Source organism: Microcella sp., assembly GCF_019739195.1.
Taxonomy (GTDB): Bacteria; Actinomycetota; Actinomycetes; order Actinomycetales; family Microbacteriaceae; genus Microcella.
In genome coordinates this window covers 227,004-342,346 of sequence record NZ_JAHHDS010000003.1, presented here as the reverse complement: position 1 = coordinate 342,346, position 115,343 = coordinate 227,004, and the positions used below count along the sequence as shown (strand labels likewise).

The window sequence follows — 115,343 nt, the reverse complement described above, 5'->3', positions numbered from 1 at the left end:
GTGGAGCACGTGTGCATGACGCGCCGACTCAGAGCAGAGACCACCCTCATCGGCGAGAGCACGCGGCAAACCTAGCGCGCGCGACACCGCCAGGCAAGGACCGGGTCACAGTGTGGCGGGGTAGAATTAGCAGTCCGGAAGACTGAGTGCCAAGCGACGGAGGGAGTCGACGATGGTCTCTGATCGCGCTCTGCACGTGCTGCGGGCCATCGTGCACGACTACGTGGCCTCGCGCGAGCCGGTCGGCTCGAAGGCGATCGTCGACCGCCACCAGTTCGGCGTCTCGGCAGCGACCATCCGCAACGACATGGCCCTGCTCGAAGAAGAAGAGCTCATCGCGGCGCCACACACCTCGTCGGGGCGCGTGCCGACCGACAAGGGCTACCGGGTGTTCGTCGACCAGTTCGCCGACCTGAAGCCGTTGAGCGCTGCGCAGCGCCAGGCCATTCAGCAGTTCCTCGACCAGTCGGTCGATCTCGACGACGTCTTCGCGCGCACCGTGCGGCTGCTCTCGCATCTCACGAACCAGGTCGCGCTCGTGCAGTACCCCACGCTCGGCAATGCCCGCGTGCAGCACATCGAGCTCGTGCCGATGAGCGCGACGCGCCTCATGACGGTCTTCATCACCGACGGCGGCCGGGTCGATCAGCGCATCATCGAGCTGCCGATCGAGGCCGACGAGGTGTTCGTGGGCGAGTTGCGGGCCAAGCTCAACGCGACGCTGGCCGGCCGCGCTCTGGCCGACGTGACCGACGTCGCCGCATCCCTCAGCGAGCAATTCGCTCCCGACCGTCGCCCCACCGTCTCGGTCATCGGCGAGGCGCTGCTGGGGCACGTGGATGCGCATCGCTCTGACCGCCTCGTCATGGCGGGGGCGGCGAACCTCGTGCGCACCGAGGGCGATTTCGTCGGCAGTGTGTACCCGGTGCTCGAAGCACTCGAAGAGCAAGTGACGCTGCTGAAGCTGTTCAGCGAGATGCAGGTCGACGAGAAGGGTGTCTCGGCGCGCATCGGCCGCGAGAACGATGAGGCGCTCAAAGAGACTGCGGTCGTGACGAGCGCGTACCGCATGGGCGGCGACAGCTCGGCAAAGCTCGGCGTGCTCGGGCCGACCCGCATGGATTACTCGAACAACATGGCAGCAGTGCGCGCCGTAGCCCGCTACGTCTCGCGCCTGCTCGGTGAGGAATAAGTGGCAGACCATTACGAGGTGCTGGGGCTCGACCGCCAGGCCAGTGCCGACGAGATCAAGAAGGCCTACCGCCGACTCGCTCGAGAGTTGCATCCCGACGTCAACCCGAGCAGCGACGCGGCCGAGCGGTTCAAGCAGGTGACGCACGCCTACGACGTGTTGAGCGACCCGCAGCAGCGGCAACAGTACGACCTGGGGGGTTCGGGCGGCTTCGGGGGAGCATCCGGATTCGGGGGCTTCGGCGACATCTTCGAGACCTTCTTCGGCGGTGGCCAGCAGCAGCGCGGCCCGCGTAGCCGTCGCGAGCGGGGTCAAGACGCCCTGCTGAGGGTCGAGGTCGAGCTCGACGAGATCATCTTCGGCACCAACCGTCAGATCGAGGTCGACACGGCGATTCTGTGCTCGACGTGCGAGGGTTCGTGCTGCTCGCCCGGCACCTCGCCGCAGACCTGCGACATCTGCCGCGGCTCGGGTCAGATCCAGCGCACCGTGCGCAGCCTGCTCGGCAACGTCATGACCTCGAGCCCGTGCGGCACGTGCCGCGGCTACGGCACGGTGATCCCCAGCCCGTGCCCGACCTGCGCCGGCCAGGGCCGCGTGCGTGCGCGACGAGCGATCCCCGTCGATATTCCGGCAGGCGTCGACACGGGCGTGCGCATCCAGCTGCCCGGTCAGGGCGAGGTCGGCCCTGCGGGCGGCCCGAACGGCGACCTCTACCTCGAGATCAAGGTCGCAACCCACGAGACCTTCAGCCGCAGCGGCGACGACCTGCTCGCCACCGTCGAGGTGCAAATGGCCGACGCCATTCTCGGCACGACCGTCACGCTGCCCGCGCTCGACGGCGACGTACCCGTCGAGATCAAGCCGGGCACGCAGAGCGCCGAGATCATCACGATCAAAGAGCGGGGCATCACCCGCTTGCGCGGCTCGGGTCGCGGCGACCTCAAGATCGGCGTGCAGGTCGTGACTCCGGTGCGGCTTAACAACAAAGAGACCGAGCTCATCAGGCAGTTCGCCTCGAGTCGCCGACCCGTGCCTCCGCAGTTCGCGACCTTCCAGCAGGGCATCTTCTCGAAGCTGCGCGACCGCTTTCTGAACCTCTAGTCGCGAGATGGCGCACTTCTACCTCGACGACTCGCTCGCATCGCAACTGAGCGAGGCGGGTCGCGAGGTCGGCGCGATCGTGCGGCTACGGGGGGCGGATGCTCGGCACGCCGCCGCCGTCTCGCGCGTGCGCCCCGGCGAACGCCTGCGGCTCGGCGACGGCGCGGGCCTCGTCGTGCTCGGCACGGTGTCGAGTGCGGAATCGACCGAGGTCGCCCTCGAGGTCGAGCACGTCGAGCGCACGCCCCGGCCTGCGACGCGCATCCACCTCGTGCAAGCGCTCGCCAAGGGCGATCGCGACGAACTCGCCGTGCAGGCCGCGACCGAGCTCGGAGTCGACGTCGTCGTGCCCTGGCAGGCCGCGCGCAGCATCTCGCGGTGGGATGCCGCGAAGGCGGTCAAGGGTCGTGAGCGCTGGACGACGATCGCGCGCGAGGCCAGCAAGCAGTCGCTGCGCCCGTGGCTGCCCGAGGTCGAGGCTGTTGCCGCGACGAAGCAGCTCGTCGACCGGCTGCCGCAGGCGACGATGCTCGTACTCGACCCTGAGGGTGACGTCGCGCTCACCGAGCTCGGCGCCGCAGCGCTGGGTGTCGACGACATTGTGCTCGTCGTCGGCCCCGAGGGTGGCATCGCGCCCGAAGAGTTCGAGGCGTTGACGACTGCGGGCGCTCGACGAGTGCGACTCGGTTCGACAGTGTTGCGCACCTCGACGGCGGGGCCAGCGGCCATCGCTGTGCTCTCTGCCGCCCTCGGGCGCTGGTGAGCAAGCCGCTCTAGACTGAGGGCATGAGCACCAGCGAACCGTCGATCTTCGAGCGCATCATCGCGCGCGAGACTCCGGCTGACATCGTGCATGAGACCGACACCGTGATCGCCTTTCGCGACATCGCGCCGAAGGCTCCTGTGCACCTGCTCGTGGTGCCCAAGACGTCCCGCTACCGCGATGTCGCTGAGCTTGCCGCGGGCGACCCCGCGCTGCTCGCCGACGTGGTCGCGACAGCGCACCAGCTCGCCAACGAGCACGCCGACGGCCAGTTCAGGCTCGTCTTCAACACCGGCGCGAATGCCGGGCAGACCGTCTTCCACGTGCACGCTCACGTGCTCGCGGGAGGCTTGACCGAAGGATCCCTTGCCCACTGACGATTCGGCGCGCACCGCGCCCGCCCGCGAACAGCTCGAGGTCGACGGCGTCGCGATGGTCCGACTGCTCGGGCCCCACGACCGACTGCTGACCACGCTCGAGACCCAGTACCCGCTCGTCGACGTGCACGTTCGGGGAAACCAGATCACGCTCGAAGGCGACCCCGTGCAGGTCGCCGCCGCGCGCACGCTTGTCGACGAACTGCTCACGATGGTGCGCAGCGGCCGCGATCTCGAACCCGTCGAGGTGCAGAGCTCGGCGCGCATCATCGACGCGGGCGCCGGCAGCCCCGCCGAGGTGCTGAGCCAGGCAATCTTGACGAGCCGAGGCAAGAGCATCCGCCCCAAGACCCTCGGCCAGAAGGCCTACGTCGACGCCATCGATCTCAACACGATCGTCTTCGGCATCGGCCCCGCCGGCACGGGCAAGACCTACCTCGCTATGGCGAAGGCCGTGCAGGCGCTGCAGCGCAAAGAGGTCGACCGCATCATCTTGACGCGGCCCGCGGTCGAAGCGGGCGAGCGGCTCGGCTTCTTGCCCGGCAGTCTCACCGACAAGATCGACCCCTACTTGCGGCCGCTCTACGACGCGCTCAACGAGATGATGGACCCCGAGCTCGTGCCCAAGCTGCTGACGACGGGCGTCGTCGAGGTCGCACCGCTTGCCTACATGCGCGGCCGCACGCTCAACAACGCGTTCATCGTGCTCGACGAGGCGCAGAACACGAGCCCTGAGCAGATGAAGATGTTCCTCACCCGCCTGGGTTTCGGCTCGAAGATCGTTGTCACAGGCGACATCACGCAGATCGACCTGCCCGCCGGCGCGAGCGGTCTGCAGCTCGTCACGCGCGTACTCGATGACATCGACGACATCCACTTCGCCCGCCTCACGAGCGACGACGTCGTGCGCCACAGCCTCGTCGGCCGCATCGTCGACGCCTACACGAAGTACGACGCCGAGAAGCAGGCGGCGCAGTACGCGCGCGAGAACGGGCTGCCTGCTCCCGCGGCCGGCGCGAACCGCGAGGAGCGCCGACGCGGTCTCCCGCGCGACCGCGCCAACCGTCGTCCGCGACCCGGAGCGGGAGGCCGCTGAGCATGGCCGTCGAGATCAACAACGAGTCGGGCATCCCGGTCGATGAGGCCAGCCTGCAGCGGCTGGCGCTGCACGCATTCGATCACCTCAACGTTCACCGTGATGCCGAGCTCGCGATCGTGCTCGTCGACGAGGCCGCGATCGAGCAGCTGCACGTGCAGTGGATGGACGAGCCTGGCCCCACCGACGTGCTGAGCTTTCCGATGGACGAATTGCGCCCCGGCAGCGACGACGAGCCCACGCCGCCCGGGCTTCTCGGCGACATTGTGCTGTGCCCGCAAGTGGCCACGGCGCAGGCCGAGACCGCTGGCCACTCGGTGCACGACGAGCTACTGCTGCTGACAACCCACGGCATTCTGCACCTGCTCGGCTTCGACCACGCCGAGCCCGATGACGAGAAAGAGATGTTCGGCATTCAGCGCGACATTCTCGTGAGCTTCACGCTCGCCGAGCGCCGAGCGCGATGACCACCCTCACCCTCGTCTTCTTCGCCGTGGCCCTGCTGCTCGTGGCCTTCGGCGGCCTGCTCGCCGCGATCGATGCGGCCCTGGGCGTCGTGAGCCGCATCGAGCTCGTCGACATCGCCGGCCAGCGACCGAAGCCCGGTCGTCTGCACGCCGTCGCCGCCGACGTCGGGGCTCACGTCAACGCGCTCAACTTCTTGCGCATCGTCGCGGAGACCATCGCGGCCGTGCTCGTGACGCTCGCCTTCGCGACGCTGCTCACCGACTGGTGGGCCGTGCTTCTCGTCAGCGCAGGCATCATGATCCTCGTCTCGTTCATTCTCGTCGGGTCGAGCCCGCGCTCGGTCGGCCGCGCGAACCCGCGGGCCATGCTCGCACGCACCGATTGGCTCGTGCGAGGCGTGCGCGTCTCGCTCGGTCCCGTCGCCGATCTGCTCGTCGCTCTCGGCAACCGCGTCACGCCGGGCCGGCCGAGCAGTGCGAGCTTCTCGAGCGAAGAACAGCTGCTGAGCATGGTCGACGAGGCCACCGAGCTCGACGTGCTCGAAGAAGAAGATCGTGAACTCATCCACTCGATCTTCGAGTTCAACGACACGATCGTGCGCGAAGTCATGGTGCCGCGCACCGACATGGTCGTGCTCGAGCGCGACCAGACCGTCACCGAGGCCATGTCGATCTTCTTGGTGCGGGGTCTCTCACGCGTGCCCGTCATCGGCGAGAGCACCGACGATGTCGTCGGCATCATCTACCTGCGCGACGCGGCGCGCCTCGCCTACGAGAACCCCGAGGCCTGTGCCGTCACCCCGGCCGAGCAGCTCGCGAAGCCTGCGATCTTCTTGCCCGAGTCGAAGAAAGCAGACGATGCACTGCGTCAGCTGCAGCTCGAGTCGAACCACCTCGCTCTCGTCGTCGACGAGTACGGCGGCATCGCGGGGCTCGTCACGATGGAAGACCTCATCGAAGAACTCGTGGGCGAAATCGCTGACGAGTACGACCGCGAGCAGGCAGATAGCGAGCAACTCGACGAGAACCTCTTCCGCGTCAGCGCGTTCATGCCCGTCGACGAGCTCGGCGATCTCTTCGGCATTGAGCTCGACGACGACGACGTCGACACCGTCGGCGGTCTGCTCACGAAGCACCTCGGGCGTTTGCCCGTCGCCGGGTCGACGACCGAGATCGACGGCCTGCACCTCACGGCCGAGCGCACCGAGGGCCGCCGCAAGCGCGTCACGACCGTTCTCGTCAAGGCCGATCAATCGTTGCTGGATGCTCGCATCGCGTTCGCCGGCGACCGCGACGAAGACGAATGAGCGCCCGTAAGCCGCGCGGCGGCACACCCGACGCAGAGCCCACGTTCCGGGCCGGATTCGTCACGTTCGTCGGCCGCCCGAACGTGGGCAAGTCGACGCTCACGAACGCGCTCGTCGGCGAAAAGGTCGCCATCACGAGTTCGAAGCCGCAGACCACGCGACGCGCCATTCGCGGCATCGTGCACCGGGCATCCGGCCAATTGATCGTCGTCGACACGCCCGGCATGCACCGCCCCCGCACGCTGCTCGGCGAGCGCCTCAACGCGGTCGTGCAAGACACCCTCGGCGATGTCGACGTCATCGGGTTCTGCGTGCCCGCGAACGAGCCCATTGGCCCGGGCGATCGGTTTATCAATGAGCAGCTCGACAACTTTCCGCGCACCCGCAAGATCGCGATCGTGACGAAGACCGATGCTGCCGGTTCAACGCGCGTGGCCGAGCAGTTGCTCGCGGTCTCAGAACTGCGGGAGTGGGACCTCGTGATCCCGCTCTCGGCAGTGACGGGCGAACAGGTCGACCTCTTGGCCGAGCAGGTCATCGCCCTCATGCCCGAGTCGCCCGCGCTCTATGAGGCGGATGCCGTCACCGACGAGTCTGAGACCGATCGCATCGCCGAGCTGATTCGCGAGGCCGCGCTGGAGGGAGTCAGCGACGAACTGCCGCACTCCCTCGCGGTCACGATCGACGAGATGGCCGAGCGCGCGCCCGGCGGCGTGCTCGACATCTTCGCGAACGTCTTCGTCGAGCGCGACAGCCAGAAGGGCATCATCATCGGGCACAAGGGCTCGCGCCTGACCGAAGTCGGCACGCGTGCGCGCCTCGAGATCGAGAAGCTGCTCGGCCGCCGCGTCTACCTCAAGCTGCACGTCAAGGTCGCGAAAGAGTGGCAGCGCGACCCGAAGCAACTCGGCAAGCTCGGGTTCTAGGGCTGCACGACTCCGGCTGCTGGCCCTCCCGCGCCTTCGCTGTCGCAACGCCCCGGTGTTCTGCGAGGACACGCCGCACGAGGTCGCTACTCATCGGCGTGTCGCGTTTGGCGCCGGGTGGTTGCGACACCAAGTGTGGAGCGGCATGCTGCCTTCGTGCTCAGCGGCGGGGCAGCAGACCGTGATCGTGGGCGTAGAGCACCACCTGCACGCGGTCGCGCAGGCCGAGCTTGGCGAGGATGCGGCCGACGTGCGACTTCACGGTCGCCTCGGCCACGAACTCGCGCGCGGCGATCTCGGCGTTGCTGAGGCCCTCGGCGACGGCGGCGAAGATCTCGCGCTCGCGCTTGCTGAGGTCGGGCAGCGCTGCGTCGCGCGCCGCGGAGAGTTCGGCGGGTGTGCGGGCGCGGCGAGCATCCGTCGCAGAGCCCACGTGCGCAAGCAGATCGGTGATCGCGCCGGGCGCGACGACCGCGTGGCCGCCGTGCACGGCGCGGATGGCGGCGAGCAGAAACTCGGGCTCGGCGTCCTTCAGCAGAAAGCCGCTCGCGCCCGCGCGAATCGCCCGCAGCGCAGCGTCGTCGAGGTCGAAGGTCGTGAGCACGATGACGCGCGGCGGGGTGCGGTCTGCGTTTTCGGCTGACTGAAGGATGCCCGCTGTGCCCGCGATGCCGTCGGTGTTCGGCATCCGGATGTCCATGAGCACGACGTCGGGCAGCGACTCGTCGGCGACGAGCACCGCCTCGCCGCCGTCGTCGGCCTCACCGACCACGGTCAGGTCGGGCTGCGAGTCGATGAGCATGCGCACGCCGCGGCGGAAGAGCGGCTGGTCGTCGACGAGCAGTACGCGGATGGCTGTCATCGGTCGTCCCAGGGCAGCGCGGCCGGGTCGAGGGGTCGGCGAGGCACGGTGACCAGGCTCACCAGCACGACGACAGGAGGGGGAGCGGCGGGCGCGGTCACGCCGAGGCTCCGACCGGCTCGACGTGCTCTACGTCATCTGCTGGCTCGCTCTGCGAGAGATTGGCGTCGCCGCCGTCGGCCCGCACCTCGAGCGGCAGGCGTGCTCGCACACGGAACATAGGGCCGTCGTGCACGCTCAGCTCGCCACCGGCGAGGGATGCCCGCTCGCGCATCCCGTCGATGCCGTGCCCGCCTTCCTTGAATTCACGAGTCTCCCCGGGTGAGGCATTCGTCACCACGAGGTCGACGGCCTGCTCGCCCCACTCGAGCTCGAGCGTCGCCGCACCGTCGCCGTGCCGCAGCGCGTTCGTGAGCGACTCTTGCACGATGCGGTAGAGCGCGAGCTCGCGCGACTCGGTCAGGCGCCCGCGGTCGCCGAACTCGCGCACCTCGAGCGTGAGCCCCGAGTCGCGCATCGAGTCGAGCAGTGCGTCGAGATCGTCGAGCCCCGGCTGCGGCCCGGCCTCTTGCGTGTGCCGCAGTTCGGTGAGCAGCACGCGCACGTCGGCGAGGGCACCGCGTGCGGTCTGCGCGATCGTCTCGAAGGCGTCGGCCGCCGCGGGGGCGTCGCCCGCCGTCGCGTACCGCGCCCCATCGGCCTGCGCGATCACGACCGTGAGCGAGTGGGCGACGATGTCGTGCACGTCGCGCGCGACCCGCGTGCGCTCGGCCTCGAGGTCGGCTCGCGTGAGGGCGGCGTCGCGCTGCGTGCTCACGGTAGACACCTGGGCGCGAAGTGCATTGCGCGAACGGCGCACGCGAACCATCTCGCCGACGAACCATGCGAGCGCAGGTAGGAAGAGAACCAGGAGTCCGAACGGCCCCAGACCGTATCCCGCGGAGGAAAGGCCACCGGCCAGGTAGCCGACGGTCAGAGCCAAGGAGAAGGAACGCCCTACCCATCGCGTCTGATTCGAGCCGTACGCGACCGCGCCGAAGATCGCAATGTAGATCGGGAACCAGAGAGCTCCGTTGGGAGTGCCGCCGCTCCACCCGGTGAGGACGACGAGAAAGATGGGAGGCGTCGAGACGAGCAAAGCCCACAGCGGCAACAGTCGGTGGAGTGCGATGCCGACGCCGAGCGGCAACATCAGCACACCCATGGGGATACTCGAGTTGTACGACGATGCGTAGTACGCCGCGACGACCGAGAACGTGAATCCGAGCCCCAGTTCACCGGCGGTTCGCAGTCGAGGAAGATGTGGCGTGAGCTTGTCGAGGATTCTGTCGAACATGTCCGCCACGGTACGGGTCGCGCGGCCCGCCGACGCCAGAAACGCGCGCCGCTCACTCGAGCGGATGAGCCTTTTCATCCGAAAGGCTGAGGCACCAGCATCCCGAACCCCGTCGTGTGGTCGCGAATTGCAGAAGGTGATGCACAAACGATCAAGATGCGACCACGATCGCCAACGGATGCGCGACTGGAGCTCCGCGAGGGCCCGCGGTGCACGCTGACCGGCACCGTGCGGCCCCGCACCGTGCGGCCTCGCGCACAGCGGGTGTACCCTGAAACCGTGTTCGGCCAGCTCCTTCTTCGCTGCCGCGACGAGGCTTAGCAGTACAGCCTCCCTCGTCGCGGAGTTCGTCGTCGGCTGACAACCACACCGAGACCAGCAGGAGCACACCATGCAGAACCGTCAGCAGCCCTCGGCCATGCCGATTCACAAGTATCAGCCGTACCACGAGCAGTTCTCTGTCGAGCTGCCCGACCGCACGTGGCCTACGAAGCGCATCACGCAAGCACCGCGCTGGTGCGCCGTCGATCTGCGCGACGGCAACCAGGCTCTCATCGACCCGATGAGCCCCGAGCGCAAGCGCATCATGTTCGACCTGCTCGTGAAGATGGGCTTCAAAGAGATCGAGGTCGGGTTTCCGTCGGCGAGTCAGACCGACTTCGACTTCGTGCGCTCGCTCATCGAGCAGGATCTGATTCCCGACGACGTCACGATTCAGGTGCTGACGCAGTCGCGCGAGCACCTCATCGAGCGCACCTACGAGTCGATCAAGGGTGCGAAGCGCGCGATCGTGCACTTCTACAACTCGACGAGCGCGCTGCAGCGCGACGTCGTGTTCCGCACCGACATCGAGGGTGTGAAAGAGATCGCGCTACAGGGTGCGAAGTGGTGCCAGCAGTTCGAGGCGATGGTGCCCGAGACCGAGATCTTCTACGAGTACAGTCCCGAGAGCTACACGGGCACCGAGCTCGAGACGGCGCTCGACATCTGCAACGCGGTCATCGAGCAGCTCGCTCCGACGCCCGAGCGCCAGCTCATCATCAACCTGCCGGCCACCGTCGAGATGGCCTCGCCGAACATCTACGCCGACTCGATCGAGTGGATGAACCGGCACCTCGCGCGGCGTGACTCGGTGATTCTGAGCCTGCACCCGCACAACGACCGCGGCACGGCCGTCGCGGCCGCTGAGCTCGGCTACATGGCCGGCGCCGACCGCATCGAAGGCTGCCTGTTCGGCAACGGCGAGCGCACCGGCAACGTCGACCTCGTCGCGCTCGGCATCAACCTCTTCACGCAGGGCATCGACCCGCAGCTCGACTTCAGCGACCTCGACGAGATCAAGCGCACCGCCGAGTACTGCAACCAGCTCAAGGTGCACGAGCGCAGCCCCTGGGCTGGCGACCTCGTCTACACGGCCTTCAGTGGCAGCCACCAAGACGCCATCAAGAAGGGCTTCGAGGCGATGGATGCTCGCGCCGAGGCCGAAGGCAAGAGCGTCGACGACCTCGTGTGGGGGGTTCCATACCTGCCCGTCGACCCCAAGGATCTGGGTCGTTCGTATGAGGCGGTCATCCGCGTCAACTCGCAATCGGGCAAGGGCGGAGTCGCCTACCTGCTCAAGACCGACCACGCGCTCGACCTGCCGCGCAAGCTGCAGATCGAGTTCAGCGGAGTCGTGCAGGCCAAGACCGACGCCGAGGGCGGCGAGGTCACGAGCGACCAGATCTGGGAGATCTTCCAAGACGAGTACCTGCCCGCCGCCGAGGCCGAGGCCAAGTGGGGCCGCTTCGAGCTGCTCTCGACGCGCACCGCGAGCGACATGACGGGAACGACCCAGCTGAGCGCGACGCTGCGCGACGGAGAGGAGATCGCCGCGATTGAAGCGACCGGCAACGGTCCGATCGCGGCGTTCCTCAGCATGATGGAGGGACAGGGCATCGCCATTCGTCTGTTCGACTACGTCGAGCACGCGCTGTCGGCGGGCGGGGATGCTCACGCCGCGTCGTACGTCGAGCTCGAGGTCAACGGCCGCACCCTGTGGGGCGTCGGCATCGACCCCGACATCTCGACCGCGTCGCTCAAGGCTGTGGTCTCGGCAGTCAATCGGGCGATCCGACTCGAGAGCCCTGACCGCGAGCTCGTCAGCGCGTAGTCGTCGTCTCTGCTGCGGCGGTGGCGGGGGGCCGCGGCTCAGCATCCCGCTTCCAGGGTTGCGTGATTGCGAGCCAGAGGGCCACCGCGACGCCCGCGTAGAGGAGGTAGCCGGTGACCCAGGTGGCGAGCGCGGCCTCGACGCCCGCCCACGCGAACGGCATGGGCATGAGCACGAGGAAGAACGACAGCAGGCCGACGGCGTAGAGGCTGGCCCACAGTGGCTTCGACCATGTCCAGACCTCGTGACCGGTGAGCCCGCGCAGCGGCACGAGCGCGACCGGCAGCGCGGCTATGCCCGCCATCGTCATGGTCGCGAGGGCTTCGCGCAGCAGCACCAGGCCGAGCGGGGGCAACCCGTCGGGGCTGGTCGACGCGGCGTCGATGACGGCGGGCTCGAGCGCCGCATAGGTGACCCACGCGAGCAGGGCGAGGGCGTAGCCCCAGGCCAGCCCCGCGAGAGCGACCCTCACGCGCGCGGCGGTCGCGAGCGTGGCGCCGACCGCGACTCCGGCCACGAGACCGAAGACGATGCCCGGCTCGAACCCGGTGAGGCGGGTGACGATCACGGCCCCGAGCACGATCAGCAGCGTCGCGGGGCGCACGTCGAGGCGAGCATCCACACCGGCGATGAGGCGGGGCAGCAGGATTAGCATCGCGACCCACCCGAGCAGCACTTCGAGGGTGAAGCCCAGCACGATCGACAGCAGCACGCGCGGCGTGCTCGCCCCGGTGCCGAAGTCAGGGTCGACGAATCCGCTCATCACGGCGGCGGCGAGCAGAGTCGCGGCGGCGAGCGGCAAGCCGCGTCCCCTCGCGGATGTTCGTGCCCACCACGCACGCACCTTCTCGCCGGTCGCGCGCAGCCCGGTGGGCAGCCCACTGCCGAGCGCGGCGCGTCGGGCTGCGACGCTCGCGCGCCACGCCGCGACCTTCTCGGCGCCCGTGCTCGACGCGCTGTTGAGCAGCGCGGTCGGCAGCGCGAGCAGGATCACGAGCACGAGGGTCAGCAGCACAGCCGTGAGAACTTGCTGGAGCGCGAGGGTGTCGGAGGGCGCAGCCAGCTCGCTCAAGGTGCTGGGCGTGCTCGGCACGACGGGCGCGTCGAGAGGGGCGGCGAGCACGACGGGCTCCGGCTCGGGCTCGGGGCACAGCGTCTCGTCGAGCACGCACGGGTTGCCGCTCGTGAGCTCGGCGACGAGCGTCAGGTTCGAGCCCCACCGCAGTCGGCTCACCGTCGGCGAGCAGGAGACGAGCTCACTCGGCTCTTCACGAGCCTCGGCGGCCAGCCCGGTGACGCTCGCCGTCGCCGTGCCCTCGGTCGAGTTGCGGTAGTAGTCGGGCTCGCCTTCTTCGGCACACGGCGTGCCGAACGCAGGCTCTGACCACAACGTGACGACCTCACCGGCTAGGATCGGCAGGTTGCTGTCGAACTGCAACCACCGGGGTGCCGCCGTGAAGGTGCATGCGCCGTCGACGCAACTCAACGTGATCGTGACGGGATCGCTACGGGTCTCCTGCGTGCCGCCCTCGTTGGTGAAGGAGTCGCGTTCGAGGGTGCCCTCGTAGATGAGCACACCGGTACCGAAGGTGACCTGCTCATCGGCCGTCGGTGCCGCCGCAGAAGGCGCGACCGCGCTGCTGACGGCGAGGACCACTGACGCGGCGAGCATCCACGATCGACCGCGCGCTGCGCCTCGGGGCTGACGCATCAGGGCCTCCCTGAGCGGTTGTCGGTTTTCCGCTGCGCTGATGCTAGCCCGGGTCGCCGCGCGAGGCTACTGCCCGTCGCGCGTCGCAGCCCAATCGGCGAAGCGGATGCCCGGCCCGGGTTGCCCGGTCGTGTGCAGCCCCGCGCGGTAGGCGGCGGCGAGCGCGCCGGGCAAGTGCCACTCGACGACCCGGCGCTCGGCGGCCTCGGTCGAGGCGCCGCGCGCCCGCACCCACTGCCGCGCGAGCTCGGCCATGGGCAGCACCTCGGGGCCGCCGAGGTCGTCGACGCGACCGTGGACCGGCGCCGCGGTGACGAGCGACACGAGCCGCTCGGCAACCGCCGCGGTGCTGATCGGCTGGAAGGGCACGTCGAGCGTGATGAGCCGCGGCAGGCGTCGCTGCGCGGAGAAGAAGCCACCCACGAAGTCGTGAAACTGCGTCGCCCGCAGAATCGTGAACGGCACGCCCGACTCGGCCACTAGGTGCTCGCAGGCGAGCTTCGCACGGTAGTAGCCGAGCGGCACGGCATCGACGCCGACGATCGACAGGTACACGAGGTGCTGCACGCCTGCGGCACGAGCGGCCTGCAGCAGGCGCTGAGTCGCGCGAGCATCCGACCGTCGGTTCGTGGCGAGGTGCAGCACAGTCTCGACGCCGGCGAGCGCCTCGGGCAGGCCGACCCCCGACTGCAGATCGGCAATGGCGTGGGCGGAGCCGGGGCGACGGCTCAGGATGCGCGGTTCGACGCCCGCCGCGCGCAGTGCGTCGACGGTGGGGCGGCCGAGGGTTCCGGTGCCGCCGGTGATGAGCAGGGTCATGGTGCTCCTCTCGGGGGCGCGCCGATCGCGCCCTCTCAGAGTCGACCGGGCAGGCCGTCGATCTGTGACAGAGCCGCGGCGGCGAAGCGCGCGAGCTTGTCGGGAGCCCGCACGATGAGCACCCCGCACACCCCCTCATCGCCGATGTCGAGAGCCCAAAGCGCGATGGGCTCAACGCCAGCCGGAACGTCGGCGACGGCCAGAAACGCGGTCGCGCCGTTCGCCTGCACCGGGATGCTGCGCACACCTTGCCCGAACTTCTCGAGCACCCCGAGCACGAAGCGCGCGACCTGCTCGGCCCCGTGCACCGGTCGGCGGGCGGCGCTCACGACACCGCCGCCGTCGCTGATCGCGACCGCGTCACCGACGAGCACCGCTTCGAGCGCGGCCAGATCGCCGCCCTGCGCGGCGGCGACGAAGGCGGCGAGAACGCGGTCGCGTTGCTCAGGGTCGACGGCCCGACGCCGCTGGCCCTCAAGGGCTCGGCGCCCGCGCGAGACCAATTGGCGCGCAGCGGCCTCGCTCGTGCCGAGCACCTCAGCGAGGCTCGGGTAGTCGTAGGCGAAGGCCTCGCGCAGCACGAGCGCTGCGCGCTCCGGCCCGCTCAACCGTTCGAGCAGCAGCAGCGTGGCGAGGTCGAGCGCCTCGGCACGCTCAGCGCCGAGGGCGGGGTCGGCGCGCGTATCGACGGGCTCGGGCAGCCAGGGGCCGACGTAGTGCTCGCGACGCACGCGCGCCGAGTCGAGCGCGGTGAGCGACAGCCGCGTGACCATGGTCGTCAGGTACGCGTCAGGGTTGGAGATATCGGCGCCCGCGACGGCGCTCCAGCGAGGCCACGCGTCTTGCACGACATCTTCTGCCTCTGCCCACGAGCCGAGCAGCCGATAGGCCAGCCCGGTCAGCCGAGGTCGGGCCGACTCGAACACCGCGACTGCGTCTGCCGTCATGCACTCACCTGCCCTGTCGGCTCGCCCCGGGAATGGGGGAGCGCCTCCGCACGCGTGGCGAAGAGCCGACGACCGGGATCGACGAGGTCGTCGGGTGCAGGTGGATCACGCCGGTCGACGTCGTCACGGTGCGTGCGCCGTCGCCGGGTTCGGCGTCGCGCTTGCCGCGTCGGGGGAGCGCCGGCAGCTTGGGCAGCCGCGTGATGGCGCGCTGCTCGGGCAGGCTCCAGCCGAAGAGCACAGAGGCCATGCGCACGCCGAAGGTGACGGCGACGCCGATCGCACCGGCGAGCAGCACATTGACGTCGAACGCCAGCAGCACGGCAATGGTGCTCGAGCCGGCTGCCGCAGCGACGGCGTAAAGCGAGCCGACGTGCATGAGCGCAATAGGCAAGTTGAGCAGCAAGTCGCGCAGAATCGAGCCGCCGACCGCCGCGAGCACGCCGACAAAGACGGCCGCGACCTCGGGCAGGCCCAGTGCGAGCGCCTTGGTCGTGCCGATCGCGCCGAAGAGCCCGATCGTAAGGGCATCCAGAACGGTGATCAGGCGATTGAGGCGTGAGAACACCCGCTCGAGCAGCATGCCGAGAAGCGCGGCCCCCGTGGCCACAATGACGTACAGGTTCGACTGCAGCGGAGCGAGCGGAACGTTGAGCAGCAGGTCGCGCAGCAAACCGCCGCCGAAGCCGACGACGATGCCGATGATCGCGACCCCGAGCCAGTCGAGCCGGCGGTCGCGAAACTGCGCGGCGAAGAGCGCACCCTGCAGTGCGCCGATGCCGACGGCGAGCAGGTCGACCCACAGGGGGATCACGAAGACGTCGTCCACGCATTCATTCTGGTGGGTGGATGCTCTCCGCGCGCCGCACGCGCCCGCCAGGTTCGTGTCACCCCTACCCGAAGTGCTAGACTCTGTTCAGGTCAGCATGACTGTAACACTGAGAGTTGCACGGAGGGAGCATCCATGACCGACATCGCCATCGCCGTCTCGACGGTCATCTTCGCTCTGCGTCCCGACGGCACGGGCGCGCCGAGCGTGTGGCTTCCGCTCGTACGCCGCACACGCGAGCCGTACCTCGACCGCTGGGCGCTGCCCGGCGGCATGGTGCATGCCGACGAGAGCCTCGAGGGCGCCGCGCGGCGCAATTTGGGCGAGACGACGCTGCTCGAGCCGACCTACCTCGAGCAGCTCTACGCTTTCGGCGACGTCGACCGTTCGCCCGACCAGCGCATGGTCTCGGTCGTCTACTGGGCCCTCGTGCGGCCCGACGAAGCCGAGCGCGTGACCCTCGGCGACAACGTGCGGTGGTTCGCCGCCGACGACCTGCCCGACCTGGCCTTCGACCACAACCTCATCGTCGACTACGCCCTGTGGCGGCTGCGCACGAAGATGGAGTACTCGCGCATCGCCCACGCCTTCCTCGGCCCGCGCTTCACGCTCGCCGAGCTGCGCGAGGTCTACGAAGCCGTGCTGCAGAAGCCTCTCGACCCGGCCAACTTCCGTCGGCAGATGGAGACGAGCGGCGTGATCGAACCCACCGGTGACGTCGTCACGGGCGGCCGCCACCGACCCCCGCGCCTCTATCGCTACACCGGTGCCGTCGAGCTCGTCGACGCCGGCCCCCTCAACCGCAGCACCTCACCCGCAAAGGCACTCGCATGACCACGATCGACGCCAGCGTCGCCACGACCATCCGCCTGATCACGAACGGCCAGGCGCCGGGCGAGACCTGCACGCCCGAGCTCGACAAGGGGCCGTGGGAGTTCGACCCGACCCCCGGTTACGGCCCCGGCTCGTCGATGCATGACGTGATTCCGACCGGCTCGCCCCGTCAGGGCGCACTCCCGCGCGAGTACCAAGACGCGTCGAACGACGAGCTGCACGCCCGCATCCGCGCCGCGAAAGAGGCCCTCGGCGAGCGGCTCGTCATTCTCGGCCACTTCTACCAGCGCGACGAGGTCGTGCAGCACGCCGACTTCCTCGGCGACTCGTTCCAGCTCGCGAACGCCGCCCTCACCAAGCCCGACGCCGAGTACATCGTGTTCTGCGGCGTGCACTTCATGGCCGAGACGGCCGACATCTTGGCGCGCGATTCTCAGAAGGTGATCCTGCCGAATCTGGCCGCCGGATGCTCGATGGCCGATATGGCCGACATCGACTCGGTGCAAGCGGCGTGGGACGAGCTGCTCTCGGTCTACGGCACCGAGCCCGACGAGTCGGGCCGGGTTCCGATCATCCCCGTCACTTACATGAACTCCTCGGCCGCGCTCAAGGCGTTCTGCGGGGCCAACGGCGGCATCGTCTGCACGTCGTCGAACGCCAAGACGGTGCTCGAGTGGGCGTTCGAGCGCGGGCAGCGCGTGCTGTTCTTCCCCGACCAGCACCTCGGCCGCAACACTGCCAAGGCCATGGGCGTGCCGCTCGAGCAGATGCCGATGTGGAACCCGCGGCGCCCCCTGGGCGGGTCGACCGAGCAGCAGCTGCTCGATGCGCGCGTCGTGCTGTGGCACGGCTTCTGCAGCGTGCACAAGCGCTTCACCGTCGGTCAGGTGTCTCAGGCGCGGGTAGACCACCCGGGCGTGCGCGTCGTCGTGCACCCCGAGTGCCCCATGGAGGTCGTCGATGCCGCCGACGAGGCGGGCTCGACCGACTACATCCGGCGCGCCGTCGCGGGAGCGACTGAACCCACGACCTTCGCGATCGGCACCGAAGTCAACATGGTCAACCGGCTCGCGGCCGAGTACCCGCAGCACACGATCTTCTGCCTCGACCCCGTCATCTGCCCCTGCTCGACGATGTACCGCATCCACCCCGGATACCTCGCTTGGGTGCTCGAAGAGCTCGTCGCCGGTCGCGTCGTCAACGAGATCGTTGTCGAGTCGTCGGTGCAAGCCGACGCCAAGCTCGCGCTTGAGCGCATGCTCGCCGCGAAGCCGAAGGACTGACTCATGGCGCACATCCTCGTCATCGGCAGCGGCATGGCCGGGCTCGTCGCCGCCCTGCGCGCCGCGCGCCGGCACGATGTCACGATCGTCACGAAAGACGTGCTCACCGCGGGTTCGACCTCGTGGGCGCAGGGCGGCATCGCCGCTGCCGTCTTTCCCGACGACTCGGCCGAACTGCACGCCCGCGACACGCTGCTCGCGGGCGCGGGCCTGAGTGATCCTGTCGCCGTCGACATCCTCTGCACCGAGGGGCCCGGCCGGGTGCACGACCTCGTCGGGCTCGGGGTGGCCTTCGACCCCGCGCCGGGCGCCGTCGCACCGTTCGACGACGTGAGCGACTGGGCCCGCGGGCTCGAGGCCGCGCACTCGGTCGCGCGCATACTGCACGCGGGGGGCGACGCCACCGGCCGAGTGATCGAAACGGCTCTGGCTGCCGCGGTGCGTGAGGGGCGCATCCGGGCCCGTGAATTCGCCCGCGCGACCTCGCTCAACGTGCGCGACGGCGCGATCGTGGGTGCGGTTGTCGAGAGCCCCGCGGGCGTCGAGCACGTCGATGCCGATGCTGTGATCATCGCGACCGGGGGCAACGGACGGCTCTACCGTCACACGACCAACCCGCCCGTCTCGACGGGCGACGGCGTGCTGCTGGCCTACGCGGCCGGCGCTGTCGTCGCCGACCTCGAGTTCGTGCAGTTTCACCCCACCGTGCTCGCCGGGGGAGGACTCGTCTCCGAGGCCGTGCGCGGTGAGGGCGCGACGCTGCTCGACGCCGACGGACGTCGCTTCATGCTCGAGATCGACCCGCGGGCCGAGCTCGCCCCTCGCGACATCGTGGCGCGCGCGATCGCCCGCCAGATGAGGCTTCAGGACGGTCAGCCCGTGTTGCTCGACGCGACGATGCTCGGGGCCTCTGTCTTGGCTGAGCGCTTTCCGACTATCGACGCCCTCGTGCGCGCGACCGGCGTCGACTGGTCGACCTCGCCCGTGCCCGTGACGCCCGCGGCGCACTACGCGATGGGCGGGGCGCTCACCGACATGGATGGCCGCACGACGATTCCGGGCTTGTTCGCTGTGGGCGAAACTGGGTCGACGGGAGTGCACGGCGCCAACCGCCTCGCCTCGAACTCGCTGCTCGAGGCGGTCGTCGTGGGATGGCGCGCGGGCGATGCCGTCGATGCCGCGGGCTCGGTGCCCGCGCTGCCCCTGCCCGCGCTGCGCGACGCGAGCGCCGTGTCGACCTCCACAATTCAGGAGTCGGCGTCTGGCGCTCAGCTCGACACACCCGTGCCGCTCGTGCGCGAGATCGCGGCCGACGCCCTCGCCGACGGAACGGTCGCGTGGAGTGCTGACCGCATCCGCGACCGCGCCTGGCAGGCGCTCGGTCTCGAACGAACAGGCGACGAAATGGCTGATTTTGCCCGAGAACTGGCGGATGCTCGCCCTGCCGACGATGAAGCCCGCTCGCTGCTGCCGCTCGCGCGCCTGACCGCCGCGGCCGCGCTGGCCCGCACCGAATCGCGGGGCGCGCACTGGCGCGACGACTTCCCCGAGACCGACCCCGAGCAGCGCGTGCGGCGTGTCGTCGTGCGTCCAGCATCCGAATCTCCTGAATTGTGGAGATCGGATGCTCGCGCGGAGGTGCCCGCATGACCGACGACCTGCAGGGCGCGACGCTCGCGGGCGTCACGGCCATCGTCGATCGTGCGCTCGACGAAGACGCACCCTGGGGTGACGCCACGAGTGAGGCCGCGATTCCCGCTAGCGCAACGGCCACGGCCCGCATCGTGAGCCGCGTCGACGGCGTCTTCGCCGGCGGCCTGCCGCTCGAGCTCGCCTTCACGCGCGTCGACCCGACTCTGGTTGTCGAGCGGCACCTCTCGGACGGCGACCCGATCGCGCCCGGCACCGTCATCGCGACGATCACGGGCTCGGCGCGCGGCATTCTGCGCGGCGAGCGGGTCGCGCTTAACCTCGCGCAGCGGCTGAGCGGCGTCGCGACCCTCACCCGCCGCTACGTCGATGCAGTCGCAGGCACCCTCTCGGCAACCGGCAACCCCGTGCGCCTCGTCGACACACGCAAGACCACGCCCGGCCTGCGGATGCTCGAGAAATCCGCCGTGCGCGCGGGCGGCGGGCACAACCACCGATTCTCGCTCAGTGACGCCGTCATGCTCAAAGACAACCACCTCGCCGTGTTGCAGTCGCAGGGGCTCGACCTCACCGAGGCGATCCGGGCCGTGCGCGCGCGCATCCCACACACGATGCACCTCGAGGTCGAGGTCGACCGGCTTGGCCAGCTCGAGGCCGTCATCGCCGCCGAGCCTGACACGATCATGCTCGACAACTTCAGCCTCGACGACCTGCGGGCGGGCGTGGCCCTCATCGCGGGCCGCGCGACCGTCGAAGCGAGCGGCGGAGTGACGCTCGACACCGTGCGCGCGATCGCCGAGACCGGCGTCGACGTGATCTCGGTCGGAGCCCTCACGCACAGCGCTCCGGCGCTCGATCTCGGGCTCGACATCGTTATCGACGGGGTACCGACCAGCACTGAGGCGGGCAGCGGTGCCGGCGGCGCGCGCTAGCGAGCATCCGTGACCCTCATCGATCTCGACCAGGCGGCCACGACCGCGACCCGCCGCGAGGTGCTCGAAGCGATGTGGCCGTGGCTCACGGGCGAGCACGGCAACCCGTCGTCGACGCACGCACTTGGTCGACGGGCCGCCGACGCCCTGGCGGATGCCCGCTCGCGCATCGCCCAGCTCTCCGGCGTGCGCCCGGCGCAGGTCGTGCTCACGAGCGGCGGCACCGAGAGCGACAATCTCGCGGTCATCGGCCTCACTCTGGCGGCGATCGCCCGAGGCCGTGACCGGCACATCCTCGTGAGTGCGATCGAGCACGAGGCCGTGCTCGAGTCGGCGGCGTACCTCGAGCGCTGGCATGACGTCGAGGTCACGCGCATACCGGTCGATGCCGACGGCGTCGTGGATGCTGATGCCGCATGGGGAGCCCTCCGACCCGGTACGGCGCTTGTGAGCGTGCAGGCCGCCAACAACGAGGTCGGAACCCTGCAGCCGCTCGACGCGGTGCTCGGGGCCGCGCGCTCCGTCGGTGCCCTCGTGCACACCGATGCCGTGCAGTACGCCGGCTGGTACCCGCTGGCGGGGTTGGCCTCGCTCGACGCTGTGACGATCTCGGGCCACAAGCTCGGCGCGCCGAAAGGAATCGGGGCGCTGCTGCTGCCGACCGGTGCGGTGATCGAGCCTCTCATCCACGGCGGAGGGCAAGAGCGCGACCGACGCTCGGGCACCGAGAACGTCGCCGGGGCCGTGGGGCTCGCCGTCGCCCTCGAACTGACGGAGGTCGAGCGCGCGACGCACCCGCTCGCCGTGCTCGAAGCGCAACGTGACGCGTTCATCGCGCAGGTGCTCGAAACTGTGCCCGGCGCGCAACTCACCGGCCACCCGAGCCGGCGTCTGCCGTGCCACGCCTCGTTCGTCGTGCCCGGCATCGGAGGCGAACCCCTGCTGATCGCGCTCGACGACCGCGGCATCCTCGCCTCGAGCGGCTCGGCGTGCGCGGCCGGGCGCGACGAGCCCTCACCCGTGCTGCTCGCGATGGGCTACGACCCCGACACCGCCCGCACGGCGATCCGCATCAGCTGGGGGGCCTCCACAATTCAGGAGTTTCTCGATGCCGCCGCGCGCGAGCTCGCGGAATCAGCGGCGTCTCTGCGCGGGCTCGGCTGAGCATCCGCCGATTCTCCTGAATTGTGGAGAAGGCCACCCCGAATCGCGGATGCCCGCCGCGCCGTCGGGCCCGTTCGCACCCGCGCGCGGGATACTGGAGCCGTGCCGACCTACCGTGACGAGATCGTCGTGCTGCGCACCCACAAGCTGGGTGAAGCCGACCGTATCGTCACGATGCTCAGCCGCAACCACGGCAAGATTCGTGCCGTGGCCAAGGGGGTGCGGCGCACGGGCAGCAAGTTCGGTGCGCGCCTCGAGCCGTTCATGGTCGCCGACGTGCAGCTCTATGCGGGCCGCAGCCTCGACATCATCCAGCAGGCCGAGACGCTCGGCTCGTACGGTGCCGAGATCACGTCTGACTACGGCAGCTACACCGCCGCGAACGTCATGGTCGAGACCGCCGACCGGGTCACGGGCGACGACGGCGGAGGGGTACAGCAGTACCTCCTGCTGGTCGGCGCGTTGCGGTCGCTGGCTCGGGGCGATCATCCGCCTGGTCTGACACTCGACAGTTATCTGCTGCGGTCGCTCTCGATTGCGGGATGGGCGCCGACCTTCGGCGACTGCGCCGTGACCGGCGCGCCCGGCCCCCACAGCGCCTTCGTGGTGCAGCTCGGCGGTGTCGTGTCTGATGAGGTCGCCCCGCCCGGCGCGCCGCGCGTCTCGGACGAGACGCGCGAGTTGCTCGGCGCCCTGCTCTCGGGCGATTGGGCTGTCGCCGAGGCGAGTTCAGAACATGCGCGCGCTCAAGCCAACGGCATCGTGGCGGCCTACACGCAGTTCCACCTCGAACGCGGCCTGCGCTCACTGCCGCACGTCGACCGCGTCGATGCGCGCCTCGACGTGAGAACCGCCGAACGCGAGACGGCGCGCGCGGCCGCCGCGGCCTCCACAATTCAGGAGTCCGCGTGAGTAGAGAGCCGCGACACGCCGAGCCGCTGCGTCCGCTCGACTGGACGGGCGAGCATCCTCCTGAATTGCGGAGAGAAGTCGTGCCGCAGCACGTCGCCATCGTCATGGACGGCAACGGTCGCTGGGCCAACCGTCAGGGCCTCACGCGCGTCGAGGGTCACCGCGCGGGTGAGGCGAGCCTGCTCGATGTCGTTGCCGGTGCTGTGCAGATCGGCGTGAAGCACTTGAGCGTCTACGCGTTCAGCACCGAGAACTGGAGTAGAAGTCCTGATGAGGTGCGCTTTCTCATGGGCTTCAACCGCGAGGTGCTGCGCCGCCGACGCGACCAGCTCGACGCCTGGAATGTGCGCATCCGGTGGGCCGGTCGTCGTCCGCGACTGTGGCGCAGCGTCATCAGCGAGCTCGAAGAGGCGCAGGCCCGCACGGCCGGCAACACGGGACTCACGCTGACGATGTGCGTCAACTACGGCGGCCGCGTCGAACTCGTGGATGCCGTGCGCGCCCTCGCCGCCGACGTCAAGGCCGGTCGGGTCGACCCCGCGCGCATCACCGAGCGCTCGATCGCGCGCCACCTCTACGAACCCGACCAACCCGACGTGGACTTGTTCGTGCGGTCGAGCGGCGAGCAGCGCACGAGCAACTTCATGCTCTGGCAGAGCGCGTATGCCGAGATGGCCTTTCTCAACACGCTCTGGCCCGACTTCCGGCGTCGGCATTTGTGGGATGCGATCGAAGACTTCGCGCGTCGCGACCGCCGCTTCGGCGGGGCGGTGGATGCTCCCTCTGGGTGAGCACTCCTTCCAAGTTGCGACTCCGAGCAATTCTCGGAAAGGTAGGGACCTCATTGCCCGGGCCCGGGAACCCCTTGGTCCGACGACGAGAACCCTTCTGGAGAGTGAGATCGTGGCGTTCAAGAGCCTCATCACCGTGTCAACGACCCTAGCAACAGCGCTGCTGCTGGTCGGGTGCAGTCCCGAGTCAGCGTCGACCGACGAGCCCGGCCAGGCGATTGAAGAGACCGAGTCCACCGAGACGAACGCGAACGGCGAGTCTGCCACGGGCGGTGGCCTCGACAGTCTTGAGGCCGACAGCCTGCACGATGCAGTCGAGCCCGCTGCGGCGGGCACCGCCTACATTGAGATCGCGGGCGAGCGACTCGACTTCGCCGGCGTCGAGTGCACCGCCGACGAGCGCGAGGGCGCCGAGACTGTGCAGTTCATCGTGCAGGGTGACACCGCATACGGGCGCACCGAGCTCTCGCTGCGTCGCGGCATCGGCCCCGACCTGGGATTCAACTATGAGGAAGAACTCGTTCAGGTGACGCACATCGGCGGAACCGGCGGTCGCGAGCTGAACGACATCTCTAATGCCCAGAACGGCGGAGATGAGGATGGCAGCACGGAGTGGTTCCGCGGTGACGGACCGGATCCGATGATTCGCATCGTCGGATCCGACATCAGCGCCCGGGGCACTCTCGCAGGGCTCCCCGGTGCCGAGAACCCTCACGAGGGCGAGTTCGTGCTGGCGGCCAACTGCGGCTGAGTCGCCCGCGCGGAGGCACGCCCGGCGCTCAGTAGACTTCACGCTTACGTGCTACTCGGCGCCGGGCATCCAGCTCGGCCAGAACAGGAGACTCCCTCGTGGCTGCCCCATCCCGGCTCGACACCGTCATCGCGCTCGCCAAGCGGCGCGGCTTCGTCTTTCAGGCCGGTGAGATCTACGGTGGTTCGCGTTCGGCCTGGGACTACGGGCCCCTGGGCGTCGAACTGAAGGAGAACATTAAGCGCCAGTGGTGGCGCTCGATGGTGACCCGCCGCGACGATGTCGTCGGGCTCGACTCCAGCGTCATCCTGCCCAAGCGCGTGTGGGAGGCCTCCGGCCACGTCGACGTCTTCAGCGACCCGCTCGTCGAGTGCCTGAGCTGCCACAAGCGCTACCGCGCCGACCACCTCGAAGAAGAGTACGAAGAGAAAAAGGGCCGCGCTCCCGAGAACGGTCTCGCCGACATCGCGTGTGTCAACTGCGGCACGCGCGGGCAGTGGACCGAGCCGAAAGAGTTCTCGGGGCTGCTTAAGACGTTCCTCGGCCCGGTCGAGGAGGAATCCGGGATGCACTACCTACGCCCCGAGACCGCCCAGGGCATCTTCGTCAACTTCGTGAACGTGCTCAACGCGGCCCGCATGAAGCCTCCGTTCGGCATCGGCCAGATCGGAAAGTCGTTCCGCAACGAGATCACGCCCGGCAATTTCATCTTCCGCACTCGAGAGTTCGAGCAGATGGAGATGGAGTTCTTCGTTGAGCCCGGCACTGATGAAGAGTGGCACCAATACTGGATCGACACGCGGCTGCAGTGGTACATCGATCTCGGCATAGACCCCGAGAACCTGCGCCTCTACGAGCACGCGCAAGAGAAGCTCTCGCACTACTCGAAGCGCACCGTCGACATCGAGTACCGCTTCGGTTTCACCGGTTCGGAGTTCGGCGAGCTCGAGGGCGTCGCCAACCGCACCGACTTCGACCTGAAGACGCACAGCGAGCACTCGGGCGTCGACCTGTCGTACTTCGACCAGAGCAAAGAAGAGCGCTGGGTGCCGTACGTCATCGAGCCGGCCGCGGGCCTCACCCGTTCGCTCATGGCCTTCCTCGTCGACGCGTACTACGAAGATGAAGCACCCAACACCAAGGGCGGCGTCGACAAGCGCACGGTGCTGCGGCTCGACCGCCGCCTCGCGCCGATCAAGGCCGCCGTGCTGCCGCTCTCGCGCAACGAGCAGCTCTCGCCCGTGGCACGCGAGCTCGCCGACCGGCTGCGCCAGCACTGGAACGTCGACTTCGACGACGCCGGCGCGATCGGCCGGCGATACCGCCGCCAAGACGAGATTGGCACGCCGTTCTGCATCACGGTCGACTTCGACACCCTTGACGACCAGGCCGTCACGGTGCGCGAGCGCGACACGATGGCGCAAGAACGCATCCCGCTCGACAAACTCGAGGCGTACCTGGCCGGCGAGCTGCTCGGCTCGTAACCTGCGCGCCGACAACCCCGTCGACCCGAGCCCGGTCTCCACAATTCAGGAGTCGCGGCGCGCGGGAGGGCATCCACGACCCTGTGTCGGCGTGTCGCGCCTCACAGACGTGACCCGCTCCTGAATTGTGGAGGCCGGCCGAGGCCGGGGCGTCCCTCACAGGAGAACCTGTCGAGCTGCCACTCACGACTCGGTGACGCCGACGCTCGGGCGGCCCGGCACTGCGCCACCCTGCGGCGATGGATGCTGTACACCTCGTCGCCCGTCACGGCGGCGCCCTCGACCGGCGCCGGTTGCATGAGCTCGGCGCCACCGACCACGATCTGCGCCGGGCGCTCAAGGCCGGCGCGCTCAACCGGCCGCGACGGGGTTGGTACTCGACGTGGCCCGAGCGAGATCCACGTTTTCGGGCCATGCGCGTCGGCGGCAGGCTCACCGGCATCAGCGCGGTCGCCGCGCTCGGCGGCTGGGTGCTCGACCGGCATCCGCTGCATGTCGCCGTGCCGACCAACGCTGCGCGCCTGCGCAACCAGTGGCGACGCGATCTTCGCCGGGCGGATGCTCGAGACGACAACGTCGTCGTGCACTGGGTGAGCCTCGCGCACGATCGGGGCTCGTCGACAGGCATGGTCGAACTTTCCGAGGCCGTCGAGCTGGTCTGCCGCACCGCGACCGCCGAACAAGCCATCGCGGTACTCGACTGGGTGCGTCGCACAGGCCGGCTTGACCGCATCGAGCTCGCCGCGCTGCGCGAGCGGCTCGGGCCGCGCCGCTGGCTGGTCGACGCGAGCACCGACGACTGCGACTCGTTGCCCGAAAGTCTGGCGCGCACGCGCCTGCGAGCCGCGGGCGTGCAGGTCAGCACTCAGGTCGCGTTCGCCGACGGCCTCGAGCGAATCGACCTCGTGCTCGAGGGTGCGGTGGCTGTCGAAGTCGACGGCGACGAGTTCCATCGCGACTCGTTCGAAGAAGATCGCGCGCGCGACTTGGCCATCACCCGGGTCGGGCTACACGCGGTGCGGCCGAGCGCTCGGCGCGTCTTCGGCCACTGGCCCGAGGTGCAGGATGCTGCGGTGCGCGCGCTGCGCGAGCGCGGCATCCTCGTCGATCTCCACAATTCAGGAGTCGCGCAGGTCAGACGCCCCGCGACACGCCGTGAGAGCGCGCCCCCGGGCCTGCGACCGCGCGCGGCTCCTGAATTGTGGAGACGCCGACGGACTGCGCGAGGGAAACAGAGGGAATAACCGGCCCAGCGCGACGTTGGGCTCAGCATGAGCAATCCGATCGGCGTGCAAATCTGGTCCGACGTGCAGTGCCCCTGGTGCTACATCGGCAAGCGCAAGTTCGAGGCCGCGGTCGAGCAGTTCGAGGGCGACGTTCAGGTGACCTACCGCAGCTTCGAGCTCGCGCCCGACACCCCGGTCGACTTCGAGGGCTCGCCCGTCGACTATTTGAGCCAGCGAAAAGGCATCAGCCCCGACCAAGCGCAGCAGATGGTCGATCGCGTCAGCGGCATCGCCGAGTCGGTGGGCCTCGAGTATCACTACGACCGTATTCACCAGACCAACACCGTGCTCGCCCACGAACTGCTGCACTTCGCGAAGGCATACGGCTTGCAGATCGAGCTCAAAGAGCGCCTGCTGCGCGCGTACTTCACCGATGGCCGCCACATCGGCCGTGCTGACGACCTCGTCGAGCTCGCGGCCGAGGTCGGTCTCGACCAGAGCGCCGCGGCCACAGCCCTTGCCGAGCACACCTACTTGCCCGACGTGAAGGTTGACATGGCGCAAGCAGTCGCGTACGGCATCCAGGGCGTGCCGTTCTTCGTCATCGACGAGAAGTACGGCATCTCGGGAGCGCAAGATAGCGCGACGTTCCTGGCCGCGCTGCGGCAGGCGGCCGCCGAACGCGAGACGGCCGACGCGTCATGACGACGGATGCTGCGCCGAAGCCCTTCGCGATGCTCGGCGACCCCGCTGCCGATGCGTGCGAGGGCGACGCCTGCCTGATGCCCGCCGATCCGGCGAACTCTGCGGCCCCCGAGTAGGCAAGCCGTCCGCGTCGACGAACGCGGCCGATCTCCACAATTCAGGAGTTGCTGCAACCCCAGCCGCGCGACACGCCGTGCGAGCGCTCCCACGTCCCTCCGCACGCGCTCGTCTCCTGAATTGTGGATACGAGCGCGGGGTTAGCGCGGCGCGAGTGGCTCGCTGATGTCGGCAACCACGGCTGAGAGGGCCGCGAGCAGCTCGTCGGCGTCGACGAACAGCGAGTAACCGTGCTCGCCCGCGCCCATCGACACGCGCCGCCCGGCCATGCCCGCATCGGCATACACAGGCCACGCGGTCGTCGACCCGAGCGGCGTGATGGTGCCGCGCTCGTACCCCGTCGCTGAGAGCGCGAGCTCCGGCGACGGCAGCTGCAGCTTGTTCACGCCGACGAGCGCGCGCAGCTTCGGCCACGAGATCTGCCGGTCACCGGGAATCAGCGCGAAGAGAAAAGTGCCGTCACTGCGCTTGACGACGAGCGATTTCACGATGTCGGCCGGGGTGATGCCGAGTATCGTCGCGGCCTCCTCGAGCGACGAGGCGCGCGTCCGTTCGATGAACTCGACGGCGAGCCCGCGCGCTGCGGCGTCGGCGGCCACGCGTTCGCGACCCGTGAGCTCCACCATGTGTTCTCCTCGCACGTAGGCTGAGTCCATGACCTCCAGCGCACCCCGCGACGCACCTCTCAGGGCAGGCATCATCGGCTTCGGACTCGCAGGTCGAGTCTTCCACGCCCCCTTCCTCGCCACGAATCCGGCGTTCACGATCGCGGCCATCGCGACGAGCGACGCCGACCGTGCGGCGCAGGCGTCGGCCGCGCATCCCGATGCCGCGATCATGACGACGGATGCTCTCCTCGAGCAGGCCGCCGACCTCGACCTCATCGTGCTCGCGTCGCCGCCGCACGTTCACCGCGAGCAGGCCGTGGCGGCGCTCGAGGCCGGCGCTGCCGTCGTCATCGACAAGCCTTTCGTGCCGACGGTCGCCGACGCCGAGGCGATCATCGCCGCCGCCGATGCAGCGAAGCGACCGCTCACGGTGTTCCAGAACCGGCGCTGGGACGGCGACTTCCGCACCGTCACGAAGCTCGTGAACACGGGCGCGCTCGGCAGGGTGCACCGCTTCGAGTCGACCTTCGAGCGCTTCGGCGCGCCCAAGCGCGACCAGTGGCAGGGCCAGATCAGCCCGGCGCAGGGCGGCGGAATCCTCTTCGACCTCGGCAGTCACCTCATCGATCAGGCGCTCACGCTCTTCGGCCCCGCGACACTCGAGGTCGCCGAACTTCGCGCCGTGCGCGAGGGCCTCGGCAGCGAAGATGACGCGTTCATCTCGCTGCGGCACGACAGTGGCGTGCGCAGCCACCTCACGATGAGCCGCGTCGCTGCGCAGAGCGGACCGCGCTTCCGCGTGCTCGGTGACGAGAGCGGCTACAGCGTCTACGGCCTTGACGGGCAAGAGCCCGATCTCAAGGTTGGCCGCTGGCCCGGCAGCGAAGGCTACGGCGAGACCCCGAAGGCCGAGTGGGGCCTGCTCGGCGTCGACAACGGCGAGCAGCCGCTGACGCCCGTACCCACCGAGCAGGGCGCATACCCCGACTTCTACGAGCAGGTCGCGGCGAGCATCCGCGATGGTGCGCCGGTTCCGGTGGATGCTCGCCACGCGCTCGAGACCGTGCGCATCATCGAGCAGGCTCACGCACTGAACAGGCACTGACGCGGGCTTCAGCGCGACCTGGGAGAATAGACGCACCATGTCTACCGCCACCCTGCCCGCCGCACCCGCGACAGCACCGCTCAGCATCGGCCCGATCCCGCTGAGCGTTCCCGTCGTGCTCGCGCCGATGGCGGGCATCACGAACACGGCGTTCCGACGGCTGTGCCGCGAGTACGGTGCGGGTCTGTACGTCAGCGAGATGATCACGAGTCGCGCGCTGGTCGAGCGCACTCCCGAGAGCCTGCGCCTCATCACGCACCACGAGAGCGAGACGGTGCGCAGCATCCAGCTCTACAGCGTCGACCCGACGACGGCAGGCGAGGCAGCGGCGTTCCTTGCGGGTGAGGGTCTTGCCGATCACATCGACATGAATTTCGGATGCCCCGTGCCCAAGGTCACCCGCAAAGGCGGGGGAGCCGCCCTGCCCTGGAAGCTCAACCATTTCAGGAGCATCGTCGAGGCGACCGTGAAGGCTGCGGGCGACATTCCCGTGACGGTCAAGATGCGCAAGGGCATCGACGCCGATCACTTGACCTATCTCGAGGCCGCAAAGGCCGCCGAGGGCGCGGGGGTCGCCGCCGTGGCCCTGCACGCGCGCACGGCGGCCGATTTTTACTCGGGCAACGCCGACTGGGATGCGATCGGAAAGCTCAAGGAATCGATCACGAGCATCCCCGTGCTCGGCAACGGTGACATCTGGTCGGCCGAAGACGCCCTGCGCATGGTCGAGCAATCGGGCTGCGACGGCATCGTCGTCGGGCGGGGCTGCCTGGGTCGCCCGTGGCTGTTCGGCGATCTCTCGGCCGCGTTCACTGACCGGCATGTGCGCATCCAGCCCGGCCTCGGCGAGGTCGCCGACGCGTTCCGCCGCCACGCCGAGCTGCTCGTCGAGTTCTTCGACGACGAGGCGAAGGCCTGCCGCGATATTCGCAAGCACGTCGCCTGGTACTTCAAGGGCTACGCCGTCGGCGGCGAGCTGCGCGCCCGCCTCGCCGCTGTCGAGAGCTTGCAGCACATGGACGACCTGCTGGGTGAGCTTGACCGCAACGCACCGTACCCGGGCGAGGCAGCAGAGGGTCAGCGTGGTCGTGCCGGCACCCCGAAGAAGCCGTCGCTGCCCGACCGCTGGCTCGAGAGCCGCGATCTCACGGGCGCGAGCCGCGCCGAAGTGACGGCTGCCGAACTTCATCACAGCGGAGGCTGACCTGTACACCGAGCGCGACGCCGAGCGGCGACTGCCCGAGGTTCACTCGACCAATCGCGGGCACTTCGCCCGTGATCGTGCGCGCCTGCTGCACTCGAGCGCTCTGCGCCGGCTCGCCGCCAAGACTCAGGTGCTGAGCCCGACGACAGGTGTCGACTTCGCGCGCAACCGCCTCACGCACTCGCTCGAGGTCGCCCAGGTGGGGCGCGAGCTCGCGACGGCGCTCGGTCTCGACCCCGACGTCGTCGACACGGCCTGCCTCGCGCACGACCTCGGCCACCCCCCGTTCGGACACAACGGCGAGGGCGCTCTCGCCGAGTGGGCGAGCGACATCGGCGGCTTCGAAGGCAACGCGCAGACGCTGCGCTTGCTCACGCGCATCGAGCCCAAGGTCATGGGCCCCGACGGCGCCACCTATGGCCTCAATCTGACGCGGGCGAGCCTCGACGCGAGCTGCAAGTACCCGTGGCCGCGCGAAGACGGTGTCGACGACCCGAGCGGCCGCAGCAAGTTCGGCGTCTACGACGACGACCGTGGGGCCTTCGAGTGGATGCGCGAGGGGGCGCCCGTCGGTGTGCCGAGCATCGAGGCGCAGGTCATGGATCTGAGCGACGACATCGCCTACAGCGTGCACGACTTCGAAGACGCGATCGTCGGCGGACTCATGGATGCTGCGCTCATCGCTTCGCGCGGCGAGCACGACGCGCTGCTCGCCGGCGTGCAGCACTGGAGCGGCGACGCCGTCACCCTCGACGAGCTCGAGGAGGCGTTCGAACGGCTGGCGGCCATCGACACCTGGGTGAGCAACTGGAGCGGCTCGCGCCGAGACCTCGCGGGCCTGAAGAACCTCACGAGCCGCCTGATCGGGCGATTCGCGCACGAGGCGGTGCACGCGACGCGCGCGGCGCATCCCTCAGTTTCGCTCGCTCGTTTCGGCGGCACCGTGATCGTTCCTCGAGAGACGCGGGCAGAGATCGCCGTGCTCAAGGGCATCGTCGGCACGCTCGTGATGTCGACGAACGCACGCCAGCCGCTCTACGCCCGCCAGCGCAAGCTGCTCGTCGAGCTCGCCGACGCACTCTGGCAGGCAGGCCCCGGCACCCTTGATCGCCCGTTCGCCGACGATTTTGCGGCCGCACCCGACGACGCCGCACGACGCCGAGTGATCGTCGACCAGGTCGCCTCCCTCACCGACCAGGGCGCGATGATCTGGCACGAGCGATTCATCGGCTGAGAATCGCGGCCAGCACCCCGGGCCTAGAATCGGCCCTGTGGCAGGCCTGATCCGACGCAGCGACATCGACGAAGTCAGGTCGCGCACGAATCTCGCCGATGTCGTCGGCGACTACGTGACGCTCAAGAGTGCTGGCGTCGGGTCGATGAAGGGCCTCTGCCCGTTCCACGACGAGCGCAGCCCGAGTTTTCACGTGCGGCCGCAGGTGGGTTTCTACCACTGCTTCGGCTGCGGGGAGGGCGGCGACGTCTTCACCTTCCTGCAGAAGATGGATCACGTCACCTTCTCTGAGGCGGTCGAGCGCCTCGCGGGTCGGCTGGGCTACGAGCTGCACTACGAAGACGGCGCGAAGGCCGCCGACCAGGGCAACCGCAGCCGCCTGCTCGCCGCCAACGCGGCCGCCGAGCAGTTCTTCCGCGAGCAACTCGGCACAGCGGCCGCGGAACCTGCCCGGCAGTTCTTGGGCGAGCGCGGCTTCGACTCGCACGCCGCTGAGCGGTTCTCGGTCGGCTTCGCCCCGAACTCGTACGACGCGATGGGCGAGCACCTGCGCGGGCTCGGGTTCACGCCTGAAGAGCTGCTCGCCTCGGGGCTGCAGGGTCAGGGCGACCGCAAGCCGTACGACCGCTTCCGTGGCCGCCTGGTCTGGCCGATCAAAGACGTCACCGGGCAGACGCTCGGCTTCGGCGCGCGCAAGCTGCTCGAGAGCGACAACGGCCCCAAGTACCTCAACACCCCCGAGACGCCGGTCTACAGCAAGTCGAAGGTGCTCTACGGACTCGACCTTGCCAAGCGCGACATTGCCCGAGGCAAGCAGGTCGTCGTCGTCGAGGGCTACACCGATGTCATGGCCTGCCATCTCGCCGGGGTGACGACCGCAGTCGCGACCTGCGGCACGGCTTTCGGCGCCGATCACATCACGATCATCCGCCGGGTGATGGGCGACGTCGACAATCGCGACTCGCACGGCCTCGGCGAGGTGGTCTTCACCTTCGACCCCGATGAGGCAGGCCAGAAGGCGGCCAGCCGCGCCTTCGCCGACGAGCAGCGCTTCGCCGCGCAGACCTACGTCGCCGTCGCACCCGACGGGCTCGACCCGTGCGACCTGCGTCTGAAGCGCGGTGACGATGCGGTGCGCATGCTCATCCAGAGCCGCAAGCCCATGTACGAGTTCATGGTGCGCCGGCAGCTTGACGCGCTCGACCTCGAGACCGTCGAAGGGCGGGTTGCGGCTCTGCGGGCCACGGCGCCCATCGTCGCGGGCATTCGCGACGAGTCGCTGTCGATCGGCTACACCCGCACGCTCGCGGGGTGGATCGGCATGGAACCTACGGAGGTCGCCCAGGCCGTGCGGGCCGCGCGACGCGCACCCGCGCGCGGCTCGAGCGCAGCATCCGCGGGTCGCGGCCCGCAGGGCGGGGCAGAGACCGCACCCGGCGGCGCCCCGATCGCCGCAGGAGACGCTGCCGCGGCCATGGCGGCCGAGTCGGTGCCGACCATCGGCATCGCGCAGCTGCCGACCGACCCGGTGACGCGGCTCGAGCGCGAACTGCTCATGGCACTGCTGCAGCACCCGGGCGAGATTCCGATCGAGACGGCGAAGCGCGCTCTGCACACGACCTTCACTCAGCCCGCGCTCGCGACCGTGCGTGACGCCGTGCTCGCGGCTCTAGAGGCTTACGCCACGCCGGAGTGGGCGAGAAGCGTCGCCGAAGAGGCGCCGCCGGCGTTCCGCCCGCTCGTGACGCAGTTGGCGATCGCTCCGCTGCCCGTGCGTGACGGCCGCACCGCCGAATACTGCGCGGGCGTGACGACCTCGCTCATCGACCGCGACCTGCTGCGGCGCAAGACTGAGCTGCTCGGCGCGCTGCAGCGCACCGACGCCGCCGACGACCCCGAGCGGCATCGCGCCCTGCAGCAGCAGCTCGTCGAGGTCGAGGCTGAAAGACGAAAGGTCAGAGGCGATTGAGCACCGAGGCTGTGGGGTGCTCGAGCCCGATGCTCGCCGCAGTCGGCGCCGAGTAGGCTCGACCTGATGACTGACTCGGCTGTGCGCGCTCGCGACCTGACGCTGCGCTATCGCGGAGGCCTCGGGCGCCGTTCTGTGCCGGCGATCACCGGTGTGAGCCTCGACATCGCTCCCGGCGAGACCCTCGCGGTGGTGGGCGACTCGGGCAGCGGCAAGAGCACTCTCGCCCAGGCCATCGCGGGCTTCACCTCGCGCAGCGTCGATCGCGGCGTCGAGATCGCCGGTGGGGCCCTTGAGGTGCTCGGCATCGACGTGCGGCACCTGCGCACTCACCACGATGACGAGCTCGCTCTGCGCGTCGGCTACGTGCCGCAAGACGCCGGTGCCGTGCTCGATCCTCACCTGACGGTCGGTGAGAACGTGGCTGTGCCGCTCTTCCAGCGTGACCCCAAGCTGTCGAAGAAGCTCGCGGGCGGCATCGTCGCCGAGGCGATCGACGCGATGCACCTCACCTTGGCGACGATTCCGAAGTACCCCTACGAACTCAGCCGCGGTCAGCGGCAGCGGGTCGCCATCGCGCGCGCTCTCGTACTCGACCCTGAGTTGCTCGTGGCCGACGAGGCCACGGCAGGCATCGACGCGACCGTGCGAGGCACCATTCTCGGCCACTTGGCCGAAGTGCAGCGCCGCCGCGGTTTCGCCGCCTTCGTCGTCAGCAGCGAGATCGGCGAAGTGCGGCGGCTGTCGCATCGCCTCGCGGTGCTGCACCGAGGCACGATCGTCGGCATGGGCGCGATCGACGACGTGCTGGGCGACCCCGCTCACCCCTACGTGCACCGCCTCGCCGAGCTGGCCCGAACCTGAGCCTGCCCGACGGGCGGCGCTGAACACTGCCGAGGAGCATCCCATGCCGACCGAGCCCGACCGCATGTCGCAGTCAGCGACCTTCGCCTCTGACGCCGACTTCGAGCTCATCGATCAGCACCGCGACCCGGTGTCGGGCCAGGGTACGGTGCCTGCTCGCCGGCCCGAACCCGGGCCGATCGCCGTGCTGCCCGAGGCTTCGCGCTTCTTCATCGACGCAGTGCGAGCGGGCGGCGTCACTCCGGGCGCGCTCGACTCCGAGACCCGCGGACTGGTCTGGCTGAGCGAGAAGCGCGCCGACGAGCTCTCGAGCATTCTCGATGCTCACCCCGGCATCGGCTGGGTTCAGCTGCCCTGGGCGGGCGTCGACGGCTTCGCCTCGGTGCTGGCGCGGTATGCCGACGGCTCAGGCCCGCTGTTCACGAGCGCCAAGGGCGCCTACAGCGAGCCCGTGGCCGAGCATGCGGTCGCCCTCGCACAGGCCGTCTTGCGCGAGCTCGCTCCGAAGGCGCGCGCGGCGCGGTGGTCGCCCGTGCGCACGGGCCTCTCGCTCTACGGGCGCCACGTCGTCATCGTCGGAGCCGGCGGCATCGCCGCCGAGATCGTGCGCCTGCTCGAGCCGTACCGCGTGACCATCACAGCCGTACGGCGCACCGATGCTCCGTTGGCAGGCGCCGATCGCACGGTGACGGTCGACGCTCTGCACGACGTGCTGCCGACCGCCGACGTCGTGATTCTCGCGGCCGCGTCGACCGAGCAGAGCCGTTCGCTCATCGGCGCACCCGAGCTCGCTCTCATGAAGCCGACCGCGGCGCTCGTCAACATCGCGCGGGGCGCTCTCATCGATCAGGATGCCCTGGTCGCAGCGCTGCGCTCTGAGCAGTTGCTCGGTGCGGGCCTCGATGTGACGAGCCCCGAACCGCTCGGCGACGATCACCCGCTCTGGGCAGAGCCGCGGTGCCTCATCACCTCGCATTCGGCCGACACCCCCGAGATGACGGCTCCGCTGCTGGCCCGGCGCATCACCGAGAACGTGCGAGGCTTCGCGACCGATGGCCGGTTCTTAGGCATCGTCGACCCCGGTGCGGGGTACTGAGCGCGCAAGGCGCCCCTGCGGTTCTGCTAAGTTAGGGGTGCTGTTTCAGCGATCCTCGATAGCTCAATTGGCAGAGCAGCCGGCTGTTAACCGGCAGGTTCTTGGTTCGAGTCCAAGTCGGGGAGCCACTGCTCCTCTCGTTCGCCGCGTACCCGCGCCAGCGGCGCGTGCGCTCGTCGAGGCGCGCTCACTAGGCTCGGCAGAGGAGGACTGGTCACGATGAATGTCTGGGAGTTCGCGAACCCGATGCAGGCAGTGATCGTGCTGTCGATCGGCGGCGCCCTCGTCGTCATCGCGCTTGTGCTGCTCGTCGCCTGGCTGCGGGCACGGTCGCGTGCACGACGCTCGAGCTTCGACCGGGCCGCCGCAGAGCGGCAGCGCATCGACCTCGAGCTGTCGCTCGCCGAGCAGACCGGTCGGCTGCGCATCATCCGAGAGCTGCACGAGGTCTCGGTGCACGCGCTCTCGGTCATGATCAGCCAGGCCGACGGGGCGCGGTACGCGGCGACTCTCGATCCGAGCGCGGCGGCACGCAGCACCGAGGTGATTGCCGAGTCGGCGCGCGCGACGCTCGGCGATCTGCGTCGCATCATGGCGCTCGTGCGCGAAGGCGAGGCGAGTGCCGCGCCGCACCCGCGCCTTGGCTCGACGCGCGAGCTTTTCGCCGTCATGCGCGACTCGGGCCTCGACGTGGTGTTCGAAGAGTCGGGTGAGCCGTTCGACCTCAAGCACGGCGCCGAGCTCGCGATCTACCGCATACTGCAAGAAGCCCTCTCGAATACGCTCAGCTACGGCGGGCCCGGCACGCAGGTGCGCGTCAGCTTCACCTGGAGCGACGACGGCCTGCACGTGCGCGTCGACGACGACGGCATCAGGGCGTCAGCGCGACGCGACGGCCTCGACCCGAACGACGCGAGCGTCGTGGCGTACACGATCGATGACGACCTCGCCGCCCTCACGGTCGAGCCGACGGGTCGCGGCATCAGCGAGATGCGCGCGCGCGCCGAGCTCTACGGCGGCATCCTCACAGCATCGACCGTGCCGGGGGTTGGCTTCTCGCTCTCCGCGGTCTTTCCGGCGCTGCGGTTCGACAGTCGACCAGCCGGGGCGAAGCGCGAGCGCTCGTGACGATCTCTGTGCTGATCGCCGATGACTCGCGCCACCAGCGCGCAGGCTGGCGCATGGTGCTCGAGTCGCAGGCCGACATCGCCATCGTCGGTGAAGCGGGCGACGGTGCCCGTGCGCTCGCTCTCGTGCGGCGCACGCCGACCGATGTCGTGCTCATCGACCTGCACATGCCGCGCGTCAACGGGCTCGTCGCGAGCGAGCGCATCACTACTGATCAAACCGTCAGCGAACTCGGGCCGGCGCCGCGCATTGTACTCGCGACCGCCCTTGACCTCGACGATCACGTGGCCGAGGCCGCTCGCGCCGGAGTGTTCGCCGTCGTGCACAAAGACATCGACCCCGAGTCGTTGCTCGAGATCGTGCGTGCCGCGGCCGCCGCGGTCGATGGCCGCCGAGGCTGAGCGCCGGGCGGCCTGGCGCGCATCCCTCGCGGTCGCCCTCGCCGTCTCGGCGTACGGCATCTCGTTCGGCGCGCTGTCTGTCGCCGCCGGCCTCGATATTCTCCAGACCTGCGTGCTGAGCCTCGTGATGTTCTCGGGAGGCTCGCAGTTCGCACTCATCGGCGTCATCGCTTCGGGCGGCACCGCGGCCGGGCCCGCCGCGGTCGCCGGCGCTGCTCTGCTCGGCCTTCGCAACGGGCTCTACGCGATCCGGGTCTCGCCCATCATCGGGCCGGGGTGGGCGAAGCGGCTGCTCGCCGGTCATCTCACGATCGACGAGTCGACCGCTGTCGCCACCGCGCAGCCGACGCTCGAGAGCCAGCGCATCGGCTTCTGGGCCACGGGAACACTGATCTACGTGGGCTGGAACCTCACGACCCTGCTCGGTGCGCTACTGGGCGACCAGCTGGGTGACGTGCGGCAGTGGGGGCTGGATGCGGCCGCCGCGGCGGCCTTCCTCGGCTTGCTGTGGCCCCGGCTGACAGCTCTGCAGCCGATCGCCGTCGCAGTGGGAGCAGCTGTGGTCGCGACTGCGCTCATCCCGGTGCTGCCGCAGGGTGTGCCCGTGCTCGTCGCGGCTGCCGTGGCAGTCGTGGTCGGGTTGACCAACCTGTTTGGAGCTCGGTCCGCCGAGGTGCTCGACGGGACGGGGGAGCGGCCATGACGACCTGGCAGATCATTCTTCTGGCGTCGATCTTGGTGCTGGCGATCAAGCTACTCGGCTACCTCGTGCCGCCGAGACTTCTCGAATCCCCGCGCGCTGCGCGCACGGCCGAGCTCACGACTGTCGCGCTGCTGGCGGCGCTCATCGTCGTGCAGACCGCCGGTATCGGCCAGGGGCTCGCGCTGGATGCGCGGCTACCCGCGGTCTTGGTCGCCGCAGGCCTGTTCGCGCTGAAGGTGCCGTTCGTGCTCGTGATCATCGCCGCGGCGGCCTGTGCGGCCGTGCTGCGGGCGGTCGGCTGGTCGTAGCGACCAGCCCTCGACGTCGGCTCGACTCAGCCCTCGAGGTCGTCTCGACCGGGCAGCCAGCTCTGGCCGGGCACACCCCACGACCGCTTGCGCACGGCCTTCACGGCGGCCTTGCTGTGCGGGTGCACCAGGCGGTCGACGTAGAGCACGCCGTCGAGATGATCGAACTCGTGCTGGAAGATGCGGGCGACCCATCCCGTCGCTTCGATCTCAAAGTCGACGCCCTCGAGGTCAGTCGCGCGCAGCACCGCTCGGTCGGATCGCCTGAGCGGAAACCGCTCGCCCGGCACCGAGAGGCAGCCCTCCGAATCGTCGACATCATCGGGCTCGCCGAGCGGAGGCGGACTGATCAGCAGTTGGGGATTGATGGCGACCCCGTGCCAGCGCACATCATCGTCATCGGTGTAGTCGTACACGAACACCCGCGCATCGACCCCGACCTGCGGGGCGGCGAGGCCGACCCCGGGCGCTGCTGCCATCGTGTCGAGCATGTCGCCGACCAATTGGCGCAGGGCGTCGTCGATCGCACTCACCTCGGTCGCCCGCGTGTGCAGCACGGGCTCGCCGGTGATGACAATCGGAAGCACGGCCATTCGACCAGAATATCGACCCTGCTGGGGGTAGATTGACCGGGTGCTGGTCGACCTTGCTGATGTGACCGAGCAGATCACGCTTACCCCGTACCAGTCGATCGGCATTCCTATCGCGCTCGTCGGGGCCGTTTTCCTGGCTCTCGGCGCTCAGTTTCAGCACCGAGGCGTCTCGAAGGTCGAATCGAGCCACGGCGACGGCTCGCGGGCCGGGCTGAGCGTACGACAACTGCTGCATTTGCTCGCGCGGCCGTCATGGGTCATCGGCACCGTCATGCTCGGGCTCGCGATTCTGCTGCAGCTCACCAGTCTGGTGTTCGCGCCCCTCATCGTGGTGCAGCCGCTCGGGGTCGTGGCGCTCGTCATCACGGCCATTGTCAACGCTCGAGTGTCGAGCATCCGTCTCGATCGGCACGCTATCCGCGCCATCGCCATGTGCGTGACGGGCGTTGGAATCTTCGTCGCGATCGCCGCCGTCTACGCAGTCGAGCAAGAGATCACCGAGACACAATTGCTCATCGTGCTCGGAATTCTCGCCGTCATCACGACGGGATTCGGCCTAGCGTTCGCCTTCGCCCGACGATTGGTCGGGGCCATGTTCTACATCGTCGGGGCCGGTGTGCTGTTCGGCTTCGTCGCCACCCTCGCCAAGGTCGTCATCAACCGCATCATCAACGGCAACTTCGAGTGGCTGACCGTCGTGGCCATCGTGGCGCTCATTGCGTCGACCGCCCTCGGCAGCTACTTCGTGCAGACCGCCTACTCGGTCGGGTCACCCGACCTGGTCATCGCGGGGCTGACGGTCATCGACCCGCTCGTCGCCGTGCTCATCGGCGTCATCGTGCTCGGCGAGGCCGCCTTCATTCCGCTCGCGTTCATGATCACCGCGGTGATCGCGGGCGTCGTGGCGATCTTTGGCGTCATCCAGCTCGCCAAGCATCACCCGCAGAAGCACCGCTGACCGCGCGGTGAACGCTTCCGTCGGCACGCGCCTGCGGTAGCGTAGGCGAAAGGTATTCCTCGTGTCCCCGGCGCGTCGTCGCCCACCATCGAGAAGCAAGGACCACCCCCATCGTGCCCGATGCCCCGCATCCTGCAGAAGACTCCCACCCGCCGCTGCGCGTCTTGATCGGCGGCGACACCTTCGGCCCCGACGTCAACGGTGCCGCCAAGTTTGCCGAGCGGCTCGCCGCAGGTTTGGTCGAACGCGGCCACGACGTGCACATCGTCGCCCCCGGATTCGTCGACGGCCCCAACCGCTCGAGCATCGAGGTGCACGAAGGTCAGCCCATGATGGTGCACCGGTTGCGCTCGTGGCGCTGGCGGCCGCACCCGTGGTTGCGCTACGCGCTGCCGTGGCGCATCGAGCAGAATGCCGCGCGCATTCTCGACGAGGTCAAGCCCGACGTCGTGCACTTCCAGTCGCACATCGTCGTCGGTCGAGGGCTCGCCCGCGAGGCCGTGAAGCGCGGTATTCGCGTCATCGGCACCAACCACTTCATGCCCGAGAACGCGCTGCAATTCACGCCGTTCATCGGCGGGCTGCGCGAACCCGCGATCCGCATGGCGTGGAAGGCCGCCGCGCGCACCTTCGGTCTCGCCGAAGCGGTCACGACGCCGACGCGAAAAGCCGCCGACTACCTCGAGCGCTACACCGAGCTGCGCGAGGTGCACCCCATCAGCTGCGGCCTGCACATCGAGCACTACACGCCCAACATGGCGCCCCGCACTGAGAACGTTGTGCTCTTCCTCGGCCGCGTCGAAGCCGAGAAGCACATCGAAGAGCTGCTGCGGGCTGCCGCCGCGCTCGACCCCGCGCTCGATGTGAAGGTCGAGATCATCGGTGACGGCGAGCAGCGCCCTGCGCTCGAGAAGCTCGCCTCGCACCTCGGCATCGCCCACCGCGTGCACTTCGCCGGCCACGCGCCCGAAGACTATTTGAAACAGCAACTGACGCGAGCATCCGTCTTTGCGATGCCGTCGCGAGCGGAATTGCAGTCGATTGCGACGATGGAGGCCATGGCTTCGGGGTTGCCCGTCATCGGGGCCAACGCGATGGCGCTGCCGCACCTGATCCACGACGGCGAGAACGGCTATCTCTACGAGCCTGGCAATGTCGAGCAGTTCACCGAGCTGTTGACGCGCGTGTTCACCATGCCGCATGATGAGCTGCTCGAGCTCAAGCGCGAGAGCTTGCGCATCGTGCAGAGCCATGACATCAACCGCACGCTCGACACCTTCGAGGCGCTCTACCGGGGCGAAGAGGTCATCGACCCGGTCGACGACGCCGCCGACGCCGTGGCGCCCTGAAGTCACGCGATAGCACTCGATAGAGTGACCCTGCGCCGCATGCCGCGGGGCGCGGGGCGGTAGCTCAGCTGGTTAGAGCAGTGGACTCATAATCCATCGGTCACGGGTTCAAGTCCCGTCCGCCCTACGAACACCTTGAGGGCCGCCGGAAGGAGCCACCGTGTCGTCGAATCTCACCGCCGTTCAGGTCAGCACTCGAACAGTGCACGCGGTGTCGGCCGCCGCCCACCTCGTGGTCGCGATCGCGCTCGGAGCGTTGGCCGTTGCGCAGGCCTCAATCCTGCTGCCCGTTGCCCTGTCGGTTCCCGTCGGCGCCTCAGTCGGAAATTTCGCCCGCGTTGACTTCGCGGCGGCTGCCGCCGTCGTGATGCTCATCGGCGCCGCGGCGCACGCAACACTGGCGCTCAGTGCCGCGGGCGGCGGAGCGCGGTCGCGGCTGCTGCAGCTGGTCGCGTTCGCTCAGGCTTCGGGTATCACGCTGTTTCTCGTCGCGCAGCTCAACGGGGTCGCCGAGGCGGGTGCCCTGATTCTCGTCTACGCCTTCGGGGGCGGCGCGGCGGGGTTGCTCTGGTTGCAGGCCCGCGAGTCCGACGACCGGCTACGCGCCCGTTGGCCATTCAGCTTCGCAGCCGGGCTCGCGGTCGTGCCGTGGGGCATCATCGCGCTGTACCAGGTCGTCGCGCTGGTCGCAGGCGCGCCCCCGGCGCCGATCGTGCGCGTGCTCACCGTAGGCGTCCTGCTCATCACGGCCCTCGCGTGGTGGGTTGAGCGTCGATGGCAGCTCGGACTCTCGTCTCCGCAGCGGGTCGCACTGCTGCACTCGACTCTGTCGGTCGCCAACGGCATCGCGCTTCTGGTGCTCGCCGTCGGGCTTGCGCGCCCGTCGGCGATTCTCTAGCTGGCGTCGTCGACGGGTGTCGGGAATCACCGCGCGCCGACGCTCGTTGCATTCGCTGAAGCCGACAGGATGGATGACATGACCGAGACCGCCGCCCCCTCGACCCCCGCAGAGCGGTACGCCGTCTTCCGCGAGCGTCGCGCACTGGCCGCCGCGCAGCCGCAGGGCCCCCTCGCGCTCGTCAACACCCAATGGGTCGGCGACGAGCAGACCATCTGGGGCGTGCCCGGTCGGTGGGCACCCGCACCTGCGGGAGAGGGCGGCCTTCTCGTGACGGCCGCGGCCGCCGAGGGCATTCACGTGGACGGCGAGCTCGTCGACGGAACGGTGCACGTGCGGGGTAAAGACGACCCGAACCCGAGCACGATCGTGTTCAACGATCACACCACCGGTTTCGTCATCGCAGGCGACGACGGCCAGTACGCCTTGAGGGTCTGGGATGCCCAGAGCGAAGGCATCCAGAACTTCGGCGGCATCGACGCCTTCGACTACGACCCCGCGTGGGTGATCACGGGCACTTTTCGCGAAATCGAGGGCGGCACGGTCGTCGGCTTCGAGCACCTGAAAGACGACGGCAAGACGCGGGGCGAGGTGGTGCCGGGCGAGATCCGCTTCACGCACGACGGCGTCGAGTACGACATCGCGGCGTTCAAGTCGGGGCGTGCGCTGCAGCTTGTCTTTGCTGACGCGACGAACGGTGACGACACCTACAGCGTCGGCAGGTTCCTCTTCTTGGCGCCGAACCCCGATGGCTCGATCACGCTCGACTTCAACACCGCGATTCTGCCACCCTGCGCCTTCAGCTACGCCTTCAACTGCCCGCTGCCGCCGAAGCAGAACCGCTTCCCGTTCCGCGTCGAGGCCGGCGAGAAGAATGTGCTCGCCGCCGACGGCTCCCTCTTGCACTAGCCACCGCACGCGCCGCGCGTGTCTCCACAATTCAGGAGTCGCGCGTGCTCGACACGCCGTCGCGGGGCGGGTTCGGCGTGTCGCGCTGGTCGCGGCGACGTTTCTCCTGAGTTGTGGAGACGCGAAGGGTCGGAGCGGGGCGGCAGACTGAGGTCATGCACATCGTCGTCGAGCGGCGCGGCCACGTGGTCGCACTCATCGACGACGACGGCTCAGAGACCCTCGTGCCCGAGACTCGGCTGGCATCGGTTCTCGCCGAACGCGAGGCTGAGCATCCGCGCTGGGTCTGGACCGACACCGCGCAGTGGTACCCGCCGCTGCTCGTGGCCGGCGTGCGCCTTGAGCGGTGTCACGACCTACGGCTCGTCGATGCCCTGCTGGCGAGCATCGCCGGCACGGCGCCGCGCAGGGAGTGGGGGCGCGCGCCGATGCCTGCGCGCTCCGACACGCTCTTCGAGGTCGAGGATGAGACGGATGCTCGCTCAACGGTGATCGCCTCCGCCGAGTGGGCGCGGCAGCAAGCCTCGATCGCCGTGCATCCTGACCCCGCTCGACTGTCACTGCTCGCGGCCGCCGAGTCGGCGGGTGCTCTCACCGCAGCCGAGATGCAGCACGCAGGTCTGCCGTGGAATGCCGCAGCGCACGACGCGCTGCTCACGGAGGCGCTCGGAACGCGCCCGACACCTGGCCGCCGCCCGGCAGCCCTCGATGCTCTGGCGGCCGAGGTCGAACGGCTGCTCGACGTGGGCCCGGTGCCGATCGACTCGCCCCCCGCGCTCGTCGCCGCGCTGCGGCGTGCGGGCCTCGAGGTGGCTTCTACGCGGTCGTCCGAGCTGAAGCGGCTCGACCACCCCGCTATCGACCCGCTGCTGCGCTACAAGACGCTCAGTCGCCTGCACACCGCGAACGGCTGGAACTGGCTCGACGAATGGGTGCACGACGGCAGGTTCAGGCCGACTTTCGTTCCGGGCGGCGTCGTCACCGGGCGATGGGCCTCTGACGGAGGGGGCGCGCTGCAGCTGCCAAAACAGGTGCGACCGGCGGTGCAGGCCGACGAGGGCTGGGCGCTCGTCGTCGCCGACGCGTCGCAGCTCGAGCCCCGCATTCTGGCGGCGCTCTCGGGCGATGCGGCGATGGCCCGCGCCGGTGCGGGCGAAGACCTCTACGCGGGCATCGTCGCCACGGGGGCGGTGCCGTCACGCGAGCACGCGAAAGTCGGCATGCTCGGCGCGATGTACGGCGGCACGACGGGTGTCAGCGCGCAGGTGCTGCCTCGTCTCGCGCGATCGTTTCCGCAGGCCATCGGCTTCGTCGAGAACGCTGCACGAGCGGGGGAGCGCGGCGAACGCGTGCGCACTCGGCTCGGGCGTACCTCGCCGTTGCCGCCCTCGTCATGGCGCGAGCGGCAAGCGGAGGCCGGTTCGGAGGGCGCCGCCGAGACCGAGGTGCGCAGCGCACGCTCGGCCGCCCGCTCGTGGGGCCGCTTCACCCGCAATTTCGTCGTGCAGGGCACAGCCGCCGAGTGGGCGCTGGCATGGATGGCCGGGGTTCGCCGTCGGCTGTGGAGGGTTGACGGCAGCGCTCTGACCGAGCAGCCGCACCTCGTGTTCTTCGTGCACGACGAGCTGATCGTGCACAGCCCGCGCGAGCACGTCGACGAGGTGGCGCGGGTGTTGCAGGAGGCGGCCAGTGATGCTGGTCGGCTGGTGTTCGGCGAGACGGCGGTCACGTTTCCCGTGACCGTCGCGACCGTCGACCGTTACAGCGACGCCAAGTAGCGGTCAGGCGGGTGGATGCACCGCTTCGGCCGCGCGGCGCCCCCGACGACGTCGATCAGTGCGCAGAGGCCACGGCTCGATCTCGGGTAGCGAGTCGAGCCACGCGAGTGCCGCCGACTGCAGCAGCCGCGCGGCGTGCTGCGCAGCGGCTTGCGCGGCGCCTCCTGTGGGGTCGACGACCTCGTCAGAGGCTCCGCGACGCGGCGCCCAGAGCAACCGGTAGTTGCGTACCAGCGTGTCACTGTGGTCGCCCGGCAGCGACTGGGCCAACAGCACGCGCTCGACCATCTCGTGCCAATCGGCTAGATCGGGCTCGGTGAGGTGCATGCGGGCTTCGATTGCCCCGGCGTCGGTGAGGCCGTACAGCGGCAGGTTGTCAGGAGTGCTGCCAGCATCTTCGATGAGCCCGTCGCGGCGCAGTCGATCGAGCGTCGAGTAGACCTGGCCCACGTTGAGCGCGGCGTCGCGCCGCGTGCGCTCGACGACCTCTGCATGCAGCTGGTAGCCGTAGGCGGGGCCGAGGGTGAGCACGGCCAAGAGGGAGTGGCGCAGCGTCATGCCTCAAGACTATGCGGCGTATGCATTCGGCGTACCGACTTTTCATGGTTCATGAGAACGACACACACGTAATCACACTCTTGTTATTCAACGCTCATGTGGGGCATAATTCGACCAGCCGCAGTTTGGGCACAATTGAAGAGTTCGCGCAGTTCGTTTCGCAGGTCGATGGGGAAGTCGCACCTGATCGAAACGGAGAAAACTGTGTCAGAGAACACTGTGTTGCCCCCCGCGGCGGCACACACAACGGCTCGCGGAGTGCTGCTCGTGCACTCCGCTCCTCGTGCGCTCTGCCCCCACATCGAGTGGGCAGCAGGTCGCGCCCTCGGGCGCGCCGTCAACTTCGACTGGATCGATCAGCCCGTGCTCAGCGGTGCCCAGCGCACCGAGTTCGTCTGGGAAGGCGAGCGGGGAACCGGGGCGCGGATCGCGAGCGCGCTGCGCGGGTGGGAGCATCTACGGTTCGAGGTGACGGAAGACGCCGGTCTCGGCACCGACGGTGGACGGTGGATGCACACCCCCGACCTGGGCATCTTCTTCGCTCAGACCGACACGGCGGGCAACACCGTCATTCCTGAAGACCGCATCCGCTACGCGATCGAGGTCGCGGGGTCGAACACGGCCGAGCTGCATCGAGAACTGCGGCTCGCACTCGGCCAGGCCTGGGACGACGAGCTCGAGCCCTTCCGCCATGCCGGCGACGGCGCTCGCGTGATCTGGCTGCACCGCGCCGGCTGACGCATCACGAATTCCGTTCGGCGTCGACCGCTGCGGAGGCACGCACGAGACCCGGGGCTGTTGGGGGGCCCCGGGTCTCGTGCGTGCGGGCGTGGGTCAGTCGTCGACGGTGCGGAACGCCACGACCGAGTTGTGGCCGCCGAAGCCGAATGAGTTCGAGATCGCCAGCAACGGCCCCTCGCCGAGCGGGCGGGGCGAGGTCACCACATCGAGCGGAATCGCGTCGTCTTGGTTGTCGAGGTTGATCGTCGGCGGTGCCGTGCGCTCGTGCAGGGCGAGGATGGTGAAGACCGCCTCGAGTGCGCCCGTGCCGCCGAGCAAGTGGCCGGTCGAGGCCTTGGTGGCCGACACCGGGATGCTCGCCACGCGATCCCCGAATACGCGGTGTAGCGCGTTGTACTCGGCGATGTCGCCGACCGGGGTCGACGTGGCGTGCGCGTTGATGTGCGACACGTCGTCGGGGGTGGCCCCTGCTTGCGCGAGTGCCGCGAGCACCGCCCGTGCGGCGCCTGAGCCCTCGGGATCAGGCGCGGTGATGTGGTACGAATCGCTCGTGACCGAGCCGCCCGCGAGCTCCGCGTAGATGCGGGCGCCGCGCGCGAGCGCGTGCTCCTTGGTCTCGAGCACGATCGCGGCGGCGCCCTCGCCGAGAACGAAGCCGTCGCGGTCGACGTCGTAAGGCCGCGACGCGGCGGCGGGGTCGTCGTTGCGTTTGGAGAGCGCCTGCATCGATGCGAACGCGGCGATGGGCAGGGGATGCACGACGGCTTCGGTGCCGCCGGCGACGACGATGTCGGCGAGCCCCTGCTGCAGGTGCTCGTAGGCGTTCGCGATCGCCTCGGTGCCCGAGGCGCAGGCTGAGACGACGGTGCGCGCTCCTGCGCGCGCGCCGAGACCCATGCTGATGGCGGCCGCGGCTGCGTTGGGCATGAGCATCGGGATGGTCATGGGCAGCACTCGACGCGGGCCTTTCTCCTTGAGCACATCCCAGGCGTCGAGAAGGGTCCAAAGGCCTCCGATGCCCGTCGCATAGTCGACGAGAATCCGCTCGGGGGCGATGTCAGGCGAGCCGGCGTCAGCCCAGGCCTCGCGCGCGGCGATGAGGGCGAACTGCGCCGAGGGGTCGAGTCGCTTGATCTCCTGGCGTTCGAGCACCTCCTCGGGCCGCACCTTGGCTTCGGCGGCGAAGGTCACGGGCAGGTCGTGCTCGGCGACCCAGTCGTAGGCGAGCGAGCGTGTGCCCGACTCGCCCCGCAGCAGAGCATCCCAGCTCTCGCGTGCGGTTCCGCCGATGGGGGAGGTTGCACCGATTCCGGTGACGACGATGGTGGTCATAACGTCAACTCTCTGCAGTGTGGTTCAGCGGCGCAGGGCGGCGGGGTCGACGCGGGGTCGACCCCCGCCGCTCTGCACGTCGTGATGCGGCACAAGCCGCAACGTCGGACTAGGCCGCGGCGTTTACGATGAAGGTCACGGCGTCGCCGACGGTCGTGAGGTTCTTGACCTCTTCGTCGGGAATCTTGACGTCGAACTTCTCTTCAGCGTTCACGACGATGGTCATCATCGAAATCGAGTCGATGTCGAGGTCGTCAGTGAACGACTTGTCGAGCGCGACCGAGTCGGTGGCGATGCCCGTCTCGTCGTTGATGAGCTCTGCGAGACCTGCGAGAACTTCTTCGGTGGACAGTGCCATGTGTTTTCTCCTTGGGGGTGTCGTATGACCGTGCACAATCCTAGAGCGGCACCGAGGCCGATCGCAGAAGGCGACGCGGGTAGGGGCGGGGGCTAGGGCAGACGCACCACCTGTGCGCCGAAGACTAGGCCTGCTCCGAACCCGATCTGCAGGGCGAGACCGCCGCTCAACTCGGGGTGCTCCTCGAGCAGTCGGTGTGTGGCGAGCGGAATCGAGGCCGCCGAGGTGTTGCCGGTCGTCGCGATGTCGCGCGCAACGATGACGCTCTCGGGCAGCTTCAGCTGCTTGGCGAACTCGTCGATGATGCGCATGTTCGCCTGGTGGGGGATGAACGCCGCGAGCTGATCGGCCGTGATGCCCGCGGCATCGAGCGCCTGCTGAGCGACCTTGGCCATCTCCCAGACTGCCCAGCGGAACACCGTCTGGCCCTCTTGCCGAAGCGTGGGGAACTCGCCCTCGGGGTCGTCGAAGGCCTCTTTGATCGGTCGATCCATCCCGACCGCGTCCCACTTCGACCCGTCGGAGCCCCAGACGGTGGCAGAGATGCCGGGGGTGTCGCTCGGCCCGACGATCGCGGCGCCCGCGCCGTCGCCCAGCAGGAACGAGATCGTGCGGTCGGTCGGCTTGGCGACGTCGCTGAGCTTCTCGGCGCCGACGACGAGCACGTATTCCGCCAGACCGGCGCGCACGAACGCGTCGGCCTGCGCGATGCCGTAGGTGTAGCCGGCGCAGGCGGCAGAGACGTCGTAAGCGGGTGCGGGTGTCGCGCCGATGCGGTCGGTAAGCAGCGAGGCGAGCGACGGGGTCTGCACGGTGTTGCTGATCGTCGATACGATGACGGCGCCGATCTGGTCGGGTCTGATTCCCGCTTTCGCGATCGCCTCGAGCGAGGCCGCTTCGGCCAGGTCGACGGCGTTGACATCCTTCGACGCCCGCATGCGGGTGATGACACCGGTGCGCTGGCGAATCCACTCATCGCTCGAGTCGATCGGCCCGGCGATGTCGTCGTTCGTCACGGTGAGGTCGCCGCGCGCGGCTCCCACCGCGTAGATGCGCGTGAACGGCACGCCGACCGACTGGTGCAGGGTGGGCTCGGTCATGCGTTCTCCAGCATCTCGATCGCGGCGGCGAGGTCGTCAGGGGTCTTGACGGCGACGGTCGGAACACCCTTGAGCGCACGCTTGGCCAGGCCGACGAGCGCGCCGGCCGGCAGCAGTTCGATGATGCCCGTCACGCCGTCATCGGCGAACGACTGCATGCAGGCATCCCACCGCACGGGTGACGACACCTGTCCGACCATGAGGTCGACGAACGCAGACCCAGATGCAACGGCAGACCCGTCGCGGTTCGTGTAGAGACGGATGCTCGGGTCGAGTGCTGCTACCCCCGACGCCGCAGCGCGCAGAGTCTCGACGGCCGGGCTCATGTAGCTCGTGTGGAACGCGCCGGCGACCTGCAGGGGGATGACGCGGGTGCCTGCGACAGGCTCGGCGGCGAGGGCGGCGAGGTTGTTGAGCTCGCCGGCGACGACGGTCTGACCGGCGCCATTGAGGTTGGCGGCCTCAAGCCCGAGCTCGGCGAGGCGCTCGGCGAGAGCATCCGCATCGCCGCCGATCACGGCGCTCATGCCGGTCGGTACGACAGCGGCGGCTTCGGCCATGGCGAGACCGCGCGTGCGCACGAGGCGCAGGGCGTCGGCCTCGCTCATCACGCCGGCGATCGCCGCGGCGGCGAACTCGCCCACCGAATGGCCGGCGACGGAACCCACGCGATCGCGCCGGCCGTCAAGCAGTGCCGCGGCGCTGAGCAACGAGGCCGCGACGATGAGCGGCTGGGCGATCGAGGTGTCACGAATGACATCGGCATCCGACACGGTGCCGTGCTCGACGAGGTCGATGCCGGCGGCCTCGGAGTACTGCTCGAGGCGAGCGCGATGGGCCGGGTCGGCGATCCACGGCTCCAAGAAACCGGGAGTCTGCGAGCCCTGCCCGGGCGCCACGATGACGATCATGAATTCCATCCTCCCAAAGAGGGTGTCGAGGGGTCGTGCGGATGTCGTGCACAAACGTACAACGACGTTGTGCGCGTTCTACAGTCAGCGGCGCAGGGGCGGCTCGGGTTCAGCGATCGACCCCACGATGAGGGCGCACTGCAGGATGAGCGCCTCGCGTGCGCCCGTGGCGTCCCAGCCGATGACTTCGCTGATGCGTTTGAGGCGGTAGCGCACCGTGTTGGGGTGCACGAACAGCTCGCGCGCAGTGGCCTCGAGGCTGCGGCCGTTGTCGAGGTACGCCCAGAGCGTGATGAGCAACTCGGGGTTGTGCGCCTTGAGCGGACGGTAGATGCGGTTGATGAGGGTTCCGCGCGCGATCGGGTCGCCCGCGAGCGACCGCTCGGGCAGCAGATCGTCGGCGAGCGTCGGTCGCGGCGCGTTGCGCCATGAGCGCGCGACGGCGAAGCCCGCCAGGGCGGCCTTCGCGCTCTTGCCGGCCTCGACGACGTCGGGCACCTCGGGGCCGAGCACGAGGTGCCCGGTGCCGAAGCTCGGCTCGAGCGCCTCGGCGATCTGCGCGAAGGTGTGCGTGTGCTCGCCGGGCTCGTCGTTCTCGCCGCGCGGAGTGGCCCGACCGATCACGACGACGAGCCTGCTGCCCTGCACCCCGATGAGCACGTCGGCTTCGACGTGGCGCGCGGTGCGGCGAATCTGGTCGACGTCGACGATGCGAGGTGCCGTGCCGACGAGCACGCACACCTCGCCGTGGCCGTTCCAGCCGAGCGCAGCGATGCGGCTGGGCAACTCGTTGTCGTACTCACCGCTGAGGATCGAGTCGACGACGAGCGCCTCGAGGCGGGCATCCCAGAGTCCTCGTGCCTCGGCGGCACGGGCGTAGACGTCGGCGGCGGCGAAGGCGATCTCGCGGCTGTAGAGCAGGATTCCGTGCCGCAGGTTCTCATCGCGGTCTTTCACGCGGTCTTCGACGACCTCGACGACCACGCGGATGAGCTGCAGGGTCTGTTGCAGGCTGACCGATCTCAGCAGTTCGCGCGGCGCGGCCCCGAAGACGTCAGCGGCGATCCACGGCTGCGACGTGGGGTCGTCGTACCAGCTGATGAACGACGAGATACCGGCCTGCGCCACCATGCCGACGGCTGATCGACGACTCGGCGGCATCGTGCCGTACCAGGGCAGCGTGTCGTCGAGTCGCTTGAGCGTCGCTGTCGCGAGCTCACCCGAAATGTTGCGCAACCATTGCAGCGTCTGCGCCTTGCTCAGTTCTGCCACCGTGCTCCTTCGGTGAAGCGAGCGGGCTGCCTGCTCTCAGACAGCCCGCTGCTCGGTGCTAAGACTCTCCGCCGGCAGAGCCGGTGGTACCGGCCGTCACGTCGTAGAGGCGGTACTTCTCGATCGCGGCCGGCACCGCGCCGGGGTCGACGACCCCTCGACGGGCCAGCTGCTGCAACGTGCGCACCACGATCGACGGCCCGTCGATGGTGAAGAACCGGCGTGCCGCAGGGCGCGTGTCGCTGAAGCCGAAGCCGTCGGCGCCGAGCGTCGCATAGTCGCCGGGCACGAACTGCCGAATCTGATCGGGCACCGCGTGCATGAAGTCGGAGACCCCGATGAACGGCCCCTCGGCCGACTGCAGCTTCTGCGTGACGTAGGGCACCTTGGGTGCCTCGGCCGGGCGCAGGAAGTTGTGCTCGTCGACCGCCAGGCCGTCGCGGCGCAACTCGTTCCACGACGTGACGCTCCAGACGTCGGCCGAGATGCTCCAGTCGTCGGCGAGCAGCTGCTGGGCTTCGAGCGCCCACGGCACGGCGACACCTGAGGCGAGCAGCTGAGCCTTGGGGCCCATCGTCTCGCTCGGCTTCAGCAAGTAGAGACCGCGCAGCACGCCCTCGACATCGAGGTTCTCGGGCTCGGCAGGCTGCACGTTCGGCTCGTTGTAGACCGTCAGGTAGTACATGACGTTCGGTTCGGCGTGTGTGCCGCCGTACATGCGCTCGAGACCGGCTCGCACGATGTGCCCGATCTCGTAGCCGAACGCCGGGTCGTAGGTCACGACGGCGGGGTTCGTGCTCGCGAGCAGAGGCGAGTGGCCATCAGCGTGCTGCAGGCCCTCGCCCGTGAGAGTCGTTCGACCCGCGGTCGCGCCGATGATGAACCCGCGGGTCATCTGGTCGCCGGCGGCCCAGAACGCGTCGCCCGTGCGCTGGAAGCCGAACATCGAGTAGAAGACGTAGACCGGGATGAGCGGTTCGCCGTGCGTCGAGTAGGTCGAACCGACCGCGGTGAACGCCGCGACGGCGCCGGCCTCGTTGATGCCGGTGTGGATGATCTGACCCTGCGGGCTCTCCTTGTACGCCAGCAGTTGCTCCCGGTCGACCGAGGTGTAGTGCTGGCCGTTCGGGTTGTAGATCTTCGACGTCGGGAAGTACGCGTCCATGCCGAACGTGCGCGCCTCGTCGGGGATGATCGGCACGATGCGGTGCCCGAAGTCTTTCGAGCGCAGCAGGTCTTTCAGCAGGCGCGCGAACGCCATCGTCGTCGCGACCTCTTGCTTGCCCGAGCCGCGCTTGACGACCTCGTAGGTGCTCTCGTCGGGCAAGGCGACCTGGGTGTACTTCGACCGGCGCTCGGGCACGTAGCCGCCGAGCGCGCGGCGGCGCTCATGCAGGTACTCGATCGCCGGGTCGTCGGCTCCCGGGTGGTAGTACGGCGGCTGGTACGGGTCGGCCTCGAGCTGAGCATCCGTGATCGGAATACGCATCTCGTCACGGAACTGCTTCAGGTTGTCGAGCGTGAGCTTCTTCATCTGGTGGGTCGCGTTGCGGCCCTCGAAGCTCGGGCCGAGGCCGTAGCCCTTGACCGTCTTGGCAAGAATCACGGTCGGCTGGCCCTTGTGCTCGCTCGCCGCCTTGAACGCCGCGTAGACCTTGCGGTAGTCGTGGCCGCCGCGCTTGAGGCCCCAGATCTCGTCGTCGGTGTAGTCGGCGACCATGGCCGCGGTGCGCGGGTCGCGCCCGAAGAAGTGCTCACGGATAAAGGCGCCCGACTCGGCCTTGTAGGTCTGGTAATCGCCGTCGGGAGTGCGGTTCATGAGATCGCGCAGCGCGCCGTCGTGATCCTGGTCGAGCAGGGCATCCCACTCGCGACCCCAGATGACCTTGATGACGTTCCATCCAGCGCCGCGGAAGAAGCTCTCGAGCTCTTGGATGATCTTGCCGTTGCCGCGCACCGGGCCGTCGAGGCGCTGCAGGTTGCAGTTGATGACGAAGTTCAGATTGTCGAGGCCGTCGTTCGCGGCGAGCTGCAGCGCGCCGCGGCTCTCGACCTCGTCCATCTCGCCGTCGCCCAGGAACGCCCACACCTGGGTGTCATCGGCCTCGGCGATGCCGCGGTTGGTGACGTACTTGTTGACCTGCGCCTGGTAGATCGCGTTGATCGGGCCGAGGCCCATCGAGACGGTCGGGAACTGCCAGAACTCGGGCATGAGGCGCGGGTGCGGGTAGCTCGAGAGCCCTCCGCCCTCTCCGGCGTGCGATTTCTCTTGCCGAAAGCCGTCGAGCTGGTGCTCGGTGAGCCGACCCTCGAGATAGGCGCGCGCGTACATTCCGGGGGAGGCGTGGCCCTGGTAGAAGACCTGGTCGCCGCCAGTCGGGTGGTCGAGACCGCGGAAGAAGTGATTGTTTCCGACCTCGTAGAGCGCCGCGCTCGACGCGTAGGTCGAGATGTGGCCACCGACCGCGATGCCCGGGCGCTGAGCGCGGTGCACGGTGATGGCGGCGTTCCAGCGGATCCACGCGCGGTAGCGGCGCTCGATGTCTTCATCGCCCGGAAACTCGGGCTCGTTCTCCGACGCGATGGTGTTGAGGTAGTCGGTGGTCGGCACCATCGGCACGCCGAGGTGTAGCTCTTTTGACCGCTTGAGCAGGCTGAGCATGATCTCGCGACCGCGCTGCGGGCCCCGCTCGTGAACGACCGCGTCGAGCGATTCGTTCCATTCGGCGGTTTCTTCCGGATCGGCGTCCGTGTGTTCGACCGAATACGGATCCTGGTCGTTGACCGTCACCCTTGACCTCTTCCTGGTGGTAGACAGAGTGTGTCGGCACGATTGGCCCGCCGGGTTGCGGCGAGGGAATCGCACGAGCGTTGTCGAGTCTAGTCACCCTCGCCGGGCACCTCTGGCGCGGGACCGAGCCTGCCGATCGGGGCATCATGAGCGTCACCATCCTTCCCGCCGTGGGCACTGTCGCCCCCGGCTTCTCCCTGCGCGATCAGTACGGTCAGACGGTCTCCCTCAGCGGCTTCCGCGACCGTTCCGCTGTGGCGATCGTCTTCTTTCCGCTGGCATTCACGGGCACCTGCACGGGCGAGCTGTGCGAGCTGCGCGACAACCTTGCGATGTTCGACGCGGCGGGCGTGACGCTGCTGGGTGTCTCGGTTGACTCGACCGCGACCCTGCGCGAGTTCGCCGAGCGCGAGGGCTACACCTTCTCGCTGCTGGCCGACTTTTGGCCGCACGGTGAGGTGGCCCAGCGGTACGGCGCCTTTCTGCCCGACAAAGGCTTCGCGACGCGCGCAACCGTGCTGGTCGACAGTTCAGGACTCGTACGTGCCACGTTCGCCACCAATCCCGGTGAGGTCCGTTACCTCACGGCGTATCGTGACGCCCTCGCCCTGCTGTGACTCGAGTCTCCTGAGGTGTCGACGCTACGCTTGACGGGTACGGGCTCTTAGCTCAGTTGGTAGAGCGCCTCGTTTACACCGAGGATGCCGGGGGTTCGAGTCCCTCAGGGCCCACCGTCGGCGGCTGGCCGCGGTGTCAGCACTGCGTCCTAGCCTGAACACCGTGCCGGTGAGTCGTGAGCAGTGGTGGGCGCGCCGTCAGCGCGTCACGGGCCTCGAGGTGCCCTACCCGATCGGTCGCTACCGCGATGCCTGGGCACCGTTCACTGCTCTCGTCGAGCAGTTCAGGCCTGAGCGTAACGGCGAGCTTGTGCTCTCGCAGATACCTCCCGCGGCCGAGGTCTACCTCGTGTGGGTGTGCTCGGTCGGCCACGAGTTCGTGGCGACCCCGGCCGAGCAGCGTGGCCGCCCCGGCCGATCACGCTCGAGCCGCTCGTGGTGCCCGGTCTGTTCGACGCCGTCGCTGCTGCCGAGTGCACCGAAGTGGCCGCGGGCCGCGGCGAGCATCCCGCCCCTCGTTCCCGCTCGTCTCCACAATTCAGGAGACGTGTCGTCTGCAGACCGCCGACGGATGCCCGCACGGCGTGTCGCGCCCCCGCACCGTGTCGCGACTCCTGAATTGTGGAGATCGGCGGGGGAGGTGCGACCGGGCGAGGCCTTCCGCAGCGAGCGCGCCCCGAGGGCGACCTCCGCGGCCGAAGGGCGACTGCGCGCGCTCATCGCCGCGCGGCTCGACGTCGACCTGAGTTGCACGGCCGTGCGGGTGCGCACGCCGTTCTTCGGGCACCTTGAGGTGTGGCCCGACGTGATCATTCCCGAGCTGGCGGTCGCCGTTGAACTCGACACGGTGGGGCGCAACGCCGACGAGCACGTGGGGCGCCGCGAGCGCGCCGACAGGCGCAAAGACCAGCTGCTGCGCGAGGCTAGGTGGCACGTCATCCGTCTGCGCTGCCGACCGTTGCGAGCCCTCGGGCCTGACGACCTGGTCGTCGCTGGGGTGTCGGTGACGGCAGTGGAAGCGCTCATCGAGCGTATGGGTGAGACGCGCGGTGCGCTGCTCGTGCAGGCCTACCGGCGTGAAACCGTCACCGGCTAGAGGAACAGCGCCCAGATCAAGGCGACGAAGACGGCGATGAAGATCGCCGGCCCGACGAAGCGCACGACGTCGACTCCGCGCGCGCTCGCGATCACGCGGGCCCCGATCGCCGAGACCGTCGGCAGGGCGCGCAACTCGGCGATCACCGCGAGGCCCTCTTGGGCTGCGGCGAACTGAGCGGCGGCGCCGAGTACGCCCGACGCGACCAGGATGCCTGCCGCTGCGAGACGCACCGGCAGGGGAGTCTCGGCGAGACCCTCGATGAGCATCCAGACCGTCACCGCCAGCAAGAAGGTGGGGGCTAGTTGCGACACAATGATGTGCCAGCGTGCCGTCGTCCAGTGGGCGAGCAGGTCGTTCTCGGTCATGCTGACCACTGTACGTCGCACCGCTGAATCTGCTGAGGAGCCTTCCGTGTCGTCCGCCATCTGGGCACTCGTCGCTGCGTGCGTGCTGTGGGGAACCACTGGCACAGCGGCCTCGTTCTTCTCTGACGACGTGAGCCCGCTGGCGATCGGCGCGAGCACGATGGTCGTCGGCGGGGCGCTGCTGTTCGCGACGAACCATCGCCGGTCGCTCGCCGTCATCGGCGACCGCACGGTGCGCGCGTGGCTGCTGGCCGCGGCAGCGGGCATGGTGGCGTACCCCCTCGCGTTCTACGCGGCCATGGATCTCGCGGGAGTCGCGATCGGCAATGTCGTCTCGCTCGGCTCGGGGCCGATCTTCGCGGCGTTGCTGGAATGGCGGCTGCACCGGCAACGACTGACCGGGCGATGGATGCTGAGCGCGAGCATCGCCATCGCGGGCGTCGCCCTGCTCGTGGTCGGCGGCCACGGCTCGGGGTCGCCGGTCGACCCCGCGACGATTCCGGCCGGGGTGGCGCTCGGGCTCGTGGCCGGAGCGGGCTATGCGCTCTTCACGCTCGCGTCGGGCACGATCATCCGCCGCGGTCACACGGGGCGCGCGACGATGGGGGCGGCGTTCGGCCTGGCCGCGATCCCTCTCGCCGTCGTGCTGCTGGTCGTCGGAGCCCCGCTGCTCGGCAGCCTGCAGAACGTCGGCCTCGCCGCCTACCTCGCGGTCGGCCCGATGTTTCTCGCCTACGTGTTCTTCGGGTGGGGCATCAGGGCTCTGCGGTCGAGCACCGTGACCGTGATTACCCTGCTCGAGCCGCTCGTGGCGACGTTGCTCGCGATCGCCGTCGTCGGCGAGCGGCTCGAGCCTCTTGGCTGGGTCGGACTCGCGCTCATCTTGCTCGGCGTAGCTGTGCTCTCCTCGGCTCGGCAACCGCGCCCCGCGCCATAGCGCCCCTATCATCGGGGCATGGTCGACGACGAGCAGCCCGCGAACGAGGCCGAATCCGCGCCTAGTAATGGCCCGCGGCGGTCGACGTTCACGCCCCCTCCCGCCGATGTGAACTACGACCCGGCGACGACCGACGACGACGCCCTCGCGGCGGCGCTCGCCCAGCAGTTCACGCGACCCTCGCCGGTGGTCGAGCCGGCGCCGGCGTCGGAGCCCGGGCCGGAACCTGCGCCAGAGCCGGCGCCCGTGGTGGAACCCAGCCCCTGGGCGCCGCCCGAGAGCATCGCGACCCCGGGCCCCGAGTCGAGCCCCGAGCCGACCCCGAGCCCCGAGCCGACCCCGAGCATTCCGGCACCCCCGCAGCGCCAGTCGCTCTCGGACGAAGAGCTGCTTGCTGCGGCCGACCTCGACGCCCCCGACCACGACACGAGTTCGTTGCTCGACCTCGTCGAGCGCGAGCTGGCACTGCGGCAGCAAGAGGCGGTCACGCTCGCCGAATGGGAGCAGCAGGTGCGTCAGACCGCGGGACCCGAGGCCGAGCAGCTGGTCTCCGAGGTGCGATCGCAGTTCACCGGCGTGATCCCCGTGGTCGCGCCGGGCCCGTCGACCGCAACGCCTCACGACGCAGCGCCCGTGCCCGCGGCACCGTCGCCCGAACCCGTGGCGCCCGCCGTCGAACCCGTGGTGCCGCCCACCGGACCTGAACTCGACCTGGCTCTTGCCGACGCGCCGCCACCCTTCGGAGCGGCGATCACGGCGGTTCCGCCGCCTCCGGGGTCGGTTCCCGCGCCGCCCGAGCTCGTCGAGCCCGCGGCCCCGGAGGGCTCTGCGACGATCGTCAGTGCGCCGACGGCCTTCGAAGCCTTGCTCGCCGCCGCTGATGCCGCGACCGGCGAGACCGCCGCGCCGGAGATCGCCGCCGACTCCGACCCCGAGTTGCCGTGGCGCATGGAAGAGCAGCCCGAGGTGGGCGCCCCTGAGCCAGACCCGACGCCCATCGACGAAGCATCGACCGACGCCGCGGAGATCGCTGCGCCCGCCGCGGCCCCGCGTATCGAGCGCATCGGTCTCGAGCCGACGCCCGCCGAGCATCGCACGGGCAGGTCTATCCGACTCTTCTGGCTGTGGTTCGCGGTCAACGCTTCGGTCGTGAGCGTCGCTCTCGGCGCGGTGCTGCTGGGCCTGGGCATGAGCCTGCGCCAGTCGATTCTTGCCGCGCTCATCGGCGTCGCGGTGTCGTTCCTGCCCCTCGGCCTCGGCACGCTCGCCAGCAAATGGAGCGGCCAACCGACGATGGTGGTCTCACGCGCGACGTTCGGCACGGCGGGCAACGTCATCCCAGCGCTGCTGGCTGTCGTCACGCGACTGGTCTGGGCCGCGGCCTTGCTGTGGATGCTCGGCACCGGTGTCGCCGAAGTGCTCGTCGGCGGTTCCGTCGTCGAGGGCATCGCCACCCTCGATCTTGCCCTCGCTATCGCGGGGATCGCTCTTGTCATCGCCGCCGTCATCGCCGCACTCGGCTTCCGGGCGATCGCCGTGCTCGGGGCTGTCGTCACCGTTCTCGGCGTCATCCTCGTGGGCGGCCTCATCGCCCTGACCGTGCCCTATGTCGACCTCAACGCGGCACTCTCAGTGCCCGACGGTCCCTGGATGCTCATGGCGAGCGGCGCGGTGCTCGTGTTCAGTGTCGTCGGCCTCGCGTGGGCCAACAGCAGCGGCGACCTGGCGCGCTATCAGGCCAAGGGCACAGCAGGCTCGGCCGCCGTGCTCTTCACGGCGTTCGGGGCGACGATTCCTGCTTTTGCGCTCATCAGCTGGGGTGCTCTGTTGGCTGCCTCGAACCCGTTCGTCGCCGAAGGCCTCGTCGACAACCCGGTCGACATCATCGCGCGCATGCTTCCGCTCTGGTACCCCGTGCCGCTCGTACTTGCGGTCGCACTCGGACTGCTCGCGGCGGCCGTGCTCGCGCTCTACTCGGGCGGTTTCGCGCTGCTCGCGGTGGGCATCCGCATGCCTCGCGCGGTGGCCGTCGTGATCGCGGTCGTCATCGCCGCCGGCGCCACGGTCACCTTGGCGTTCGTCGTGCCCGATGTCACGGCGCTGTTCCGCGATGTCGTGACGACGCTCGCGGTGCCGGTTGCCGCGTGGGCCGGTCTCTTCGGTGCCGAGACCATGATTCGTACGCGTCGGGTGCACTCTCCGTCGTTGCTCTCGAGCGGCGGGGTCTACCCGCGGGTGCGTTGGGTCAACACGATCATGCTGCTCGTCGTGACGGGCATCGGCTGGGGTCTGACCACCGCCACGGTAACCGGCCTGCAGTGGCAGGGATACCTGTGGTCGCTGCTCGGTGTGCCTCTCGACGATGCGCTTGCCGCCGCCGACCTCGGTGTTGCGATCGCTCTGGTGCTCGGCCTGCTCACGCCGATCGTCGCCGGAATTCCCGCCCTGCGAGCACTGCAGTCTGCCGAGCGCCAGGCGGCGCTGCTGGAGGGCAGCGAGACAGCCACCTCGAGTATCGCCGTCGAGACGCAGCCCGCCGCCCCGCCTCCCGACGAGTCGCCCATCGAGGCGTCGACGGCTCCACCGGCGACGCCGTGACGACGGTCGCCGACGTCTCGGCCGCCGCGGAAGCCCTCTGGCCGTTGACCGGGGCTGAGGCATGGGATGCTCCCGGTCTGCTGAGCGGCGACCCCACGGCAGAGGTCTCGCGCATTGTGCTCGCCGTCGACGCCGTCGCCGAGACGGTCGATGAGGCCGTGGCGCTCGAGGCCCAGGTGCTGCTCGTGCACCATCCGCTGCTCATGCGCGGCGTCACGACCGTCGCCGAGACGACCGCGAAGGGCGCGTTGCTCGCCCGACTGATCCGCGGCGGCTGCGCCCTGTACAGCGCACACACCAACGCCGACGTCGTCGCGACGGGCACGAGCGCCCGGCTCGCCGGCTTGCTGGGGCTGACGGATGCTCTGCCGATCGTCGAGACCGCGCCCGGCGTCGGCCTCGGGCGGGTGGGGGCGCTGCCCGAGCCGACCACGCTCGGAGCCCTCGCGCGGCGCCTCGCGAGCATCCTGCCCCCGACGGCGACGGGTATTCGCGTGGCGGGAGAGTTCGACCGACCGATCGCGCGCGTGGCCGTCTGCGGCGGTGCGGGCGACTCGCTGCTCGGCGAGAGTGCGGTGCGTTCGAGTGACGTCTACGTGACCGCCGACCTGCGGCACCACCCCGCGAGCGAGGCCGTCGAGACGGCGCGCGTCGCCGGAGGGCCGGCGCTCATCGACGTCTCGCACTGGGCGAGCGAGTGGCTGTGGCTCGAGACCGCGGCCGACGAGCTACGGTCGGCATTGCCGGGCGTCGAGGTCGTGGTCAGTGAGCTGCGCACCGACCCCTGGGACTTCGTGGTCGTACAGTAGGCCCTGACCGAACGACGAGAACAACCCTGAGGTGACCCCCGCATGGCCTTGACCGCCAGCCCCGAGTCGCAGCGTTTGCTGCTCGATGTTCAAGCGCTCGACACGACGCTGCAGCAGCTCTCGCACCGCGAGCGCGCCCTGCCCGAGCGCGCCGTCGTCGATGACCTGACCGCTGAAGCCGAGGTGATGCGCGAGTTCGTCGTGCAGCGTCGAGGCGAGCTCGAAGACGCCCGCATCGAGCTCGGCCGGGTCGAGAGCGATGTCGCGCTCGTCGAGGCCCGCATCAGCCGCGACGACAACCGTCTGCAGCAGAGTTCGTCGGTCAAAGACATTCAGGGGCTCGAGCATGAGCTCGCGTCGCTCAAGGCACGTCTCGGCGATCTGGAAGAGATTGAGCTCTCGGTCATGGAGAAGGTCGAGACGCTCGAGAGCGAGCTCGCCTCTGCGACGACCGCCCTCGACGACCAGCAGGCGAAGGTGGCCGAGGCGATCGCGGCACGAGACGCTGCACTCGCGGTCATCGCCGACGAGCGCTCGGCGGCGCAGCAGCAGCGCGATGCCGTGGTCGCTCAGGTGCCCGCCGATCTCATCGCGCTCTACGAGAAGCAGCGCGAGCGTTACGGCACGGGGGCCTCGCACTTGCGAGCACGCATCTCGAGTGCGAGCGGCGTTGAGCTGACGGGCAGCGATCTCGCGACCGTGCGCTCGGCAGCGCCCGATGCCGTGCTGCTGTGCCCCGACTCGAACGCGATTCTCGTGCGCACCGACGAGAGCGGCCTGTGACGCGCGAACTGCTCGTCGAGGCCGACGGCGGCTCGCGCGGAAACCCCGGCCCCGCCGCCGGGGGAGCTGTTGTGATCGACCCCGCGACCGGCGAGGTCATCGCCGAGGTGGGAGTCTGGGTCGGCACCGCGACGAACAACGTCGCCGAGTACAGCGGCATGCTCGCGGGGGTGCGGCGCGCGCTTGAGCTTGACCCCGATGCCGAGCTCACCGTGCGCATGGATTCGAAGCTCGTCGTCGAGCAGATGATGGGTCGCTGGAAGATCAAGCACCCCGCCATGGCCGAGCTCGCCGCCGAGGCGCGGCAGGTGCTCACGGGCACTCCCGTGCGCTTCGAGTGGGTGCCCCGCCTCGAGAACTCGCGCGCCGACGCGTGCGCCAATCAGGCGATGGATGCTCGCGCCTCGTTCTCGCGCTGAGCGGCCTGCACGGGGTGAAACGGGCGGAGGGCATCCGTCACCCGGTACCCTGAGAACGCAAGTGGGCCGGCCAGACGGTCGCGTCGGAGGCACGCCCCGCAAGGGGAACGACTTTCGCCGAGGAACGTCCGGGCTCCGCAGAGCAGGGCGGTGGGTAACACCCACCCGCAGTAATGCGCGAGAAAGTGCAACAGAGAGCAGACCGCCGCAGGCGAAAGTCGGCGGTAAGGGTGAAACGGTGGTGTAAGAGACCACCAGGGGCCCGAGTGATCGGGCTCGCTGGGTAAACCTCGCCCGGAGCAAGGTCAGACAGACACCGTTGACGCGGCTCGCCGAGGTGTCGGGTAGACCGCTAGAGCGTGTCGGTAACGGCTCGCCGAGAGAGATGGCCGTCGAAGGGAAGCGATTCCTGGAACAGAACCCGGCGTATCGGCCGACCCACTTGCCTCAGCCTCACCACTGAGAGGGTTTGTAGTCCTTCAGAAAGACGCCGAACAGGTCTTCGCCGGCTTCACCGCGCACGATCGGGTCGTAGACCCGCGCGGCTCCGTCGACGAGATCGAGCGGGGCGTGGAAGCCCTCATCGGCGAGCCGCAGCTTCGTCGGGTGCGGTCGCTCATCGGTGATCCACCCGGTGTCGACGCTCGTCATGAGAATGCCGTCGGTCTCGAACATCTCGCGCGCGCTCGTGCGGGTGAGCATGTTCATCGCCGCCTTCGCCATGTTGGTGTGCGGGTGGCCGGGGCCCTTGTAGCCGCGCCCGAACACGCCTTCCATCGCGCTCACGTTGACGACGTAGGTGCGCTCGAAGGGCGAGGCCGCCAGCGACGGCCGTAGTCGATCGACCAAGATGTAGGGCGCCACCGAGTTCGCGAGCTGCACTTCGAGCATTTCGAGTGGTTCGACCGAACCGACTGCCTGCGTCCAGCTGTTGACGTCGTGCAGGTCGGGCACGAGGCCGCCGGCATCGATCGCGGTGCCGTCGCGGTGGCGCTCGATGGATGCGCTCCCGGCCGTCATCGCCGCCTGCGTGAGCTGCTCGGCCTTCGCCGCGGCTGCGGAGAGAATCGGGTGGGCGGCGACCGACTCGGCAAGTGCCAGCGGGTGCGGATCCATCGTGTGGCCGAACGTCACGAGTTCCGGTAGCGGCCCGTCGGGCAGGGGTGCGAGCTCGGCCTCGATGAGCGGCTGATAGGCGCCGGGGGAGCGCCGCACGGTCTGCGCCGCATTGTTGATGATGATGTCGAGCGGCCCGGCCGCGGCCAACGATTCGGCGAGCCCGATGACCTGAGCAGGGTCGCGCAAGTCGATGCCGACGATGCGCAGGCGGTCGATCCACTCGGCCGAGTCGGGCAGAGCCGAGAATCGGCGCACGGCGTCGCGCGGAAACCGCGTCGTGATCGTCGTGTGTGCGCCGTCGCGCAAGAGGCGTAGCGCGATGTACATGCCGATCTTCGCGCGGCCGCCGGTGAGGAGCGCGCGTCGTCCGGTGAGGTCTGTCCGGGCATCCCGTTTCGCGTGATTCAGGCGCGCGCAGTCGGGGCACAGCTGGTGATAGAAGGCGTCGACGAGCGTGTACTGCTGCTTGCAGATGTAGCACGCCTGCGAGCGCGTGAGCTCGCCGGCGAACGGCGTCGTCGTCGAGGTGCTGATGTCGACGCCACGGGTCTCGTCGTCGATGCGGTCGGGCGAGCCCGTCGCGGTCGCCTCGATCACGGCCTTGTCGGCGGCGAGCACTTCGGCGCGCTTCGACAGGCGTCGGTGCACCTTGACGGCGCGGAACATGTGAGCGGTCGCGTGGCGCACCGCGATGAAGTCGGGATGCTCGTGGTCGAGCTCGTGCAGCGTGCTCAGCACCCGCAAGGTGGTCTCGAGGTCGGCCGGATCGATGCCCGGGTCAGCGGCGTCGATGCGGTGATCGGGAGACTGGTCGGAAAGCACACGCCAGGATATCGGGCTGCCGGGAGCGCGCGGCTCGCGCGCTAGGCGATCGCGGTGCCGAGGAGTGCGCCGATCGCGAAGGTCACGGCGAGCGCGACGGCGCCACCGAGCACGACGCGTACGGTGGGCTTGAGCCACGGGCTCTTGCCCAGGTAGGCCCCGAGACCTCCGGTGATGCCGAGCGCGAGAAGCGTCGCGACGAAGGCGATCGGAATGCGCAGCTCGGCGGGCGGCAGCGAGATCGCGAGCATCGGCAGCACAGCGCCGAGCAAGAAGGCGAGGAACGACGCCCAGGCGGCTTGCCAGGGCTTGAGCACTTCGTTCTCGTCGATGTGCAGCTCGGCTTCGAGGTGCGCGCCGAGGGCGTCGTGGGCGGTGAGCTCTTCGGCGACCTTCTGGGCGGTCTCGGCCGAGAGTCCCTTCGACTGGTAGATGCCGGCGAGCTCAGCGAGCTCCTGCTCGGGCATCTCGGCCAGCTCACGCTTCTCTTTCGCGATGAGCGCGGTCTGACTGTCTCGAGCGCTGGCGACCGAGACGTACTCCCCGAGGGCCATCGAGATCGCGCCTCCGACGACAGCGGCGACTCCGGCGGTGATGATGGGTGCGAGCTCGGTCGTCGCGCCAGCAACGCCCACGACGACTGCGGCCACCGACACGATGCCGTCGTTGGCGCCGAGCACGCCCGCGCGCAGTTTGTTGAGTCCGTCGTTGAACGCTCCGCGATCGTGAGGTTCAGAATCGTGCTGGCCTCCGGTCGTCTCCGGGGCCGCAGGCGTGTCGCTCATGCCCATTAGTCAACTCTGTGTCTCGACCGCCTACAAGCAAGGTAAGGCTCTGCTGTGCATCGGCCCGGCATGCCCGATTCGGCATGCAAGCATGCGTAGAGTCGAATGATCTGGTGAGCACTCGCTCGCACACCATGCCGGCTGGGAAGTCGCACACCGACCCCGAAGGCCTCATGACCTCTCTCGCCTCGTCCGGATCACTCGGTAGCCTGCGCACCACGACCCCCCGCGACCCCGATGCTGTGCCGCTCACGGCGTCGTACTCGGCGCTCATGCGAACGGTGCGTGACGCCGGGCTTCTCCGCCGTCGCGAGGGCTTCTACTACGCGGTCTTCGCCGGGCTCGCTCTCGCTCTCGGCGGCATCATCACGGGCATGGTGCTGCTCGGCGACAGCTGGTTCCAGCTGCTGATGGCCGGCGCGCTCGGCATCGTGCTGACGCAGATCGCGTTCGTGACCCACGAGGCATCGCACCGCCAGATCTTCGCCTCGGGCAAGGTCAACGACTGGGTCGGTCGAATTCTCGCCACGGCGGTCGTCGGCATCAGCTACCACTGGTGGATGCACAAGCACTCGCGCCACCACGCGAAGCCGAACCAGAAGGGCGCCGACCCCGACATCGAGCAAGACACCATCGCCTTCCTGCCCGAAGACGCAGCGAAGTCGAAGGGCGCCTTCGCGCTCATCACGCGCAACCAGGGCTGGTTGTTCTTCCCCCTGCTGACGCTCGAGGGCATCAACTTGCACTTTCGGTCGATCCTGTCGCTCTTCGACAAGGGCCGCGTCGAGCACCGCTACCTCGAGCTGACGCTCATCGCACTGCGCCTCTCGCTCTACGTCGCCGTGCTCTTCATGTTTCTGCCGCTCGGCATGGCCTTCGCCTTCTTGGGCGTGCAGCTCGCGGTTTTCGGGGTCTACATGGGAGCATCCTTCGCTCCCAACCACAAGGGCATGCCGATTCTCGAGAACGACACCAACCTCGACTTCTTGCACCGCCAGATTCTCACCTCGCGCAACCTCAAGGGCGGTTGGTGGGCGACCGTGCTGTTCGGCGGGCTCAACCACCAGGTCGAGCACCACCTGTTCCCGAACATGCCGCGCCCGGCGCTCAGCCGTGCTCGCGAGATCGTGCGTGAGTACTCGGACGCCACCGGCATCTCGTACACCGAGACGGGTGTTTTGCGCTCGTACGGCATCGTCATCGACTACTTGAACCGCGTCGGCCTCTCGGCCCGCGACCCGTTCGACTGCCCGCTGGTCAATCAGTTCCGGCGCAGCTAGGCGTTCGCCGTCCTGCATTCTGCACCGTTCGTCCCACTAACGCCCAAAAGGTCGGGCTGTGATGCGAAGAGCAGGCCAGAACGCTGCCGGCAGGGGTGCAGTACCCGCGTCAGTGGGCGTGGCGCTGCGCCAGAGCCGCGGCGCCCATGATGCCCGCGTTGTTGCGCAGCTCGGCGGGCACGATCGGCGTCGCGACGTCGATGAGGTGCAGGAACTCGTCATGCTGCTTCGAGACGCCGCCTCCGATGACGAGCAGATCGGGCGAGAAGAGAAACTCGACGTGCCGGTAGTAGCGAGTGAGGCGCTCGGCCCACTGCTCGAACGACAGGCCTTCGCGCTCACGCGCTGAGTTCGCGGCCCAGTGCTCAGCGTCGTCGCCGCCGAGTTCGAGGTGCCCCAGCTCGGTGTTCGGAATCAGCACGCCCTCATAGATGAACGCACTGCCGATGCCCGTGCCGAGGGTCGTCATGATCACGAGACCGCGGCGGTCGCGCGCGGCACCGTAGATCGCCTCTGCGAACCCCGCGGCGTCAGCGTCGTTGACGAAGTGGATGTCGCGACCGAGTGCTTCCGTGAACCGGGCATCAGCATCCAGCCCGATCCATTCGTCGCTGACGTTCGCGGCCGACATCGTGCGCCCGTTGCGCACGATCGCCGGAAAGCACACGCCGATGTGCGCGACGTCGGCGCCACCGTGCTCGGTGACGAGCTCGTCGACGAGCTGCCGCACAGTCTCGATGATGTCGGCGGGCTCGCCGCCCTCGGGGGTGGCGTGCTTGATGCGCTCGCTGACGAGCTCGCCAGCATCCAGGTCGACGATTGCCCCCTTGATGCCGGTGCCGCCGATATCGATGCCGATGGCGCGCGTCATGTGGGTCTCCTGTCGTTGCGGCGAGCTCTCACGGCAGCGTGAGAATGTCGGCCCCGCGCTCGGTCACCACGAGCGTGTGCTCGAACTGGGCGCTGAGCTGCTTGTCTTTCGTCGTGACGGTCCAGTCGTCAGACCAGAGATCCCAGTCGATGGTTCCGAGGGTGAGCATGGGCTCGATCGTGAAGACCATGCCGACCTCCATGACTGTCGAGTAGTCGGGCGCGGCGTCGTAGTGCGGAACAATCAGCCCCGAGTGGAACGACGTGCCCACACCGTGCCCCGTGAAGTCGCGCACGACTCCGTAGCCGAAGCGCTTCGCGTAGGCCTCGATAGCGCGGCCGATGACGTTGATCTCGCGACCGGGCGCCACGGCCTTGATGCCGCGATTGAGCGCCTCCTGGGTGCGCTCGACGAGCAGCCGCGCATCTGCGTTGGCTTGGCCGGCGATGAAGGTCTTGTTCAGGTCGCCGTGCACGCCGTTCTTGAAGGCCGTGATGTCGATGTTGACGATGTCGCCGTCGGCGATGACGGTGTCGTCGGGAATCCCGTGGCAGATGACCTCATTGAGGCTCGTGCAGCACGACTTCGGAAATCCGCGGTAGCCGAGCGTCGAAGGGTACGCCCCGTGGTCGAGCAGATACTCGTGGGCGATTCGGTCGAGCTCGTCTGTCGTGACGCCTGGGGCGATCGCAGCCCCGACTGCCTCGACGGCTTGGGCGGCGATGCGCCCCGACTCGCGGATGAGCTCGATCGTCTCGGTGTCGTAGACGTCGCCGCCGACGTGCGGGGGCGGGGCCGGCTTGCCGACGTACGGCGGCTTCGGGATGCTCGCTGGTACCTTGCGCTGCGGTGAGAGTCTCCCGGCGACGAGGTGGCCTGAAGCGTCACGGGGCATAGGGTCGAGTCTACCGAGCGAGGGGAGAGGCTCTTGGCCGAGCATGATACGCAGCACTGGTGGTACAACCACAAGACCGGCGAGGTCGAGCACGGGCCGCAGTCGCTCGGCTCCGACCGCGACGGCCCCTACGCTACCGAGGCCGATGCGCGCCGCGCCCCCGAGATCGCCCGCGAGCACGCTCGCGCCTGGGCGGCCGACGAAGAGGAGTAGCCCTACAGCCCCAGATCTGGGGCACATCGGCGCAACGGCGACAGAGTTGCGCCATTTTGGCCCAGATCTGGCAGGTGCCGAGGAAGGGTTGGCTAGTTCGTGCGCTCCTGCAGCGCCTGCTCGGCCGTCGCGTCGCTGTAGCTGTGGTCCTCGTCGGGGTACGCGCCCGACTCGACGTCGGCCTTGTAGGCGATCGCAGCATCCGTCAGCACCTGGCGCAGGTTCGCGTACTGCTTCACGAACTTCGGAATGCGGCCCGAAGCGAGCCCGGCCCAGTCGGTCCAGACGACGAGCTGGCCGTCGCAGTGCGGGCCGCCACCGACGCTGATGGTCGGGATGCTCAGCTCGGCCGTGATGCGCTGCGCGACCTCGGCGGGGATCATCTCGAGCACGACCGCGAACGCTCCGGCCTCTTCGACCGCGTGAGCGTCGGCGAGTAGCTGCTCGGCCGCTTCACCGCGGCCCTGGATGACGTGGCCGCCGAGCCCGTGCTCACTCTGCGGCGTGAACCCGATGTGGGCCATGACCGGGATGCCCGCTGAGACGATGCGCCGAATCTGCTTGGCCGACCGCACCCCGCCCTCGAGCTTCACGGCGTGGGCTCCCGTCTCTTTCATGAAACGGAACGCCGTGTGCAAGGCCTCTTCTGGCCCGGTCTCATACGAGCCAAACGGCATGTCGGCGACGACGAGCGCGCGCTTCACGCCGCTCACGACGCCGCGCGTGAGCGGAATGAGGTCGTCGATCGTGACGGGCAGCGTCGTGTCGTAGCCGAGCACGGTGTTGCCGGCCGAGTCGCCGACGAGGAGGAAGTCGATGCCGGCTTCGTCGAAGATCTGAGCGGTGAGCACGTCATACGACGTGAGCCCGGTGATCTTGATGCCCTGCTCTTTCGCTCTCGCGAAGTGACGGGTGCGGACGCGCTTCGGTGCTTCGGCCATGCTCACCACCCTAACCCGGTGGGTTACTCGGTCGGCCGGTAGGTGATCGGCAGCCGGCGGTCGCGCCCGAACGCCATGCCCGAGATCTTGGGGCCGATGGCGCCTTGACGCCGCTTCCACTCCGAGCGGTCGACGAGCTTCGTCACGAAGTCGACGGTCTCGCGGTCGAAGCCGAGAGCGACGACATCGTCGTGCCCGAGCGCGCGCGTGACGTAGGCGTCGAGAATCGCGTCGAGCACCTCGTAGGGCGGCAGCGTGTCTTGATCGGTCTGGTCGGGCCGCAGCTCGGCGCTCGGCGGCTTCTCGATCGACCCCTGCGGAATCGGGGGAGTCTCGCCGCGTGCGACCGCGGCCTCGTTGCGCCACCGCGCGAGCTCCCAGACGAGCAGCTTGGGAACGTCTTTGATCGGAGCAAACCCGCCGACCGAGTCACCGTAGATCGTCGAGTAGCCGACCGCGAGCTCGGTCTTGTTGCCCGTGGTGAGCACGAGGTGCCCGTGCATGTTCGACAGCCCCATGAGGATGATGGCCCGGATGCGCGCCTGCAGGTTCTCGGCCGCGACCCCGGTGAGCGCGAGCTGTGTCTCGACGGGCTGCACGAGCTCGGCGATGGGCTCGACCGAGTACTGCAGCCCGAGATTCTCGGCCAGCTCGTCGGCGTCGCTGCGTGAGTGGTCAGAACTCCATCGCGACGGCATCGAGACGCCGTAGACGTTCTCAGCGCCGATGGCGTCGGCCGCGATGGCGGCGCAGACGGCCGAGTCGATGCCGCCCGAGAGCCCCAGCGTCACGCTGCGAAACCCGTTCTTGCGCACGTAGTCGCGCGTGCCGGTGACGAGGGCGTTCCAGAGCTGCTCGCGGTCATCGCCCAGCACGGCGACGTCGGCGGCAACCGGATGCTCAGCGACAGCACCGCCTACCTCGAGTTCGACGCGCCGCACGTTCGGCGGCAACTCTGCATCGGTGTGCTCGGCCGCATCCACGTCGACGACCAGCAGGTGCTCGACGAACTGGGGTGCACGGGCGAGGATCGTGCCGTGCCCGTCGACCACAACGCTGTCGCCGTCGAACACGAGGTCGTCTTGCCCTCCGACGATGTTGACGTAGGCGACGATCGTGTCGGTCTCGGTCGCGCGCCGCGTCACGAGCGGCAGGCGCACCTCGTCTTTGTCGCGCTCGAAGGGCGAGGCGTTGACGACGACGAGCAGCCCGGCGTCGGCCTCGAGCACGCGGCCCACCGGCCCACCGTCGCGCCAGAGGTCTTCGCAGACAATGAGGGCCACGTCGACGCCGCGCAGGCGCAGCACGAGCAGTTCGTCGCCGGGGATGAAGATGCGGTACTCGTCAAAGACGGAGTAGTTGGGCAGGTGGTGCTTGGCGTAGCGGGCGACGACGCGGCCGCGGTGCAGCACGCTCGCGCAGTTCTGGGCGATGGCCGTGGGAGCGTTCGAGGTGCCGAGCAGTCTCGGTTCGTGCGGTCCGTCAGGGTGGCCCACGATGACGACCGTCTCGCCGAGGCCCTCGGCGGCAAGCCGCTCGGCCAGGGCGTGCACGGCGCGCGTGGCCGTGGCCAAGAACGAGGGCCGCTGGGCCAGGTCTTCGATCGGGTAGCCGGTGAGGGCCATCTCGCCGGTGGCGACGAGGTCGGCGCCCTGCTCGCTCGCGGCGCGCACGGCGTCGACGATGAGCTGGGCGTTGCCGACGAGGTCGCCGACGATCGGGTTCGACTGTGCCAGGGCGACACGCAGGCGGGGCATACGCAGTAGCCTAATGGCGGGCTTCTGAGCCCCGATCGAGAGGCGTCACGGTGACCGGAAAGGGCAGCATGGACAAGCAGCGCGACTTCGTTCTTCGCACGATCGAAGAGCGCGGGGTCAAGTTCGTGCGCCTGTGGTTCACCGACGTCGTGGGCACGCTCAAGATGGTCGCGGTCGCTCCGGCCGAGGTCGAGGGCGCGTTCTCTGAGGGCCTCGGCATCGACGGTTCGTCGATCGAGGGCTTCACGCGCGCGTTCGAGGCCGACGTGCTGCTGCACCCAGACCCGACGACGTTCCAGATTCTTCCCTGGCGCGGCGAGGTCGATCCGACCGCTCGCATGTTCTGTGACATCACGACGCCCGACGGCCAGCCCGCCTCGGCCGACCCGCGCAATGTGCTCAAGCGCACGCTCGCGAAGGCCGCCGACCGCGGTTTCACCTTCTACACGCACCCCGAGATCGAGTTCTACCTGCTCAAGAGCAGCAAGTACGGGCCCGAGGGCCCGCAGCCTGTCGACTCGGCGGGCTACTTCGACAACGTGCCGGGCGGCAGTGCCCACGACTTCCGGCGCCGCGCCGTGCGCATGCTCGAAGACCTCGGCATCTCGGTCGAGTTCAGCCACCACGAGGCCGGTCCTGGTCAGAACGAGATCGACCTGCGTTACGCCGACGCGCTCACGACGGCCGACAACATCATGACCTTCCGCACAGTCGTCAAAGAGGTGGCGATCGAGCAGGGCGTCTATGCCACGTTCATGCCGAAGCCGCTGGCCGCGCACCCGGGCTCGGGCATGCACACCCACATGTCGCTCTTCGAGGGCGATACGAACGCCTTCTTCGACTCTTCGGGGCAGTATCAGCTGTCGAAGATCGGTCGGCAGTTCGTCGCCGGGCTGCTCACGCACGCTCCCGAGATCGCCGCGATCACTAACCAGTTCGTGAACTCGTACAAGCGCATCTGGAGCGGCGACGAGGCTCCGAGCTACGTCACGTGGGGTCACAACAATCGCTCGGCCCTCGTGCGCGTACCGCTCTACAAGCCGGGCAAGGGCCAGAGTGCTCGCGTCGAGTACCGCGGCATCGACTCGGCCGCCAACCCCTATCTCTCGTACTCCCTGCTGCTCGCTGCAGGGCTGAAGGGCATCGAGAACGGCTACGAGCTGCCGCCCGAGGCCGAAGACACCGTGTGGGCGCTGAGCGAGTCTGAGCGCCGCGCGCTCGGCTACAAGGCCCTGCCGTCGAGCCTCGATCGTGCACTCGCGCTCATGGAAGAGAGCGAGCTCGTCGCCGAGACTCTGGGCGAGCAGGTCTTCAACTACGTGCTGCTCAACAAGCGCCGCGAGTGGAACGCGTACCGCGCCCAGGTCACGCCCTATGAGCTCGAGAGCAATCTCGAGATTCTCTAGGCCCGGTCGGGCTGCACCGTGACGCGCCACGTGTCGACGCTGACCGAGCTCGCTCGGCTCGGATTCTCTGAGCTGAGCGCCGCTCGTGATGCCCTCGACGGCTTCGAGCCGCTGCTCGACGCGTTCGGCACCGCCGCCGACCCTGATCGGGCGCTACGGCAGCTCGGGCGGCTGCGAGAGCAGCATCCGGATGCCCTCTCGGCGCCACTCGCCGACAACGACTGGGCGGCGCGCGTCGTGCGCGTGCTCGGCGCAAGCGAGGGATTGGGCGAGTTCTTGCGGCGCCGGCCCGACGAGCTCGCCGCTCTACGTGAGCCGCTGGACGAGCTGCCGACCCACGCCGACCTGCACCGCGACTTGCTCGCGACCGTTGCTGCGGTCGACGACCCTGATCGTGCGATCACAGCCATGCGGGTGCGCTATCAGCGCTGGCTCGTGCGCATCGCCGCGTGGGATCTCGAGCACCCTGACCCCCTCGAAGCCCAGCCGCTCGTGTCGGCGGCACTCGCGGACCTTGCGGGAGCGACGCTGGATGCGAGCCTTGTCGTCGCCCGGCGCACGAGCACCTACCCGGCCGTCGATGTCGAGCGCACGCGTCTCGCGATCATCGGCATGGGCAAGGCCGGTGCGCGCGAACTGAACTACATCAGCGACGTCGACGTGATCTACGTCGCCGAGGGGGTCGACGAGCTCGACTCGGGCCGCGCGATCGAGATCGCGACACGGCTCGCGGCGGCAACGGCTCGGGGCATTCAAGAGCCAGGCTTCGAGCCGCCCATCTGGGAGGTTGACGCCAACCTTCGGCCCGAGGGCAAAGACGGCGCGCTTGTGCGCACGCTCGAGTCGCACCGCGCCTACTACGACCGCTGGGCGAAGAGCTGGGAGTTTCAGGCGCTGCTCAAGTCGCGACCCCTTGCGGGCGATACCGAGCTGGGGCGACGCTATTGCGAGAGCGTGCATCCGCTGGTCTGGACCAGCTCTCAGCGCGAGGGCTTCGTCGAATCGGTGCAGCGCATGCGCGAGCGCGTGACTGAGAACATTCCCGCCGACGAGGTCGACGTGCAGCTCAAGCTCGGGCCGGGGGGCCTACGAGATGTCGAGTTCACGGTGCAGCTGCTGCAGCTCGTGCACGGCCACGGTGACGACCAGGTGCGGCAGGGCGACACCCTGGGCGCCCTCGACGCGCTCGCGCAGCAGGGCTACATCGGCCGGGTCGAAGCGGCAGAGTTCGGGCGCGACTACCGACTGCTGCGTGTCATCGAGCACCGCGTGCAGCTCGAGCGGCTGCAGCGCACCCACCTCATGCCGCGCGACGACGACCGGTTGCGAGTGCTCGCTCGCGCGACACGTCTGGGCACCACCGCCGACGAGCTCACCGCCCGCTGGCAGCAGACCAAGATCGCCGTACGGTCGCTGCACGAGAAGCTCTTCTACCGCCCGCTGCTCTCGGCCGTCGCCGCGCTGCCTGAAGACGGGCTCGCGCTCACGAGCGAGCAGGCCGTGGCTCGCCTCAACGCCATCGGCTTCGTCGACGCGAAGGGCGCTCTGCACCACATCGCTGCGCTCACGAACGGGGTCTCGCGGCGTGCGCAGATTCACCGCACCCTGCTGCCCGTCATTCTGCAGTGGCTCGCTGACGGTGCAGACCCCGACTACGGACTGCTGGCCTTCCGGCGCTTGAGTGACGACCTCGGCGAGAGCTACTGGTTCTTGCGCATGTTGCGCGATTCGAGCGGCGCGGCCCAGCGCCTCACGAGTGTGCTCGCGTCGTCGCGCTACGTGGGCGGGCTCTTCGAGCGCATTCCTGAAGGGGCGGCCTGGCTCGAGAACGAAGAAGAGTTGAGACCCCGGCCGCTCGAGGCCCTGCTCGACGAGGCTCGAGCGACCGTCGCCCGCCACGACGGTGATATTGAGTCCGCTGCGAAGGCCCTGCGCACGGCGCGGCGACGCGAACTGCTGCGCCTTGCTCTCGCCGGAATCCTCGATGTCATTGCCGTCGACGATCTCGGCCGCGCGCTCAGCGACGTCACGACCACTGTGCTGACGGGAGCGCTCTCGCTCGCGCACCGCTACGGCGACGGCATCGAGTTCGCGATCATCGGCATGGGCCGCTACGGCGGGGGAGAGCTGGGCTTCGGCTCTGACGCCGACGTCATCTACGTCTATCGCGATGCGGGCGCGGGTGATGAGGCGCAAGCGCGCGCCGAGCGCATCGTGCACGAGCTGAAGCGCCTCACCGACGATCTGCGCCTGCCGCTCGACCTCGACATCGACCTGCGGCCCGAGGGGCGCAACGGGGCGATCGTGCGGTCGCTCACCTCGTACCAGGCCTACTACGAGCGGTGGTCGCTCACGTGGGAGGCTCAGGCGCTGCTGCGGGCGCGCGCGGTCGCCGGAGACCCCGCACTCATGGCCGACTTCACCACCCTCGCCGACACCGTACGCTACCCGACGAAGCTCGCCGAGGCCGATGCTCGCGAGGTGCGGCGCATCAAGGCGCGAGTCGAATCGGAGCGGCTGCCGCAGGCTGCAGACCCCGCGCGGCACCTCAAGCTCGGGCGCGGCTCGCTGAGCGACGTCGAATGGTTCGTCCAGCTGCTGCAGTTGCAGCACGCCGCCGCCGTGCCCGCGTTGGCCACGACGTCGACGCTCGAGGCTCTCGCTGCGGCAGTGGATGCTCAGCTCGTGTCAGCGGCCGACGCCGACCGCTTACGTGCCGCCTGGATCATCGCCTCCCGTGCGCGCTCAGCGTTGACGCTGTGGAGCAACAAGACCAACGATGTGCTGCCGATCGATCGTCCGCAGCTCGAGGGAGTCGCCCGCCTCATGGGCTACCCGGCCGGGGGAGCAGCGCGGCTCGAAGAGGACTACTTGCGCACGACGCGCCTGGCACGTCAGGTCTTCGAGCGCGGCTTCTACGGCACGGGTTGAGCCTGTGAAACACTGTGCACATGACAGGTGCTCGCATTGTCGTTCACTCCGTGGCACTGCTCGTGATAGCTGCATTGCTGGCCTCGTGCGCGGGCGCTGAGACTGACCAGCCCTCTGTGAGCCCCCCGGAGAGCACACCCACCGCTGAGCCGACACCGGAAGTGCTGGTTCCTCCTGTGTCGGCGTTCGACCTCTCGTGCGATGATCTCCTCAACCCTGATCTGAGCTCGGCCGTGTGGGGAGAACCACTCAGCCTGCGCGACGGCTACCCGATCCAGGCGACTCCATCCGGTCTCGTCGACGCAGCCGTGCTCCACAACGGAGGGCTCTCGTGCACGTGGTCGACTGACGGGCAGATTGAGCCTGAGTTGGTGATGATGATCCTCCCCGAGGCGGAGGAAGCGTTCGCCGTGGTGGTCGACGGACTCACGTCACCTCCCTACACGTACATCCCTGCCGAACTTGCCGACGGCGCGGTTGTGGCCTGCAGTGACAACTACTCGTGGTGGGGGCTCGAGTGCGTCTGGAATGCCATCCGCGATGATGTGTGGATCTTCGCCGCTGCGCGCTACCTCCCCGCGGGCGAGGCCACCGTCCCAAGCCCTCGTGACAATCCGGACACGAGTCGCAAGCCACTCGTGCCCACAACCGAGGGTTCACTCGTCGCCGACATCGTCGAGAGCGCTTTGGCCGCCGTGGTGGGTGCATCGCGTGCGGAGGTTCCGCGCCCCGCCGAGCCATCTCCCACCTGCGCGGAGCTGTTCTCTTCGGCGAGTGCCAGCACTCTGCTCGACGATCGGCCAGTACGAGGCGGCACCATCGAGTTCACCGCTGAGAGCCTCGGTCGCACGAACCAGTCGTCCACCGGCTCGATGGGATTCGCCAGCGCTGATCGCCTCGGCTATGTCGAGTGCGTTGTCGCAGACAGTGCGTCGCGGAAAGCGATCACCGTTGTCGCTGCACCGGAAGCCGCGTGGGTATTCGACCAGCCGAACTACCTTGCGCCGGCTTCATCGGAGACGGTCGGCGAGGTGACTGTCTGGTGTCCTGAATACAGCTGCATCGCCTTCGCAGAAGTTGACGGAGTGGTCGTGACAGCAGAAACGTCGACGGGCGAGAACCCCACGGACATCGCTCGCGACACCGCTGTGATGGCTGTGCAAGCGGTGATCGACTCACTCACCTGAAGATAGAGACCCACCCTCACTCTCGTCGAGGGTACTTTCTCACGCACGAAGGCCCCGCTCCTGACGGAACGGGGCCCTCGCGTGCTGTGGTGGCGGTTGCAGAAACCTAGACCGAGAAGTACAGCTCGTACTCGAACGGGTGGGGGCGCTGAGCGGCGGGAAGGATCTCCTTCTCGCGCTTGTAGTCGATCCAGGTCTCGATGAGGTCCTTGGTGAAGACCCCGCCCTGCAGCAGGAACTCGTGGTCGTTCTCGAGAGCGACGAGCGCCTCTTCGAGCGAGCCGGGAACCTGCGGGATGTTCTTGGCCTCCTCGGGCGGCAGCTCGTAGAGGTCTTTGTCAACGGGCTCGTGCGGCTCGATCTTGTTGAGGATGCCGTCGATGCCAGCCATGAGCTGCACCGCGAACGCAAGGTACGGGTTGCCCGAGGCGTCGGGCGCGCGGAACTCGATGCGCTTGGCCTTGGGGTTCGTGCCCGTGATCGGGATGCGGATGGCAGCCGAGCGGTTGCCGGCCGAGTAGACCAGGTTGACCGGTGCCTCGAAGCCCTTGACCAGGCGGTGGTACGAGTTCAGCGAGGGGTTCGTGAACGCGAGCACTGCGGGGGCGTGCTTGAGAAGGCCGCCGATGTACCAGCGCGCGATGTCGCTGAGCCCGCCGTAGCCCGCCTCGTCGTAGAACAACGGGGTGCCGTCGTTCCAGAGCGACTGGTGGGTGTGCATGCCCGAGCCGTTGTCGCCGAAGAGCGGCTTCGGCATGAAGGTCGCGACCTTGCCCCACTCGAGGGCAGTGTTCTTGACGATGTACTTGAACTTCAAGATGTCGTCGGCGGCCGAGACCATCGTGTCGAACTTGTAGTTGATCTCGCCCTGGCCGGCGGTGCCGACCTCGTGGTGGCTGCGCTCGACGTCGAGCCCGACCTCCATGAGCTTCACGACGATGTCGTCGCGCAGGTCGGCGTGCTGGTCGACCGGGCTCACGGGGAAGTAGCCGCCCTTGAAGGGAGTCTTGTTGGCGAGGTTGCCGCCCTCTTCGACGCGGGCCGTGTTCCAGGCCGCCTCGCTCGAGTCGACCGAGTAGAACGAGGTGTTCTGCTTCACCTCGAAGCGCACGTCGTCGAAGATGTAGAACTCGGCCTCGGGAGCGAAGAACGCGGTGTCGGCGATGCCGGTCGAGGCGAGGTACTTCTCGGCCTTCTTGGCCACCTGGCGCGGGTCGCGGCTGTAGATCTCGCCGTTGCGCGGGTTGTAGATGTCGAAGACCATGATGAGCGTGCGCTCGGTGCGGAAGGGGTCGACGTAGGCGGTCGACACATCCGGGATGAGCTGCAGGTCGGATTCGTGAATCGACTGGAAGCCTCGAATCGAGGAGCCGTCGAACAGCTGCCCGACGGTGAAGAACTCTTCGTCGACGGTGGAGGCGGGGATGTTGAAGTGCTGCTGGACACCGAGGAGGTCGGTGAAGCGGATGTCGAGGAAGACGACGTCCGTGTCCTTGATGAACTTCAGCACCTCGGAAGAATCACTGAACATGTGACAGATCTCCTGAGCTTGGTACCGGATGACTGCAAGCGCAGCCTCGACGACGACCCTACGCGCAGGGCATTTCTCGTCAGTGTCTCTTTTGTTTCCGGGATGTTACGGCGACGCTGGTTCACCACACGAGAGAAGCCCAGCTCGACGGATGCTCAGCCGACCGCTTGCGCGAAACCTGACGTCGTCTCAGCGAGGGCCCGCATCGACTCCGGGATCGGACGGCCCTTAGCGACCATCGACTGCGCCCACAGACGACCGGCGCGGTAGCTCGAGCGCACGAGCGGGCCGGCGAGAACACCGAGGAACCCGATTTCGTCGGCCTCGGCCTTGATCTCGACGAACTCTTCGGGCTTGAGCCAGCGATCGATGGGGTGGTGACGCGAGGTCGGCCGCAGGTACTGCGTGATGGTCACAATGTCGGTGCCGGCATCGTGCAGGTCGCGCAGCGCCTGCGAGACCTCGTCGCGCGTCTCGCCCATGCCGAGAATGAGGTTCGACTTCGTGATCAGGCCGTAGTCGCGCGCCTGTGTGATGACGTCGAGCGAGCGCTCGTAGCGGAAGGCAGGCCGAATGCGCTTGAAGATGCGCGGCACCGTCTCGACGTTGTGCGCGAACACCTCGGGTCGCGAGTCGAACACGATGCGCAGCAGTTCCGGGTTGCCCGAGAAGTCGGTCGCGAGCAGCTCGACGCCCGTGCCGGGGTTGAGCTCGTGGATCTTGCGCACGGTCTCGGCGTGAAGCCAGGCGCCCTCGTCGGGCAGGTCGTCGCGCGCGACGCCAGTCACCGTCGCGTAGCGCAGGTTCATCTCGACGACCGACTCGGCGACGCGACGCGGTTCGTCGGTGTCGTAGTCGGCGGGCTTGCCCGTGTCGATCTGGCAGAAGTCGCACCGGCGGGTGCACTGGCTGCCGCCGATGAGAAAGGTCGCCTCGCGGTCTTCCCAGCACTCGTAGATGTTGGGGCAGCCGGCCTCCTGGCACACCGTGTGCAGCTGCTTCTCGCCGACGAGCGCGCGCATCGCGGTGTACTCGGGCCCCATCGAGGCGCGCGTCTTGATCCATTCGGGCTTCTTCTCGATGGGCGTCTGCGCGTTGCGCACCTCGAGTCTCAGCAGCTTGCGGCCCTCAGCGGGGTGGGTGGCGGGCGTGGCGGTCATGCGGAGACTCCTTGAGAGAGGGCGGGCGTGGTGCCGGCGTGAGTGCCGACCAGATCGTGCACGAGCGGGCCGAATCGTCGTTCGATGAGAGGGATGACCTCCGCAGGCGTGATCGTGCGCCCCAGCTCGGCGCTGATCGAGGTGACGCCCGCATCGGCGAGGCCGCAGGCCACGATCGAGCGGTAGGCGTCGAAACTGTTCGAGCAGTTGAGCGCGAAGCCGTGCATCGTCACGCCTTGCGCGACGCGAATGCCGATCGCTGCGATCTTGTCAGTGCCGCGCATCCACACCCCGCTGCGACCGGCCACGCGATCGGCGCCGGCGATGCCGAGATCGGCGAGCACCGCGATGAGCATGCCCTCGAGGCAACGCACGTAGCGCACGACGTCGACCGGTTCGGCGAGGTGCATGATCGGGTAGCCGACGAGCTGCCCGGGGCCGTGCCAGGTGATCTTGCCGCCGCGATCGACCTCGACGACGGGAGTGCCGTCGGTGGGCCGCTCGTGGGGCTCGGTGCGCTTGCCCGCCGTGTAGACGCTCTCGTGCTCGAGCAGCATGACGGTATCGGGCGCCCGGCCCTCGACGACGGCAGCGTGCAGAGCACGCTGCTGCTCGAGACCCGACAAGTACGGCACGGAGTTGGCGCTTAGCCCCGTGACGACAAAGTCGATCACGCGTTCAGTCTACGCGCGACGCCGACTCGTAGGCTGAGGGGGTGACCGACACTCCCTCTTCGCCTCCTCCTGCGTGGCCGGGCGAGCGGCTTGGCCTGCCCGAATCCGGACCGCGCTCTGTTGGTCGTTTCGGTCGGCGCATCGCGGCGATCGCGATCGACTGGGCCATTGCTGTCGTGATCTCGGCGGCGTTCTTCTCGTACGAGCCGCTCATGACCCTGGCGATCTTCATCGGGCTGCAGGTGCTCATGACGGTCGTCGTGAACGCGAGCATCGGCCACGCACTGCTCGGCCTGCGCGTCGTGCCGATGGAGGGCGGTCTCTTGGGGGTCTGGCGACCCGTCGTGCGGGCGCTGCTCATCGCCCTGGTGATCCCGGCGATGGTGTGGGACGACAACAACCGCGGGCTGCACGACCGCTTGTCGCGCACCATTCTGCTGCGGCGTTGAGCGCGCCGAACTCAGCGCGGCTTCGGAGCGCGAGCCTTGAGAGGGTCGATGCCCTTCGGAATCGGCAGAGTGCTCGACTTGCTTAGTGACGTCAGACGGTTGCTGACCGCGTAGACCTCGGCCTTGCTCAACACCTTCTTGAACTTGTTGAGCGTCTTCGCGAGGTTCTCGAGCTTCGTGCTCTCGACGTCGGGGCCGACGTGCACGAAGTGGATGGGCACGTTCGGCACGATGCGGCTGACGTTGCGCCGCTCGTCTTCCATCATGCGACGCGTGCGCGACTGGGGACCTTCGCCGATGATAATCACGCCGGGCTTGCCGATGGCTCGGTAGACCGCGTCTTGCGTCTTGGGGCTCACGGTGATGGGCATCTCGCTCGCCTGCCAGGCGCGGCGCAGCGACGACTTGAGCACGGCGCCGACGGCACCGGGCTGACCGGAGATCTGGCGGTAGGCGACCCGCTCGGCGCGACGACCGAGCACGATGAGCACCAGCAGAATGCCGAGCAGCACCCCCGTGACGACCCAGAGAATACCGGCGAGCACGTCACCGGGCGTCGCGAAGACGGCCAGCAGGATGCCCGCGAGAATCGGCAGGAGGAACGCGAGCAGCATGACCCAGACCGCCAAGGGGTCCATGCGGCGGGTCATCTGGAAGACCTGCCACATCTGCTTCATGCGACCGGGTTCTTTGGCGGGTTTCGGAGCGGAAGAGCGAGCCATGCCTACCAGGATAGGGCTCTGCGCGACTCCTCCCCGCCGCTCCGGTCGACCGGATGATGCACGATCGACACCGCTGCGACCCGGCGCCACACAACGCGCCGCATGATCGTCGCGTGCGTGCTGACTTCGACACTGACGGCGAGCCCTTGCGCGAGGTCGGCGGATATCGGGTCGTGCGCACTCTCGCATCGAGTCGCCGCGGCACCCGCCTGCTGGTGCATGCCGACAGCACCGCGTGGGTCGCACACGTCTTCGCGCACGACTGCCCTGATGCGGTCATCGATCATGAGGTGTCGGTGTGCGACATCGTGCGCTCGGCCGACGCCCCCCTCAGCGAGCACGTCGCGGCCGCTCACGAGCTCTGCACGACGGACGACGGTCGAGTGGTGCTCTTCGAGCCCTACCTCCCGGGCCCTCGCCTCGACACGTTACTGCGAGCACGCTACGGCAGCCTGCCTCTCGGCGAGGCGATCACGATTCTCGCTCCGCTGGCGAGCGCGATCGACCAGGGGCATCAGCTCGGCATCACGGGTTTGTTGGCCGAACCTGCAGCCGTGCGGCTGACGGCATCGGGCGCGCCCGTCATCACGCGGCGATCGACTGTGCACCTCGGCCCCGCGCTGCCCGATCGATTCCGTGATCGCGAACCCGGGTACGCCGCCGATCGCGATGCCTTCGAGCGATTCGGCGCGGCGGTGGCCGCTGCGCTCGCCGGCGACGAACAGTCTGCGCTCCTCAGCGTGCTGCGACGTCGTGGCGCGGCCCTCGACCTCGCACTGTTCGATCTCGCGCCGCCGCAACCCGTGAGGTACAACGTCGAGCCTGACCCGTCGACCAGTCGACTCGAGCAGGCGCCGTCTGCGTTGAGCACCCTCGTGCCTGCTGCGACGGCGGCCCCCGCTGAGCCCGAGGGAGCGAGCGAGAGCACGCCATTGCCGCTGCAGGGCGTGCGCAAGGCTCTGTCGGCCTCGCTGATCTCGCTCGGCCTGCCCGACGGGTTCGTCTCAGCAGCGGACGACGCTGTGGCCGCGGTTGCCCGCCGACTGTCGCGGCTCGACGAGTGGATCCGGCGCCTCTCGAATCGTGACGCGCGCCCGGTTCGACCTCGATTCATCGTCGCAGGTGGCATCGGTGCCGCCGCGCTCGTGGCGGCGATCGTCGTCGGCACTCAGTCCGCATCGAGTGAACCCGAGCATCTAGATGCGCCTCAGGACATCGCGGAGGCGCCCTCACCGGCCAGCGATGGCGCGAGGATCGAGCCCGGGCTCGCCGAGACAGAGCTGCACCCCGCACCCGAGGTGTGGTCGTCGCTCGTCGATGAGCTGTTGCAGCGCTGGAGCGAGTGCGCCCCTGGCCCGCGCGACACCGACGAGCCTCGCGATCTCGACAGCGGCAGCGTGAGCACCGCTCTGGCGGCCTGCGCTTCAGCGGTCGTGCACGAGGGTTCAGCCGCTGCCGCGCTCATTGTCGCTGACGACCCGCGCCACGACCTCGTGCGCGACTGGCTGCGCGCCGAGGGCGACGTGGTGGTGGTCGAACGCATGGGCGCGGCCGTCTTGCTCGACCTCATCGCCGACACGACGACAACGGCCTCGCTTCTCGTGGTGAGAAGCGAGGCCGGTTGGCGCATTCGCGATGTGATCGGCTGACGAGCCTGTCGCGTCAGATGCCGAGGTCTCCGTCGAAGTCGGCCTCTTCGAGTCGAGCCTTGACGGCGCTCAAGAATCGCGCGGCGTCGGCGCCATCGACGATGCGGTGGTCGTACGACAGGGCGAAGTAGACCATCGACCGAACGGCGATGACGTCAGAGCCGTCGACCGTGATGACCGAGGGCTTCTTCGTCACGATGCCCGTGCCGAGAATCGCGACCTGCGGCAGGAACACGACCGGGGTGTCGAACAGCGCGCCGCGCGAGCCCGTGTTCGTCAGCGTGAACGTGCCGCCAGCCAGCTCGTCGGGCTTGAGCTGGTTCTCGCGGGTGCGAGTCGCCAGGTCGGCGATCTCACGCGCGAGATCGGCAATGCTCAGGTCACCGGCGTTCCGGATGACCGGAGTCAGCAGCCCGCGCTCGGTGTCGACAGCGATCGAGAGGTTCTCGGTCTCGGGGTAGACGATCGAGTCGTCTTCGACCGTGGCGTTGATGATCGGGAAGGCGCGCAGCGCCTCGGTCGCCGCCTTCGCGAAGAAGGGCAGGAATGAGAGCTTCGTTCCCGTCGCCTTCTCGAAGTCGGCCTTGACGGCCGTGCGCAGCGCGGCGACGCGCGTCACGTCGACCTCGACGACGGTCGTCAGCTGCGCGGTCGACTGCATCGAGATGACAGCGCGCTCGGCGATGACCTTGCGAAGGCGCGACATCGCCACCGTCGTGCCGCGCAACGGAGAGGTCTCCAGCTCTTCCCGCGGCGCCGCGGCAGCAGCCGACGAGCCAGTGCCGCTCGAGGCGGCCAGCACGTCTTGCTTGCGGATGCGGCCGCCGACACCGGTGCCCGAGACGGTCGCGAGGTCGACTCCCTTCTCGTGGGCGAGCTTGCGCACGAGCGGCGTGATGTATCCCGACGAGGGGGCCTCGGCGGCAACCGCAGGAGTGGCAGGGTTCGCGGCCGACGCAGCGGGCGGAGGTGCCGATGCCGGGGTCGCGGCTGCGGGCGACTCGGGAGTGGCAGCGGGAGCAGGAGCCGATGCCGGTGCCGGCGCGGGTTCCGGAGCGGGTGCGGGTGCCGGAGCGGCTTCTGCGGGAGCAGAAGGCGCCGCTTCGGCGGGCGCCGACGCCGCGGGGGCTGCTGCAGGTGCAGCGGCTGCAGGTGCCGAGGCAGCGGGTGCAGACTCCGCCGGTGCGGATTCGGCGGGTGCAGCCTCGGCCGGCGCGGGAGCGGCAGGTGCAGCTTCTTCGGCCGCCGGAGCCGCGGCAGGAGCATCCGCACCGTCACCGGTGCCGATGCGCACGAGTGGCGTACCGACCTCGACAGTCTCGTCTTCTGCGACGAGGATCTCTTCGACCACGCCCGCCACGGGCGAGGGGATCTCGGTGTCGACCTTGTCGGTCGAGACCTCGAGCAACGGCTCGTCGACCTCGACGCGGTCGCCCACATTCTTCAGCCATCGGGTGACCGTGCCCTCGGTGACGCTCTCACCGAGCGCCGGAAGGTTGACGGATTCGCTCATCAGTAGTGCTCCTTTAGAAACCTGTGGTGGGTCTTTAGCCTAGTTGCGCGAGCAGGGTCACATCGCGTGCAGCGGTTTGCCGGCGAGGGCGAGGAAGGCCTCGCCGAGCGCCTCGTTCTGGGTCGGGTGTGCGTGCAGCAGAGGCGCCACGTCTTCGGGGTGGGCATCCCAGTTGACGGCCAGCTGTGCTTCGCCGATCAGTTCACCGACGCGGGCGCCGATCATGTGCACACCCACGACGGGCCCGTCGACGACGCGCACGACCTTGATCGATCCGGCCGTCTCGAGAATGTGGCTCTTGCCGTTGCCCGCGAGGTTGTACTCGTAGCTCGCCACGGCGGCGTCGCCGTACTGCTCTTTCGCCTTGGCCTCGCTGAGGCCGACCGAGGCCACCTCCGGCTCGCTGTAGGTGACCTTCGGAATGTTCACGTCGTTGATCACGACAGGGTTGAGCCCGGCGATCTCCTCCGCGACGAAGATGCCGTGCTGGAACCCGCGGTGTGCGAGCTGCAGGCCCGGAACGATGTCGCCGACGGCGTAGAGGCCCGGAATGCTCGTCTCGAGCCGCTCGTTGGTGATGACGAACCCGCGGTCCATCGTGACGCCGACTTCTTCGAAGCCGAGACCGTTCGTCGCAGGGCCGCGACCGACGGCGACGAGAAGCAGGTCTGCCTCGATCGTGGTTCCGTTCTCCAGCGTGACGACGACCCCCTGGTCGTTCTGCGTGACGCTCTGGAAGCGCACGCCGAGCGTGAACTCGATGCCGCGCTTGCGGTAGGCGCGCTCGAACTGCTTCGAGATCGACTCTTCCTCCATCGGCACGAGGTGGGGCAGAGCCTCGATGATGTGCACCTCGGCGCCGAATGAGCGCCAGACGCTCGAGAACTCGACGCCGATGACGCCGCCGCCGAGCACCGCGACCTTCTTCGGCACGAAATCGAGCTGCAGGGCCTGCTCTGAGGTGATGACACGGCCGCCGATCTCGAGGCCGGGAAGCGTGCGCGAGTACGAGCCCGTCGCGAGCACGACGTTCTTGCCCGTGATCGTGCTGTCGCCGACCTGCACGGTCGTGGGCGAGGTCAAGCGCCCCTCACCCTCGATCGTGGTGATGCCGCGAGCCTTGATGAGACCCTGCAGGCCCTTGTACTTGCTCGAGACGATGCCCTCGCGGTACTGGTTCACGGCGGGCACGTCGACGCCCTCGAGGGTCGCCTTCACACCGAACTTCTCCGAGTCGCGGGCGGAGTCGGCGACCTCAGCGGCGTGCAGCAGAGCCTTGGTGGGAATACAGCCGACATGCAGGCAGGTACCGCCGACTTTCGACTTCTCGATGAGCCCGACGCTCATCCCGAGCTGGCTGGCGCGCAGTGCCGCGGCGTAACCGCCGCTGCCTGCTCCAAGAACGACAAGGTCAAAATTCTGGTCTGACACCGGCAGAGGCTCCTTCATCCGTCAAGGATCGTCATGCGGGGCCCGAGCTCGAGGTGGCGGGCCGACCCCCTGTGCGGCACGACTGTTTCGTGCCCGCAGTCGAGCCTACTCCTTCGTCGAGAAGGCCTCCGCGACACGGAGAAGCAGTCGCACCATGACTCCCGATGACCCCTTCGGCGTGTAGCCGAACGGTGCGGTCGAGTTATTGGCCGGTCCCGCGATGTCGAGGTGCGCCCACGGGATGCTCGGCGCGTCGTCGCCCGTTCCGCGGCGACCGACGAACTCTCGCAAGAAGACACCCGCCAGCAGCATGCCCGCAGCCGTGTTGCCCGGCTTCGCGTTGGCGATCGTGGCGACGTCGCTCTTGAGCAGGGGGCGCAGCTCGGCGGGCAGCGGCATCGGCCACACCAGCTCGCCGGTCTCGTCGGCGGCTGCGCGCACGCGAGCGATGACCTCGTCGTCGCCCATGACGCCCGCGTAGCGCTCGCCGAGCGCGACCCTCGCGGCGCCCGTCAGGGTCGCGACGTCGATGATCGCGTCGGGGCTCTCTTCGCTCGCGGCGACGAGGCCGTCGGCCATCACGAGTCGTCCTTCGGCGTCGGTGTTGAGCACTTCGACGGTCTTGCCGCCACGAATCATGATGACGTCGTTGGGGCGCAGCGCGGCACCCGAGGGCATGTTCTCGGCCAGGCAGAGCCAGCCGGTGAGGCGAGTCTCGATTCCGAGCTCGGCCGCGGCGATCACCGTGGCGAGCACGGTCGCGGCACCGGTCATGTCGTACTTCATGCCGACCATGCCCGCGGCGGGCTTGAGTGAGAGTCCGCCTGAATCGAAGGTGATGCCCTTGCCGACGAGGGCGAGGTGCGGATTCGGGGCATCCGCGCGATACCGCAGGGCCACCAGGCGCGGGGGCCGCGCGGATCCCTGGCCCACGCCGAGAATGCCGCCGAAACCGCCCGCCTCGAGCTGCTCGACATCCCAGACCTGCATCTCGATCGGCAGGTCGCCGATCGCTTCGCGGGCTCGCTCGACGAACGACTCGGGGTGCAGCTCGTTGGGCGGGGTCGTCACGAGGTCGCGCACCAGGGTGACGGCGCGGGCCGTGACGGTCGCGGCCTCAGCCGCGTGCGCAGCGCCTTCAACCTCGGTCACGACGGTCACGGTCGCGATCGAGGCCGCCTGCGGAGTCGGCCCGGACGCGGGCACGTAGCGGTAGCCGCCGAGTGCTGCACCTTCGAGCACGGCCTGCACCTCGGCCGGTGACGAGGTGGGCAGCGAGAAGACGATGTGCTCGACGCTCGCGAGTGCCCGTGCAGCGGTTCCCGCGGCGTAGCGCAGGGCGTCAGCAGTCAGCGGTCCGCGACCCACGCCGACGACGAGCACACTCGACGCGGCCACACCCTCCGGCGCGGGAATGCGCGACGTCTCGTCGACGGCACCGGTGAGACCGAGCATCCCGAGCTGATCGCCGATCGTGGCGAGTGCGCCGTCTGTCGCGCCCAGTAGACGGGGGCCTTCCGGGCTCGCGGCGATGCCGATAACCAGAGCACCCGCCTCCATGGTCGAGGCGGGCGCAGTCGAGACGGTGAGGCTGGCAATAGGCATGGCCGCCATGGTATCGGCGCAGATTGAGCACGCCAGTCAGGGCCGATCGACGACTGCAGTCGCCGGTGTTCGCTCTCGGCGCGCGTGGAGACACGAGTGCCCGCTCGTGATCGACCTACCATGGAACCATGCGCAACCCAGCTGACCTCTACGCCGTCGTCGCGGCGGAAACCGAGGTGCCGCGCGGGCTGCCGCTCGTGATCGGCTTGACCGGATTCGTCGACTCCGGAGGAGCCGTGTCGCAGGTCGCGCAGTACCTGCTCGACGAGCTCGAGCACCGCGACGTCGTGGTGTTCGACAACGACGAACTGCTCGACTACCGGGCACGACGCCCGATCATGGTGTTCGACGAGACCCGCATCACCGAGTACCGTCGACCCGCTCTCGCCCTGCGTCTGGCGCAGGACGAACTGGGGGCGCCCTTCTTGCTGCTCACCGGCTACGAGCCCGATTTTCAGTGGGAACGCTTCGTCGCCGCCCTGCTCGACATCATCGAGCGCTACGGCGTCGCGACGACCACCTGGGTGCAGGCGATTCCGATGCCCGTGCCGCACACTCGCGATCTGGGAGTGACCGTGAGTGGCAACCGCACCGAGCTGATCGAAGCGCTCTCGGTCTGGCGGCCTCGCACACAGGTTCCCGGCAACGTGCTGCACCTGCTTGAGCATCGACTGACCGAGGCGGATCACCCGACAGCGAGCTTCGTGCTGCTGGTACCGCACTACCTCGCCGACACAGAGTTCCCCTCTGCCGCCGTCACGGCGCTCGAAAGCATCACCTCGGCGACGGGGCTGCTCTTTCCGACAGATCGACTGCGAGAAGAGGGTCGCGAATTCCTTGGCCGGATCGAAGAGCAGGTCGAGGGCAATTCCGAGCTCGCGCGCCTCGTGGGCACTCTCGAAGAGCGTCACGACAGCTACATGGAAGACAACCCGCTGCGGTCACCGCTGACGGATGAAGACGGTGAGTTGCCGAGCGCTGACTCGATTGCGGCCGAGCTCGAGAAGTTTCTCGCGCACCGTCAGTCGAGCGACGACGACCCGGCCTGACCGCACTGGTCGGCCGCGCGCGGTGTTCGTGCAATAATTGACCCTCACGACCCAGTCGGTCGCGTGGTCCCCGCTCTTCTGGCGAGCAGTGCTTGCCGGGGTTGACGAGTCGGTGTGAGTGCCTCGCAACTTGACATGGGTCGTTGCACTGCCCGCAGAACGCGAGATTGAGGGGCCCATGGCTACCCGAGCGACCAGCACCGAGACCGCTAAGAGCACGACCACGAGCACCGCGGCCAAGAAGCCTGCGGCGAAGAAGCCCGCGGCCACGAAGGCGACGTCGCCCGCGAAGGCGGCATCGACGAAGACCGACACGGCGGCCTCGACAAAGAAGGCTGCTCCGGCGAAGACCACAGCCGCGAAGACGACGCCCGTGAAGTCGGCGGGCGCCAAGTCCGCAGCCTCGTCGACGGCGCCCAAGAAGCCCGCCACGAAGCGATCGACAGCCACGAAGGCGAGCTCGCCCGCGACGGATGGCGTCGAGGGCGACGAGACGGACGAGTCTGTCGAGCCGACCGCCGAAGCGATCGCGGCCGACGACGACACGTCGACGACGGAGATCACCATCGTGGTCGCCGACGACTCCGACGATGACGATGACGACGACTCCGAGGGTGACTCGGGCTCGGCTGGCCCGTTGCCGACTGGTGCGATCGTGCTGTCGAACACCGAAGACGACGAGGTTCCGGTCTACTCGACGACCATCACCGGCGCGACGGCCGACCCGGTCAAGGACTACCTGAAGCAGATCGGCAAGGTTCCGCTGCTGAACGCCGCCGAAGAGGTCGAGCTCGCGATGCGCATCGAGGCGGGTCTCTTCGCCGAAGAGAAGCTCTCGACGATGACCGAGAAGGAGAAGCGTACGGCCCTCGGCCGCGATCTGTCGTGGGTCGCTCGTGACGGTCAGCGCGCGAAGAATCACCTGCTGGGCGCGAACCTGCGTCTCGTCGTCTCGCTCGCGAAGCGCTACACGGGTCGCGGCATGCAGTTCCTCGACCTCATTCAAGAGGGCAACCTGGGTCTGATCCGCGCGGTCGAGAAGTTCGACTACACCAAAGGCTTCAAGTTCTCGACCTATGCCACGTGGTGGATCCGCCAGGCGATCACGCGCGCCATGGCAGATCAGGCCCGCACCATCCGCATTCCCGTGCATATGGTCGAGGTCATCAACAAGCTTGCTCGAGTGCAGCGGCAGATGCTGCAAGACCTCGGTCGCGAACCCACGCCCGAAGAGCTCAGCCGCGAACTCGACATGACCCCCGAGAAGGTCATCGAGGTGCAGAAGTACGGTCGCGAGCCGATCTCGTTGCACACGCCCCTCGGTGAGGACGGCGACAGCGAGTTCGGCGACCTCATTGAAGACACCGAGGCAGTCGTTCCGGCCGACGCCGTCGGCTTCACGATGCTGCAGAAGCAACTCGAGAGCCTGCTCGACTCGCTCTCCGAGCGCGAGGCAGGCGTGATCCGCATGCGCTTCGGCCTCGGTGACGGCATGCCGAAGACGTTGGACCAGATCGGCGACACGTTCGGGGTGACGCGCGAGCGAATCCGCCAGATCGAGTCGAAGACCATGGCCAAGCTGCGGCACCCCTCGCGTTCGCAGGCGCTGCGCGACTACCTCGAGTAGGTCGAACACCGTGCGCATCCGCCTGGCGGTGCTCGTGGGTCGACTCGTGCGCGTCGTGGCGCGACTGCGCGGCGGCGGCTCGGCGATTCCGGGCAACATCGCGCTGCGCATCGCACCGGGCTTCTTAGAGCACGCGCTCGGGTCGATGCCACTCGGCGTGGTCTTCGTGACCGGGTCGAACGGCAAGTCGACGACGACCAACATGCTCGTTGCCGTGCTGCGTGCCCACTGTCTGACCGTGTTCACGAATCCCAGTGGAGCCAATCTGCCGCAGGGCATCGCCTCGTCGCTGCTCGCCACCGTCGGTCTTGATGGCCGCGTACGCGACGACCTCGCCGTGCTCGAGGTCGACGAGGCCTACGGCGTGGGGCTCGCCGATCGGCTCGCTCCGACCGACGTGCTGCTGCTCAACCTGCAGATCGATCAGCTCAATCGGTTTCACGAGCCCGACCGCGTGTACGCGATGCTCGAGCGCATCGCCGCCGTCGCTCGTCGGCGTCTCATCGTCAATGCGGCCGATCCCAACACCGCCGATCTCGGGCGCGCGGCGAGAGCCGATCTCGATCTCGTCGCTTTCGACGTCTCGCCTGTCGCCCTCGCGGCGAGTCCGCACGGCGTTGCGCCCGCTCCGCACATCGCGACGCGGGGCAGCGCGGCTCTGCCGGCGCCTCTCGTCGTGGTCGAGTCTGTGGAGGGGAACACCGCTGAGCTCACGGTCGACGGCGAGCGGGCATCCGTCGCCCTGCCGGCTCGCGGTCTGCACTATGCAGTCGATGCGGCCGGTGCCATCGCCACGGCGCGCGCACTGCTCGGCGACCGTTTCTCGACGACTGTCGCGTCGTCAGCACTGGGCGCTCTCGAGACCGTGTACGGCCGGGGCGAGATTCTCGACGCTCGCGGGCAGGCGATCGAACTCGTCATGATGAAGAACCCGCCGAGCCTGCAGCTCAACCTCGATGCACTCGGGCGTGTTCCGCAGTGCGTCATGGTCGCAGTCGATGAGGGCACCCCCGACCCGTCCTGGATCTACGACACCGACCTCTCGACCCTCGACCATGTCGACATTGTCACGGGCACAAAGGCCCACCAGTGGGCCACGCGGCTCGCCTACGCGGGAATCCCGGTGGGGCAGGTGATCGACGATTTCCGTCTGGCTGTGGATGCCCTGCTCGCGATGCCGGCGCCCACCGACGGCCCGAAGGTCGCGATCGTGAACTACGAACTCATGATGGAGCTGCGGCTCATGATGGGCTATCTCGACCTGGAGGGCGGCTCGTGAGCGCGCTGCGGGTGCTGCACCTGTATCCGCGTGCCCTCGGCATCAACGGCGACGCGGGCAACGTGCTCGCGCTGCGCCAGCGGCTACAGTGGCGCGGAATCCCGGTCGAGGTCGTCGCGGTCGAGGCGGGCGAGCGTCTGCCGCACGACGTGGACCTCGTGCACATCGGCAGCGGGCCGCGCTCGGCTCGCGATGCCCTGCTGGTTGATGTCGGCGAGCGCGCAGACCAGTTGCAGGCCTGGGCCTCGTCAGGAGTTCCGATGATCGGGATCGGTGCGGGTTTCCACGCCTTGAGCCGCTCGATCGTGGGGCTCGACGGCGCCGAGCTGGCGGGGGCCGGCGTGCTACCCGCCACCATTCGCGACATCACGACGAGAACGGTGGGCGAAGCCCTCGGGATGCCCGCTGACGGTCGCCGCCTCGCCGGCTACCTCAACTACGCGGTCGACGTCGACCGGCACGAGGCCGAGCCGCTCGTCGAGCTCGACCGCGCGCCTTCAGCGGCGTCGCGCTCGACGGCCGAGGGAGTTCGTGCGGCCCATCTCATCGGCACGCACCTGCACGGGCCGGTGCTGCCCATGAATCCGTGGCTCGCCGACGAGCTGCTCGCGGCTGCCCTGGCCCGACACGGTCAGCAGTTGCCGCCCGCCGACGAACGAGTGCGCGAGGTCGACGAGCACGCCCGGCGCGCACGGGCTGCGATTGCCGCGCGGCTCGGACGCGGCGGCGTCGCAGTCTGATCCGCCGCCGGCGGCGTCCCCGCATAGCCCGCCGCCGTCGGTTGCTCAGCCCGCGCTGCGCGCGGCGCGACCGTGGTCGTGGCGGCGCTCCACCCGCGAGGGCACTCCCGTGACGATCTCGTCACCAATGGTGCCGCTCCAGCGTGCCCAGTCCTCCGCGCTGGGCACTCCGGTCTCCGGCTCGCCGAAGACGGTGACGATCGCGTCGTCGTCGAGTCTGTCGGGGGCGACGACGAGCGTGCGTGCGAGCTCGACGTTCTCGACCGCGCACCGCTGGTGGCCGATCGAGACCTCTGCCTCTCGCGCCCCGAGCGGCACTCCCTGTGCGTAGCCCGCCGTGATCCACCGCCGGCCAGAAGGTGCAGGGTCGGGGCTGACCGCGCACTGCAGTGTCATGACGGCGCGCAGCCCCATGCCCTGACCCGTCACGTCGTCGAACGGCGAGATGCCGTAGGCCGCGATGCCGAAGCGCACGGCGTCGTAGCGGGCGCGGGGTTCGCGCCAGCCCGCCGAACTGGCGGCGAGGTGCCGCATGACCGGCTTCACCCCCAGCACCTCCGCGGTCTGGAGAGCCTCCGCGTAGGCGTGGACCGCCCGGGCATCGTCGTCGGGTGAGGCATCGGCGAGGTGCGACCAGATGCCTTCGATGGTCACGAGGCCCTGCTCGCGGAAGGTTCGTGCAGCTGTCACGAGCTCGGGCCAGTTCTCGGGCAGGGCGCCGTTGCGGTGCAGGCCGGTGTCGATCTTGAGGTGCACCCGGCCCGGATTCTCGCGCGTCGACGCGTGGGCGATGCGCTCGAGCTGCCAGTGGGCAGAGACGCCGAGGTCAACCCGGTGGTCGACGGCCGCGTCGAAGTCGCTGTCGATGCCGTGCAGCCACGCGAAGAGCCGACACTCGACGCCCGCCTCGCGCAGGGTGACCGCGGCGGGAATCTCGAGCACAGCGAGAGACGTCGCCCCCGAGACGAGTGCCGTGGCCGCAATCTCACGCATGCCGTGCCCGTACGCATTGGCCTTCACTGCCAGCATGACCTCAGAGGGTGCCACCCGCGCGCTCAGCACGCCCACATTGTGGGCGAAAGCAACGTGATCGATGATCGCGAGCGCGCTCATGCATCGCTCCAGACGCGACGGATGCGCGGACCCAGCCGCGTGGTCAGCTCGGCCGGGGCGCGCCCAGTCGCCGCGCACCACCCCGCGAACGACTCGGCGTCGTCCCACAGCACCGCGTCGTCGCCGACCGTCGCCTCGGCGTCGCCGAGATCGACGACCAGCTGGTCCATCGCGATACGGCCCGCAATCAGCCCGCGCTGGTCGCCCACGCGCACCGTCGCTGTGCTCGACGCGCTGCGCGGCACGCCGTCGGCATAGCCGAGGCCCACGAGGGCGAGCGTCGATGCCCCCGTGGTGCGGTAGGTGTACCCGTACGAGACGGCAGTGCCAGCGGCCACCCTCTTGACAGCGACGACTTCACCAGTCAGCGAGAGCAACGGCGGCTGGCCGGGGCTGAACCCGAAGATGGCCGAGGTTCGGTCGACGTCGGGCGAAGCATCAGCATCCCGGATGAATCGGGAGACACCGAGCGCACGCGCGCGACGCTCGACCTCGTTCGCCCCGTGACCGTAGGCGTCGGCGCGCAAGTCAACCTCGGCAGCGTCGCCGTTCTCAGTGATGAGCGCGCTCAGCGCCTCGTCGAGCGCGCGAGCCGACAGGCGGGCGACGCGACGAACGCCCGAGGGCTCAGGCGCCGCGCTCATCGAGCAGACGGCTCGATTCATCGTGCCAGGCGAGTGCCGTGCCGGCGAGGTTCTCTTTGAAGCGAGCAGCGTGGTGGGCGCAGAAGAGCAGCTCGCCCGTCGCGAGGGTCGCGCGCACATAGGCCTGCGCACCGCAGCTGTCGCAGCGGTCGAGCGCGGTGAGCGGCGCGGTCGTGACGCTCGGGTTCTCGGTCGTGATCTGCGTCATGGTGTGCCCCTCACTCGTCGGTCGTCGTCACAAGCTGATCGATAGACCCCATTGCACCACACGGGTGCGACGCTCCCGTGTCAATACGCCCCGATTTCGCTGAACGCGTAGGCGCGAGCCTCAACGCGTAGGCACGAGCCTCAACGCGTAGGCACGAGCCTCCACGCGTAGGCGCGACCCTCACCACTCCGGGCGCACCCCGCCAGCCCGGAGTGGCAGCCCGCCCGGGTCAGTCGACCCGCCTACGATGACACTCGTGCCCAGCTCCGACTACTCCGCCCGCCACCTGTCTGTTCTCGAAGGTCTCGAGGCGGTGCGCAAACGGCCCGGCATGTACATCGGCTCGACCGATTCGCGCGGGCTCATGCACTGCCTGTGGGAGATCATCGACAACTCGGTCGACGAGGCGCTCGGCGGCCACGGCACGCAGATCGACCTGCGGCTGCACCCCGACGGCAGCGTCGAGGTGCGCGACCGCGCGCGCGGCATTCCCGTCGACATCGAGCCCAAGACGGGCTTGAGCGGCGTCGAGGTGGTCTTCACCAAGCTGCACGCCGGGGGCAAGTTCGGCGGGGGATCGTATGCCGCATCCGGCGGTCTTCACGGTGTCGGCGCCTCTGTCGTCAACGCGCTCAGCGCACGACTCGATGTCGAGGTCGACCGCGACGGTGCCACGTGGGCGATGTCGTTCCACCGTGGCGAGCCTGGTGTGTTCGCCGACGGCCCTGAGGGCCCCAGCCCCGATGCACCGTTCTCGCCGTTCGTCTCGGGTAGCGAGTTGCGCAAGGTCGCCAAAGTCGCCAAGGGCGTCACGGGCACCCGCATCCGCTATTGGGCCGACCCGCAGATCTTCACGAAGGGTGCGAACTTCCTCACCGAAGAACTGCTCGCCCGCCTGCGTCAGACGGCCTTCCTCGTGCCCGGCATCACGCTCGAGCTCACTGATGACCGCGGCGAGTCGACACTCACCGAGTCGTTCCGGTTCGACGGCGGCATCAGTCAGTACGCCGACTACCTGGCGCCGGATGCTCCGCTCACCGACACCTGGCGCATCACCGGCAGCGGCACCTTCACCGAGACGGTGCCCGTGCTCGACTCGCTCGGGCACATGACACCGACCGAGCTCGAGCGCGAGTGCGTCGTCGACATCGCGCTGCGCTGGGGCACGGGCTACGACACGACTTTCCGCTCGTACGTCAACATCATCGCGACGCCCAAGGGCGGCAGCCATCAGCTCGGGTTCGAGCAGGGCCTGCTGAAGTTCTTGCGCGCCGAGGTCGAGAAGAACGCCCGCCGCCTGAAGGTCGGCACCGACAAGCTCGAGAAAGACGACGTGCTCGCGGGTCTGACGGCCGTGCTCACGGTGCGACTGCCCGAGCCGCAGTTCGAAGGTCAGACGAAAGAGATACTCGGCACACCCGCCGTGCGCGCGATCGCCTCGAGCGTCATCGCCCGCGGTCTCGCCGAACGGTTCTCGTCGAGCAAGCGCGACGACAAGGCGCAGACGGCGCTCGTGCTCGACAAGGTCGTCTCTGAGATGAAGAGCCGCATCTCAGCCCGAGCGCACAAAGAGACACAGCGGCGCAAGAATGCGCTCGAGAGCTCGGCGCTGCCGGCGAAGCTCGTCGACTGCCGGTCGAACGACGTCGCGAACAGCGAGCTCTTCATCGTCGAGGGCGACAGCGCGCTCGGCACGGCCAAGCTCGGACGCGACAGCGAGTACCAAGCGTTGCTGCCCATTCGCGGCAAGATCCTCAACGTGCAGAAGGCCTCGGTGAGCGACATGCTCAGCAACGCCGAGTGCGCCTCGATCATTCAGGTCATCGGGGCGGGGTCGGGTCGCACGTTCGATCTCGAGCAGGCCCGCTACGGCAAGGTCATCATCATGGCCGACGCCGATGTCGACGGCGCACACATCCGCACGCTGCTGCTGACGCTCTTCTTCCGTTACATGCGCCCCATGATCGACGACGGTCGGGTATTCGCCGCTGTGCCACCGCTGCACCGAGTCGTCGTCATGAACCCGGGTTCGAAGCCCAACGAGACGATCTACACCTACAGCGAGAAAGAGCTGCAAGGCGTTCTCGCGGCACTGAAGAAGGCGGGCAAGCGGTACCAAGACCCGATCCAGCGCTACAAGGGTCTCGGTGAAATGGATGCCGACCAGCTCGCGGACACGACCATGAGCCGGGCCCACCGCACCCTGCGCCGGGTTCGAGTGAGCGACGCCGAGGCTGCGTCGACGATGTTTGAGCTGCTCATGGGCAACGAGGTCGCGCCCCGCAAAGACTTCATCATCGCCGGGCAGGGCCTCGACCGAGACCGCATCGACGTCTGACGGCACTCCTACGGCGTTCGACGCCGGCATGACTCGGGCATCCTGCTCGCGGCGATCTATGGCCGACCCGCCTCCACAATTCAGGAGATCGCGATTCTGCAGGGCGACGACACGCCCGGCCTGACCCGTCCACGCGAACCTCGCGGGCGTGACTCCTGAATTGTGGAGATCGGGATGCTGAGCTGGACCCGCGATGCCAGAGCGGTGAAGACGCTCAGGCGAGGGTGGTGCCTACAGAGCCGATCGGCGAGTCGAGCGGGGTGCCCGAAGCGTCGCGCTTCGCTCCGGAGTAGGGCAGTGTGCGCAGCGAGCCGTCAGCACCGACGGCGGTCGGGCTCGCGCCCGCCCACGCCAGGTGCAGCACGTCCTCACCTTTGAGGAAGGCGTGGCAGCGCACGCCTCCCGTCGCGCGGCCCTTGCCGGGAAACTGATCGAACAGCGAGACCTTCGCCCGACCGGGGTCGGTGCCGGCGATCGTCTGGCTTGATCCTGAGACGGTCACGACCGATGCCGTCGCCGGGTCGACGGCGCCGAAGAACACCGCTCGTGCCCCCGTGCCGAGCTTCATGCCCGCCATGCCGCCTGCTGAGAGCCCCTGGGGGCGCACCTGGTCGGCGGCGAAATGCAGCAGTTGAGCATCCGTGCTGATGAAGACCAGCTCGGCCGCGTCGTCGGCCGGGGCCGCACCGATCACCTCGTCGCCGGTCTTGAGCGCGATAACCTCACCGTCGGGCCTCGAGGGCCAGCCGCCGGCCGCCACCCGCTTCACGATGCCGTCGCGGGTTCCGAGGGCCAGGGGAGTGCTGCTCGCCGGGTCGACGATCGCGAGCACGCGTTCTTTCGCGTCGGTGAGGCCGAGATAGTCGCGCAGCTTGGCGCCGGCCGCGAGCTGCACCGAGTTCGCTGGCACGCTCGGCAGATCGACGGGAGTGAAACGCACGAAGCGGCCCTTCGAGGTGATGGCGACGAGCTCACCGCGGGTCGTCGAGTCGACCGTGCTCAGCAGAGCGTCGTGCTTGCTGCGGCGAGCAGGCGGCACGATCACCGCGTCATCGGCGAGGTCGACTCGCACGGCGCGCCCGGTGGTCGAGACGAGCACGCGGCACGCGGCATCGGCAATCTCGAGCGAGACGGCCGCCGCACCCCGACTGCGAGGCGTCGCGATCGACGCGCTCGCCTCGGTGAGCAGAGTGCGCCTCGGGGTGCCGAACCGCTCTGCGGTGGCGTCGAGCTCGTCGCCGACGACGACCCGCACGCGCGCGGGGTCGGCCAGCAGGTTCTCGAGCTCGGCGATCTCGGCACGCAACTGGTCCCGTTCTGCTTCGAGCTCGATGCGACTGAACTTGGTGAGGCGCCGAAGCCGCAGTTCGAGGATGTACTCGCTCTGCACCTGCGTCAGATCGAACACGTCGATCAATCGGGTGCGCGCCTGGTCGGCATCATCGGAGGTGCGGATGACTTGGATGACCTCGTCGATGTCGAGGATGGCGACGAGAAGCCCCTCCACGAGGTGCAGCCGCTCACGCCGTCGAGCCAGACGGTACTCGCTGCGTCGCGTCACGACGTGGATGCGGTGGTCGAGGTAGACCCGCAGCAGCTCTTTCAGTCCGAGCGTCTGGGGAGTGCCGTCGACGAGAGCGACGGCGTTGATCGAGAAGCCGTCTTCGAGCGGCGTGTATCGGTAGAGCTGTTCGAGCACCGCTTCGGGGCTGAACCCCGTCTTGATGCCGATCACGAGGCGCAGGCCGTTGCGGCGGTCGGTGAGGTCGGTGACATCGCTGATGCCGGCGAGCTTCTTCGACTGCACGCCGTCTTTGATCTTCTCGATGACCTTCTCGGGGCCGACGAGATACGGCAGTTCGGTGACGACGATGCCGGTCTTGCGGGCCGTGATCGGCTCGATCGAGACCTTCGCCCGGGTCTTGAAGCTGCCGCGGCCGGTGGCGTAGGCGTCGCGCACGCCGTCGAGGCCGATGATCGTGCCGCCGGTGGGCAGATCGGGACCAGGCACGTAAGCCATCAGCTCGTCGAGCGTCGCCTCGGGGTGATCGAGCAGGTGCCGGGCGGCCGCGGCGACTTCGATGAGGTTGTGGGGCGCCATGTTGGTCGCCATGCCGACGGCGATGCCGCTGGCCCCGTTGACCAGCAGGTTCGGGAAAGCGGCGGGAAGCACCGAGGGTTGCGTGAGCTGGTTGTCGTAGTTCGGCACGAAGTCGACGACGTCTTCGTCGAGGCTGTCGACCATGGCCATCGCCTCGGGCCGCAGGCGCGCCTCGGTGTAGCGCGCGGCCGCGGGGCCGTCGTCGAGCGAGCCGAAGTTGCCGTGACCGTCGATGAGCGGCACGCGCAGGGTGAAGTCTTGCGACAGCCTCACGAGAGCGTCGTAGATGGCGGTGTCGCCGTGGGGGTGCAGCTTGCCCATCACCTCGCCGACGACGCGTGCCGACTTGACGTGACCGCGATCGGGCCGAAGACCCATGTCGGCCATCTGGTAAAGGATGCGCCGTTGAACGGGTTTGAGACCGTCGCGTGCGTCGGGCAGCGCCCGTGAGTAGATGACCGAGTAGGCGTATTCGAGGAACGAGCCCTGCATCTCGTCGGCGAGGTCGACATCGTCGATGCGTTCGCCGACGGGCGCGTCGGCAGGGTCCGAACCGCGCGAGCGGGAGGCGGGAGGGGGAGTCATAAGATGGCCCCCATGCTACCGGCGCTGCGCGGCGACACCCCGTCACTCGCCGACGTGTTGACCGGTTCTTTCGCGGCGATGCAAGGGCAGCCCTCCGTGCTCGGCCTGCCGAGCGTGCGCAGTGCCGCGGTGATCCTTGTCGACGGGCTGGGGGCATCGTCGCTGCGCCCACGAGCAGGTCACGCCCGACGCCTGACCGCGGCACTGCCGACGCGCTCGGCGACCATCACGGCGCCGTTTCCCACCACGACGGCGGCAGCTCTCGCCACCCTGACGACGGGGCGCTCGGCTGGACAGCACGGGCTCACGGGGTACACGGCGATCGATCCTGGCTCTGACCGAGTCGTGCGACTGCTGTCGGGGTGGGATTCCACGATGCGGCCGCGAGAGTGGCAACCGCACGACACGGTGTTCGAGCAGGCCGGGCGCGCGGGCATGGAGGCTGTCGTCGTCGGGGCCGAGCGGTATCGAGTGACCGGCTTCACCGACGCGGTGCTGCGGGGCGCCCGATTCGACGCGGCAAAGTCGATCGACGATCGCATCGGCACGGCAGTGCGTCTGCTGCGCGAGGGCGGCCCTCGGCTCGTCTACGTCTACATTCCCGAGCTCGATATGGCCGGCCACGCCGAGGGCGTCGCGTCTGATCGCTGGCTGGCGAGACTCGACGAGCTCGACAGTGCCCTCGCGCCGCTCGAGACGCAGGTGCCCGCAGACGCAGGCGTCCTTCTCACGGCCGACCACGGCATGCTCGATGTGCCGGCCCACCGGCGACGCGTTCTCGCGGCTGACGACGCGCTATGGGCGGGCGTGCGGCACGTCGCCGGTGAACCGCGATGCCTGCAGCTGGCCCTCGATGATCCCTCGCACGCCGAGCTCGTGCGCGATCGCTGGCTCGAGGCCGAGGGTGCGCGGTCATGGGTGGTGACGCGTGCAGAGGCGATCGAGGCCGGGTGGTTCGGTGCCGTGGATGACGCCGTGCTTTCCCGCATCGGCGACGTTCTCGTCGCGGCGCGCGGTCTAGTCGCCTACTACGACGAGCGCACCGCGACACCCAGTGCTCTCGCGATGGTGGGGCAGCACGGCTCGTTCTCACCCGAAGAGACGAAGGTGCCTCTTGCTCGGTGGGGTGCGTTCGCCGTGTGAGGCGGTTGCGGCCATCCGGTCAGCGCAGTCGACTACGCGGGATCGTCGTCGGGCCGGGCACCGAAGACGATCTCGTCCCAACTCGGCATCGCGGCACGCCCGCGCCGGTTCGTCGACTTGGGTGTGGGCGTGGCATCGTCTGACTCGGCCGAGGGGGAGTCGGCGAATTCGTCTGATTCGTGACGCTCGACCGACTCGTCCCCAGTGTCGAGCGGAACATCGACGATCCGGATGCTGCCGGTCGAGGGGTGGGCCGCTCGTGATGCTTCCCAGTCATCGAGCGCGGCCGACTCCCGCTCGCCGCGCCGACGCCTCAGGGCATCGAGCAGGTCGGCCGTCTGGCTCACGTCCGGCGACGCGGGTTCCTCCGATGACGGGCTGACACCGACGGGTCGATCCATGGGTTCGACCGGTCGAGGAGACGAGGTCGTCGGGTTAAACGCGCCGCTGTCGAATCGTCCGGTCGGCGCTTCGTCGGCCGGCACCGCGCGCAGTCGCGGCAGCACCGTGTCGGGGGCTGAGCCCTGCCGGGAGAGGGATTGTGCTTCGTGGTCGGTCGGCGCGAGCACCGAGCGCTTCGGCTCGTAGGTCCACGTGGCAGTGCGCTCGGTGTCACCGTCGAGGAAGTCGACGGCGACGATCCAGTGCCCGTCCTTCTTGCGGCTCGACCATGAGATCGCGCGTGCTCCGAGCTCATCGAGCCGACTGTCGATGACGGTTCCGAACAGTGCGACATCATCCGATTCGTCGGCCGTCGACACCGGTACCGAACGTGCCGCTGTGACGACGTACTCGCGTTCTGCCAGCACCGGACCCTCGAAGCGTCGGATGTACTCGAGGGGCTCACCCGTGCGATCGGCGACCTCGGTCGCGCTGAGCCCCGACCTGATCATGGCCTGCACGTCGCGCGGGCCCACCCGGTGAGCTGCAGGTACCGCTGGCCGGTTCTGTCGCAGAGCGGTGTGCAGCGCTTCGGTGATGGGAACCCGAAACCGATCGCCGTCGGTCGAGACCACGATGAGGGCGCCGTTCTCGACGCCGATCACTGCGAGTTCATCCATGCGGGGCCTCCTGAGCCGAAGCTGGCACCGACAGCATCCCACGCGCAGTCAGCCGAGCCCGGGAATAGCCAGGGCGTGCCGGAAGTTAGGGGCGATGGTTGCTCGGCAGGTCGTGAAAGCGTGCGCGTTTGCGTTTGGTCCGGGCTTCCTGCAAACTATGGCCGCCGAACGCGGCTGACGAGTGATGATGAGAAGTGGACTGGCATGGCTACGGACTACGACGCCCCCCGCAAGACGGATGAGGACACGGACTCGATCCAGGCTCTGCAGGAGCGCGTTCCCGACAAAATGTCGGGTGTCGTTGACGCTGATGACTCCGACAATCCAGGGTTCGAGCTCGCCGGTCAAGACCTCGCGGATCTCGATCTCGACGTTGTCGTTCTCCCGCCCCAGGCGGACGAGTTCACGTGCATCAGCTGCTTCCTGGTCAAGCACCGTTCACAGCTTGATCACGACGAGAAGCTCGGCTCTGTCTGCCGAGAGTGCGCTGCCTGAGTTCCTCGTCGCCTGAGCTCCTACCCGGCGCGCGTCACGCCTGCGCTGCGGCGATCGCGGCCGCGAGCTCGTCAGGATGCCTCGTCGATACGACCCAGTAGGGAGCGGGGTCATCAGGGTCGGTGAGCTTGATACGAGCGATCGGATCGATGTCGGGTCGCAGTACGAGGTGTGCACGCGCGTCGAGCCCCGGACCGCGCGCGTGACGTGCCTCGGCCTTGCGAGCAACATCGACGTCGCCTACGAACGACAGCGGGATGCGCGCAGAACCAGCGCGGAGCATACCGTCGGCGACTTCGATAATCGGTGCCGAGAGTACGGCGACCGCGATCACTCCGGCGAACAGCACGACGCCGGTCAGTGCGCCGACCAGCACATCGATCGCGGCGAAGGTGAGCAGACTGGCAGGAATCGCGAGCGCAGCGATCGCGATGATCCAGGGTGAGGGCCAGAGGCGCTCGCGATAGGTGTTCATGATGTCCATTCGACCATGCACTAGCCTCGACGCGTGCCGCAAGACGTCGATGTGCTGATCACCGGTGACACGGTGCCCGTCTACGCGCACCCCGGCGATGCAGGAGCCGACCTCGTGGCTGCTGAGTCGGTCGTCCTCGCCCCCGGTCAGCGGGCGACCGTGGGAACGGGCACCGCCATCGCCCTTCCCGACGGATTCGCAGCCTTCGTCGTTCCTCGCAGCGGCCTCGCCGCCCGCCACGGCATCACGATCGTGAACGCGCCCGGCACTGTCGACGCCGGCTATCGCGGCGAGATCAGAGTCACCCTGCTCAACACGGACTCGCAGCATGACTTCGCGGTCGAGATCGGGGATCGCATCGCGCAGCTCATCGTCTGGCCAGTGTCGCGCGCGCGATTCGTGCCGGTCGAGACATTGCCGGGCAGTCATCGCGGTGAGCGAGGATTCGGTTCGACGGGCTACCGTGGTGTGCCGATCGAAGGAGACACTGCGTGACTGATCCGACCCCCGACGAGGTTCTGCCCGACGACGCGAAGTCAGCGCCCTCGGATCGCGCCGAGAACGGACCGCTCGACGAGAGCGAAGCGAACGCCGTGCGACCCTACGTCGATCTGGGTGGCGTGAAGCTCGTGCCGCGCGACGGCCTGCAGCTGCGGCTGGAGATCGAGGAAGGCACGAAGCGTGTCGTCGCGGTCGGCATCGACTTCTCGGGATCGACCCTGCAGGTTCAGCCTTTCGCCGCGCCCCGCACCAGCGGGCTGTGGCACGAGATTCGCGCTCAGATCGTGGAGCAGATCCGCACCCAGGGCGGCGAGATCCAGCAGCGCGACGGCGCACTGGGCCCCGAGCTCGTGGCTCGCATTCCCGTCACCGGGGGCGAGGCAGGCGCCACCCGAGTCGCTCGATTCGTGGGCGTCGACGGGCCGCGGTGGTTCCTGCGCGGAGTGATTGCCGGAGCCGGCGCGATCGAGCCCGATGCCGCCGCGGCCATCGACGAAGTATTCCGCAGCATCGTCGTGGTGCGCGGCACGACGCCGATGCCTCCCCGCGACCTTATTCCGCTGCACGTGCCGGCCGGTGCGACGCAGGCTCCGACGGGCTCATGAGTTCGAACGGCGACGAGTCGGTCGACAGCACTGAACAGGTCGACAGAGCTGAGCAGGTCGAGCGCGACAGCGCTGCTGCCGAGGTCGACGTGCGCGCTGCTTTTGCCGCCGCGGCGCAGCGCTCAGGCTTCGCGCGGGTTGCTCCGGGCGAGCGCCCGACCGCCCACGCGCTCTGGGCGGCGGTCGGCGGCGTTCGTGGCCTCGTCGAGTCGTTGTTGCCCGGGTTCCTGTTCCTGGTCGTCTTTACGATCACCGGCGAAGTCGCTCCTTCTGTGCTCATTCCGCTCGGCATCGCGATCGTCTTCGTGCTCGTGCGCGCGATCATGCGATCGCCGATCATGCCGGCGGTCATCGGCCTGATCGGTATCGCGCTCTCGGCCGGCCTCGCGTTGTGGACCGGGCGCGCTGAAGAGAACTTCGTTCTCGGCTTCGTGATCAACGGGGTGTGGCTTGTCGCCCTGCTCGTGAGTCTCGCGGTGCGACGGCCTCTGATCGGGGTCATCACCGGACTTCTCACGGGCGACCACGAATGGCGCGCTGACCCGGCCAAGCGCACTGTCTTGACGGTCACAACGTGGTTGTGGGTGGGTCTGTTCGCTCTTCGTCTCGGCGTGCAGCTGCCGCTCTACCTCACGGAGCAGGCAGCTGCGCTCGCGGCCACCAAGCTGCTCATGGGCCTGCCGCTCTACGCGGCCGTGCTGTGGGTGACGTGGCTCATGATCCGCGCGGTCTACGCGCGGCGAGCATCCTGAGTGCTAGCATTATTTATCTCGACATCAAGATAGTTTTCGGCCGGTAGTGTGGGCGTCGAGCGCAGAGAGTCGGCGCCGGTGAGCACGTTGCGAAGAGGGAGTCCCCAGTGTCTGCAGTCAACAGCTTCGAGTCGATCGACACTCTGTCAGTCGAGGGCGCCGACTATCAGGTGTTTCGCATCGACACCGTTCCCGGCTACGAGACGTTGCCATTCAGCTTGAAGGTGCTGCTCGAGAACCTTCTGCGCACCGAAGACGGCGCGAACGTCACCGCCGACCAGATCCGCGCACTCGGCTCGTGGGACCCCGCAGCCGAGCCCGACACCGAGATCCAGTTCACGCCCGCCCGGGTCGTCATGCAGGACTTCACGGGTGTGCCCTGCATCGTCGACCTCGCCACCATGCGCGAAGCTGTCGCGGCTCTCGGCGGCGACCCCAACAAGATCAACCCGCTGGCCCCGGCCGAGCTCGTCATCGACCACTCGGTCATCGCCGACCTCTTCGGCACCGCAGATGCCCTCGAGCGCAACGTCGAGATCGAGTACGAGCGCAACGGCGAGCGATACCAGTTCTTGCGCTGGGGCCAGACGGCCTTCGACGACTTCAAGGTGGTGCCTCCAGGCACGGGCATCGTGCACCAGGTCAACATCGAGCACCTCGCCAAGGTCACTTACACCCGCGAGGTCGGCGGGGTGTTGCGCGCGTACCCCGACACGTGCGTCGGCACCGACTCGCACACGACGATGGTCAACGGCCTCGGCGTGCTGGGCTGGGGTGTCGGCGGCATCGAGGCCGAGGCGGCCATGCTCGGCCAGCCCGTCTCGATGCTCATTCCGAAGGTCGTCGGGTTCAAGCTCACGGGCGCCATTCCGACCGGGGTCACGGCGACCGACGTCGTGCTCACCATCACCGAGATGCTGCGCAAGCACGGCGTCGTCGGCAAGTTCGTCGAGTTCTACGGTGATGGCGTGTCGGCCGTGCCGCTCGCGAACCGCGCCACGATCGGCAATATGAGCCCCGAGTTCGGCTCGACCGCCGCGATGTTCCCCATCGACGAAGTGACCCTCGACTATCTGCGTCTCACCGGGCGCAGCGACTCTCAGGTTGCGCTTGTCGAGGCGTACAGCAAGCTTCAATCGCTGTGGCACGACCCGTCGGTGGAGCCCCGCTTCAGCGAGTACCTCGAGCTCGACCTGTCGACTGTCGTGCCCTCGATCGCAGGGCCGAAGCGGCCGCAAGACCGCATCGAGCTCTCGGTCGCGAAGTTGGCGTTCGAGACTGCACTCGTCGACTACGCGTCAACCGATCACTCGCGCGTCGATGCGGCTCTCGAGGGTTCGTTCCCGGCATCTGACCCCGTCGGCTTCACCCCCGAAGATGAAGGCGCCGGTGCAGAGCTGGCCCATCGGCACCGTTCCCACGCTCCGTCGACGGCCTCGAACCCCGTCGACGTCACGGTCGGCGACGACCACTTCACGCTCGATCATGGGGCGGTCACGATCGCGGCGATCACGTCGTGCACCAACACCTCGAACCCTTCGGTCATGCTCGCCGCGGGTCTGCTCGCGCGCAACGCGGCGAAGAAGGGGCTCAAGGCCAAGCCGTGGGTCAAGACCACTCTTGCCCCCGGGTCGAAAGTCGTCACCGACTACTACGAGAAGGCCGGCCTCACCGACGATCTCGAGGCTCTGGGCTTCTTCACCGTGGGCTACGGCTGCACGACCTGCATCGGCAACTCCGGCCCCCTGGCCGACGAGATCTCGGCCGCGATTGCCGACAAAGACCTGGCCGTCACGGCCGTGCTTTCGGGCAACCGCAACTTCGAGGGCCGCATCAACCCCGACGTGAAGATGAACTATCTGGCGAGCCCGCCGCTCGTCATCGCCTACGCGCTCGCCGGCTCGATGAACTTCGATTTCGAGACGGATGCTCTCGGAACCGACTCCGAGGGCAACGACGTCTACCTGCGCGACATCTGGCCCGACGCCGCCGAAGTTCAGTCGACGATCGACTCGTCGATCAGCACCGACATGTTCGACCACCAGTACGCCTCGGTGTTCGAGGGTGATGAGCGCTGGCGGTCGCTGCCGACCCCCGACGGGGCCACGTTCGAGTGGGATGCTCAGTCGACTTACGTGCGCAAGCCCCCGTACTTCGATGGCATGACGCTGGAGACGACGCCCGTGACCGACATCGTCGACGCGCGTGTGCTCGCGACCCTCGGCGACTCGGTGACCACCGACCACATCAGCCCGGCTGGTTCGATCAAGGCCGATTCGCCCGCGGGCCAGTACCTGACCGAGCACGGCGTCGACCGCAAAGACTTCAACTCGTACGGGTCGCGTCGCGGCAACCACGAGGTCATGATCCGCGGAACCTTCGCGAACATCCGTCTGCGCAATCAGTTGTTGGCGCACGCGAACGACGGGGCGGGGGTCGAAGGCGGCTTCACGCGCGACTTCACGCAGGCCGAGGGGCCGCAAGCGTTCATCTACGACGCGAGCGAGCGATACCAGGCTGCGGGTGTGCCGCTCGTGATCTTCGCCGGCAAGGAGTACGGCTCGGGCTCGAGCCGCGACTGGGCCGCGAAGGGCACGAGCCTGCTGGGCGTGAAGGCGGTCATCGCCGAGAGCTTCGAGCGCATCCACCGCTCGAACCTGATCGGCATGGGCGTGATCCCGCTGCAGTTCCCGGAAGGTCAGTCGGCCGTGAGTCTCGGACTCGATGGCACCGAGGTCGTTTCGATCTCGGGCATCACGGCGCTCAACGACGGCACGACACCGCGCACGGTGCGCGTCACTGCTGCTCCGAGCGCTCACTCGCCCGACGGCAAGCAGCCGATCGAGTTCGACGCGGTCGTGCGCATCGATACGCCGGGTGAAGCCGATTACTACCGCAACGGCGGCATTCTGCAGTACGTGCTGCGCAGTCTCGTCTAGTTCTCGAGGCAACCGTCAGCGAACGCCCAGCAACTGGCGTGCGCAGACCGGGTGAGGTTCGGGAAGCCTCGGTAGAGTACTTCAATGGCACTGCTCGACACCATCCGCTCACCCCGCGACCTCGACCAGCTCACCGAGTCTCAGATGCTCGAGCTTGCGGAGGAGATCCGCCGATTCCTCGTGGCAGAGGTCTCGAAGACGGGTGGTCACCTCGGCCCGAACCTCGGCGTCGTTGAGCTCACGCTTGGAATCCACCGCGTCTTCGAGTCGCCGCGCGACGCGATCGTGTGGGATACCGGGCACCAGTCGTACGTGCACAAGCTCCTCACGGGCCGGCAAGACTTCTCGCTGCTGCGCCAGAAGGGTGGCCTCGCGGGCTACCCCCAGCGGTCGGAGAGTGAGCACGACATCGTTGAGAGCTCGCACGCGTCGAGCTCGCTGAGCTGGGCTGATGGCATTTCTCGCGCCTTCGAGATGACGGGTCAGAACGACCGCCACGTCATCGCTGTCGTCGGTGACGGCGCACTCACGGGCGGCATGACGTGGGAGGCCCTCAACAACATCAGCGACGACAACAGCCGCAACCTCGTCATCGTCGTGAACGACAACGGTCGCTCCTACGCGCCGACGATTGGCGGCATGGCGCGCTTCCTGTCTACGGTGCGCACCCGGCGCTCGTATTACCAGTTCCGCCGCGGAACCGAGCGGGCCTTTGGCTACTTGGGCGCTCCTGGCCGCGCGGTCTACCGCGGTGTGCGCGGGGGCCTGCACGGCTTCCTCTCGCGATTCACGAACAATGAGGCCCTGTACTCGAATCTTGACATCAAGTACATCGGCCCCATCGACGGCCACGATCTGAAAGACGTCGAGCGTGCTCTGCGACAGGCCAAGGAGTACAGCGCTCCGGTGATCGTGCACGCCATCACGCAGAAGGGCAAAGGCTACGAACCCGCCCTCGCCGACGTCGCCGACCAGTTCCACGCCGTCGGGCAGATCGACCCCGAGACGGGGGAGTCGGTCGAGCAGGCGAGCCGACCCTCGTGGACTTCGGTCTTCGCTGACGAGATCGTCGCTCTCGCTGACAAAGATCGCCGCATCGTCGGCATCACGGCGGCGATGCTGCGGCCTACGGGGCTGCACAAGCTCGCCGAGAAGCACCCCGACCGCATTATCGACGTCGGCATCGCCGAGCAGCATGCGGTGACGTCGGCTGCCGGACTCGCCTTCGGCGGCATGCACCCGGTGGTGGCGGTCTATGCGACGTTCATCAATCGAGCCTTCGACCAGGTGCTCATGGATGTCGCCCTGCACAAAGCAGGGGTGACCTTTGTTCTCGACCGTGCAGGAGTCACCGGCCCCGATGGTGCCAGCCATCATGGCATGTGGGATCTCTCCATTCTGCAGGTCGTGCCGAACATCCGTCTCGCTGCGCCGCGCGACGCGACGCGCCTGCGCGAAGAGCTCGGCGAGGCCGTGGCCGTTGACGACGCCCCGACCGTCGTGCGCTTCTCGAAGGGGTCGGTCGGCACAGAGTATGACGCCGTGCGCCGCACCGACGACGGGGTCGATGTGCTGCGCGAGGCGCCTCACAAAGACGTGCTCATCGTCACCGTCGGCCCCATGGCCAAGATCGGGCTCGAGGTCGCCGAGCGTCTCGCTGCGCAGGGCATCGGTGCGACCGTCGTCGACCCGCGCTGGGTGGTTCCCGTGCCGCAGAGCGTGATCGAGCTCGCGCGTGATCACCGCATTCTCGTCAGCATCGAAGACGGCGTGCGCGTGGGCGGCATCGGTACGCGCATTCGTCAAGATCTGCGGGCGGCGGGCGTCGACACGGCCGTGGACGAGCTGGGTCTTCCGGATGAGTTTCTCGAGCACGCCACGCGCGACGAAATCATGGAGCGCGTCGGCCTCACGTCGCAGGCGATCGCCCGCGACCTCGTCGCTCAGGTGCTCGGCACGCGCATTCCCGTGGCGCGGCCGCTGCCCGACGAGCTCGGCGCGACCGTCGATCAGGACGAGCGCACGCGGTAGCGCAGCTCGACCGCACCAGCCGAGCCAATCGGCTGCGCCGATTCGAGGTGCCATCGGATGCTCGCGAGAGTGTGCGGCAGCACGCGCGTACCGGCGCCGAGAGTGATCGGCATCACGGTGAGATGCAGTCGGTCGAGCAGCCCGGCGTCGGCGAGCGATGCCGCGGTGGACCCGCCACCGACGACCCAGACGTCGTGCCCGCCGGCTGCCGCGCGCGCATCATCGACTGCTGCGCGCATGTCGTCGACCACGGTGATGTCGGCATCGGCGGCGCCGTCGATGGGAGGCAGTTCTCCGCTCGAGAGCACCCAGCACGGGGTGCCGGTGTACGCCCAGGCCTCGCCCTGAGCTGCGAGCCAGCGGTACGTGCCCGCGCCCATGAGCACTGCACCGATGCCAGCGAGAAACGTGTCGTACTGCTGCTGAAAGTCCTCGAACCCGAACGCGAGCAGCCACTCAAGGGCGGCGTCGCGGTCGGCGATGAAGCCGTCGAGGCTCTGGGCGACGTAGTAGACAGTCGAACCGCTCATGCCGCCAGGCTAGCGGCGGCCTCCGACCGGGGAGGCCGCCACTGAACCTCAGCGGATGCCGCGGATGCGGGGGTCGTGGAACGTTCCGCCGAAGACGCGCTCGGAGGCCCCGACACGGTCGAGGAACGGCGTGACGCCGCCCATCTGGAACGGCCAGCCCGCGCCGAGGATCATGCACAGGTCGATGTCTTCCGCGGCCTCGACGACACCTCCGTCGAGCATGCGGTGAATCTCGTCGGCGAGCCCGTCTTCGAGTCGCGCAGTCAGCTGCTCAACCGTGTACGGCGTCGCGTCTGTCGGGCGGTGCTTCTCGACGATCGCGATGGCTTTCTTGTCGATTCCCTTCGACTGACCCTTGCTGTCTTTTTCGAGCAGCACGTTCGCCTCGGCGAGCTCGTGCAGGGCCTTTGACTCGAAGAACCGGTCAGGGAACGCAGCGTGGTGCGTATCGAGCACGTGCGCGCCGACCTTGAGACCGACGAGATCAAGCAGCACGAACGGATCCATCGGCAGCCCAAAGTGGCGCTGCGCTTCGACGACGGTCTCGAACGGCGTGCCAATCTCGACCGCGTGCATGGCCTCGCCGAGCACCTTGGCGAGAATGCGGTTGACGACGAAGCCGGGTGTGTCGGCGGTGATGACCGCGTTCTTGCGCAGCGCCTGCGCCGTTGCCATCGCGGTCGCGAGCGTCGCCTCGTCGGTGGCCGGGGTGTTGACGACCTCGACGAGCGGCATGACCGCGACCGGGTTGAAGAAGTGAAAGCCGACCACGCGCTCAGGGTGCTTCAGCTTCGCGCCGATCTGCTCGACCGAGAGCGACGAGGTGTTGGTCGCGAGCACGGCCTCGGGGGAGATGTGCTGCTCAATCTCGGCGAAGACGTCTTGCTTGATCGAGAGCTCTTCGAACACTGCCTCGATGACCCAGTCGCAGTCGGCGAAGTCGGCCTTGTCGGTCGTGCCCGTCAGCAGTGCGTTGAGACGGTTCGCCTCATCGGAGTCGATGCGGCCCTTCTTCTCGAGCTCGGCGATCTCGCCGCGAATGTAGTCGAGGCCCTTGTCGACTCGCGCCTGGTCGAGGTCGGTGATGATCACCGGCACCTGCAGGCGACGCAGGAAGAGCAGGGCGAACTGACTGGCCATGAGCCCGGCACCGAGCACGCCCACCTTCGTCACCTTTTTTGCGAGCGCCTTGTCGGGTGCGCCTGCGGGGCGCTTGGCACGCTTCTGCACGAGATTGAAGGCGTAGATGGATGCTCGGAACTGGTCGCCCGCGACGAGGTCGGCCAGAGCCTTGTCTTCGGCCGCAAAGCCCTCTGCCTTGGTCGAGCTCTTCGCGGCAGCGAGCAGCTCGAGTGCGGCGTAGGGCGACTTCGCGACCTTTCCGAGGCGCTTCTCGAGGGTCTTGCGGGCGATGCCGATGGCGACATCCCACTTGACCGCGCGCTCGATCTTGCCGGGTTCGTTCGGGCGCTTGACCTTCACGCTGCCGGCGAGCACATCATCGGCCCAGCGGATCGAGTCTTCGAGGAAGTTCGCCGGCGATAGCAGCACGTCAGCCATGCCGAGCTCGAACGCTTCGGCGGGCTTGAGCATGCGGTTGTTCTTCAACGGGTTCTCGACGACGACCTTGAGCGCGTTCTCGATGCCGATGAGGTTGGGCAGCAGCCACGCGCCGCCCCAGCCGGGAATGATGCCGAGAAAGACTTCGGGCAGCGCGAGCGCCGCAGCACTTGAGTCGAGTGTGCGGTAATCGCAGTTGAGCGCCACCTCGACGCCGCCTCCGAGGGCGAGGCCGTTGATGAAGCAGAATGACGGTACGCCGAGCTCTCCGAGCTTGCCGAGCGCGTAGTGGCCCATCTGCGCCATCTGCAGGCCCGCCTCGTAGCTGGGGATGTCGCCGACCTTCGAGAGGTCGGCGCCTGCGGCGAGGATGAACGGCTTGCCGGTGATCGCGAGGGCGCGGATCTCTCCGGCCGCCGCCCGCGCTTTCTGTGTATCGAGCAGCTCGGCCAACTCCATGAGACCCGCGGGGCCCAGAGTGCTCGGCCTCGTGTGATCACGGCCGTTGTCGAGAGTGACGAGGGCGAGCATCCCGCCGCTCGGCAACGGCACGTCGCGCACGTAGCTGTGCGTGACGACCTCGTCATCGCTCAGAGCGCGAAGCTCGTCGAACTGGTCGGGGGAGTATTGTGCGATCGCGCTGGTCGCCACGGTCATGCCTTCTTTCCGGTGTAGTGCGGGTTCTCCCAGATGACGCTGCCGCCTTGGCCGAGGCCCACGCACATCGCGGTGAGGCCGTAGCGCACGTCAGGACGCTCTTCGAACTGGCGGGCGAGCTGGATCATGAGGCGCACGCCCGAGCTCGCGAGCGGGTGGCCGAGCGCGATCGCGCCGCCCCAGGGGTTGACGCGGGGGTCGTCGTCGTCGATGCCGAAGTGGTCGAGCAGGCTGAGTACCTGCACGGCGAAGGCCTCGTTGAGCTCGAAAGCGCCGATGTCGTCGATCGTGAGGCCAGCCTTCTTCAGAGCCTTCTCGGTCGAGGGAATCGGCCCGATGCCCATGACCTCGGGCGCGACGCCCGCGTAGGCGAAGCTCACGAGACGCATCTTGGTGGTCAGGCCGAGCTCTTTAGCCGCATCGGCGCTCGCGAGCAGGCTCACGGTCGCGCCGTCGGTGAGGGGCGAGGCGTTGCCGGCGGTGACCCGGCCGTGCGGACGGAACGGGGTCTTGAGACCGGCCAGGCCCTCCATCGTTGTCTCGGGACGCAAGCCCTCGTCGGTCGTGGCCAGGCCGAAGCCGGCCTCGCTACGCAGGGCGACGGGCACCAGATCAGGCTGAATCTTGCCCGCTTCGTAGGCTGCGGCGACCTTCTGCTGACTGCGCATGCCGAAGCGGTCGGCGCGCTCTTTGGTCAGGGCCGGAAACCGGTCGTGCAGGCGCTCGGCCGTGAGGCCCATGTTGAGGGCGTCACCGCTCACGAGCTTCTCGGCGAGGAACCGCGGGTTCGGGTCGGCGCCGAAGCCCATCGGGTGACGACCCATGTGCTCGACGCCGCCCGCGATCGCGACGTCGTAGGCACCGAAGGCGATGCCGCCAGCGGTCGTCGTGACCGAGGTCATGGCGCCGGCGCACATGCGGTCGATGGCGTAGCCCGGCACGCTGAGGGGCAGGCCTGCGAGAATCGCGGCAGTGCGGCCGAGCGTCAGACCCTGGTCGCCGACCTGAGTCGTCGCCGCGATCGCGACATCGTCAACGCGCTCTTTCGGCAGCGAAGGGTTGCGCTCGAGCAGGCCGATCATGGCCTTCACGATGAGGTCATCGGCACGCGTGTTGAAATACATGCCCTTCTCACCCGCTCGGCCAAAGGGGGTGCGAACCCCGTCTACGAATACGACGTCGGCTCGTTCAGCCACGATGGTGCCTCCTAGCAGTTAATGGGACTGCGGCCCAGCCTAGGGAGGCGGGCGTGGAGGCGGCGGGTTGCCTGCGCCTTCCTACGAAGCGGGCTCCACGGGCCCCTCTGCAGGCTGGAGGGCATCGACAAAGGCAGCGGCAATAACCTGTGCGGTTGCGTCAATCTGCCACGGTCGTGCGCCGAGCTCGGCCAGCATGCCGCGCACACTCTGCTCGTCGATCTCGAGCGGAGGCGACCATGCGATGCGTCGCACGTGCTCGGGCGTCAGCAGGTTCTCGAGCGGCAGCTCGAACTGCTCGGCGACGGTCTGCAGTCGAGGCTTGAGCTCGCGAATGCGCCGGTCGGCTTCAGGATTGCGATCGGGCCACGAACGAGGGGGTGGGATGCTCTCTTCGCCGCTGCGGAACGCTGGCAGGTCATCGGTCGCGAGCCCTCTCTCGATCGCCGCCCACCATCGATCGAGCTGCGAGCGGCTCGCGCGGCCGCTGAAGGTCTTGAGTGCCGCGAGGTCGCGCTTCGACGCGAGTGTGCTGCGGGCTGCCACGATGAGGGATGAATCGGGCAGTAGCCGCCCCGGTGAGGTGTCGACCTCGCGGGCGTAGTCGTCTCGTGCCCGCCAGAGCTCACGCGCAACGGCGAGAGCGCGCTGGCCGCGCACCGTGTGCAGGCCCGAGAGCCGACGCCACGGCTCAGCGCGCGGCTCAGGAGCGTCGCGCGCGAGCACCGCGTCGAACTCCTGCTGAGCGAGCTCGGACTTGCCGGCCGCGTCGAGTCGGGCAGCGATCTCGTCGCGCACATCGAGCAGCAGCTCGACGTCGAGAGCGGCGTAGACGAGCCAGGCGGCGGGCAGGGGTCGTGTCGACCAGTCGGCGGCCGAGTGCTCTTTCGCGAGATGCAGCCCGAGAGTCTCTTCGACCACGGCGCCGAGCCCCACGCGGGCCAGGCCAGCGAGACGCGCGCCGAGCTCAGTGTCGAACAGCGAGCCCGGCTCGAGCTCGAGTTCGCGCAGGCACGCTAGGTCTTGGCTCGCGGCGTGCAGCACCCACTCGAGGCCGCCGATCGCCTGCTGCAGCTCGATGAACGAGCCCACCGCCGGCGGGTCGAACAAGAACGTGCCCGCTCCGCGTCGGTAGACCTGAATGAGGTAGGCCCGCTGCGAGTACCGGAAGCCGCTCGCCCGTTCGGCATCCACCGCGACGGGGCCCTCGCCAGCAGCGATGCGGGCGACGGCGTCGAGATAGGCCGCTCGGGTGTCGATGACGACGGGGGTCTCGGCGAGGCGAGCGACCGGCAGCTCGGGCGCGGTCTCGGTGTCGCCGGGGGCGGCCTTGTCGGGGGCGGATTCAGGCACGCGGGCTCCGTCGAGTCGGCAGCACCGCCACTCCGTCGGTGGCCGGGGGATACCCGGCGACCATGCAGAGCAGTTCGGCCCAACCCTCGATGTGGGGGGCGAGGTCGAGGTCGAGCGGGGTCCACGACGCGCGCAGCTCGATCTGCGCGCCGCTGCCCTGCGCGGCGAGCTCGCCGTAACCGGTCGAGAGCACCTTGGTGGCCGTGCCGCTCGCGGCCGTGTACCGGGCGCCCCGAGCGGCCAGGGCATCGACGAGCCACGACCAGGCCACGTCAGAGACGAAGGGATCGAGGCCGATCTCGGTTTCGAGCGGCGCCTGGGCGAAGCAGATGACGCGCACGACGCCGCCCCAGCCTTCGGGCGCGTCGGGGTCGTACAGCACGACGACGCGGCCCGTACCGAGGTCGGAGTCGTCGGCGTGACGCGCAGGGTTGACATCGGCGGCGAGCGCGTGGGCGAAGGGCGCGAGGCCCGTTGGTGCGGGAATCGTCGTGACCTGCAGCTCATCGCGCAGCACGGCACGCTCGATCGAGGCGACCAGTGCGTCGAACACGGCCTGGGGCGTCAGCGATGTCGTTGCGGCGGGGGACACGTCTGCAGACTAGGCGCAGTTGCTAGATTCGGCTCGTGAGACTCGCCGCTCGTCCCTCGCCGCACCCGCGGAGGCCCGTGTGACGGCGAGGCGCCTACCGATCTCGACGGTGCTCACGATGCTGGCCGTCGGAGCCCTGGCGACTGGTCTCGGAGCCGCGGCGGTCGCGGTGCGCGTGGCGCGCAACGTCGTCACTCCGCCGACCCGGCGGCGGTATGACATCGAGGTGCTGTCGGTCGACGAGCCGGCGGGCGAGATCGTGCTCAGCCGCACCCTCGACACTCTCGCGCCGGGTCGGTACTCGATGTGGTTCGACCGTGATCGCGGCCACGCTCGCATCGGAGAGATCATTCGGCACGACGCACAGTCGGTCACGCGGCAGCTTCACTCGGTGCAGCGCGGTGACCTCTCGCGAGCATCTCGCGCGCGATGGGCCGGCTGGTGGTACCTGACGCCCGCCGATCTGGCCGTGCCGTTCAGCGACGTCGGCATCCGCACCCCGATCGGGGTCGCCCCCGCGTGGCGCATCGACGGCACAGGGTCGGGCGCCGACTGGGTCATCCAGGTGCACGGGCGTGCGGTCACGCGAGCCGAGGGGCTGCGCGCGGTGAACGCCTTCACAGAGGCCGGCTACGGCTCGCTGCTCATCAGCTACCGCAATGACGGGGATGCTCCGGCCAGCATCGACGGACGCTATGCGCTCGGCGACGACGAGTGGCGCGACGTCGAGGCGGCTATCGCCTATGCCCTCGACGAGGGGGCGACCCGCATCGTGCTCATGGGCTGGTCGATGGGCGGTGCCACGGTGCTGCAGTGCATCACGCGCTCGCAGCTCGCCGAGCATGTCGTCGGCGTCGTGCTCGAGTCGCCCGTCGTCGACTGGGTGCGGGTGCTGAGGTTTCAAGCCGCCGCGTCGGGCCTCCCCGCGGTCGTGCGCGACGCGGCGATGGCGATGCTCTCGTCCCACAGCGCCTCGCAGTGGGTGGGCCTCGACGAGCCGATCGATTTCGATCGCCTCGACATTGTGGCGCGGGCCGCCGAGTTGACCATTCCGATGCTCGTGCTGCACAGCGTCGACGACGGCTTCGTGCCGAGCGACGGCAGTCTTGCGCTCGCAGCCGCTCGCCCCGACGTGGTGCGCCTTGAGCACTTTGCCATCGCTCGGCACACCAAGCTCTGGAACTACGACGCGCCCCGCTGGGAGCGCGCGATCGGCACCTGGCTCGCCGAGCTCGGCGACCGTCAGCCCTGAGCGCCGCGCGGAAGCGCCCATCGGCCGAACTGCGCCCCTGAGTC

103 protein-coding genes, 3 tRNA genes, 1 other RNA gene and 1 pseudogene (1 of these 108 only partly in view) are annotated in these 115,343 nt (G+C 68.5%); 67 read left to right on the top strand and 41 right to left on the bottom strand.

All coding sequences use genetic code 11. From position 1 onward, the window contains the following. Positions 1–172: 172 nt before the first annotated feature. Genes hrcA through era form a run of 8 tightly spaced genes read left to right on the top strand, consistent with a single transcriptional unit; the run spans position 173 to position 7,232 of the window. Positions 173–1,192, top strand: a complete 1,020-nt coding sequence (hrcA, locus tag KL788_RS03350; protein ID WP_293168478.1) for a heat-inducible transcriptional repressor HrcA — start codon at positions 173–175, stop codon at positions 1,190–1,192. Further along, on the top strand, positions 1,193–2,296 hold the full coding sequence (dnaJ, locus tag KL788_RS03345; protein ID WP_293168476.1) for a molecular chaperone DnaJ: 1,104 nt from the start codon (positions 1,193–1,195) through the stop codon (positions 2,294–2,296). It begins immediately after the preceding gene. Positions 2,297–2,303: 7 nt separating this feature from the next. Then, positions 2,304–3,059, top strand: coding sequence for a 16S rRNA (uracil(1498)-N(3))-methyltransferase (locus tag KL788_RS03340; protein WP_293168474.1), 756 nt, complete (start codon positions 2,304–2,306; stop codon positions 3,057–3,059). A gap of 23 nt (positions 3,060–3,082) precedes the next feature. After that, on the top strand, positions 3,083–3,436 hold the full coding sequence (locus tag KL788_RS03335; RefSeq protein WP_293168472.1) for a histidine triad nucleotide-binding protein: 354 nt from the start codon (positions 3,083–3,085) through the stop codon (positions 3,434–3,436). 55 nt (positions 3,437–3,491) lie between these two features. Continuing rightward, a complete protein-coding gene (locus tag KL788_RS03330) occupies positions 3,492–4,532 on the top strand; it encodes a PhoH family protein (protein ID WP_293173134.1) in 1,041 nt (346 codons plus the stop codon). Positions 4,533–4,534: 2 nt separating this feature from the next. Continuing rightward, the gene (gene ybeY, locus KL788_RS03325; protein WP_293168470.1) at positions 4,535–4,999 is read left to right on the top strand and encodes an rRNA maturation RNase YbeY; all 465 of its coding nucleotides are present in this window, start codon (positions 4,535–4,537) and stop codon (positions 4,997–4,999) included. Further along, a complete protein-coding gene (locus KL788_RS03320) occupies positions 4,996–6,306 on the top strand; it encodes a hemolysin family protein (RefSeq protein WP_293168468.1) in 1,311 nt (436 codons plus the stop codon). The genes ybeY and KL788_RS03320 overlap by 4 nt, the downstream gene beginning before the upstream one ends. Beyond that, positions 6,303–7,232, top strand: coding sequence for a GTPase Era (gene era, locus KL788_RS03315; RefSeq protein WP_293168466.1), 930 nt, complete (start codon positions 6,303–6,305; stop codon positions 7,230–7,232). Before KL788_RS03320 ends, era begins: the two co-directional genes overlap by 4 nt. Positions 7,233–7,392: 160 nt before the next feature. Here the strand turns inward: era and KL788_RS03310 are convergent, their stop codons facing one another. Next, a complete protein-coding gene (locus KL788_RS03310) occupies positions 7,393–8,094 on the bottom strand; it encodes a response regulator (RefSeq protein ID WP_293168464.1) in 702 nt (233 codons plus the stop codon). Positions 8,095–8,191: 97 nt separating this feature from the next. Beyond that, a complete protein-coding gene (locus KL788_RS03305; protein WP_293168462.1) occupies positions 8,192–9,430 on the bottom strand; it encodes a sensor histidine kinase in 1,239 nt (412 codons plus the stop codon). Between the two features lie 391 nt (positions 9,431–9,821). On the opposite strand from KL788_RS03305, the gene leuA reads away from it, so the two are divergent. Then, complete coding sequence (gene leuA / locus KL788_RS03300) at positions 9,822–11,582, top strand: 2-isopropylmalate synthase (protein WP_293168460.1); 1,761 nt, start codon at positions 9,822–9,824, stop codon at positions 11,580–11,582. Here the strand turns inward: leuA and KL788_RS03295 are convergent. The 4 genes and pseudogenes from KL788_RS03295 to KL788_RS03280 all read right to left on the bottom strand — a co-directional run. Then, positions 11,572–13,293: a hypothetical protein gene (locus tag KL788_RS03295; RefSeq protein WP_293168458.1), complete on the bottom strand. Its 1,722-nt coding sequence runs from the start codon at positions 13,291–13,293 to the stop codon at positions 11,572–11,574. The genes leuA and KL788_RS03295 overlap by 11 nt on opposite strands. A 66-nt stretch (positions 13,294–13,359) precedes the next feature. Continuing rightward, entirely contained in the window at positions 13,360–14,112 is a 753-nt protein-coding gene (locus KL788_RS03290) for an SDR family oxidoreductase (RefSeq protein WP_293168456.1), read from the bottom strand. A 35-nt stretch (positions 14,113–14,147) separates the two neighbouring features. Continuing rightward, positions 14,148–15,059 carry an RNA polymerase sigma factor SigJ gene (gene sigJ / locus KL788_RS03285; protein ID WP_293168454.1) on the bottom strand — a complete coding sequence of 304 codons (912 nt, stop codon included), beginning with the start codon at positions 15,057–15,059 and terminating at the stop codon, positions 14,148–14,150. 193 nt (positions 15,060–15,252) lie between these two features. Continuing rightward, a pseudogene (locus KL788_RS03280) lies at positions 15,253–15,888 on the bottom strand (trimeric intracellular cation channel family protein); the annotation flags it as partial. 135 nt (positions 15,889–16,023) lie between these two features. Here KL788_RS03280 and KL788_RS03275 point away from each other — a divergent pair. The 11 genes from KL788_RS03275 to KL788_RS03225 all read left to right on the top strand — a co-directional run bounded on the left by KL788_RS03275 (position 16,024) and on the right by KL788_RS03225 (position 27,620). Continuing rightward, on the top strand, positions 16,024–16,722 hold the full coding sequence (locus KL788_RS03275; RefSeq protein WP_293168452.1) for an NUDIX hydrolase: 699 nt from the start codon (positions 16,024–16,026) through the stop codon (positions 16,720–16,722). After that, a complete protein-coding gene (gene nadA, locus KL788_RS03270) occupies positions 16,719–18,005 on the top strand; it encodes a quinolinate synthase NadA (protein WP_293168450.1) in 1,287 nt (428 codons plus the stop codon). Before KL788_RS03275 ends, nadA begins: the two co-directional genes overlap by 4 nt. A 3-nt stretch (positions 18,006–18,008) precedes the next feature. Next, positions 18,009–19,655, top strand: a complete 1,647-nt coding sequence (gene nadB / locus KL788_RS03265) for an L-aspartate oxidase (protein WP_293168448.1) — start codon at positions 18,009–18,011, stop codon at positions 19,653–19,655. Then, a complete protein-coding gene (nadC, locus tag KL788_RS03260) occupies positions 19,652–20,587 on the top strand; it encodes a carboxylating nicotinate-nucleotide diphosphorylase (RefSeq protein WP_293168446.1) in 936 nt (311 codons plus the stop codon). The genes nadB and nadC overlap by 4 nt, the downstream gene beginning before the upstream one ends. A gap of 9 nt (positions 20,588–20,596) precedes the next feature. Then, positions 20,597–21,751 carry a cysteine desulfurase family protein gene (locus KL788_RS03255; protein WP_293168444.1) on the top strand — a complete coding sequence of 385 codons (1,155 nt, stop codon included), beginning with the start codon at positions 20,597–20,599 and terminating at the stop codon, positions 21,749–21,751. Between the two features lie 102 nt (positions 21,752–21,853). Further along, positions 21,854–22,663 carry a DNA repair protein RecO gene (gene recO, locus KL788_RS03250; RefSeq protein WP_293168442.1) on the top strand — a complete coding sequence of 270 codons (810 nt, stop codon included), beginning with the start codon at positions 21,854–21,856 and terminating at the stop codon, positions 22,661–22,663. After that, entirely contained in the window at positions 22,660–23,454 is a 795-nt protein-coding gene (locus KL788_RS03245) for an isoprenyl transferase (protein ID WP_293168440.1), read from the top strand. The genes recO and KL788_RS03245 overlap by 4 nt, the downstream gene beginning before the upstream one ends. A gap of 112 nt (positions 23,455–23,566) precedes the next feature. Further along, positions 23,567–24,205 carry a hypothetical protein gene (locus KL788_RS03240; RefSeq protein WP_293168438.1) on the top strand — a complete coding sequence of 213 codons (639 nt, stop codon included), beginning with the start codon at positions 23,567–23,569 and terminating at the stop codon, positions 24,203–24,205. Between the two features lie 98 nt (positions 24,206–24,303). Beyond that, positions 24,304–25,689, top strand: coding sequence for a glycine--tRNA ligase (locus KL788_RS03235; RefSeq protein WP_293168436.1), 1,386 nt, complete (start codon positions 24,304–24,306; stop codon positions 25,687–25,689). Positions 25,690–25,928: 239 nt separating this feature from the next. Further along, positions 25,929–26,933, top strand: coding sequence for a hypothetical protein (locus KL788_RS03230; protein ID WP_293168435.1), 1,005 nt, complete (start codon positions 25,929–25,931; stop codon positions 26,931–26,933). A gap of 27 nt (positions 26,934–26,960) precedes the next feature. Beyond that, on the top strand, positions 26,961–27,620 hold the full coding sequence (locus tag KL788_RS03225; protein ID WP_293168433.1) for a DsbA family oxidoreductase: 660 nt from the start codon (positions 26,961–26,963) through the stop codon (positions 27,618–27,620). A gap of 257 nt (positions 27,621–27,877) precedes the next feature. Here the strand turns inward: KL788_RS03225 and KL788_RS03220 are convergent, their stop codons facing one another. After that, the gene (locus tag KL788_RS03220; RefSeq protein WP_293168431.1) at positions 27,878–28,363 is read right to left on the bottom strand and encodes an aminoacyl-tRNA deacylase; all 486 of its coding nucleotides are present in this window, start codon (positions 28,361–28,363) and stop codon (positions 27,878–27,880) included. Positions 28,364–28,391: 28 nt separating this feature from the next. On the opposite strand from KL788_RS03220, the gene KL788_RS03215 reads away from it, so the two are divergent. The 11 genes from KL788_RS03215 (at position 28,392) to KL788_RS03165 (ending at position 38,357) form a co-directional block, all read left to right on the top strand. Continuing rightward, a complete protein-coding gene (locus KL788_RS03215; protein WP_293168429.1) occupies positions 28,392–29,450 on the top strand; it encodes a Gfo/Idh/MocA family oxidoreductase in 1,059 nt (352 codons plus the stop codon). Between the two features lie 37 nt (positions 29,451–29,487). Beyond that, entirely contained in the window at positions 29,488–30,654 is a 1,167-nt protein-coding gene (gene dusB, locus KL788_RS03210) for a tRNA dihydrouridine synthase DusB (RefSeq protein WP_293168427.1), read from the top strand. Continuing rightward, positions 30,638–31,888 (top strand): deoxyguanosinetriphosphate triphosphohydrolase, encoded by a 1,251-nt coding sequence (locus KL788_RS03205; RefSeq protein ID WP_428846128.1) that lies wholly within the window; start codon positions 30,638–30,640, stop codon positions 31,886–31,888. Before dusB ends, KL788_RS03205 begins: the two co-directional genes overlap by 17 nt. A 37-nt stretch (positions 31,889–31,925) precedes the next feature. After that, a complete protein-coding gene (gene dnaG, locus KL788_RS03200) occupies positions 31,926–33,857 on the top strand; it encodes a DNA primase (RefSeq protein WP_293168425.1) in 1,932 nt (643 codons plus the stop codon). 66 nt (positions 33,858–33,923) lie between these two features. Continuing rightward, the gene (locus KL788_RS03195; protein ID WP_293168423.1) at positions 33,924–34,721 is read left to right on the top strand and encodes an ATP-binding cassette domain-containing protein; all 798 of its coding nucleotides are present in this window, start codon (positions 33,924–33,926) and stop codon (positions 34,719–34,721) included. 43 nt (positions 34,722–34,764) lie between these two features. Further along, positions 34,765–35,817, top strand: a complete 1,053-nt coding sequence (locus tag KL788_RS03190; RefSeq protein ID WP_293168421.1) for a D-isomer specific 2-hydroxyacid dehydrogenase family protein — start codon at positions 34,765–34,767, stop codon at positions 35,815–35,817. A gap of 52 nt (positions 35,818–35,869) precedes the next feature. Next, positions 35,870–35,945, top strand: a tRNA-Asn gene (locus KL788_RS03185). Between the two features lie 91 nt (positions 35,946–36,036). After that, a complete protein-coding gene (locus tag KL788_RS03180; protein WP_293168419.1) occupies positions 36,037–36,945 on the top strand; it encodes a sensor histidine kinase in 909 nt (302 codons plus the stop codon). Then, positions 36,942–37,346 (top strand): response regulator, encoded by a 405-nt coding sequence (locus KL788_RS03175; RefSeq protein ID WP_293168417.1) that lies wholly within the window; start codon positions 36,942–36,944, stop codon positions 37,344–37,346. The genes KL788_RS03180 and KL788_RS03175 overlap by 4 nt, the downstream gene beginning before the upstream one ends. Then, positions 37,330–38,049, top strand: a complete 720-nt coding sequence (locus tag KL788_RS03170) for an AzlC family ABC transporter permease (protein ID WP_293173127.1) — start codon at positions 37,330–37,332, stop codon at positions 38,047–38,049. Before KL788_RS03175 ends, KL788_RS03170 begins: the two co-directional genes overlap by 17 nt. Then, positions 38,046–38,357: an AzlD domain-containing protein gene (locus KL788_RS03165; RefSeq protein WP_293168415.1), complete on the top strand. Its 312-nt coding sequence runs from the start codon at positions 38,046–38,048 to the stop codon at positions 38,355–38,357. Before KL788_RS03170 ends, KL788_RS03165 begins: the two co-directional genes overlap by 4 nt. A 26-nt stretch (positions 38,358–38,383) precedes the next feature. Here KL788_RS03165 and def read toward each other — a convergent pair whose 3' ends face one another. Then, positions 38,384–38,950 carry a peptide deformylase gene (gene def / locus KL788_RS03160; protein WP_293168413.1) on the bottom strand — a complete coding sequence of 189 codons (567 nt, stop codon included), beginning with the start codon at positions 38,948–38,950 and terminating at the stop codon, positions 38,384–38,386. A 40-nt stretch (positions 38,951–38,990) separates the two neighbouring features. On the opposite strand from def, the gene KL788_RS03155 reads away from it, so the two are divergent. The 6 genes from KL788_RS03155 to KL788_RS03130 all read left to right on the top strand — a co-directional run bounded on the left by KL788_RS03155 (position 38,991) and on the right by KL788_RS03130 (position 44,842). Further along, complete coding sequence (locus tag KL788_RS03155; RefSeq protein WP_293168411.1) at positions 38,991–39,908, top strand: DMT family transporter; 918 nt, start codon at positions 38,991–38,993, stop codon at positions 39,906–39,908. 113 nt (positions 39,909–40,021) lie between these two features. Continuing rightward, positions 40,022–41,257 (top strand): glycosyltransferase, encoded by a 1,236-nt coding sequence (locus KL788_RS03150; RefSeq protein WP_293168409.1) that lies wholly within the window; start codon positions 40,022–40,024, stop codon positions 41,255–41,257. 53 nt (positions 41,258–41,310) lie between these two features. Continuing rightward, a tRNA-Ile gene (locus KL788_RS03145) sits at positions 41,311–41,384 on the top strand. Between the two features lie 33 nt (positions 41,385–41,417). Next, complete coding sequence (locus KL788_RS03140; protein WP_293168408.1) at positions 41,418–42,155, top strand: hypothetical protein; 738 nt, start codon at positions 41,418–41,420, stop codon at positions 42,153–42,155. Positions 42,156–42,233: 78 nt separating this feature from the next. Beyond that, entirely contained in the window at positions 42,234–43,064 is an 831-nt protein-coding gene (locus tag KL788_RS03135; RefSeq protein ID WP_293168407.1) for a DUF1684 domain-containing protein, read from the top strand. A gap of 155 nt (positions 43,065–43,219) precedes the next feature. Continuing rightward, on the top strand, positions 43,220–44,842 hold the full coding sequence (locus KL788_RS03130) for a bifunctional 3'-5' exonuclease/DNA polymerase (protein ID WP_293168406.1): 1,623 nt from the start codon (positions 43,220–43,222) through the stop codon (positions 44,840–44,842). 3 nt (positions 44,843–44,845) lie between these two features. Here KL788_RS03130 and KL788_RS03125 read toward each other — a convergent pair whose 3' ends face one another. Next, entirely contained in the window at positions 44,846–45,400 is a 555-nt protein-coding gene (locus KL788_RS03125; protein WP_293168404.1) for a PadR family transcriptional regulator, read from the bottom strand. 258 nt (positions 45,401–45,658) lie between these two features. Between KL788_RS03125 and KL788_RS03120 the strand changes: the two genes are divergently transcribed. After that, the gene (locus KL788_RS03120) at positions 45,659–46,138 is read left to right on the top strand and encodes a DUF3145 domain-containing protein (protein WP_293173124.1); all 480 of its coding nucleotides are present in this window, start codon (positions 45,659–45,661) and stop codon (positions 46,136–46,138) included. A gap of 96 nt (positions 46,139–46,234) precedes the next feature. Here KL788_RS03120 and KL788_RS03115 read toward each other — a convergent pair whose 3' ends face one another. The 6 genes from KL788_RS03115 to aceE form a co-directional block, all read right to left on the bottom strand. Continuing rightward, positions 46,235–47,473 carry a beta-ketoacyl-[acyl-carrier-protein] synthase family protein gene (locus KL788_RS03115; protein ID WP_293168403.1) on the bottom strand — a complete coding sequence of 413 codons (1,239 nt, stop codon included), beginning with the start codon at positions 47,471–47,473 and terminating at the stop codon, positions 46,235–46,237. Positions 47,474–47,582: 109 nt separating this feature from the next. Next, the gene (locus KL788_RS03110) at positions 47,583–47,831 is read right to left on the bottom strand and encodes an acyl carrier protein (protein WP_293168401.1); all 249 of its coding nucleotides are present in this window, start codon (positions 47,829–47,831) and stop codon (positions 47,583–47,585) included. Between the two features lie 92 nt (positions 47,832–47,923). Further along, complete coding sequence (locus KL788_RS03105; protein ID WP_293168399.1) at positions 47,924–48,931, bottom strand: beta-ketoacyl-ACP synthase III; 1,008 nt, start codon at positions 48,929–48,931, stop codon at positions 47,924–47,926. After that, on the bottom strand, positions 48,928–49,842 hold the full coding sequence (locus tag KL788_RS03100; RefSeq protein WP_293168397.1) for an ACP S-malonyltransferase: 915 nt from the start codon (positions 49,840–49,842) through the stop codon (positions 48,928–48,930). The genes KL788_RS03105 and KL788_RS03100 overlap by 4 nt, the downstream gene beginning before the upstream one ends. A gap of 84 nt (positions 49,843–49,926) precedes the next feature. Next, positions 49,927–51,105, bottom strand: a complete 1,179-nt coding sequence (locus tag KL788_RS03095) for a PucR family transcriptional regulator (protein ID WP_293173121.1) — start codon at positions 51,103–51,105, stop codon at positions 49,927–49,929. A gap of 67 nt (positions 51,106–51,172) precedes the next feature. Then, complete coding sequence (gene aceE / locus KL788_RS03090; protein WP_293168395.1) at positions 51,173–53,905, bottom strand: pyruvate dehydrogenase (acetyl-transferring), homodimeric type; 2,733 nt, start codon at positions 53,903–53,905, stop codon at positions 51,173–51,175. 146 nt (positions 53,906–54,051) lie between these two features. Between aceE and KL788_RS03085 the strand changes: the two genes are divergently transcribed. The 3 genes from KL788_RS03085 to KL788_RS03075 all read left to right on the top strand — a co-directional run bounded on the left by KL788_RS03085 (position 54,052) and on the right by KL788_RS03075 (position 55,618). Beyond that, positions 54,052–54,522, top strand: coding sequence for a peroxiredoxin (locus tag KL788_RS03085; RefSeq protein ID WP_293168393.1), 471 nt, complete (start codon positions 54,052–54,054; stop codon positions 54,520–54,522). Between the two features lie 41 nt (positions 54,523–54,563). After that, a tRNA-Val gene (locus KL788_RS03080) sits at positions 54,564–54,636 on the top strand. Positions 54,637–54,685: 49 nt separating this feature from the next. Continuing rightward, positions 54,686–55,618, top strand: a complete 933-nt coding sequence (locus KL788_RS03075; protein WP_293168391.1) for a zinc-ribbon domain-containing protein — start codon at positions 54,686–54,688, stop codon at positions 55,616–55,618. On the opposite strand, the gene KL788_RS03070 is transcribed toward KL788_RS03075, so the two are convergent. Further along, entirely contained in the window at positions 55,615–55,986 is a 372-nt protein-coding gene (locus tag KL788_RS03070) for a hypothetical protein (RefSeq protein ID WP_293168389.1), read from the bottom strand. The genes KL788_RS03075 and KL788_RS03070 overlap by 4 nt on opposite strands. Before the next feature lie 46 nt (positions 55,987–56,032). On the opposite strand from KL788_RS03070, the gene KL788_RS03065 reads away from it, so the two are divergent. The 6 genes from KL788_RS03065 (at position 56,033) to rnpB (ending at position 61,977) form a co-directional block, all read left to right on the top strand. Next, the gene (locus tag KL788_RS03065) at positions 56,033–56,923 is read left to right on the top strand and encodes a DMT family transporter (RefSeq protein ID WP_293168387.1); all 891 of its coding nucleotides are present in this window, start codon (positions 56,033–56,035) and stop codon (positions 56,921–56,923) included. An 18-nt stretch (positions 56,924–56,941) separates the two neighbouring features. Beyond that, positions 56,942–59,521 (top strand): purine-cytosine permease family protein, encoded by a 2,580-nt coding sequence (locus KL788_RS03060; RefSeq protein WP_293168385.1) that lies wholly within the window; start codon positions 56,942–56,944, stop codon positions 59,519–59,521. Next, entirely contained in the window at positions 59,518–60,330 is an 813-nt protein-coding gene (locus KL788_RS03055) for a Nif3-like dinuclear metal center hexameric protein (protein WP_293168383.1), read from the top strand. Before KL788_RS03060 ends, KL788_RS03055 begins: the two co-directional genes overlap by 4 nt. A 42-nt stretch (positions 60,331–60,372) precedes the next feature. Then, positions 60,373–61,113 (top strand): zinc ribbon domain-containing protein, encoded by a 741-nt coding sequence (locus KL788_RS03050; RefSeq protein WP_293168381.1) that lies wholly within the window; start codon positions 60,373–60,375, stop codon positions 61,111–61,113. Beyond that, positions 61,110–61,532, top strand: a complete 423-nt coding sequence (locus tag KL788_RS03045) for a reverse transcriptase-like protein (protein WP_293168379.1) — start codon at positions 61,110–61,112, stop codon at positions 61,530–61,532. Before KL788_RS03050 ends, KL788_RS03045 begins: the two co-directional genes overlap by 4 nt. A 62-nt stretch (positions 61,533–61,594) precedes the next feature. Then, an RNA gene (gene rnpB, locus KL788_RS03040) (RNase P RNA component class A) lies at positions 61,595–61,977 on the top strand. 8 nt (positions 61,978–61,985) lie between these two features. On the opposite strand, the gene KL788_RS03035 is transcribed toward rnpB, so the two are convergent. Both KL788_RS03035 and KL788_RS03030 read right to left on the bottom strand, forming a co-directional pair. Next, a complete protein-coding gene (locus KL788_RS03035) occupies positions 61,986–63,473 on the bottom strand; it encodes an SDR family NAD(P)-dependent oxidoreductase (protein ID WP_293168377.1) in 1,488 nt (495 codons plus the stop codon). 41 nt (positions 63,474–63,514) lie between these two features. Continuing rightward, on the bottom strand, positions 63,515–64,258 hold the full coding sequence (locus KL788_RS03030) for a VIT1/CCC1 transporter family protein (RefSeq protein WP_293168375.1): 744 nt from the start codon (positions 64,256–64,258) through the stop codon (positions 63,515–63,517). Between the two features lie 173 nt (positions 64,259–64,431). Between KL788_RS03030 and KL788_RS03025 the strand changes: the two genes are divergently transcribed. Further along, positions 64,432–65,538: a fatty acid desaturase family protein gene (locus tag KL788_RS03025; protein ID WP_428846127.1), complete on the top strand. Its 1,107-nt coding sequence runs from the start codon at positions 64,432–64,434 to the stop codon at positions 65,536–65,538. Between the two features lie 109 nt (positions 65,539–65,647). Here the strand turns inward: KL788_RS03025 and ppgK are convergent, their stop codons facing one another. Both ppgK and map read right to left on the bottom strand, forming a co-directional pair. Next, positions 65,648–66,409 (bottom strand): polyphosphate--glucose phosphotransferase, encoded by a 762-nt coding sequence (gene ppgK, locus KL788_RS03020; protein ID WP_293168371.1) that lies wholly within the window; start codon positions 66,407–66,409, stop codon positions 65,648–65,650. A gap of 28 nt (positions 66,410–66,437) precedes the next feature. Next, positions 66,438–67,304, bottom strand: a complete 867-nt coding sequence (gene map / locus KL788_RS03015; RefSeq protein ID WP_293168369.1) for a type I methionyl aminopeptidase — start codon at positions 67,302–67,304, stop codon at positions 66,438–66,440. 33 nt (positions 67,305–67,337) lie between these two features. On the opposite strand from map, the gene KL788_RS03010 reads away from it, so the two are divergent. After that, entirely contained in the window at positions 67,338–67,517 is a 180-nt protein-coding gene (locus KL788_RS03010) for a methionine aminopeptidase (protein ID WP_293168367.1), read from the top strand. Positions 67,518–67,609: 92 nt separating this feature from the next. On the opposite strand, the gene panB is transcribed toward KL788_RS03010, so the two are convergent. Next, complete coding sequence (gene panB / locus KL788_RS03005) at positions 67,610–68,458, bottom strand: 3-methyl-2-oxobutanoate hydroxymethyltransferase (RefSeq protein ID WP_293168365.1); 849 nt, start codon at positions 68,456–68,458, stop codon at positions 67,610–67,612. Between the two features lie 23 nt (positions 68,459–68,481). Continuing rightward, positions 68,482–70,215: an NAD+ synthase gene (locus tag KL788_RS03000; protein WP_293168363.1), complete on the bottom strand. Its 1,734-nt coding sequence runs from the start codon at positions 70,213–70,215 to the stop codon at positions 68,482–68,484. Positions 70,216–70,283: 68 nt separating this feature from the next. Here KL788_RS03000 and KL788_RS02995 point away from each other — a divergent pair, with 68 nt between their 5' ends. From KL788_RS02995 to KL788_RS02985, 3 genes are all read left to right on the top strand, one after another. After that, complete coding sequence (locus tag KL788_RS02995) at positions 70,284–71,621, top strand: glutamine synthetase family protein (protein WP_293173118.1); 1,338 nt, start codon at positions 70,284–70,286, stop codon at positions 71,619–71,621. Positions 71,622–71,639: 18 nt separating this feature from the next. After that, positions 71,640–74,552, top strand: a complete 2,913-nt coding sequence (locus tag KL788_RS02990; protein WP_293168361.1) for a bifunctional [glutamine synthetase] adenylyltransferase/[glutamine synthetase]-adenylyl-L-tyrosine phosphorylase — start codon at positions 71,640–71,642, stop codon at positions 74,550–74,552. A gap of 116 nt (positions 74,553–74,668) precedes the next feature. Beyond that, positions 74,669–75,739 carry a hypothetical protein gene (locus tag KL788_RS02985; protein WP_293168359.1) on the top strand — a complete coding sequence of 357 codons (1,071 nt, stop codon included), beginning with the start codon at positions 74,669–74,671 and terminating at the stop codon, positions 75,737–75,739. 106 nt (positions 75,740–75,845) lie between these two features. Here KL788_RS02985 and glnA read toward each other — a convergent pair whose 3' ends face one another. The 3 genes from glnA to lipB form a co-directional block, all read right to left on the bottom strand. After that, positions 75,846–77,270, bottom strand: coding sequence for a type I glutamate--ammonia ligase (glnA, locus tag KL788_RS02980; RefSeq protein ID WP_293168357.1), 1,425 nt, complete (start codon positions 77,268–77,270; stop codon positions 75,846–75,848). Between the two features lie 155 nt (positions 77,271–77,425). Beyond that, entirely contained in the window at positions 77,426–78,430 is a 1,005-nt protein-coding gene (lipA, locus tag KL788_RS02975) for a lipoyl synthase (RefSeq protein WP_293168355.1), read from the bottom strand. Next, a complete protein-coding gene (gene lipB / locus KL788_RS02970; RefSeq protein WP_293168353.1) occupies positions 78,427–79,104 on the bottom strand; it encodes a lipoyl(octanoyl) transferase LipB in 678 nt (225 codons plus the stop codon). Before lipB ends, lipA begins: the two co-directional genes overlap by 4 nt. Positions 79,105–79,145: 41 nt before the next feature. On the opposite strand from lipB, the gene KL788_RS02965 reads away from it, so the two are divergent. Then, complete coding sequence (locus tag KL788_RS02965) at positions 79,146–79,553, top strand: RDD family protein (protein ID WP_293168351.1); 408 nt, start codon at positions 79,146–79,148, stop codon at positions 79,551–79,553. Between the two features lie 11 nt (positions 79,554–79,564). Here the strand turns inward: KL788_RS02965 and KL788_RS02960 are convergent, their stop codons facing one another. Then, complete coding sequence (locus KL788_RS02960) at positions 79,565–80,275, bottom strand: DUF4191 domain-containing protein (protein ID WP_293168349.1); 711 nt, start codon at positions 80,273–80,275, stop codon at positions 79,565–79,567. 113 nt (positions 80,276–80,388) lie between these two features. On the opposite strand from KL788_RS02960, the gene KL788_RS02955 reads away from it, so the two are divergent. Beyond that, positions 80,389–81,924 carry a hypothetical protein gene (locus tag KL788_RS02955; protein WP_293168347.1) on the top strand — a complete coding sequence of 512 codons (1,536 nt, stop codon included), beginning with the start codon at positions 80,389–80,391 and terminating at the stop codon, positions 81,922–81,924. Between the two features lie 13 nt (positions 81,925–81,937). On the opposite strand, the gene sucB is transcribed toward KL788_RS02955, so the two are convergent. From sucB to KL788_RS02940, 3 genes are all read right to left on the bottom strand, one after another. Then, positions 81,938–83,437: a 2-oxoglutarate dehydrogenase, E2 component, dihydrolipoamide succinyltransferase gene (gene sucB, locus KL788_RS02950; protein WP_293168345.1), complete on the bottom strand. Its 1,500-nt coding sequence runs from the start codon at positions 83,435–83,437 to the stop codon at positions 81,938–81,940. 57 nt (positions 83,438–83,494) lie between these two features. Beyond that, positions 83,495–84,886, bottom strand: a complete 1,392-nt coding sequence (lpdA, locus tag KL788_RS02945; protein ID WP_428846107.1) for a dihydrolipoyl dehydrogenase — start codon at positions 84,884–84,886, stop codon at positions 83,495–83,497. 87 nt (positions 84,887–84,973) lie between these two features. Further along, the gene (locus KL788_RS02940) at positions 84,974–86,473 is read right to left on the bottom strand and encodes a leucyl aminopeptidase (RefSeq protein WP_293168343.1); all 1,500 of its coding nucleotides are present in this window, start codon (positions 86,471–86,473) and stop codon (positions 84,974–84,976) included. 128 nt (positions 86,474–86,601) lie between these two features. On the opposite strand from KL788_RS02940, the gene KL788_RS02935 reads away from it, so the two are divergent. The 4 genes from KL788_RS02935 to KL788_RS02920 all read left to right on the top strand — a co-directional run bounded on the left by KL788_RS02935 (position 86,602) and on the right by KL788_RS02920 (position 91,168). Next, on the top strand, positions 86,602–87,522 hold the full coding sequence (locus tag KL788_RS02935; protein ID WP_293168341.1) for a proteasome assembly chaperone family protein: 921 nt from the start codon (positions 86,602–86,604) through the stop codon (positions 87,520–87,522). 178 nt (positions 87,523–87,700) lie between these two features. Next, positions 87,701–89,149 (top strand): RNA polymerase sigma factor, encoded by a 1,449-nt coding sequence (locus KL788_RS02930; protein WP_293168339.1) that lies wholly within the window; start codon positions 87,701–87,703, stop codon positions 89,147–89,149. Positions 89,150–89,159: 10 nt separating this feature from the next. After that, entirely contained in the window at positions 89,160–90,428 is a 1,269-nt protein-coding gene (locus KL788_RS02925) for a MurT ligase domain-containing protein (RefSeq protein WP_293168338.1), read from the top strand. Beyond that, positions 90,425–91,168 carry a cobyric acid synthase gene (locus KL788_RS02920; protein ID WP_293168336.1) on the top strand — a complete coding sequence of 248 codons (744 nt, stop codon included), beginning with the start codon at positions 90,425–90,427 and terminating at the stop codon, positions 91,166–91,168. The genes KL788_RS02925 and KL788_RS02920 overlap by 4 nt, the downstream gene beginning before the upstream one ends. A gap of 45 nt (positions 91,169–91,213) precedes the next feature. On the opposite strand, the gene KL788_RS02915 is transcribed toward KL788_RS02920, so the two are convergent. The 3 genes from KL788_RS02915 to KL788_RS02905 are packed head-to-tail and all read right to left on the bottom strand — an operon-like array spanning position 91,214 to position 93,133. Beyond that, positions 91,214–92,281 carry an alanine racemase gene (locus tag KL788_RS02915; RefSeq protein ID WP_293168334.1) on the bottom strand — a complete coding sequence of 356 codons (1,068 nt, stop codon included), beginning with the start codon at positions 92,279–92,281 and terminating at the stop codon, positions 91,214–91,216. Beyond that, on the bottom strand, positions 92,278–92,946 hold the full coding sequence (locus KL788_RS02910; protein ID WP_293168332.1) for an alanine racemase: 669 nt from the start codon (positions 92,944–92,946) through the stop codon (positions 92,278–92,280). The genes KL788_RS02915 and KL788_RS02910 overlap by 4 nt, the downstream gene beginning before the upstream one ends. After that, positions 92,909–93,133 (bottom strand): DUF7455 domain-containing protein, encoded by a 225-nt coding sequence (locus tag KL788_RS02905; protein WP_293168331.1) that lies wholly within the window; start codon positions 93,131–93,133, stop codon positions 92,909–92,911. Before KL788_RS02905 ends, KL788_RS02910 begins: the two co-directional genes overlap by 38 nt. 256 nt (positions 93,134–93,389) lie before the next feature. On the opposite strand from KL788_RS02905, the gene KL788_RS02900 reads away from it, so the two are divergent. Then, complete coding sequence (locus KL788_RS02900; RefSeq protein WP_293168330.1) at positions 93,390–95,471, top strand: DNA gyrase/topoisomerase IV subunit B; 2,082 nt, start codon at positions 93,390–93,392, stop codon at positions 95,469–95,471. 214 nt (positions 95,472–95,685) lie between these two features. On the opposite strand, the gene KL788_RS02895 is transcribed toward KL788_RS02900, so the two are convergent. Then, the gene (locus KL788_RS02895; RefSeq protein ID WP_293168328.1) at positions 95,686–98,157 is read right to left on the bottom strand and encodes a DNA gyrase/topoisomerase IV subunit A; all 2,472 of its coding nucleotides are present in this window, start codon (positions 98,155–98,157) and stop codon (positions 95,686–95,688) included. A gap of 3 nt (positions 98,158–98,160) precedes the next feature. Between KL788_RS02895 and KL788_RS02890 the strand changes: the two genes are divergently transcribed. Then, entirely contained in the window at positions 98,161–99,300 is a 1,140-nt protein-coding gene (locus KL788_RS02890) for an alkaline phosphatase family protein (RefSeq protein ID WP_293168326.1), read from the top strand. A gap of 32 nt (positions 99,301–99,332) precedes the next feature. Here the strand turns inward: KL788_RS02890 and sepH are convergent, their stop codons facing one another. Next, on the bottom strand, positions 99,333–100,361 hold the full coding sequence (gene sepH, locus KL788_RS02885; protein ID WP_293168324.1) for a septation protein SepH: 1,029 nt from the start codon (positions 100,359–100,361) through the stop codon (positions 99,333–99,335). A 204-nt stretch (positions 100,362–100,565) separates the two neighbouring features. Here sepH and KL788_RS02880 point away from each other — a divergent pair, with 204 nt between their 5' ends. Continuing rightward, the gene (locus KL788_RS02880) at positions 100,566–100,856 is read left to right on the top strand and encodes a DUF4193 domain-containing protein (RefSeq protein ID WP_293168322.1); all 291 of its coding nucleotides are present in this window, start codon (positions 100,566–100,568) and stop codon (positions 100,854–100,856) included. A gap of 34 nt (positions 100,857–100,890) precedes the next feature. Here KL788_RS02880 and KL788_RS02875 read toward each other — a convergent pair whose 3' ends face one another. After that, positions 100,891–101,331, bottom strand: coding sequence for a DUF3093 domain-containing protein (locus KL788_RS02875; RefSeq protein WP_293168320.1), 441 nt, complete (start codon positions 101,329–101,331; stop codon positions 100,891–100,893). A 33-nt stretch (positions 101,332–101,364) separates the two neighbouring features. Between KL788_RS02875 and dut the strand changes: the two genes are divergently transcribed. The 5 genes from dut (at position 101,365) to dxs (ending at position 108,159) form a co-directional block, all read left to right on the top strand. Then, on the top strand, positions 101,365–101,826 hold the full coding sequence (dut, locus tag KL788_RS02870; RefSeq protein WP_293168318.1) for a dUTP diphosphatase: 462 nt from the start codon (positions 101,365–101,367) through the stop codon (positions 101,824–101,826). Further along, on the top strand, positions 101,823–102,437 hold the full coding sequence (locus KL788_RS02865) for a DUF3710 domain-containing protein (RefSeq protein ID WP_293168316.1): 615 nt from the start codon (positions 101,823–101,825) through the stop codon (positions 102,435–102,437). The genes dut and KL788_RS02865 overlap by 4 nt, the downstream gene beginning before the upstream one ends. Beyond that, positions 102,434–103,189, top strand: coding sequence for a DUF3159 domain-containing protein (locus KL788_RS02860; protein WP_293168314.1), 756 nt, complete (start codon positions 102,434–102,436; stop codon positions 103,187–103,189). Before KL788_RS02865 ends, KL788_RS02860 begins: the two co-directional genes overlap by 4 nt. Positions 103,190–103,296: 107 nt before the next feature. After that, positions 103,297–106,128 carry an aconitate hydratase AcnA gene (acnA, locus tag KL788_RS02855; RefSeq protein ID WP_293168312.1) on the top strand — a complete coding sequence of 944 codons (2,832 nt, stop codon included), beginning with the start codon at positions 103,297–103,299 and terminating at the stop codon, positions 106,126–106,128. 84 nt (positions 106,129–106,212) lie between these two features. Further along, positions 106,213–108,159 carry a 1-deoxy-D-xylulose-5-phosphate synthase gene (dxs, locus tag KL788_RS02850; protein ID WP_293168310.1) on the top strand — a complete coding sequence of 649 codons (1,947 nt, stop codon included), beginning with the start codon at positions 106,213–106,215 and terminating at the stop codon, positions 108,157–108,159. Here dxs and KL788_RS02845 read toward each other — a convergent pair. The 5 genes from KL788_RS02845 to KL788_RS02825 form a co-directional block, all read right to left on the bottom strand. Continuing rightward, positions 108,138–108,689 carry a dihydrofolate reductase family protein gene (locus KL788_RS02845; protein ID WP_293168308.1) on the bottom strand — a complete coding sequence of 184 codons (552 nt, stop codon included), beginning with the start codon at positions 108,687–108,689 and terminating at the stop codon, positions 108,138–108,140. The genes dxs and KL788_RS02845 overlap by 22 nt on opposite strands. A 48-nt stretch (positions 108,690–108,737) precedes the next feature. Next, positions 108,738–110,906 (bottom strand): 3-hydroxyacyl-CoA dehydrogenase NAD-binding domain-containing protein, encoded by a 2,169-nt coding sequence (locus KL788_RS02840; protein WP_293168306.1) that lies wholly within the window; start codon positions 110,904–110,906, stop codon positions 108,738–108,740. Beyond that, positions 110,903–112,102 carry a thiolase family protein gene (locus KL788_RS02835; protein WP_293168304.1) on the bottom strand — a complete coding sequence of 400 codons (1,200 nt, stop codon included), beginning with the start codon at positions 112,100–112,102 and terminating at the stop codon, positions 110,903–110,905. The genes KL788_RS02840 and KL788_RS02835 overlap by 4 nt, the downstream gene beginning before the upstream one ends. A gap of 81 nt (positions 112,103–112,183) precedes the next feature. Next, positions 112,184–113,398, bottom strand: a complete 1,215-nt coding sequence (locus KL788_RS02830; protein WP_428846126.1) for an HRDC domain-containing protein — start codon at positions 113,396–113,398, stop codon at positions 112,184–112,186. A gap of 49 nt (positions 113,399–113,447) precedes the next feature. Continuing rightward, entirely contained in the window at positions 113,448–114,047 is a 600-nt protein-coding gene (locus KL788_RS02825) for a DUF3000 domain-containing protein (protein WP_293168302.1), read from the bottom strand. Positions 114,048–114,126: 79 nt separating this feature from the next. Here KL788_RS02825 and KL788_RS02820 point away from each other — a divergent pair, with 79 nt between their 5' ends. After that, a complete protein-coding gene (locus KL788_RS02820; RefSeq protein WP_293168300.1) occupies positions 114,127–115,299 on the top strand; it encodes an alpha/beta hydrolase family protein in 1,173 nt (390 codons plus the stop codon). On the opposite strand, the gene KL788_RS02815 is transcribed toward KL788_RS02820, so the two are convergent. Next, a protein-coding gene (locus KL788_RS02815) for a dihydrofolate reductase family protein (RefSeq protein WP_293168298.1) crosses the window boundary here: on the bottom strand, positions 115,290–115,343 show its 3' portion. The gene runs 678 nt beyond the window's last position; 54 of the gene's 732 nt are visible here — the last part of the coding sequence; its start codon lies off the right edge, out of view; its stop codon occupies positions 115,290–115,292. The two genes, KL788_RS02820 and KL788_RS02815, sit on opposite strands and share 10 nt — an antisense overlap.

What these genes read in the sequence shown, in the direction of transcription:
- hrcA (WP_293168478.1), top strand. Translation starts at nt 173, where the DNA reads ATGGTCTCTGATCGCGCTCTGCACGTGCTGCGGGCCATCGTGCACGAC.
- KL788_RS03340 (WP_293168474.1), top strand. Translation starts at nt 2,304, where the DNA reads ATGGCGCACTTCTACCTCGACGACTCGCTCGCATCGCAACTGAGCGAG.
- KL788_RS03335 (WP_293168472.1), top strand. Translation starts at nt 3,083, where the DNA reads ATGAGCACCAGCGAACCGTCGATCTTCGAGCGCATCATCGCGCGCGAG.
- KL788_RS03330 (WP_293173134.1), top strand. Translation starts at nt 3,492, where the DNA reads ATGGTCCGACTGCTCGGGCCCCACGACCGACTGCTGACCACGCTCGAG.
- ybeY (WP_293168470.1), top strand. Translation starts at nt 4,535, where the DNA reads ATGGCCGTCGAGATCAACAACGAGTCGGGCATCCCGGTCGATGAGGCC.
- KL788_RS03320 (WP_293168468.1), top strand. Translation starts at nt 4,996, where the DNA reads ATGACCACCCTCACCCTCGTCTTCTTCGCCGTGGCCCTGCTGCTCGTG.
- era (WP_293168466.1), top strand. Translation starts at nt 6,303, where the DNA reads ATGAGCGCCCGTAAGCCGCGCGGCGGCACACCCGACGCAGAGCCCACG.
- KL788_RS03310 (WP_293168464.1), bottom strand. Translation starts at nt 8,094, where the DNA reads ATGACAGCCATCCGCGTACTGCTCGTCGACGACCAGCCGCTCTTCCGC.
- KL788_RS03305 (WP_293168462.1), bottom strand. Translation starts at nt 9,430, where the DNA reads ATGTTCGACAGAATCCTCGACAAGCTCACGCCACATCTTCCTCGACTG.
- leuA (WP_293168460.1), top strand. Translation starts at nt 9,822, where the DNA reads ATGCAGAACCGTCAGCAGCCCTCGGCCATGCCGATTCACAAGTATCAG.
- KL788_RS03295 (WP_293168458.1), bottom strand. Translation starts at nt 13,293, where the DNA reads ATGCGTCAGCCCCGAGGCGCAGCGCGCGGTCGATCGTGGATGCTCGCC.
- KL788_RS03290 (WP_293168456.1), bottom strand. Translation starts at nt 14,112, where the DNA reads ATGACCCTGCTCATCACCGGCGGCACCGGAACCCTCGGCCGCCCCACC.
- sigJ (WP_293168454.1), bottom strand. Translation starts at nt 15,059, where the DNA reads ATGACGGCAGACGCAGTCGCGGTGTTCGAGTCGGCCCGACCTCGGCTG.
- KL788_RS03275 (WP_293168452.1), top strand. Translation starts at nt 16,024, where the DNA reads ATGACCGACATCGCCATCGCCGTCTCGACGGTCATCTTCGCTCTGCGT.
- nadA (WP_293168450.1), top strand. Translation starts at nt 16,719, where the DNA reads ATGACCACGATCGACGCCAGCGTCGCCACGACCATCCGCCTGATCACG.
- nadB (WP_293168448.1), top strand. Translation starts at nt 18,009, where the DNA reads ATGGCGCACATCCTCGTCATCGGCAGCGGCATGGCCGGGCTCGTCGCC.
- nadC (WP_293168446.1), top strand. Translation starts at nt 19,652, where the DNA reads ATGACCGACGACCTGCAGGGCGCGACGCTCGCGGGCGTCACGGCCATC.
- KL788_RS03230 (WP_293168435.1), top strand. Translation starts at nt 25,929, where the DNA reads ATGGATGCTGTACACCTCGTCGCCCGTCACGGCGGCGCCCTCGACCGG.
- KL788_RS03225 (WP_293168433.1), top strand. Translation starts at nt 26,961, where the DNA reads ATGAGCAATCCGATCGGCGTGCAAATCTGGTCCGACGTGCAGTGCCCC.
- KL788_RS03220 (WP_293168431.1), bottom strand. Translation starts at nt 28,363, where the DNA reads ATGGTGGAGCTCACGGGTCGCGAACGCGTGGCCGCCGACGCCGCAGCG.
- KL788_RS03215 (WP_293168429.1), top strand. Translation starts at nt 28,392, where the DNA reads ATGACCTCCAGCGCACCCCGCGACGCACCTCTCAGGGCAGGCATCATC.
- dusB (WP_293168427.1), top strand. Translation starts at nt 29,488, where the DNA reads ATGTCTACCGCCACCCTGCCCGCCGCACCCGCGACAGCACCGCTCAGC.
- KL788_RS03195 (WP_293168423.1), top strand. Translation starts at nt 33,924, where the DNA reads ATGACTGACTCGGCTGTGCGCGCTCGCGACCTGACGCTGCGCTATCGC.
- KL788_RS03190 (WP_293168421.1), top strand. Translation starts at nt 34,765, where the DNA reads ATGCCGACCGAGCCCGACCGCATGTCGCAGTCAGCGACCTTCGCCTCT.
- KL788_RS03180 (WP_293168419.1), top strand. Translation starts at nt 36,037, where the DNA reads ATGAATGTCTGGGAGTTCGCGAACCCGATGCAGGCAGTGATCGTGCTG.
- KL788_RS03170 (WP_293173127.1), top strand. Translation starts at nt 37,330, where the DNA reads ATGGCCGCCGAGGCTGAGCGCCGGGCGGCCTGGCGCGCATCCCTCGCG.
- KL788_RS03165 (WP_293168415.1), top strand. Translation starts at nt 38,046, where the DNA reads ATGACGACCTGGCAGATCATTCTTCTGGCGTCGATCTTGGTGCTGGCG.
- def (WP_293168413.1), bottom strand. Translation starts at nt 38,950, where the DNA reads ATGGCCGTGCTTCCGATTGTCATCACCGGCGAGCCCGTGCTGCACACG.
- KL788_RS03135 (WP_293168407.1), top strand. Translation starts at nt 42,234, where the DNA reads ATGACCGAGACCGCCGCCCCCTCGACCCCCGCAGAGCGGTACGCCGTC.
- KL788_RS03130 (WP_293168406.1), top strand. Translation starts at nt 43,220, where the DNA reads ATGCACATCGTCGTCGAGCGGCGCGGCCACGTGGTCGCACTCATCGAC.
- KL788_RS03125 (WP_293168404.1), bottom strand. Translation starts at nt 45,400, where the DNA reads ATGACGCTGCGCCACTCCCTCTTGGCCGTGCTCACCCTCGGCCCCGCC.
- KL788_RS03115 (WP_293168403.1), bottom strand. Translation starts at nt 47,473, where the DNA reads ATGACCACCATCGTCGTCACCGGAATCGGTGCAACCTCCCCCATCGGC.
- KL788_RS03110 (WP_293168401.1), bottom strand. Translation starts at nt 47,831, where the DNA reads ATGGCACTGTCCACCGAAGAAGTTCTCGCAGGTCTCGCAGAGCTCATC.
- KL788_RS03105 (WP_293168399.1), bottom strand. Translation starts at nt 48,931, where the DNA reads ATGACCGAGCCCACCCTGCACCAGTCGGTCGGCGTGCCGTTCACGCGC.
- KL788_RS03100 (WP_293168397.1), bottom strand. Translation starts at nt 49,842, where the DNA reads ATGATCGTCATCGTGGCGCCCGGGCAGGGCTCGCAGACTCCCGGTTTC.
- KL788_RS03085 (WP_293168393.1), top strand. Translation starts at nt 54,052, where the DNA reads ATGAGCGTCACCATCCTTCCCGCCGTGGGCACTGTCGCCCCCGGCTTC.
- KL788_RS03070 (WP_293168389.1), bottom strand. Translation starts at nt 55,986, where the DNA reads ATGACCGAGAACGACCTGCTCGCCCACTGGACGACGGCACGCTGGCAC.
- KL788_RS03060 (WP_293168385.1), top strand. Translation starts at nt 56,942, where the DNA reads ATGGTCGACGACGAGCAGCCCGCGAACGAGGCCGAATCCGCGCCTAGT.
- KL788_RS03050 (WP_293168381.1), top strand. Translation starts at nt 60,373, where the DNA reads ATGGCCTTGACCGCCAGCCCCGAGTCGCAGCGTTTGCTGCTCGATGTT.
- KL788_RS03030 (WP_293168375.1), bottom strand. Translation starts at nt 64,258, where the DNA reads ATGAGCGACACGCCTGCGGCCCCGGAGACGACCGGAGGCCAGCACGAT.
- KL788_RS03025 (WP_428846127.1), top strand. Translation starts at nt 64,432, where the DNA reads ATGACCTCTCTCGCCTCGTCCGGATCACTCGGTAGCCTGCGCACCACG.
- ppgK (WP_293168371.1), bottom strand. Translation starts at nt 66,409, where the DNA reads ATGACGCGCGCCATCGGCATCGATATCGGCGGCACCGGCATCAAGGGG.
- map (WP_293168369.1), bottom strand. Translation starts at nt 67,304, where the DNA reads ATGCCCCGTGACGCTTCAGGCCACCTCGTCGCCGGGAGACTCTCACCG.
- panB (WP_293168365.1), bottom strand. Translation starts at nt 68,458, where the DNA reads ATGGCCGAAGCACCGAAGCGCGTCCGCACCCGTCACTTCGCGAGAGCG.
- KL788_RS03000 (WP_293168363.1), bottom strand. Translation starts at nt 70,215, where the DNA reads ATGCCCCGCCTGCGTGTCGCCCTGGCACAGTCGAACCCGATCGTCGGC.
- KL788_RS02995 (WP_293173118.1), top strand. Translation starts at nt 70,284, where the DNA reads ATGGACAAGCAGCGCGACTTCGTTCTTCGCACGATCGAAGAGCGCGGG.
- glnA (WP_293168357.1), bottom strand. Translation starts at nt 77,270, where the DNA reads ATGTTCAGTGATTCTTCCGAGGTGCTGAAGTTCATCAAGGACACGGAC.
- lipA (WP_293168355.1), bottom strand. Translation starts at nt 78,430, where the DNA reads ATGACCGCCACGCCCGCCACCCACCCCGCTGAGGGCCGCAAGCTGCTG.
- KL788_RS02960 (WP_293168349.1), bottom strand. Translation starts at nt 80,275, where the DNA reads ATGGCTCGCTCTTCCGCTCCGAAACCCGCCAAAGAACCCGGTCGCATG.
- sucB (WP_293168345.1), bottom strand. Translation starts at nt 83,437, where the DNA reads ATGAGCGAATCCGTCAACCTTCCGGCGCTCGGTGAGAGCGTCACCGAG.
- lpdA (WP_428846107.1), bottom strand. Translation starts at nt 84,886, where the DNA reads ATGAAGGAGCCTCTGCCGGTGTCAGACCAGAATTTTGACCTTGTCGTT.
- KL788_RS02940 (WP_293168343.1), bottom strand. Translation starts at nt 86,473, where the DNA reads ATGCCTATTGCCAGCCTCACCGTCTCGACTGCGCCCGCCTCGACCATG.
- KL788_RS02935 (WP_293168341.1), top strand. Translation starts at nt 86,602, where the DNA reads ATGCGCAACCCAGCTGACCTCTACGCCGTCGTCGCGGCGGAAACCGAG.
- KL788_RS02930 (WP_293168339.1), top strand. Translation starts at nt 87,701, where the DNA reads ATGGCTACCCGAGCGACCAGCACCGAGACCGCTAAGAGCACGACCACG.
- KL788_RS02915 (WP_293168334.1), bottom strand. Translation starts at nt 92,281, where the DNA reads ATGAGCGCGCTCGCGATCATCGATCACGTTGCTTTCGCCCACAATGTG.
- KL788_RS02910 (WP_293168332.1), bottom strand. Translation starts at nt 92,946, where the DNA reads ATGAATCGAGCCGTCTGCTCGATGAGCGCGGCGCCTGAGCCCTCGGGC.
- KL788_RS02905 (WP_293168331.1), bottom strand. Translation starts at nt 93,133, where the DNA reads ATGACGCAGATCACGACCGAGAACCCGAGCGTCACGACCGCGCCGCTC.
- KL788_RS02895 (WP_293168328.1), bottom strand. Translation starts at nt 98,157, where the DNA reads ATGACTCCCCCTCCCGCCTCCCGCTCGCGCGGTTCGGACCCTGCCGAC.
- KL788_RS02890 (WP_293168326.1), top strand. Translation starts at nt 98,161, where the DNA reads ATGGCCCCCATGCTACCGGCGCTGCGCGGCGACACCCCGTCACTCGCC.
- sepH (WP_293168324.1), bottom strand. Translation starts at nt 100,361, where the DNA reads ATGGATGAACTCGCAGTGATCGGCGTCGAGAACGGCGCCCTCATCGTG.
- KL788_RS02880 (WP_293168322.1), top strand. Translation starts at nt 100,566, where the DNA reads ATGGCTACGGACTACGACGCCCCCCGCAAGACGGATGAGGACACGGAC.
- KL788_RS02875 (WP_293168320.1), bottom strand. Translation starts at nt 101,331, where the DNA reads ATGAACACCTATCGCGAGCGCCTCTGGCCCTCACCCTGGATCATCGCG.
- KL788_RS02860 (WP_293168314.1), top strand. Translation starts at nt 102,434, where the DNA reads ATGAGTTCGAACGGCGACGAGTCGGTCGACAGCACTGAACAGGTCGAC.
- dxs (WP_293168310.1), top strand. Translation starts at nt 106,213, where the DNA reads ATGGCACTGCTCGACACCATCCGCTCACCCCGCGACCTCGACCAGCTC.
- KL788_RS02845 (WP_293168308.1), bottom strand. Translation starts at nt 108,689, where the DNA reads ATGAGCGGTTCGACTGTCTACTACGTCGCCCAGAGCCTCGACGGCTTC.
- KL788_RS02840 (WP_293168306.1), bottom strand. Translation starts at nt 110,906, where the DNA reads ATGACCGTGGCGACCAGCGCGATCGCACAATACTCCCCCGACCAGTTC.